Below are 86,846 nucleotides of genomic sequence, written 5' to 3'. Positions count from 1 at the left end.
CCGTGCCCGGCTTCCAGAACGGTCAGAACCCCCTCCAACAACACAGTTGCTACAAGGACGTACTTGCGGCGTGTCCCACACCGGTACGCGTGCAAGCGCCCGCCGCAGACCGAAGCTTCTACGGAGCACCAGCAGATCTCATGCGCAGGGTTGATCAGCAGTGTGCGGAGTCGGTCGGCGGCGCGGCGCCGCACCCGGTGTCGGGACACGCCGTGAATCCATCCGTGGAGGCTCGGTGGCGGCATCCATGCCGCCACACGGTCCCGCCACCGGACGCGGCACCACGCTCCCAATATGGCTAGTGCTGATCGGCAAGCAATGCCTTCAAGCACACATGCAGACGCCCGCCGCAGACCGAAGCATTCGCATAAAAACCGCAGGCCTCGTGTGGTTTTACTCCTGCCGACCGGGATCCACCGAGATCAATCGGGTGACATCCAGCAACGCCGCCGGCAGGTGCATGCCGCCCGGTGCGACCAGATAGCGCGGGCGCCAGGTTGGGGCGAACTTCGATTTGAAGCGACGCAAGCCGCTGAAGCCATAGAAGCGCTCGCCGTGACGCGCGACTAGGCTGGCGAAGCGATTCCAGCGGCCTGCCAGGCGATGCTCGGCCAGGCCCGACAGCGGCGCCATGCCCAACGAGAAGCGCGTATAGCCGTTGGCTTGCCCCCACAGGAACAGCTCGATGAACAGGAAATCCATCGTGCCCTTGGGTGCCTGTGCGCTGTGCCGCATCAGGTCCACCGACAGCTCGCCGCCAGCCGGCGCCTGCCACACATTGGCGAAGGCCACAATCTGGCCTTCCGCCTCGGCCACCGCCACCGGGAAGCGGCGCAGATAGTCCGTATCGAAGCTGCCCAGCGAAAACCCTTTTTCTTCGCCGGATTTTTCTTCCAGCCATTGCTCGGACACTTCGGCCAGACGCGGCAATACCGCATCCACCTGCTCGGGCTGCAGCATGCGGAAGGTCAGGCCGCCGCGCTTGCCGCGGTTCCAGGCCTGGCGCAGATCGGCGCGGTCGCGGCCTTCCAGGGTGAAGCCTTCCAGCGGCACGATCGCCTCTTCGCCCAGCTTGACCAGGGTCAGGCCCATGTCCAGATAGGTCTGCCAGTATTTTTCGCCGACCTGGTAGAACACCGGGCGCAGGCCCATATGGTCGGCCTCTTCGCGGAAGCGCCAGATCAGTGCGCGCGCGACCTCGGGCGGGCCGACCGGGTCGCCCATCGAGATCAGCGAGCCGCCATAACGCTGCATCATCACAAACCCACGTCCCTGCTCATCGAGCAGGAAGGCCTTGTCGCCGGTCAAGGCCAGGCAGGCCTGGGTGTCGGTACTGGTGGCCAGGGTCGGCGCCAGCGTCTGCAGGGTCTGCGCATCGGCGGCCGGCATCGGGCGGCGGCCGCCACGCAGCAGGCGCGCCATGCCGAACACGATCACGCCCACGCACAGGATCAACGCCGCGCGCAGCGCACGCGGCGCGTTGGCCGAGGTGGCAAACTGCCACCACAGGTCGTTGCTGTATTCGACGTGGCTGTAGACGAAGAAGAGCAGCCAGAACGTGGCCACCAGCACCAGGCCGAGGTTGCTCAGCCAGCGCCACGACCAGGCTTCGTCCAGCAGCGCGCCCTGGCGGTAGAACTCGCGGCGTGCCGCCCATAGCGCCAGCGCGGCCAGCGCCGCCGACAACGACACCGAGATATGGCTGCCGCGCAACAGCGACAGCGGCGGCAGCAGGATGCACACGCCCAGCGCCAGCACCCAGGCCGCATGGCTGCGGCGTTGCAGGCCCTGGCCGATCAGCAGCAGCACCATGCCGCCCAGGCTGACTAGCAGATGCGAGGTTTCGATCAGCGGCAGCGGCGCCACTTCCTGACGTGCGCGCGGCGTGGGCAAGGTGCCGTCGATGACCAGCGCCGCGCCCACCGCAAACACCGCCAACGCCAGGATCTGCGGCAACCAGGGGCGCAAGGCCTTCCACACCGTGCGTGCGGTGCTGGCGCTGGCGCGCACCGGTGCGCCCAGGCCGGAGGCCGCCGCCATCGCCACCGAGATCAGCAGCGGCACGATGTAGTAGGTGACCCGGTAGGCCAGCGCGGCGGCCAGTACCGCAGCCGGGGTGACATGCGGCAGCAGCTTGAGCAGGCTCCACTCGAACACGCCCAGCCCGGCCGGCACGGTGGATATCAGCCCGGTGACCACCGCCACCAGCCAGATCCCGATGAAACCGAAGTAGCCGGTGCCCGGATCCGGCGGCAGCAGCACGTAGAACGCGGCAGCCGCCAGGCCCAGCTCGACCACGCTCAGCGCGGTGACGCCCAGCACCGTGGTGCGGTCGGGCAGCCAGAAGCGATGACTGCGAATCCCGAATTCGCGGCCCTGTTTGCCGACCAGCATCAGCATTGCAACGTAGCCGACCAGCAAGGCGATACCGGCGATGCGGATGCCTTCTGCGGTGATCGGCAGTGCACGCGCAGCCGCTTCCGGTTCCAGCATCAGCGCCAGGCCAAGCAACACCCAGGCGCCGAAGACGAAGCCCAGCGTGCTCATCAGCACCACCTGGCCGATCTCGGCCAGGGTCAGCCCGACGCTGCCATAGCCGCGCAGGCGGACCGCGCCGCCGGTGAGTGCGGCAAAGCCCAGCGTCTGCCCCACCGCATGCGCCATGAAGGCGGTGATGCCCACGCGCGCCGGGTGCAGCCGCTTGCCGGTGCGCTTGAGCCCGACCCAGTCGAAACCCACCAGACAGGCGTAGCTGCTCAAGCCCAGCACCAAGGTGAGCGCGATCTGGCCGGCACCCAAGGCACGGAAGGCCTGGCGGATCTGCCGATAGCCATGGTCGGTGAATTGCCCCGACAGCGCGTGCAGCGCCATCGCCAGGATCGCCAGGCTGATGATCACCGGCAACGCGCGGCGCCACCCGCTGGCCGGCGCTTGGGAAGACACGGAGGTATCCGTCATGAGGGGAACGGGATCTGCTGAAAGGGAAGAAGGGCACATGCACGGTATGTGCCGCGCGGGCGGTGGGTCTGCATGGGCCGGTTGGTGTCAAGGTACATGCAGGGGGATCGCGTGGATGCCGAATGAGGTGAACGCAGGGTTCGGTCGCGCCGACAGGTGTCGGCTCAGGACGGCCGGGCGCATCATAGGGCATCGCCGCGCCCACGTGCCGCAGGAGACCGACATGGACACGATGACCGTTGCAACACAGACAGGCTATTGATGAACGATCGACACCACAGTGAAACCGCGATGCCGCCCGGGCAATCGTGCCCGCCACGCTGGGCCGGGCAGGCCGGCGCAGTCGCCGCCTGCACGGGCATTGCCTTCATCGGCTTGATTCTGCTGCTGCAATGGCTGCGCGGCGATCTGGACTGGATCGACGCACAGCTGAGCGCGTATCTGCACGGTGCCTACGGCCTGCTGTTGCGCACGGCCTATTGCGTGTTGGCTGCCGCGATGGCGTGGATGGCGCTGGGCCTGCATGCGGCACTCGCACCGCCCGCGCGCAGCCGCACGGTGGTGGGGCTGTTCTGGGCGGCGGCGGTGGGCTTGAGCATGGTCTCGATCGGCGATAGCTGGATGCCGGAGCTGGCGCCTGACGCAGCCATGCTGGTGCATCTGCTATCGGCCGATATGACGTTTCTGTGCGTGATCGCGGCGGTGTTGCTGCAATCCTGGTATTTCCGCCGCGATTGCGTGTGGCGAGGCCACTTCGCCATCGCGTTCGGCCTGGACCTGAGCGCATTTGCGGTGTTGCTGTTCCACGTCACGGTCACCAGCGCGCCGCTGGGCATCAGCCAGAAGAGCGCCATCGTGTTGATCGTGGCCTGGGTGGTGCGGGTGGGGGCGTGGCTGGCGCAGCACGTGCGCGCCGGGGCTGCACGTTTGCCGCATTCGCGGGACAATGCCCGGGTCAATCAACCGTAGGAAGTCTGAAATGGTGCAGCGATTCGATGCGGGTCCGCGGATGTCGGAAATGACCGTCCATGGCGGGGTGTGCTACCTGGCCGGCCAGATTGCCGAAGACACCAGCGAAGACATCACCGGGCAAACCCGCCAGGTGCTGGGCGAAATCGACAAGCTGCTCGCGCAGGCGGCCAGCGACAAGACCAAGATCCTGCGCGCGGAGATCTTCCTGGCCGACATCGCCGATTTCGACGGCATGAACAAGGCCTGGGACGAATGGGTGCCGCACGGCTTCACCCCCGCGCGCGCCACGGTCGAAGCCAAACTGGCGCGCCCGGAATGGAAGGTGGAAATCGTGGTCACCGCTGCGGCGAGCTGATCGCAGGGCGGCGCGCCGATCGCGGGGCGATCGCGCGCGCCGATCGCGTGTCATCTGCGCGTATGCGCTTCGGCATGCATCGCAGCGTTGTCAGCAGACAGTGGCGAAAAACGGATCGCACGTTGGCTTGGCAAGAGTGCCAACGCGTTTGTCGACACGCCTGCATCAGTGGAACGCCGACATGTTGCGCTCCACGCATGCGGTTCGCATCGTCGTTTCGACGCGCGCGCCGCGATCAGCGTTTGACGAAGCGATAGTGCGCCACGCCCCATTCGCGGCCCTGGTCGTAACCGAACAGCTCGGCGCAGGCCAGCCAGAACATCCGCCAGCGCTGCCACCAGCGCTGCGCATCCTCGCCGTAGGTCTGCTTCAGCAGCGGCATGATCTGCGCGCGGTGGCGGTCCTGGTTTTCCAGCCAGGCATTGGCGGTTTTTTCGTAATGCGCGCCCGACAGCACCCAGCGCTGTTCGATCACCACGTCCTGCTGGAAATGCAGCAAGGTATCGGCCGCCGGCATCAGCCCGCCGGTGAAGAAATGCCGTCCCATCCAGTTGTCTTCGCCGGCCACTTCGAACGGGTAAGCCAGGTCGCGGTGACAGAAGATATGCACGAACAGTTTGCCGCCCGGCGCCAACCAGCTGCCGACGCGCGCCAGCAGCTCGCGGTAATTGCGCATGTGCTCGAACATCTCCACCGACACCACGCGGTCGAAGTTGCCCGGCGGCAGCGCCAGCGCGTTGACGTCGGCGGTGATGACCTGCACGTTGCTCAAGCCACGCACGCGGCACTGCTCCAGGATATGCGCGCGCTGCGGCCGCGAGTTGGACACCGCAGTGATGGTGGCACCGGGATAGCGCTCGGCCATCCACAAGGTCAGCGAGCCCCAACCGCAGCCCAGCTCCAGGATGCGTTGGCCATCGGCCAGTTCGGCGCGCTCACCGTAAAGCGCCAGCATGCGTTCTTCGGCCGCATCCAGATCCGGCGTGGTGGCGTCCCAGTAGCAGCTGCTGTACTTGAGCCGGCGGCCCAGGCACAGGGTGAAGAACTGTGGCGGCAATTCGTAGTGCTGGCGATTGGCGGCATCGGTTTCGATCGCGATCGCGCTGGCACGCAGGCTGTCGATGAAGGCGCGTTGGCGTTCGCCGCTGGCATCGGCACCGCCGGTGCGCTCATCGCGCAGGCGCTGCGCGCACAGCCGGCGGATGCCGTAACGCAATGCGGCGTCGGGGAGCACGCCGGATTCGGCCATCCGGGTCGCAAAGGATTCTTCGGGCAGCGAGGAGGGCGGAACGGTAACAGTGGACATACGACTCTCCAGGCGACTCAGGACGAAGGGGGAAGCGGAAAAAACGCGCTGGTGCTGCGTTGGTATTGCGCATAGTCCTCACCACGCGAGCGCAGCGCCTGCTGCTCGGTGTAGGGAATGCCGGTGAAGCGATACAGAAACACGAACATCACCACCGGCCCCAGTGCAGCCAGGGCAAGCGGCCACGGCCCGGCACCGACGGCCAGCGTCAGGTAAGCGAACCAGTGCACGAACTCGAAGAAGTAATTGGGATGGCGCGAATACCGCCACAAGCCGCTGCGGCAGGTGACGCCGCGATTGGCCGGGTTGGCCTTGTGCGCAGACAGTTGCCGGTCGGCCAGGGCTTCGCCACCGACCGCAATCAACCACACCGCAATCGCCAACGTGCTCCACACGCTCCAGGCCGGATTCGGGTTGCTGGCAGCGGCCAGAAACGGCACACAAAACAGCACCACGACCACCGCCTGCGCCAGGAAGAAGCCCAGGAATTTGCGTTGGTCGCCGTTCCAGTGCTCGCGCAAGGCGCGATAACGGCCATCTTCGTGCGGGTCGCCGAATACACGCACGCCCAGATGCAATGCCAGGCGCGCGCCCCAGACACCGCCAAGCACGCCGACCAGCACGCGCGGCAGCAGCGCGCCATCGGACATCCACGCGCAATACGGCGCAGCGATGGCCAGGCAGGCGGCCCACAGCACATCGACCGGGCCGGCATTGCCGCTGCGGCGTTGCCACAGCCAGCCGACCACCATCACCACGCTCGCAAACACGCCCACATGCAGCAGCGGCCAGGCATTCATTGCAGTTCTCCCCTCAGGTGTTCAGGCGATGGTCGCGCCAGTCGGCGTGCATACAGCGACAACAGACCGCAGGCCAGGCCCCAGCCGATACCGACCACGATTACCGCATGCAGCTGTGGCGGCTGGAATTCCACCGCCTGCCAGCCGCGTTGCGCCAACCAGTACGAAAACGGCCCGAAGATCGCGCCCAGCAGCACCGCCAGCCATGGCCGCTGCATCACCGATGCCAGCGAATGGTTGAGCGTGAGCGCAAAGCCCAGCCACAATGCCAGGATCCAGGCCGGCGCCAGCAACGTGCCTGGCCACGGTGCGGCGTAACGCACCCAGCCGCCCGCCGCCAGCGTGGTGTCCAGCAGCAAGCCCAGCGACAGCGCGGCGACCAGCAGCTGCGGATCGCCCGGCGCCCGCCGCGACGGCCACAGCTGATACAGCGCAAACAGTGCCAGCACCAGCAGGGTTGGCCAGATGCGCGCCTGCGCGGCCGCGCTGACGGCTACCAGCCACAGCACCTGCAGGCCCAGATAGTTGCCGAGCTGCTTCATGCGTCAACGGGAAGGCCGGGCACGAACTGCGGCGGGCGTGCGACCGGCTTGCTCAGCCAGAGATGCACATCGCCGATCGAGCGCTCCAGAAAGCCGGCTTCGCAATAGGCCAGGTAAAACTCCCACATGCGGATGAAGCGCTCGTCGTAGCCGAGTGCACGCACCTGCGGCAGCTGCGCCATGAAGCGCTGCCGCCAGGCGCGCAGCGTCAACGCATAGCTCGGCCCGATGTCTTCCAGGTTGAACAGGCGCAGGTCGCTGGCGCGTGCGATTGCGCCGGTCATCGCCGCCACCGAGGGAATGAAGCTACCGGGAAAGATATGCCGCTTGATGAAGTCCACCGAGCGCAAGGCCTGCGCATAGCGATGGTCTTCGATGGTGATGGCCTGGATCAGCGCCTCGCCATCGTCGGCCAGCAGGCTGCCGACCTTGGCGAAATAGGTGTCCAGATACTGATGGCCGATGGCCTCGATCATCTCGATCGACACCACCCGATCATAGCGGCCGTCCAGATCGCGATAGTCGCGCAACAATACGGTGACCCGGTCGCTCAGGCCGGCCGCGGCGATGCGCTGGGTGGCCAGTTCGAACTGCTCGCGCGAGATGGTTGTGGTGGTGACGCGGCAGCCATGCGCGCGCGCGGCGTGCAGCGCGAAGCCGCCCCAGCCGGTGCCGATTTCCACCACATGGTGTTGCGGGCCGAGCCGCAGCTTCTGGCAGATGCGCTCGAGCTTGCGCGTGGCTGCGCGCTCCAGTGCGGCCTCGCCCTGGGCTTCTTCGCCCTCGACGAAGATCGCCGAGGAATACATCAGGTTCTCGTCGAGAAACAGGCGGAACAACGGGTTGCCCAGATCGTAGTGCGCGGCGATGTTGCGCCGGCTGCCGCTGCGGGTATTGCGCGCGAACGCATGCAGGCTGCGCATCGCCCAGCCGCCCAGGCGCGCGGTGCCGGTCTCCATCGCATCCAGGCGGTCGCGATTGCGCAGCAGCAGGCGCATCAACGCGACCAGATCGTCGCATTGCCATTGCCCGTCCATGTACGACTCGCCGGCACCGACGCTGCCGTTGAGCGCGGCCTGGCGATAGAACCCGGGGTCGATGACACGCAACTGCACCTGCAGCGCATCGGCGCCACTGGCGTTGCCGAGGGTGGTGACGCCATCGGCTTCGTGCAACTGCAATTGTCCATCGCGCAGCTCGCCGAGCGTGGCCAGCAGGCGCTTGCGCAACAGGCGGTCCGTCCAGGAAGCCGCGCGCGGCGCAGCGGTGTCGGGCAGGGACGTGGCGTTCATCGGGGTTCTCGCACAGGCGGATGAGGGTGATCGTGGACCGGGTTGCCGCGCAGCCACAGGCGCAGGGCCTGCCAGTGGATGGCCAGCACCACCTGCACGGTCATCAACGGATAGGCCAGCAGCGTGCGCGCCAGGGTGCGCGCGTTGAGCGGCTGGCGCTGCAGGACCAGGGTGGCATCGAAGCGGCGGGCACCGTGGCCGCTGCCTGCGCCATCAGCATCAGGGCTGCCGTCCGGCGTGTCGTCGCAGAGCGCATCCAATACGTCCATATGCACGCGCAACTGCGCATCGGGCACGCTGAAACGCCAGTCGTACTGGTGCTGCATGCCCATGAAGGGCGAGACGTGGAAGCGCTTGTCGAAGCGCCAGGCATGCACCCGGCGATGCGTGCGCGCCTGCGCGACCGGCAGCACGTAGGTGTGGCGCTGCTGCCACGGCGTATTGGTGATTTCCGCCACGATCCAGCGCAGGCCACCGTGGCGATCGAAGCAGTAGTAGAAGCTGACCGGATTGAACACATGGCCGAAGTAGCGCAGATGCGTGAGTAGGCGGATCGCGCCATCGGGGCGCTCGCCGGTGTGGGCCTGCACGCAATCGCGCACGGCCTGGTCCAGCGGAACGTCCGGGTCGCCGAGATAATCGCTGCGCCGGAACTGCGCCAGATTGGCGCGCCCCACCGACCATAGCCAACGCCGCGCAAACACCACATCGAGCTCGGACAGATCCAGATACATCAGGAACAGCCGGTAGCGAAACGCCAGCGGTCTGGGCGCAAACCGACGGTGCCGCACCCACCCGGTGTAGATCGCGCTGCGCACCGCGCCCGTCACGCTGCCGGCACCGCTGTCCTCGCCCGGAGGCAGCGGTACCGCATCGGGGCTGGCTTCGCGCAGCAGCTGCATCACCAGTCCGCTCCCAGGCCGTGGGCCACATCCACGCCGCTGCGCAGGCCGTCTTCATGGAAGCCGAAGCCCCATGCCGCGCCGGCAAACCAGGTGTGCTGCACGCCCTGGATCTCGGCCTTGCGCGTCTGCGCGGCCAGGGCGGCCGCGTTCTGCACCGGGTGGCGGTAGCGCATGCGTCGCAGCACCTTGTCCGGGGCGATGTCGTGGTCGCGATTGAGGCTGACGATGAACGGCTGCGGCGCATCGATCGACTGCAGGGCGTTCATCCAGTAGCTCACCGTGCACGGCGCCTGCGGGTCGGCCGGCACATGCGCGTTCCACGCAGCCCAGGCGCGGCGATCGCGCGGCAGCACGCTGGCGTCGGTGTGCAGGACGGTGTCGTTGTCCTGATAGGTGATGCCGCCCAGGATCTGCCGCTCGGCCGCTGTGGCGTCGCTGAGCAAGGCCAGCGCATCGTCGGCATGGCAGGCCAGCACCACGTTGTCGAAGTGTTCCTCGCCACACGGGGAGCTGAGCACCACGCCGTTGGGCGCGCGCCGGATCGCATGCACCGGCGTGGACAGGCGCTCGAGCACCTGCCAGCGCCGACGCAGCGCACGCACGTAGCTGTTGGAGCCGCCGCGCACCACCTGCCACTGCGGACGCCCGCTGAGTTGCAGCATGTGGTGATTGGCCATGAAGCCGATCAGCTGGCCCATCGGGAAGTCGAGGATGCGTTGCGAGGGCGATGACCATAACGCCGAGGCCATCGGCACCAGATGCTGGTCGCGAAACGCGGCCGAATACCCATGCCGTTGCAGATACGCGCCCAGCGTGCTGAAGCGCTCCTCGCTGTGCAACACCGCCGGCGCCTGTCGATAGAAGCGACGCAGGTCGGCCAGCATGCCCCAGAAGCGGGGGCTGAGCAGGTTACTGCGCTGGCAGAACAGCCCGCCCAGGCTGCCGGCGTTGTATTCGAGCCCGCTGCGCGCATCGTGCACCGAGAAGCTCATCGTGGTCGGCTGCGCGGCCACGTCCAGCTCGGCGAACATGCGCGTGAGCAGCGGATAGTGCTGCGGGTTGAAGACGATGAAACCGCTGTCCACCGCATAGCGCTGGCCGTCCAGCTGGATGTCGTGCGTATGCGTATGCCCGCCCAGATAATCGGCGGCCTCGAACAGGGTGACCTCGTAGCGGCGCGACAACAGCCACGCTGCGCCCAGGCCGGCGATCCCGCTGCCGACCACGGCAATCCTGCCCTCGCTCATCGGCTCACCCGCTCGGCGCGTTGCGTGAGCGATTTCGGCATCGGCTTGAGGTCCCAGACCAGGCCCACCCAGGACATCGCGGTGAGCCCGTACCAGGTGACGTCGTACTCCCACCAACGCAGGCCCTGGCGTGCGGAGCCGGGAAAGAAGTGGTGATTGTTGTGCCAGCCTTCGCCGAAGGTGAGCAGCGCCAGCAGCCAGTTGTTGCGGCTGTCGTCGCGGGTCTCGAAGCGTCGGCTGCCGAAGCGGTGCGCCAGCGAATTGATGGTGAAGGTGGCATGGAACAAGGCCACGGTGGAGATCACAAAGCCCCATACCAGCAGCTGCGCGCCGTTGGTCTTCAACGCGGGCGCGGCAACCGCCAGCCAGTCGCCGAGCAGGTACAGCCCCGTTGCCAGCAGCACCGGCATCACGATGTCGAAGCGGTCCAGAAAGCGCAGCTCGGCAAAGCGACGCAGGTCCGGGATGACCGCCCAGTCGGTGCGGAAGTTGCGCGGGGTCAGGAACCAGCCGGTATGGCTCCACCAGAAGCCGTGCTGCGCCGGCGAATGCGGATCGCGGCCGGTGTCGGTGTGGCGGTGATGGTTGCGATGATGCGCGGCCCACCACAGCGGCCCGCGTTGCACGCAGGTGGCGCCGATGGCAGCGAACAGGAACTGCAGCACGCGCGAGGTCTTGAACGCGCGGTGCGAGAAATAGCGGTGATAGAACCCGGTCAGCGCGAACATGCGCAGCGCGTACAAGGCCACCGCCATGCCGACCGCGAACCAGGACGCACCGACCCACAGGACCGCCAGGCAAGCCAGGTGCAGCGCGATGAAGGGTAGGGCACGCAGCCAGTCGATACGGTCTGCGCGTGCTTCGTCCAGCGGCTCGTCGGTTTGCGAATCCACCCAACGACGCAGGCTGCCAATGCGCGCTGCGACCCCGCCACGCCGGCGGGTGTCGGCAGGCTGCGGCGGTGCGGCATGTGGGTCAAAGCCAGTACTCGGCACGCGTGGTTCTCCGTGTGTAGTCGTGACCCTTTACGGACGCTGCCGGCAAACAGATGCACCAGCCTGTTTGATCGTCGCATGGGTGCGCGCGCTTGGCGTGCCGGTGCGAACGAATCGCGCAATTGCGCACACATTGAAGCGCGCCAGCCAGGGTTGACGCGGATGAGGCTGTTGCGCGAACGCCGCCGCCTGCGATGTGATCGCAGGCGGCGTCAGGCGTGCCGGATCAGGGCGCCATTGCCAGTGTGCTGATGCCGCCCTTGGCCACTACGGTACCGGTGGCAACACCGCCCGGTGCGCCGCCCGGCGGCTCCAGCGTGACTGCCAGGATGGCTTCGTTGCTGAGCATGGGCATCAGCTGATCGGGAATCTGCGCACGGCGTGCGCGCTGGTCGTCGAAGGTGCCCATCGAATGCGCCTTGCCATCCGGCGTGATCAGCCACAGCTCGGGTACCTTGTCGGCGGTGGCGGTGCGATCCAGCGGCGTCACCGTGATGGTGTGCTTGTCGGCATCCATCAACGCGACATAGCCGGGGCGGCCGTCTTCGGTGGCCAGCGTGGAGGTCATCGCAATACCGGTCGTTGGCGCAGTGGTGGTCGCCGGTGGCGTGACCGGTGTCTGTACCACCGGGCCGGTGCCCTGCGGCGGCTGCACCGGTGCCGGTGGCGTGCGCAGGTTCAACAACGCCAGCACGCACACGGCCGCGGTGGCCAGGCCGCCTGCGCTTGCCCAACGCCAGAACCGCACGCTGTTCCATACCGCTGCCTTGGGTGCGCTTGCCGGCGGCGCTGCCGACGACGCGGCGGTCACTGCGTGCAACGGCGTATCGAAGCCCAGCGTCTGGCGGATGCGTGCCCAGACCTGGCCGGGCGGCGTCACTGCGGCGATCTCGTCCAGCAACGGCGCCAGATGCTCCTGCCACTGCGTCACCGCCTGGGCAAACTGGCCGTCGGTGGCGACGCGTTGTTCGGCAGCCAGGCGCTGGTCGGCGCTCAACAGGCCCAGCACGTATTCGCCGGCAAGCACGTCGCGCGGCGGTTCCTGGTCGATGGGAAAGGGCGTGCTCATCGTTCCAGACATGCCTTGAGTTTGGCCAGGCCGCGGCGGATCCAGCTCTTGACCGTGCCGATCGGGGTGTCGGTGCGCGCGGCGAGTTCTTCGTAGGTGATACCGTCGAAGAACGCGGTGCGGATCAACTCGCTGCGCGGCGGTTCAAGCTCTGCCAGGCAGTGGTCGATGCGTCGGCGCGTGCTGGCGCGCTCGGTGCGCTCCAGCGGCGAGGCGTCGCCGGCGCGCAATTCGCCGGCATCGTCCAGCGCCACGTTGCGGCGTTGCGGGGCATTGGCGCGCAGATGGTCGATGGCCTTGTTGCGCGCGATCATCGCCAACCAGGTGAGCCCCCGTGCACGAGCGGGATCGAACTGCCCGGCCTTGTGCCAGATCAGCGTGAAGACGTCCTGCAGCACCTCTTCGGCTTCGGCACGTTGCGGGATCATGCGCAGGCACACCCCGAACAGTTTCGGCGAGGTCTGCCGGTACAGCGCTTCGAAGGCATGCCGGTCGCCGCCCGCGGTTGCGGTCAGCAGTCGTCCGGTTTCATCGTCGTCGTGGCCAGGGATGGCACTCATGCGGTCGGGCGTTTTTTGAGGTGGGGGCGATGCTACCGGACTGGGGGGACGCTGTCCTTCACTTACGCTGCTGAAACCACAGCACGACGGCAGCGAGCAGCAACAGGATCTCGACGCCTGCCAATGCCACCGTGGGTGCGGAGACCGGCCACAGGCGCGCCAGGGAGACGCTGCGGAACAGCACGATCGGCACGTAGAACGCGAGTGCGACCAGCAGGCCGGTGCGCGCTTGATCGATCCACGCGAAGTAGCCGAACAGGAACGCCATGCCCAGCTGCAGGCCGCCATAGATGACCAGATATTCCGATTGCCCGGCCGGCGACAACTGGGTGTAGCCCACGGCATTGGCGGTCTTGGCCGGCGAGAGCGTGCACCAGATTGCCAGGACGACGTAGAGCACTGCGTTGATCCAGAGGTAGGCCTTGGCCATGGCGATGGTCCTGTATGGGGAAGGGGTGACCGGGCCGTTGTACGCAACCGCGCGTGGTCGAACGTGAAGATGGCAGGTGTCTGGTTCACGGGGCGCTGCAGCTCTTGGCCAGCGGCTGCTCGCGTGCCTGACGCAGCTCATCGGCGCCGACGGCACGCGCAGCGGTGTCCGGAAAAACGATGCGTACGTGTGGATAGCGGCCACGCGCGTCGCGCAGGTTGCCCACGCCGCGGAATTGCAGCAGACGTTTGTCGGCGATTGCATAACGCACTTCGAGCGAGGGCACTGCCGCGCCGTACCAGGCATCCAGGCTCAGGCGAAACCGGCGCTGGCCGCCGGTATCGTCGATGCGCTCGACACGGAACGCCAGCTGGCGTTGCAGGCTTGGCAGCACGAAGTCCACGCGTTGCGGCGCGCTGGCGAGCGCGTCCCAGTTGTTGCGCAGGTAGGCATCGAAGCCGGCATCGATCACGCGCGGGCCGTCGTCGGCCGGCAGTGGCGTGCGCTGCTCGGCCTTGCCGGGTTCCTGCTGGAACATCTCGCGCACACCGTTGCGTTGACGCACGCCCTGGCGATAGCCGTCGCGCCCATCGATCAGGCTGAAGTCGGGCGAGCTGCCGCCACCATCGACCTGCTTGCGCGCAAACGGGCGCCCGTCCGGGCAGCGATACAGCACGACGCGTCCGCCATCGTCGAGCAGCCAGTGCGACTCGCGATAGCGCAGCGCGCCGCTGTCGCCATCGAAGGCATCGCCATCCACACGGGTGACCGCCGCCGCACTCAGCGGCAAGCCGCCCAGCACCAGCAGCAACAAGGGCGAGATCGGCCGGCACACGGTGGCGAGCGCGGCAAGGGCAGCGGCGAGTGGGCGCATCGGCGGATTCCTCGATAGGAGTGCCTATCAATACGAGCGCATCCGCAGCGCGGATGCGCCGGACGCGTCAGGACGTTCCTGACGGGATGTCGTGATTGGAGGCCAGCGCCGCTGGTTCGTGGGAGCCGGGCGCTGCCGAGGCTCAGAACGCGGGTGCGTGCAAGGGGGCGCCGATGCCGCACTGGCTGCGAGCGGGCAGTCAGTGCGAGGGCGCAGCCGGGTGCGGAAGCCCAGGCGTGTACACAAGATGTGCCGGCTCAGGGTGCCGGCCGCAAGCACGCAAGCGCCGTGAGAGCACGCTTGGCGTGCAGATATCGTGGTGCATATGGCACTGCCGATTCCGGGCGTAGCGCGCCTGGCACTTGCGCCATCGTCCGGCCAGCCGTCTAGCCGCTCGTGTGCAGCGCGATGCAGTCCACCGGGCAGGCCGGCAGGCACAGCTCGCAGCCGGTGCACAGCGCGGCGATCACCGTATGCATGTGCTTGGCGCCGCCGACGATGGCGTCCACCGGGCAGGCCTGGATGCACTTGGTGCAGCCGATGCAGTCGGCCTCCACGATCCAGGCCACCTCCGGCGGCGTGTGGGTGCCACGGCTGCGATCGTATGGGCGTGCAGGACGCTGCAGCACGTGCGCCAACGCGCGTGCTCCGGCGTCGCCACCGGGCGGGCAATGATCGACGTCGGCCTGGCCGTTCGCCATCGCTTGTGCATACGGGCGACAGCCGTCATAACCGCACTGGCCGCACTGGGTCTGCGGCAGCAGGCGGTCGAGGCGTTCGACCAGATCGAGCGATGCGGCGGGCGTTGCGGTAGGCATGTCAGTGCAGCAGGTTGCCGCGATACCAGCGCTGCTGCGCCAGCGCCAGCATCGGCTTGTCTTCGCGGCTGTCGCCGTAGGCATGGACGCACGCGTACTGCGACAGGTCGTAGCGCAGGCGGATCTGCGCGGCCTTGCGCGGGCCGCAATCGCCGTCCGCATAGCGCCCGCTCAGCACGCCGGCGTGGTGTTCCAGCTTGTTGCAGATCAACGACAGGTCATGCTGCGCGCACCACGGCTGCAGGTACAGGTCCAGCGAGGCCGACACCAGCACCACTTCATGCCCCTGCGCCTGGTGCCAGTCGATGCGCTGCATCATCTCGGCGCGCAGCACACCCGGCAATCCCGTGCGCGCGAAATCGGCGCCGTGCGCGGCCACCTCGTCCAGCAAGCGATCACTGAACACGATGCGGGTGACCCGCGCGCGCAGCGCCGCAGCCGACACCATGCCCAACCGATACCCCAGCACCCACGGGCCGACCTGCCACTTCGCCGCCGCCAGCTGCGCAGGCGTGGCCACCTTGCGCAGAAAACGCGCATAGCTATCGCAGGTGGTGATGGTGTGGTCGAAGTCGAACAGGGCCAGGTGCATGAGGGGCGGGGATTGGGAAGTCGAGATTGGGGATTGGTTAAAGGCGCGGTGTCTGCTTTTCCTTCTCCCCGGGAGAAGGTGCCCCGCAGGGGCGGATCAGGGACGGGCCAGGCACTAATGTTAGGTCTCCCTCGACAATCAGCTCTGGCTTCTACGAATCCCCAATCCCGATTCCCCAATCCCGCTTCACCGCACCGGCATCCCCGGCTGCGCACCACCATCGGCGTCCAGCAGCGCCAGCGCGCCGCCGTCGAAGCCGGCCGACAGGATCATGCCTTCGCTGATGCCGAAGCGCATCTTGCGCGGGGCCAGGTTGGCGATGAACACCACGCTGCGGCCGACCAGCGTTTCCGGTTCGCCATAGCTGGCGCGGATGCCCGAGAAGATCTGGCGTTTGCCCAGCTCGCCGGCATCCAGTTCGAAGCGCAGCAGCTTGTCCGAGCCTTCCACGAATTCGCACACCAGCACCTTGCCGATGCGCAGGTCGAGCTTGGCGAAATCGTCGATGCCGATGAGGCTGGAAGTGGCGATTGGGGATTGGGGATTGGCAACGGCCGCCGGCGTTGTCTCGGCCTTGGACGGGGCGGGCTTGGCGGTAGTGACAGCGGGTGCCGCAGGTGCGGCCATGGTGTCTTTTGAAGCGTCGGTCATGGCGTCGATCAGTTTGGGGTCGATACGGGTGAACAGGGCGGTGTAGGGCTGGATCACGTGCGCGGTCAGCGGGCGGGTGACGTCGTCCCAGCTGGTCATCGGTGCCGACAGGAAGGCTTCGGCCTCGGCACAGGTGCGCGGCAGGATCGGCTTGAGCGCGGCGACCAGGATCCGGAACAGGTTCAGGCCCTGCGTGCACACCGATTGCAGCTGCGCATCGGCACCGTCCTGCTTGGCGATCACCCATGGCTTGGTGTCGTCGATGTACTTGTTGGCCTCGTCGGCCAGCGCCATGGTCTGGCGGATCGCGCTGGCCGCATCGTTGCGCTCATAGGCCTCGCGGATCGGCGCCAGTGCGGCGACGAAGCGGTCGTACTGCGCCGGGTCGGGCAGGGCGTCGGCCAGCTTGCCGTCGAAGCGCTTGCCGATGAAGCCGGCGCAGCGGCTGGCCAGGTTGACGAACTTGCCGACCAGATCCGCATTCACCCGCGCGATGAAATCGCCCAGGTTCAGGTCCAGATCGTCCACGCCGCCGGAGGACTTGGCCGCGAAGTAGTAGCGCAGTGCCTCCGGTTCCAGGCCCACATCCAGGAAGGTACGCGCCATCACGAAGGTGCCGCGCGACTTGGACATCTTGGCGCCGCCCACGGTGAGATAGCCGTTGACGTGCAGCCGGGTCGGCGCGCGATGGCCGGTGCCGTGCAGTACCGCCGGCCAGAACAGGCCGTGGAAATTGACGATGTCCTTGCCGATGAAGTGATGCAGCTCGGTCTGCGTGCCAGCGACCAGATGCGCTTGGAAATCCTCGCCCATCTGCGCGCACAGCGTCTTGAAGCTGCACAGGTAGCCGATCGGCGCGTCCAGCCACACATAGAAATACTTGCCCGGCTGGCCGGGAATCTGGAAGCCGAAATACGGCGCATCGCGCGAGATGTCCCAGGCGCGCAGGCCGCCTTCGGTGTCCAGCCATTCCTTGAGCTTGGCCTTGACCCCGGGCAGCGCAACATCGCCGGCCAGCCACTCACGCAAAAAGCCATCGAAATGGCCCACTTCGAAGAAGAAATGCTCCGAATCGCGCAGCTCCGGGGTGGCGCCGGAGATCACCGACCTGGGCTCCTTCAGCTCGGTCGGCGCGTAGGTGGCGCCACAGACCTCGCAGTTGTCGCCGTATTGATCGGCGCTGCCGCAGTTGGGGCAGATGCCCTTGATGTAGCGATCCGGCAGGAACATGCCCTTGGCCGGGTCGTAGAACTGCGCCACCGAGCGACGGCTGATGTGACCGGCGGCCTCCAGCGTGGTGTAGAAGGCCTCGGTGAGCGCGCGATTGACCGGCGAATTGGTCGAATCGTAATGATCGAAGGTCACCCCGAACGCGGCAAAGTCGCGCTCATGGCTGGCCTGGATGCTGGCGATGAAGGCCTCCGGGGTGACCCCGGCCTTTTCGGCGGCGAGCATGATCGGCGTGCCATGGGTGTCGTCGGCGCAGACGAACCAGGTCTTGTCGCCGCGCAGGCGGCGCGCGCGCACCCAGATGTCGGCCTGGATGTAGCCGACCAGATGGCCAAGATGCAGCGGCCCGTTGGCGTAGGGCAGGGCGGTGGTGACGAGTGCGGTGCGGGTCATGGCAGGCGTAATGCGGGGGACAGCCGATTATCGCATTAGTCGGGAATGGGGGCGGGAATCGGGAATCGGGAATCGGGCAAAGCAGGGCTAGGCGACAGTGTTGTTGAGGCGCGCAGGGATTTGGCTGGCCATGCAGCGCTATGGATCGACGATGGTCGCCTGCCAGGGCTCGCTGCACAGCTACGCGCAGATGGACACGCACAAAAAAGGCGCCCTCGCGGGCGCCTGCTGCTACGATTCCCCACTCCCGATTCCCGATTTACTCGCGAATCCAGGTCTGGGTACGGCCCAGCGCTTCGATGCCGACGTAGCCGCGCATCTGCAGCTTCTTGCCGCCGTCGGTCAGGGTGACCTTGGCCTTGTAGGTCTTGCCCTTGGCCGGGTCGAGCACCGAGCCGCCGCTCCACACCGCGGTGCCGTCGGGCTTGAGGCCCCACAGGATGGTCATTCCTTTGATCGGCTTGCCCTTGAGCGCGCCATCGCATTTGTCGCAGGTCGGGTTGGGCCCATGGTTGGACTGCAGGATGTCGACCACCTTGCCGCTCAGCGTGCCGTTGCCGAGCTGTTCGATCTGCACCACCGACTTGGGCTTGCCGGTCTCGTCGTCGATGGTCTTCCAGCGGCCCACCGGCGAATCGGCGGCCTGGGCCAGCAGCGAGGCGGCGGCCAGCGGCAGTGCCAGCATCAGGGTCTTGAAGGTCTTGCGCATGTGTCCCCTCCCAGGGATTGCTATGGCCGCCGTCGACGGCCTGACCGGAATGTATACCGTGGAGTATGGTGGCGGAAAGGCGCGCTGCGGAATGCGTTCATTCGGCTACTGCAGCGTCACCTGCTTGCGGTTGTCCGCCGGCACGCGGTCGATCAGCTTGTTGTCCGGATCGAAGCCGGCCTCGATCGGCAGGCGGTCGACGGTCATGGTGAAACTGGGTGCGGCGCTGGTGACGTGCTGCCGTTGCAAGGCCAGCACCGGCGCCTGCGCGTCCTTGCCGGCCGGAGCGCCATAGATCGCCACCTCGATCCAGTCGTCCAGCGGCACCGCATGCTCCTTGCCCTTGCCGTCGGCCTGCAATTTGGCCGCCTGCGTTTGCACGGTCACCTCGAAGCGGCCATCGGAGCGCTTGCGTGCCTGCGCGCTGACCACGCGGTTGTCGTAGAAGGTGATCTTCTCGAACAGGTCGGTGATCAGTCCTTGCTGGTCCGGGCGTGCCTCGGCCCGAATGGTCTGCAGCAACTCGGCCGAGGTGGTGTAGGGCGGCTGCTGGAATGCCTTGGCCGCCAAAAAGCGCTGCAATGCGCGATTGAGCGCCTGCTCGCCGAGCTCCTCGCGCAGCCGGTAGAACGCCAGCGAGCCCTTGCGGTAGTGGATGTATTGCTGATCCTCCACCCGATACAGCGGCAACTCCTCGATGGTTTCGCCACCACGCCCTTCCAGATAGCGATCCAGTTCGTAGCGGAGGAAACGGCGCATGTGCGCACGCCCGTACTCGCGCTCCATCACCATTAACGCCGAATACTGCGCCAGCGATTCGGACAGCATCGTGGCGCCCTGCACATTCGCACCGATCACCTGATGCGCCCACCATTGGTGTGCGACTTCATGCGCGGTGACATAGAACACGTAGTCGATGTCGTTCCTGTCGCGCAGGTCGGCGATGAAGCCGATCGACTCGGAGTAGGGGATGGTATTGGCGAATGACTGCGCAAACCGCGCGTAGCCGGGGAATTCGATGATGCGCACCTGATGGTGCTGATACGGGCTGAAGTTGGCTTCGTAATAGGCGAGCGATTTCTGCACGCTTTCGATCATGCGTTGCACGTTGTACGGATGCTTGGGGTCGTAATAGACCTCGATCGGGATGTTCTTGTAATGCGCCTTGCGCACCTGCCAGCGTGCCGACAGGTAGGCGTAGAAGTTGAGCATGGGGCGGTCCATCACGTAGCGGAAGCAGCGCCTGCCATCGCGTTGGAATTGCTGTTGCAGATAGCCCGGTGCCAAGGCGATCTGATCCGGCGCGGTGCAGACGGTGCTGGCAAAACTGAGCCAGTCGGCATCGTTGCTGACGTAGGTGTTGGCGCGCGCGGCCTGGTCTTCGAGCTTGGCCATGCGCGTGGGTTCGCCCAGGCCGCGCTTGCGGCGGTCGTTGCGGTCGGTGATCTCGGTCTGCGTGTTGTAGCCGAACCAGGGCAGCAGGGTGTTATTGAAGAAGCTGCCATTGGCGACCAGTTCGGTTTGCGCCTGCTCGGCGGTGAGGCCATGCGGATGCTGGTCCACGCGGAAACGGAATACGCGCTCTTCGCCGGGTTGCAGCGGCCGCTGTAGTCGATAGATGCGGTAGCCGGCCGGCACGTCGTGCAGGGTCAGCGTCTGCCCGCCCAGATCCACCTTTACCAGGCTGCGGTCCCCTGTGCGGCCCTGCATGCCGATATGCACCTCGCTGATCGGCGTGGGGTGGGTGTTGCGCACCGTCCAGGTGGCATCGATGACGACCGACTGGGTGCCCGGATGCAGGTCGACATGGTTGTCGACGGCGATGATGCGCGGCTGCGGCAGATCCTTGTATTTGCGGTAATCGCGCTCGTAGCGCGCCTGCAGGTCCAGCCGTTGTTCCGGCGACAGGAAGCTGTTGTAGACGTTGGTGCTCCAGTACACCCAGCCGCCGACCGCCGCGAAGCCGAGCAGGCTGACTGCCAGGGCCGCGCCGGTCGGGCTGCGCAGGCGCTGCAACGCCAGCCGCATACGTTGGCGCACACCGTGGCCCACGCCACGCGGCCAGAACGCCGAAGACAGCAACAGCAGGGCCAGCAGGAACAGGCCCCAATAGCCCTGGAACCACAACTGGCCGGGCAGGAAGTGGCCGTAGCCGTTCATGTCCGAATACGGCGCATTGGGCCAGCCGCCGAAGGTGTAGAGGTTCTGGGTGTAGTCGAGCATCGACAGCGCCGATTGCCCGATCAGCACCAGCATCAGCAGCGCATAGCCGACGAACTTGTTGTTGCTCAATACCTGCAGCGCCAGCGCCATGCCGCCCATCAACACGTACAGGACCGAGCCAAGCGCCAGCGTCTTGAGATACAGCAGCGGCTCGATGCTGGTATAGCCGCGGCCAAGCTGCAACGCGATCGAGGTCAACGCACCGGCGAGCTGGAAGCTGGCGATCACTGCCAACAAGGCCACAAACTTGCCCAGCAGCGGCACCCAATCCGGGACCGGCATCGCGTCGGTGATGCCGTCGATGCGGTTGCTGCGCTCCTTCCACACCAGTTCGCCGGCGTAAAACAGCACCACGATGATCAGCAGGAAGCTGTAGCTGTTCTGCAGCGCTTCCAGCATCAACGAGGTCACCGGCAGCACGGCGGTGCCGTAATTACGCGCGTTGAACAAGGCGGTCGGGATGAAGTTGGCCAGGCCCAGCATCAGCAGCACCACGAACGGCGCACTGCGCAGCACGCCCAGCGTGTCGAAGCGGATCTGGCGCAGCAGTTGCCGCCATGCGGTGGCCGCGCCGAAGCTGGGCGTGACCGTCAGGCGTGTCGTGGTGACGCGCGTGCTGGCGGGACGTGCATCAGCAGCCGCAACCGAAGCCACGCCACGGCGTCGCCGCGTGCCGCTGCGCTCGGTGCGGAACAGCGCAAAGGTGGCGGCAAACAACACACCGCTCATGCTCAGCCACACCGCGCGATTGGCGAGCAGGTAGCCGGTCAGCGGCGGCAGCTGGTGATTGCGCTGCTCTACCGACCAATACCGCAATGTCTGCGACAGGGCGCGGATGCCGAGCGGGTCGGACAGCGTGGCGATCCACACGTTGTCCAGATCGGCCATCAGCGCGCGGCTCACGCCATACAGCACGAAGAACACGATCACGCCGATATAGACCCACAGGATGCTGCGCGTGGTCACCGCCAGCACCGACAGCAGCGCGGTGGTGAACAGCAGGTTGGGCAGCACCAGCACCAACAGCGACCACAGATAGGGCACCACGGCGACCGGCCCGAGCCGGGCCTGATCGATCCAGGGCATGAACTGGGCGGCGAACATGCCCAGCGCGATCACCACATACATCAGCATGCCGGCGATCAGCGCCGCGCCGATGCGGCCGAGCAGATAGTCGCGCCGCCGTACCGGGGTGGAAAACACCAGCTCGGCAGTGCCCAGGTCGAAGTCGCGCAGCAAGGCATTGCTGACGAACAGGGTTGTCACCAGCAGGCCGAGCAGGCTGAAAAGCCCCAGCAGGGTCGCGATCACCGTAGGCGCATTGCGCAGCACGTTGCCGATGCCACCGCCGATCTGCACCGCATCGCTGGACAGCGCGGCAAACGCAAGCAGCGCATACAACGCAGCCAGCAACCACAGGAAGGGCGAGCGCAGTTGTTCGCGCAGCTCGAAGCGCAGGAACGCCAGCATCATCGCAGCGCTCCGTCAGGCGGCCAGCGCTTGCTTGCGCAGGCGCTGGAAATAGACGTCCTCCAGATCGGGAGCGACCTGTTCGAAACCCGGCTCCGGGCAATCGGTACTGAACACGTGGATCACCGGGTGGCCGGCAATCAGGCGTGTGGACAGCACGGTGAAGCGTGCCTCGTAATCGGGCAATGCCTGCTTGCTGACCTGTTTGCGCCAGACCTGCTGTTGCAGCATGTCGATCGCATCGGCGGGCCGCCCGGTCAGCAGCACCTGGCCCTTGTTCATGATGGCCATCGTCGGGCACAGGTCGGTGACATCTTCGACGATGTGGGTGGACAGGATCACCACGACGTTTTCGCCGATTTCGGCCAGCAGATTGAGAAAGCGATTGCGCTCTTCCGGATCCAGCCCGGCGGTGGGCTCGTCGACGATGACCAGCTGCGGATTGCCCAGCAGCGCCTGCGCGATGCCGAAGCGCTGGCGCATGCCGCCGGAATAGGTACCGAGCTTGCGCTTGCGCGCATCCCACAGATTGACCTGCTGCAACAGCCGCTCGACCACCTCCTTGCGTTGGCTGCGATCGGTGAGCCCCTTGAGCACGGCGAAGTGATCGAGCATGTCCAGCGCGCTGACCTTCGGGTACACACCGAAATCCTGTGGCAGATAGCCCAGCCGGCACCGCAACGCATCCTTGTCGGTGAGCACGTCGATGCTGCTGCCGTCGGCGCCGGTCAGGCTGACGCTGCCCGAATCGGGCTCCTGCAGCGTGGCCAGCGTGCGCATCAGCGACGACTTGCCGGCGCCGTTTGGCCCCAGCAGTCCGAACATGCCGCGAGGGATGTCGAGCGTGACGCCTTGCAGCGCATGTACGCCATTGGCGTAGGTCTTGGACAGTGCACGGATCTGCAGCATGGACGGTTCCTGTGTCCCGGGATTAATGGATCTTCACGACGTTGCCGCATCGCCGCATCCACCGAAAGTCACGGCGACGATCAGCCATGCCCCTACGACGAGCCCCGGTGGCAGATGTGACCAACCCTGCCAGGTCTGTAGTGCTCAACCGACCTCGTACAGCTCCAGCGGCAAGTCATCCGGGTCGGCGAAGAAGGTGAAGCGGCGGCCGGTGTACTCGTCGATGCGGATGTCCTCGGTGGCCACGCCGTGCACAGCAAGATGCGCCACGGCCGCGTCCAGATCCTCGACGCGGAAAGCGAGATGGCGCAGGCCGCGTGCTTCCGGGCGGCTGGGGCGCAGCGGTGCGTCGGGAAACGAAAACAGCTCGATCTGGCCGCCATCCGGCAGTGCCAGGTCCAGCTTCCAGGAGTCGCGCGCCTGCCGGTAATGCTCATCGAGCAGCCGCAGGCCCAGGACGTCGCAGTAGAACCGTTTGGAGACCGCGTAGTCGCCGGCAATGATCGCCACGTGGTGGATGCCGGAAAGCATCATGCGGCGCCTCGCACGCATTGCGGACACTGGCGCTGCCCCGAGGCCAGCACGAATGCACGATGCGCGGCGACAGCGACCAGGGCTGCGAGACGTGCCGGCACCCGGGCGGCACTGCGCTGCGTCTGCGCCGCCGTGCGTGTGTGCAGAAGGTATGGCATGGCAACAGTCCGGATGAGCAGTCACGAGGATACGCCCGCGCCCGGAGCGTGTCGTGCAGGCCGGGCCGAGCGCGAAGCGTACGTGGGCCGATCGCGGCACGACGTGCCGCAGGGCAGCCTGCGTTATCTGGCTGCACGTCACGCCTGGCCATCGCATGGCTGTGCTCGCCTGGCTGCGCGTGGCAGGATGCGCTGCCACCGATCAGACACGCCTATGCCCGAGTCGTCGTCCACCGCCGCACCGCAATTTCAGCGCAGCATGCAGGTGCGCCATCTGGTGATGTTGTCGCTGGGCGGGGTCATCGGCACCGGGTTGTTCTTCAATACCGGCTACATCATCGCCAGCACCGGCGCGCTCGGTACGGTGATCGCGTATCTGATCGGCGCGCTGGTGGTGTACCTGGTGATGCAGTGCCTGGGCGAGCTGGCGGTGGCGATGCCGCAGACCGGCGCCTTTCATGTGTATGCCGCGCGTTATCTCGGCCCGGCCACCGGGTACGTGGTGGCGTGGCTGTACTGGCTGACCTGGACGGTGGCGTTGGGCTCGAGCCTGACCGCGGCAGCGTTCTGCATGCAGTACTGGTTCCCGCACACGCCTGCATGGCCGTGGTGTCTGTTGTTCTGCGCGCTGATCTTCGCCCTGAACACGGTGTCGGCGCGCTGGTTTGCCGAAGGCGAATTCTGGTTCTCACTGATCAAGGTGATCACGATTGTGCTGTTCATCGTGCTCGGTGGCGCGGCGGTGATCGGCGTGCTGCCGTTGGCCGATGGGTCGCCGGCGCCGGGATTGCGCCACCTGCGCGCCGACGGCTGGTTTGCACAAGGCACGCTGCCGATCCTGATGACGATGGTGGCGGTGAACTTCGCCTTTTCCGGCACCGAGTTGATCGGCGTGGCCGCGGGCGAAACCGCGCAGCCGGCGCGCGCGATTCCGCTGGCGATCCGCACCACGCTGGTACGGCTGGTGGTGCTGTTCGTCGGCACCGTGCTGGTGCTTGCCGCGTTGCTGCCGGCCGAGCAGGCGGCAGTGGACACCAGCCCGTTCGTGCGCGCGTTCGAGCTTTTGGGCATCCCGTATGCGGCCGACATCTTGAATGCGGTGATCCTCACCGCGATCCTGTCGGCGGCCAATTCCGGCCTGTATGCGGCCGCGCGCATGCTGTGGTCGCTGGCCAACGAGGGCACGCTGCCGGCGCGGCTGGCACGCCTGACAAGACGCGGCATTCCCCTGCCGGCCTTGCTGTTGAGCATGTTGGGCGGCCTGTTGGCGCTGCTCACCGGCGTCTACGCGGCTGATACCGTGTTCGTGGCGATTTCGGCGGTGTCCGGTTTTGCGGTGGTGGTGGTGTGGCTGAGTATCTGCGCCTCGCACTACGTCTTTCGACGCCAGTTGCTGCGCGACGGCATCGCGCCGGAGAGCCTGGCCTACCGCGCGCCGTGGTATCCGTGGACGCCGCTGCTGGGCTTCGCGCTTTGTCTGCTGGCCTGCATCGGCCTGGCATTCGATCCGCAGCAGCGCATTGCGCTGTGGTGCGGCATCCCGTTTGTGGCGCTGTGCTATGGCGCCCATGCACTCACCAAATGGCTTGCGAGCAGGAGGCAACCCGCATGACGATTCTTCCGCGCCAGCCGCGCGCCGGTGCGCCTTTCAGCCAGGCGCTGCAGCATGACGGTTACGTGCTGCTCGATGGCGCGCTCGCCACCGAACTGGAACAACGCGGCTGCGATCTCAACGATGCGCTGTGGTCGGCGCGCGTGCTGATGGAGCAGCCGGAGCTGATTTATCAGGTACATCGCGACTATTTTGCTGCCGGCGCGCAGTGCGCCATCACCGCCAGCTACCAGGCCACGCCGTTGGGCTTTGCCGCGCGCGGGCTGGATCTGGCGCAGTCGCAGGCGCTGATCGCGCGCAGCGTGGCCTTGGCTGCACAGGCGCGCGCCGATCATCTGCAGGCGCAACTGCAGGACGCGCCGTTATGGGTGGCCGGGTCGGTCGGGCCATATGGCGCGTACCTGGCCGATGGCTCGGAATACCGCGGCGACTACGCGCTGCCGCTGGCGCAACTGATGGACTTCCATCGCCCGCGCATCGCCGCGTTGGCCGAGGCGGGGGTGGATGTGCTGGCTTGCGAGACGCTGCCGTCGGCCAACGAGATCGTCGCGCTGCGCCTGCTGCTGGAGGAGTTCCCGCAGCTGCATGCGTGGTTCTCGTTCACCCTGCGCGATGCGGCACATTTGAGCGATGGCACCGCGCTGGCGCAGGTGGTGCCCGCCCTGGATGCCTGCGCGCAGGTGATCGCGCTGGGCATCAACTGCATTGCGCTGGAACAGGTGACCGCCGCGTTGCAGACGCTGTCCGCGCTGACGGCGCTGCCGCTGGTGGTGTATCCCAATTCCGGCGAGCACTACGATGCCGGCGCAAAACAGTGGCACGCCGGCAGCGCGAGCGCATGCACCCTGTTCGATCAGCACGCGCAGTGGCTGGCGGCCGGCGCGCGGCTGATCGGCGGTTGCTGCCGCACCACGCCGCGCGATATCGCCGCACTGGCGCGTGCGCGCGTGGCGGGCTGAGCTGGCTCAGCCCTTCTGCGTGGCGATCCAGCGTTGGATCTTCTCCTGCAGGATATCCAGCGGCACCGAACCGTCCTTGAGCACCTCGGTGTGGAAGGCGCGCACATCGAAGCGCGGGCCCAGTTCGCGTTGCGCCTGCTCGCGCAACTGCGCGATCTTCATCTCGCCGACCTTGTAGGACAGCGCCTGGCCGGGGATGGCCATGTAGCGGTCCACCTCAGCCTCGGCATCGGTCCGGGTCATGGCCGAGTTGTTGAGCATGTAGTCGATCGCCTGCGTGCGGGTCCAGCCCTTGCTGTGCAGGCCGGTGTCGGTGACCAGGCGAATCGAGCGCCACAACGCGTTCTGCAGATAGCCGTAGTAATTGTACGGGTCCTGATACAGGCCCAGTTCGCGCCCCAGCGATTCGGCGTACAGCCCCCAGCCCTCGATATACGCGGTCTCGCCACCCAGGCGGCGGAACTTGGGCAGGTCGGTCAGCTGCTGCTGCAGCCCGAGCTGGAAGTGGTGGCCGGGGATGGCCTCGTGCAGATACAGGCTTTCGGTCTCCCAGGTCCTGCGCGCGTCCAGGTCGGAGGTGTTGACGTAGAACACCCCCGGCGTGCTGCCGTCGCCGCTGGGGCGCATGTACGAGCCGCTGGCGGCCGACTGCGCACGCTGCGGTTCCACCACGCGCACTTCCAGCGCCGGCATGCCCTGGGTATTGAACAGGCGCGGCACCGCCGCTTGCACGCGTCCCTGCAGGCCACGGTAATAGCCCAGCAATTCGGTTTCGCTGCGGAACGCGAAGCGCTTGTCGGTCTGCATGAACTTGTAGAACTTGGGCAGGTTGCCGCGGAACCTGACCTGCTTGGCCAGCGCGGCGATCTCGCCCTGCAGCCGCGCGACCTCGTCCAGCCCGACCTGGTGGATCTGCTCCGGAGTCAGGTCGGAGGTGGTGCTCTGGCGCACGTCGTAGGCGTACCAGGCCGCGCCATTGGGCAGCGCGGTCAGGCCGTCGGTGTCACGGCAGGCGGGCAGGTACTCGGTGGCGATGAAGCCGCGCAGCGCCCGGTACGCCGGCATGATCCGCACTTCGATCAGGCGCTTGTATTCGGCGGTGATGCGCTGCTTGTCGGCCTCGGGCATGTCTGCCGGCAGGTTGCGCACCGGGCCCCAGAACAGGCTGTCTTCGGCATTGCGCGCGATGATTGCGTCCAGCTGCGGCAGCACCTTCTGCATCAGCACCTTCGGCTGCACCACGCCGGCCTGCATGCCGGCGCGCATGTTGGTGATCGCCTGGTCGAACAGGTCCGGGATGCCGACGGCGCGCCGCGACCAGTTGTCGTAGTCCTTGACCGTCTTGAACGGCTGCGCGCCGGTGCCCGAGCCCAGCACCACCGCGATGCTGGCGATGTTGTAGAACTGGTTGATCGGCAGCATCCAGCTGGGGAACTGCTCGGCCGCCAGTGCGCTACGCGCATCGCGCACGAAGATCTGGTAGCTCAGCAGGTCCTGTCCGCTCAGGCCGTCCGGCCCCAGCGCCTCGGCCTTGCCCAGCCACAGCACGGTGAAGTCGTGCGATTGCTGCCGGAACGCTGGCGACAGGAAATTGGGCAGCTGGTCGTTGTAGCGGGTCTCGCCCTGGAAGGTGGCCTGCAGCGGGTTGAGCTTGAGCGAGGCATCCCAGTACTGGTCGTAGAGCAGGTTGAGTTGCTGCGCCTTGGTCAGCACCACCGGTGCGGCCACTGCACGCGGCCTGGGCTTGGCGGCTTTGCCACCCTTGGCGGCCTTGGTGGTTCTGGCGGCCGGCTTGGTGGCCTTCTTGCCTTTGCTCGCCTTCGCGCGCGTTTGCGTGGTCTGTGCCTTGCCGGTCTTCTTCTTGGCCGCATCGGCGGGCGCTGCCACTGAGAGGCTCAGCACGGCGGCCAGGGCCAGGGACAGCAGGCGGGAAAAGCTGAGGGGCATTACCGGCTCCGGGAACAAGCGAGCGGGGAGCTTGCCCGATCCGCACCGTTCCGGCCACCCATCCGGCGCACGGGGCGCGCCTGGAATTCATGAAGCACACTACGCACGCCTGCAGCACGCAGGCATGTTGCAGTGCGATAGGCTTGCGCACATGCCAAGTGATGAATCGACATGCGGGACGCAGGTGCCCGTGCAGGGTGGGCAGGGCTTCTGGCGCGATCCGGCGTTGCCCTTCGTCGAACTGCGCCAGGTGATCAACAGCCGCAGCCTGTGTTATGCCGCGCATACACACGAGCAATGGTCGGTGGGCGCGGTCGACCGCGGGCTTGCGCGTTATCGCAATGGACGCATGAGGGCGCAGGTGGGCGCGCGGTCGCTGACCCTGATCAACCCGGGCGATGTGCATGCCTGCAATCCGGATCAGCAGCAGGACTGGTCGTTCCGCATGCTGTATCTGGACGTGGCGTGGCTGCGCGAACAGCAACGCGCACTCGGCCTGGCCGCCAACGCGGATGTGCACATGCTGGCAGCACCGCTGTGCCAGACCCCGGCAGCCTATGCCGCCTTCGAGCGCATGCATGCCGTGTTGATCGATGGCAATGCCGATGCGCTTGCACGCGAGAGCGCGTTGATCGCCTTCGTGGCGCGGCTGCATCTGCATGTGGAGCCGATGCATCGTGCGCTTGCGGTTGATACCGGGCCAATGCGACAGGTGGCCGAGTATCTGCAGACCCATCATGCGCGTGCGGTATCGCTGCGCGAGCTGTGCACGCTGGCCGGGATGCCCGCGCCGCGGCTGATTCGCGGTTTTCGTCAGGCCCACGGGATGACCCCGCATGCGTACCTGCTGGACTGCCGTTTCCAGCGTGCACGTGAGGCCTTGCGGCGCGGTGGCGGCATTGCCGAGGTCGCCTATGCGCATGGCTACGCCGACCAGGCGCACCTGCAGCGCAGCTTCAAACGCGCCTGGGCGGTGACACCAGGGCGTTATCGCGATGCCGTGCCCCATTCCATCATCAGATAGACCGCGCTCAGCACAAGCAGCGCGGCCAACACCCGGTTCAAGCGCCGTAGCTGTTTAGGCACCTGCACATGCCGCCGCAGCGCTGCGCCGGCCAGCAACCAGCACGCCAGCGAGGGATAGCAGACCAGCGCATACAACGCCGCAAAACCCGCCAGTTGCGTGGTGCCTGCCGTCGCATACAGGGCAACGCCGGAGGTCGCAGCCAACCAGGCCTTGGGGTTGAGCCATTGCATCGCCGCACCGGTCCAGAACGAGGCAGCCGGGCGCGCCCCGTCGGTGTGGATGACGCCATCGTCGCGCAGCAGGCGCCAGGCCATGTAGAGCAGGAACCCCACCCCGGCCAGATGCAAGGCACGGCCGAGCAGCGGCCAGCGCAGCAACACCTGCTGCAGTCCCAGGCCCACCAACAGCAGCAGCGCGACGAAGCCGACGGTGGCGCCGATCACGTGGCCATGCCCGGCACGCGCGCCGGCACTGGCGCCGGTGCTCAGCGCGACCAGGTTGACCGGCCCGGGCGAAATCGAGCACACCAGCGCAAAGCTGGCCATTGCGACAAGATGGTCCATGGCGCGGAATCCGTAGCGGGGCGCACCAGCATGGCTGGCGACCGCAGCCGCGGATTGAACAAAATTTCGATGGGCGGCCGCTGCGGCCTTCGCATGATCGGCAAGCGCAGCGAACGGGCGGCAGGCGGGCTGCGCGCAAGACCAAGGGGCCGGTTCGATGCCGCCGCCCCGGGCGCCGGTCGTTGCCCTGCAGCGATGCGGCCGGCAGGCTTCCGCGTTGTCAGCCGGAGGCGGCTTCTTCGCGCAGCTGCTCGGCGCGCTCGGCGCCCAGGTATGCGCCGATCGCACGGCGCGCCAGATACAGCAGCGGGATCAATGCAATCGCAAAGCCCATCTTGTAGACGTAGTTGAGCGTGCTCACCGCCAGGAACTGGTCGATGGACCAGTGCTGCGGTCCGAGCACGAAGGCGATGTAGATCACCACGAAGCTATCCACCAGTTGCGACACTGCCGTGGAGCCGGTGGCACGCAGCCACACGTGCTTTTCGCCGGTGGCGCGGCGGATGCGATGGAACACCGACACGTCGATCAACTGGCCGAACAGGAACGCCACCAGCGAGCCGCCGATCGTCCATAGGCCCTGGCCGAACACCGCTGCAAAGGCCGCCTGGTAGTCGGGCACGCCCTGGCCCTGCGCCGCAGTGACCCACCAGGCTGCCGGCGCCAATGCGATCGCCGCAAACGCGAACACGAAGCCGTAGCCGATCAGCACCACCGCCACCCACGAGATGAAACGCACCCCGCGGCTGCCGAAGAACTCGTTGATGGTGTCGGTCATGATGAACACCACCGGCCACAACAAGGTGCCGGCGGTGAAGCTGAGCGAGCCGGTCTGGCCGAACAGGTTCCAGTTCAACGGTGCGATGCCGAGCGTGTCTTCCAGCGCGAAGATCTTGACGCCGATGAACTCGGCCAATGCCGCGTTGACGCAGAAGAACGCGGCCAGCGCAATGAACAGGCGGACCGCACGATCGTCGAGGATACGCGGCTGTGTCATGGCTTCAGCGATCCGCCGTGCGAGTGAAGGGAACCGAGTCGGGCGCCACTGCGCCGCCGGAGATGATGAAACTCATGGCCTGATCCACGCTCCAGTCGGTGGGCGTGAGCAGCTCCACCGGCACGATCTCCAGATAGCCGGAGGTCGGGTTGGGCGTGGTCGGCACATACACCGCGGCCAGCTCGCGGCCGGTGCCCTGTTCCTTGATCACCCGCGTCACCAGGCCGACCGACTTCATGTCCCGGTGCGGGAAGTCGATCAGCACCACGCGCTGGGTGCTGCCGGGCTGGGTCTGCAGGATGTCGAGCAGTTTGCGCGCGCTGTCGTACACCACGCTGGCCAGCGGGATGCGTCGCATGATCGCCTCGAACCAGCGCAGCAGGCGCTGGCCGATCACGCGCCGGCTCAGGATGCCGACGAACAGGATCACGCCCACGGTGGCGACCAGCGCGATGGTGTTCTGCACCCACAGCGCCTTGATCCAGCCCAGATAATCGGGGAACGAGGCAGCGATGCGTTCGGACAACGGCACCACCCATGGGCTGCTGATGCCTGACAACAGCGAGAACACGAACTTCACCACCACCCAGGTCAACCAGACCGGCAGCAGAGTGAGCAAACCGGTCAGAAAGACGCGTTGCAGGGAAGGGCGGGGATGCGGAGTGGGGGATTCGGACATGCATGCATTGTAGGCATTCGGCCGCGCCCGGTGCAGGCGCATGGCGCGCTCTGTTCGCCGGGGAGACGGCAAGTGCGCATCGGCGCCATGTAACTCGCGGGTCTGCTCAGGCCGCTCTAAGATGACGCAGCTCATCCACGGACGGTTGCCGCCGCATGCTCGCCAAATTCCTCAAGTCGGCCCTGCTTGGCCTATGCATCCTGATCGTCGTGCTGGTGGCGCTGTATGCCATCTCCGCGCGCTGGCCAATCCCCGACGCGCAGCGCCAGGCCTTGGCACAGATCGATCAGCCACCGGCCGCAGCGCCGGCAGGCTCGAATTTATTTGCGGCACTCTGGTTGCTGCCGTATGCCGTGCCGGCTACCGAACAGGAAGGAGTGCTGGCGCGCGATCTGCAGCGGTTTGCGCACGCCAGGATTGCGGCCGGTTTCGTCAGCGACGCAGCGCGCTATCCGCGCACGCCGCCGTGGCCGGCCGCCGCAACGCCCAAGTGCAACTGGTCCACCCCGGACTGCCTGGACAAGGTGCGCGCCCAGCCACAAGCCTATGCCGATGCGCTGATGTCACAGGCACCGCTGCTGCAGCGCGCCGCCACCCTGTCATCGCATGCTTCCTACCGCAATCTGTTTCCGGCCCGTGCCGACACACCGCTGCCCGAGTTGCAGGCGCTGAGGTTGCCGATGACCCGGCACGCGCTGGACTTCGTCCAGGGTCGCCAGCAGGCGGCGCTGTCCGGCGTGTGTGCGGATGCGCAGGTGGCACGCGTGTTGCTGCGCAGTAACGACACGCTGATGGCGACGATGATCGGCGCAGCCATGTTGCGCGGTAACGCCGAGCTGTTCACCGGCATGCTGAGCGAGCTGCCGTCCACCCAGCCGTTACCTGCGCATTGCCAAGCGGCATTTGCGCCGTTGACGATGGATGAGACCAGCCTGTGTGGGGGGCTACGCGGCGAAGCACGCCTGGTCAGCGCCAATTACCGCGCAGTCGTTGGAGCCGACGACGAGCAGCAGCGCTGGTACGACAGGTTGGCAGCACCGCTGCTGGATGTCGAACGAACCCGTGCACTGACCGCGCCTTACTACACCTGGGCCTGCCATGTCGACGTTCGTACGCAGCTGGAACAGGACCGCAAGGTGCCGACCAGTGCCGTACCTGCCGCGCCAACAGTAACTTTCGCCTGTGTCGCCAATGCAATCGGCTGCGTGTTCGCCGATGTGGAGCACATGGATAGCGTGCAGTATCAATGGCAACTGCAGGATCTGGCCGCGACAACGCGACTGACCTCGGCAGTGCTGTGGCTACGTGCGCATCCCGCCGAGCAACAGACGCTGGTGCAGCGCCTGGATCACCTGCCCGCCACGCTGATCCGACCGGGACGCGACATCACCGCGGGCAAGGATGGAAAGACGCTGCAACTGCCGCGTTACGCACGTGGCGATCATGCCAACCTGCAGATGCCATTGGCGGCAAGCAAGCTGGCGCAGACAGCAGCGACGCAAGGCACGCCGTGACGCTTGCAACTGCAGAAGCGGACAACAGCGCAGGCAAGCACGTGTCGACGATCCCATAACGAAAAACGCCGCCCGGGAACCGATCCCGGACGGCGTTGTCAGTCACCGTCTCAGCGTGACGTCACCGGCTTAGAAGCGGAAGTTCAACCAGCCCATCACGAAGGTCGAATCGCCGTAACCGGCTTTCTCGAGCGCAGGCCCCGCCATCAGGTGTTCGGCGCGGAAGGTCACCGACCAGTTCGGGTCGATGTTCCAGGTGGCGTTGATGCGCGGCATGGTGCCGATGCGGCGCTCGCCGGTGCTCTGCGTGCGGGCGTAGGCGCGTGCCTGGTTGTTGTAGATCGCATCGCTGGTGGTCTGTCGCCACAGGGTTTCCCATTCCAGGTTCACGGTGATCTTGGAGGTGGGGGAGAAGGTGAACGTGGGCGCGGCAGTGACCAGGTTGACCGGGCCGAAGAACGTCGCCCAGCTGAAGTAGATCGTATTGCCGTACAGGAAGTTGTTGTTGCGCAGCGTGCCGGTGCCGGAGGTGCCACCGCCACCGGAAGCGATTTCGCTATGGAAGCCCAGGCGCGGTTTCCAGCCCGATTCGCTAAGCGACCAGGCATTGGAGGTGCTGGCCATGTAGGCACGCAGGTCGCGCCCGCCGAAGCTGCCGCGCTGCACGGTCACGAACGAGTCGGTGCGCAGCTTGCCCACATTGCCCCACAGGCGCAGGCCGTAATAGTTGCGGTTTTCTTCGGCGGTCTGCCGGCCCCAGACCTGATTGTCGTTGCGGAACTGGTAGAAGAACGGCTCCAGGTACATCGGCTTGGCGGTCGGCATGCGATAGCCGCCGACCACGCCGCGGAAATGCCGCGAGCGGTCGATGCGATCGTCGCCCAGGCCTTCGGTGCCATCCAGGTTGAAGTTGAAATCGAACAGGTCCACACGGGTCTTTTCGCCGATCGCCCAGGCGCGCACACCGTTGAAGGTCACGAAGATATCGGTGTTGTCGCGCAATGCCATCAGCGTGGTGGGGCCATCGACAAACACCTGGCGGCCCACGCGCAGGCCGAGGTCGGCATCGTTGACGCGTCCTTTCACATCGAAGAACACCTGCTGCAGGATCGCGTTGTTTTCCTGCGTACCGGTCTTGGCACCCTCGTTGCGTCCATCCAGGCTGCCGTGCGCCAGTTCCGTATACAGACGGAAGTGCTCGCCGACATGAAGGTCGGCGCCGAAGAACGCGCGCAACAGATACTGCTGCTGCGAGTGGCTGCCGGGAATCAGACCGGGATTGGTGATGGTGTTGCTGCGCACGCGCAGCTCGTTGCTGAGCGAGACATATACATCGCCCGACTCATTGAACGGAATGTACTTGAGCGGATCGAACGGGCTCTTGCGCTTGGAAGGATCCTTCAGATACGACCAGTCCTCGGCCCAACGCACCTGCCACATGTTGCCGCCCTGCTTGGCTCCCCAGCCCTGCGCTTCGAGCGGATACCCCTTGGCTGTCACGGGCGCCGCAGGAGCGGCAGGCGCTGCCTTCGCCGGTTCCGGCTGGGTCTGCTCGGCATTGACCGGCGCGGTCTGCGCCTGCGCAAACCCCAGTGCCGGCAGTGACAACCCGATCGCCAAGCACAGGCGCCGGGTGGCGCCAAAGGAAGTTTCAGCCATGGCCGGCTGTGCCAAGCGTGCTAGTCGCATCGTGTCGCCCTATCGAAAAAGTGAGTCGTCTGAGCGAGTGGTATCGGCCCAGTGGGCAATGACTGTAGTGGAGCGCTGCCGCAAAGGGAGTAACCCAATGGTTCTAAGCACATGAGCGCTTTGATGAAGCCGGGAATGGGGAATCGGGAGTAGGGAATCGGTAGAGCACGCTTCATCGGCGGTGCATGACTTCCTCAGGAATAGGCGTTCGATACGCAAGCAATGGAGCGATCGCAGAACACATAAGCGTTGGGACGATCGAGGACTGCTTCTCCGATTCCCAACTCTCGATTCCCGATTCCCATGACTACCGGCACATTCACTATACCCAACTTCGCAATAGCATTGCCTTCGACCTAGCGGAGATGGCCGATGAGCGAACCCGATGCCTACCTGCGGAAATTCCAGAAGGAGCTGAGTGCCGGCACGGTGTCGCTGGCCCTGCTGGCAGTGCTGGCGCAGGCCGAGGAGCCGCTGTACGGCTATCTGATCGCCAAGCGGCTGGAGCGGCTGGACGGCGTGCTGAGCGGCAAGCAGAGCGCGCTGTATCCGGTGCTGCGCAATCTGGAAGGTGCAGGGCTGCTGCACAGCCATGTCGAGCCGTCCGCGTCCGGTCCGCCGCGGCGCTATTACCGCATTACCCAAACCGGGCGTGATTGCCTGCGCGACTGGACCGCCGCCTGGCGCGCCACCCGCGATTCCGTTGACTCAGTGCTGGAGGGGACTCACTCATGACGACCATTGCGCAGGCACGTCCGTTGCCGACCACCATTCCCGATTACCTGGCGCAATTGCGCCAGGCCCTGGCCGGCGCGGACCCGGCGATGATCCAGGATGCGCTTTACGACGCCGAGGAATATCTGCGCGCCGAACTGGCCGAACACGCCGGCAAGAGCGAAGCGGAGGTGATCGCCGGCGTGGCAGGCAGCTACGGCGCGCCGGATGAAGTGGCCGAGATCTATCGCGAAACCGAAGTGACGGTGACACGTGCACTGCGCCCGCCGCTACCGCCCAAACGCAGTTCGTGGTTCGGCAGGTTCTTCAGCGTGGCTGCCGATCCGCGCACCTACGGCGCGCTGTTCTACATGCTGTTGTCGCTGGTCACCGGTGTGTTCTATTTCACCTGGGTGATCACTGGTGCGAGCCTGTCGGCCGGGCAGGACACGCCGCAAGTACGTCCCTGTAGGCTCTGGCGCGGCATCCATGCCGCTCAAGGTCCCGCGACAGTGGGCGGGCAAGGACCCGTCGGGATGGTCGGTGCGTAAAGTTTAAGAGCAGTGCGTAAGGCGCATTGTTCGATAGGGATGCGCCGGGTCAAGGTCCGAGGTACGTCGCGCGACCACCGACCAACTCTCTGGTGCGGTGTCCTTGCCGCTTGCGGGACCGTGTGGCGGCATGGATGCCGCCACCGAGCCTCCACGGACGGATGCACGGCGTGTCCCGCGAGCGGCCAGGGCGCCGCGCGCTCGGCCAAGTAGTGCCCCGTCTTGGCTTGAACCAACAATCTGCCCATAAAAAACGCCCCTTGATCTCTTTCGATCAAGGGGCGTTTTTTCAGCCGATCAGGCGCGCTTGCCGCGCTTGCGGATCGGGGTGACGGTGGCCGGATCGCGGCTGCCCACCGGGTCGGCATCGTAGCGAGCGATGAATTCGCGCACCTGCGGGTACACCACTTCGCGCCAGCGACGGCCGCTGAAGATGCCGTAATGACCGGCACCTTCCACCACCAGATGACGGCGATGCGCCGCATCGATCCCGGTGCACAGATCGTGCACCGCTTCGGTCTGGCCGAGGCCGGCGATATCGTCCAGTTCGCCTTCGATGCTGAGCAGTGCGGTGTTGCGGATCGCCGAGGGCTTGACCAGCTGGCCATCCACTTTCCACTTGCCCTGCGGCAGCAGGAAGTCCTGGAACACCACGCGAATGGTGTCCAGGTAATACTCGGCCGGCATGTCGAGCACGGCGTTGTATTCGTCGTAGAACTGCCGATGCGCCTGCGCGTCCTGCAGGTCGCCCTTGACCAGGTCGGTGTAGAAATCCCAGTGCGACATCACGTGCCGATTGGGGTTCATCGACAGGAAACCGGCATGCTGCAGGAAGCCCGGATACACCTGCCGGCCATGGCCCGGATACGGGAACGGCACGGTATGGATCAGGTTGTTCTGGAACCACTCGATGCCGTTCTCGGTAGCCAGGTTGTTGACCTGGGTCGGGCTGCGGCGCGCATCGATCGGCCCGCCCATCATCACCAGCGAGCGCGGCGTGGGCTCATCGTTGGTGGCCATCAATGACACCGCCGCAAGCACCGGCACGGTGGGCTGGCACACGCTCACCACATGCAGGCGCTCGGCGCCGATGTGACGGATGAACTCCTGGATGTAGCTGATGTAATCCTCGAGCCGGAAAGCACCGGCTTCCAGCGGCACCATGCGCGCGTCCACCCAGTCGGTCACGTAGACCTTGTGGTTGCGCAGCAGCGTGCGCACGGTGTCGCGCAGCAGGGTGGCGTGGTGGCCGGACAACGGCGCCACCACCAGCACGGCTGGCTGCTGCTTCATCGTGCCGATCAGCTCGACATGGTCGCTGAAACGTTTGAAGCGCAGCAGACGGCAGAACGGCTTGCTCAGCACCTCGCGTTCGATGATCGGCAGCGAGTGGCCGTCGACCTCGACATCGTCGAGCGCCCAGGCCGGCTTTTCGTATTCCTTGCCCAGGCGATGGAACAGCTCGTTGCTGGCCGCCATGCGTTCGGCGCCCGGGAGCGAGGCCCACAGACTGTCGGGGTCGGAAAACATCTTGGCGTTCGCCTGGGCCTGGTGCACCCAAGGCGCTAGCAGATTGCGGGTCAGCTCGTGCAGTTGATAAAGCATTCCACCCATCCGTGCGGCTCTTTGCTGCCGCGCAGCATACCCCCTTTGGCGCATTTGCACCTTAATGGGGCTGCGGACGGTAGAGGCTGTCATACAACCTATGGCGGGCGCTAGCGGTTTGATTTGCCGCGATTTGCGTTGCCGCGATTGGTGATTTTTTTCGGACGACTGGGGCAACCGAAAGCCAGTGTTCGTCTCAGAAACATACGGCTAATGAACGAGCCCTCTTTCCTGCAGGGAAGGGATGAGTGAGGTACGGAGCGAAGCTCCAGTGCACTCAACCGCCACTGGTACTCAACCAGCATCAGGCTTCGCACATACCCTCATCCGCCCCTGCGGGGCACCTTCTCCCGGCGGGAGAAGGGAATAAAGCCCCTCTCCTGCGGGAGAGGGGTTGGGGTGAGGGTGCGTGGCGAAGCCACGCGCCATGCGTGCCTCAACCAGCCAACGTCCTGCTCAGCCGCGCTCCAGCGCAGACGCGTCATCGGCCAACTGCGGCGACAACCAGCAGTGCGAGCCGAGTGCAGCAAACCCCACGCCGGCGAAGCGGCGCCGATACCAACGCGCCGGCCGCGCCTGAAAGCCCTCGTGGTCGCCCTCGAAGGCGTCTTCTTCGGCAAACGCCTCCAGAAACGCCACGCCCGCGCACATCTCGGCCAGCCCCGGCAGCCCCTGGTTGAACTCGCGCGTGGGCACGTAATGCAGCACGTCCGAGCAGATCAGCAGATCCACCGGCGCGCAGGGGCGCAACCAGGCGAAATCGCCGAAGCGGGCAGGGTGGATCTGCCGGCTGCGTCCGTAACGCTGCACTGCATAGGCGCTGCTGTCGAAACCCAGGTAGCTCAGCTTGGGGCGTAGCGCCAACAATGGCGCGCGCCAGGCTGCTTCGCCGCAACCGATATCCAGCACGCTGCGGATCGGGCGCTCCAGATAGTACTCGGCCTGACTCACCGCCAGTGCGACCTTGCGTCGCAGGCGCGCTGGGTCGGCCAGCCCGGCATCCCGGTACCAGCGGCGGAAATAGTGGGCGTCGTACTGCTTGTCGTCGGGTTCGGACATGGACGTCAGGTGCTTTCGCGTCAGCGGATAGGTGAAAATGCGGGCCATCCTACGCCAGCCAGCGAAGCCAGCACATGACCCTGTACCTGTGGATCAAGACCTTCCATCTGTTGTTCGTCACTGCATGGATGGCGGCGGTGTTCTACCTGCCACGCATCCTGGTCAATATCGCCGAAGCCGGTGCCGAGCCTGCGGTGCGTACGCGCCTGGTGCTGATGGGGCGCCGTCTCTACAAATTCGGCCACAGCATGCTGGGGCTGGCGCTGCTGCTGGGCGCGGTGCTGTGGCAGGGCTATCGGGTGATTCCGGATTTCCCGACGATGGTGGCCGGTGGCTGGCTGCACGCAAAACTGTTTGCGGTGGCCTTGATCCTGGCGCATTACATCGTGGCCGGGCGCTGGTTGAAGGGCGTGGATCAGGGCCGCAGCGTGCCCAGCGGTCGCGCGCTGCGGCTGTTCAATGAAGTGCCGGTGGTGTTGCTCGTCGCGGTGATCTGGCTGGTGCTGGCCAAGCCGTTCTGAGCGCAGTTGAAGAACAGGCAGCGCGTGCGCCTGTCTGAAGGCCATGGATGGCTGTCGATGCGCAGCCGACGATGGGTGATTCGACCCATGCGGGTTTAGGCGCATGCGGGTTCAGAGGCGACGCCGCGCGCCGACGGCGGCATCACCTGGGCGAATCCACGCCGGGTCCAGCACAGTGGCCGACACGCATGTGCGACAAACGCGGGATCCGGGGATGTCTGCAGCCATGGTCGCGGGCTGGCGTTGTGCTCTGAGCAATCTGCGTCCAGGCTTGCCACAGCTGGTCGGCCGCTGCCGGTGGCGATCACGCGTCGATGCCGAGCTCGCTCAATCCCTTGCGTGCCATCTCGATCCAGGCACGCTGTTCGCGCTGGTAATGCCTGGGCGAGGCGGCTGCATGGCGCAGCACCTGCTCGAAGATGGCCTTGGCGTCCTGCGGGCGCGCGGCGCGCAACAACAGCTGCGCATAACGCACGCGTGCTTCCTCGCCCGGATAGCCTTGCGCAAGTGTTTCGTACTCGTGCAGCGCTTCGTCGATGCTGCCGCTGTCTTCGACTGCGCGCGCATACAGCAGGTGCCCGTCATGCGAGCGGAAGTTTGGATTGGCTGCGATCAACGCGTCCAGGGTCTTGCGTGTGTCTGCGGCCTGGCCCAAGCCATACTGGGCCTTGGCCAGGCCCAGCATCAGGTCCGGATCGTCCCGGTAGATGCCACGCAGCGCACCTTGATACAGCTCGGCCGCACGCGCGTAGTCGCCCTGTTCCAGCAGCGTCTGCGCGAGCCTGCGTCGATTTTCGGGAGTGTCGGCCACATCCAGCTGGCGTGAGGCGTCGCGCTGTTCGCGCTGCGGATCGATGCGCTGGCGCACCTTGCGCAGTCCACGGCGCGCCGTGGGGTCGTTGCGCAGGTCGGGGATCACCGCCACGCACACGTAGATCAACACCGCCAGCAACGAAAACGCCAGCAGGATGATGATCCAGTACAGCGGGCGTCCGCTGCGCACCACGTGCACGCAGCAGGCGGCCTGCAACACCAGCGACAGCAGAAGCAGCGGGCTCATATCCGAACAGGTCCTTCCATGGTGGCCAATCGTCTTGCTGGCTGGCGATGGTGCACGCAGCACCATCGCCTCGGCACACCGCCGATCAGTTGCCTTCGTAGGCGCCGTAGCTGCGCAGGCGCTCGTAACGACGCTGCAGCAGGCCTTCGACCGGCAGCTTTTCCAGCGCTTCCAGCTCATTGAGCAACACGGCCTTGAGGCGCTTGCCCATCTGTTCGGGATTGCGATGCGCGCCGCCGGTGGGTTCGCGGATCACCTTGTCGACCAGGCCCAGGCCCTTCAGGCGCTTGGCGGTCAGGCCGAGCTGCTCAGCGGCGTCCTTGGCCTTGGCCGCGTCCTTCCACAGGATCGAGGCGCAGCCTTCGGGCGAGATCACCGAATAGGTGCCGTATTCCAGCATCAAGGTGCGGTCGCCCACGCCGATCGCCAACGCGCCGCCAGAGCCGCCTTCGCCGATCACGGTGCAGATCACCGGCACTTTCAGCTCGGCCATCTCCAGCAGGTTGCGGGCGATCGCTTCGGACTGGCCGCGTTCCTCGGCGCCGATACCGGGGTAGGCGCCCGGGGTGTCGATGAAGGTCAGCAGCGGCAGGCGGAAACGCTCGGCCAGCTTCATCAGCCGCAGCGCCTTGCGGTAGCCCTCCGGACGCGGCATGCCGAAATTGCGGGCGACCTTGCTCTTGGTGTCGCGGCCCTTCTGGTGACCGATGATCACCACCGCGCGGCCATCAATGCGGCCCAGGCCACCGACAATCGCCTTGTCGTCGGCATAGGCGCGGTCGCCGGCCAGTTCCTGGAATTCGTCGCAGATGGTGTTGATGTAGTCCAGCGTGTACGGGCGCTGCGGGTGGCGCGCCAGCTGCGAAACCTGCCAGGCCGACAGGTCGCGGAAGATCTGTGCGGTACGCACGCGCAGCTTGTCGCGCAGCGCACGTACCTCGGTGTCCACGTTGACTGCAGGGCCGGTGCTGGCCTTGCGCAGTTCCTGGATCTTGGCTTCCAGATCGGCGATGGGTTGCTCGAAGTCGAGGTAGTTAGGATTCATGCAGTGGTGTCGTCAACGTAAGGCGGGGAGTGTAGCTGAAGCGGTGCCGTCGGCCCGTACGGAGCCGTTCGGTGGCATGGCCGGGATTGGGCATTCGGGATTCGGGATTCGCAAGAGCACTATCGCGGCTTCGACGTGGCAGTAGACCGCCGTTGCGAATCCCCAATCCCGAATGCCCAATCCCGGCCCCCTCACGCCCACGGAGGGCTGTACTTGATCTTCAGGGTCCGCACCGCGGGGTCGGCGCGCAGGCTGTCCATCAGCTGCTGGTCGATCCGCACCGAGTGGCTGCCGTTGAGGTCGAGCATGCCGGCCACGCCGCCGGTCGGGGCGCGCAGCAGCAGGTCCAGGCGCAGAGGGGTCTTGCCGGGGCGGTGCTTGGCCAGCAGCGCGTCGATGCGCTTCCAGGCTTGTTTCTCGCGCAGGTCCAGGCGCAGCGACAGGCGTTGCGCATGGTCGGCGCAGATCTGCTCGTAGTCCCAGCATTGGCGGATGCGCAGGCTGTAGCCGCCGTTGAATTCGTCCTCGCGCAGGCCGCCCTTGACGATCAGGATGCGGTCGCGGGTGAGCAGATGCCCGAACTCGGCCATCGCATCGGAGAACGCGCTGCATTCGACCCGGCCGCGGCCGTCTTCGAGCTGCACGAACACCTGGCTGTCGCCCTTGCGCCGCACGCCGATCACCTGGCCGGCCAGGATCGCGCTGACTTCCGGGCGCCAGGCGCGTTTTTCGCCATCGCCACCACCGCCGCCGCGTTGTTGCGAGGCGAGGATCTTTTCCAGCGAACCCAGGTCGCAGCCGACCAGCTCGCGCACTTCGTCGCGGTGCGGGTCGAACGGGTGACCGCTGAGATAGAAGCCCAGCGTTTCGCGCTCGCCGGTGAGCAACTGGCCCAGCGGCCATTCCTTGCTTTCCGGCAGGTCCAGGCGCAACGCCGGCGCGCTCGGGTCCGGCCCGCCGAACAACGAGTTCTGGCCCGAGGCGCGCTCGCGCGCCAGCTGCTCGGTGGCCTTGACCACTTCCGGCAGCTGCAGCATCAGCGAGGCGCGGTTCTTGCCCAGCCCGTCCATGGCGCCGGCGTTGATCATCGCTTCCAGCGTGCGCCGGTTGAGCTTGGCGGTGCCCACGCGCGTGCAGAAATCCAGCAGCGTGGTGTAGGGGCCGCCGCGCTGGCGTTCTTCGACGATCGCCTCGCAGGCGCCCTGGCCGACGCCCTTGATCGCGCCCAGGCCGTACTGAATCGTGTCCGGGCTGGCGGCGGCGAACATGTAGGCCGACTCGTTGACGCGCGGCGGCTTGACGGTCAGGCCGAGATTGCGCACCTCATCGAGAAAGCCGACCACCTTGTCGGTGTTGTCCATGTCCGAGGACAGCGTCGCGGCCATGAATTCGGCCGGGTAATGCCGTTTCAGCCACGCGGTCTGGTAGCTGACCAGCGCGTAGGCGGCGGCGTGCGACTTGTTGAAGCCGTAGCCGGCGAACTTCTCCATCAGGTCGAAGATTTCGTCGGCCTTGGCCGCGCCCACCCCGCCTTTGGCCGCGCCCTCGCGGAAGATCTCGCGGTGCTTGGCCATTTCGGCCGGCACCTTCTTGCCCATCGCACGGCGCAGCAGGTCGGCGCCGCCCAGCGAATAATCGCCGACGATCTGCGCCATCTGCATCACCTGCTCCTGGTACACCATGATGCCGTAGGTGTCCTTGAGGATGGCTTCGGTGCGCGGATCCGGGTAGATGATCTCCTGCTGGCCGTGCTTACGCGCGTTGAAGTCCGGGATCAGGTCCATCGGGCCGGGGCGGTACAGCGATACCAGCGCGATCAGGTCTTCGAAACGGTCCGGGCGCGCGTCCTTGAGCAGGCGGCGCATGCCCGAGGATTCGAACTGGAACACCGCGCCGGTATTGCCCGAGGCGAACACGCCCTTGTAGGTGGGCACGTCGTCGAGCGGAATGGTGGTGATGTCGATCGGGTCGATGCCGGCGCGCGCGTGGCGCACGTTGATCGCCTTGACCGCCCAGTCGATGATGGTCAGCGTGCGCAGGCCGAGGAAGTCGAACTTCACCAGCCCGACCGCTTCGACGTCGTCCTTGTCGAACTGGGTGACCGGATTCTTGCCGCGCCCGTCCTCGTCGTGTTCGGCGAACAGCGGGCAGAATTCGGACAGCGGCTCGGGCGCGATCACCACGCCACCGGCGTGCTTGCCGGCGTTGCGGGTGAGGTCCTCGAGCTGGCGGGCCAGATCCATCAGGTCGCGCACGTCGTCCTCGACCTGGTAGCGCTGGATCAGGTCCGGCGAGGCCATCTCCGAGTCCTTGCCTTCGCCCATCGCATCCTTGAGCGTGATGCCCAGGATGTTGGGGATCAGCTTGGCCACGCTGTCGACCAGGCCGTAGCTGAAGCCGAGCACGCGCCCGGCGTCGCGCACCACCGCCTTGGCCGCCATGGTGCCGTAGGTGATGATCTGGCTGACCCGTTCGCGCCCGTACTTGCGCGCCACGTAGTCGATCACCTCGTCGCGGCGGTCCATGCAGAAGTCGATGTCGAAGTCGGGCATCGACACGCGCTCGGGGTTGAGGAAGCGCTCGAACAGCAGGTTGTACGGCAGCGGATCCAGATCGGTGATCTGCAGTGCCCACGCCACCAGCGAGCCCGCACCGGAACCGCGCCCCGGGCCGATCGGAATGCCCTGGTTCTTGCCCCACTGGATGAAGTCGGCCACGATCAGGAAGTAGCCGGGGAAGCCCATCTTGATGATGGTGTCCAGCTCGAATTCCAGCCGGTCGACATAGTCCTGACGGGTCTTGCCGGGCGCGATCGGGCTCTTTTCCAGGCGTGCGGCCAGACCGTCGCGCGACTGGCTGCGGATCCAGCTGTCCAGGGTCTCGTCTTCGGGTACCGGATAGGCGGGCAGGAAGTAGGTGCCCAGGCGCATCTCGATATTGCAGCGCTGCGCCAGCGCCAGCGTGTTGTCGATCGCATCGGGCACGTCGGCGAACAGCGCGGCCATTTCGTCGCCGGACTTCAGGTACTGCTGGTCGCTGTACTCGCGCGGGCGTTTGGGGTCATCGAGCACGCGGCCCGACGAAATGCACACCCGCGCCTCGTGCGCATTGAAGTCGCTGGCGTACAGGAAGCGCACATCGTTGCTGGCCACCACCGGCAGGCCGCGCACACCGGCCGCATGCAGCGCGAACTGGTTGAAACGTTCTTCGCCCTGGCGCCCGGTGCGGGTCAGTTCCAGATGCAGGCCGTCGCCGAACACGCGCTGCCAGTCGGCCAGTTGCTGCTCGGCCAGGTCGGCGCGGCCTTCGCCGAACAGGCGCCCGGCCAGGCTGTCGCGCCCGGCCAGGGCGAACAGGTTGGCGTGGCCGCTCTGCAGCCACTCCGGGTGGATCGCCACGCCGCCCTCGGGGCGGTGGCCTTCCATCCAGGCGCGGGTCAGCAGCCGCGACAGGCTCAGGTAGCCTTCGCGGTCGCGGCACAGCAGGGTCATGCGCCAGGGCGTCATGTCCGGGGTGGCGATCATCACGTCGGCGCCGGCGATCGGCTTGATGCCCACGCCTTCTGCGGCCTTGTAGAACTTGACCAGCGCGAACAGGTTGTTGAGGTCGGTGACCGCCAGCGCGGGCATGTCGAGTTCGACCGCGCGGCCCAGCAGGTTGGCCTGCTTGGCCTTTTTCGGGTCAGCCTGATCCGGTTTCTCGGGCACACGGATGGTGGAATCCGCCAGCGAGAACTCGGTGTGGACGTGCAGATGGACGAAGCGGGAAGTGGACATGCGAGACCGGAATAATGCGTGGTCAGGGTAGCGAGCGTGGTCGGGTCGGACAAGGCTTGACAGCACCGGCGCGGCGCCGCGGCCAGCTGCCGCGGGGGCTGGGCGGTGTGGCCGATTCAGGATGTGGCTAGCTGGATGCAGCGCAGCGGTGGCGATTGCGCGGATCGGGGGAGCGTGCGGGGCCGCGCGTTCGGGACGCGACGCTCCAAGCCATGGCCGCAGCGGCGGCATGCGCGCCAGGCGATGGGAGAACGCCATTACCGTTCCAGGTTCACCTGGAGGGCGGTCGGTCAGTCGGCCAGCAGCAGCTCATCGGCCGGGTCCGCGCAGGGCTCGTCCCACGGCGACTGCGCCGCCTCGATTCCCAACGCACGCCGCACCGGGGCGAAGCTGCGACGGTGCTGCGGGCACGGCCCATGGCTGCGCAGCGCGGCCAGGTGCACCGGCGTGGCGTAGCCCTTGTGCTGGTCGAAGCGGTATTCGGGGTGTTGCGCGTGCAGCTCGTGCATCAGGCGGTCGCGGGTGACCTTGGCCACGATCGAGGCGGCCATGATGGCGCGATCGAGCGCATCGCCGCCGATCAAGGCCTCGGCCGGGCAGGGCAGGCCCTTGGGCACCCGGTTGCCGTCGATGCGCGCAAACCCGGCCACATGCGCCACGCCCTCCACCGCACGCCGCATGCCGAGCATGGTCGCCTGGTAGATATTGATGCGGTCGATCTCTTCGCTGTCGATCAGCACCACCGACCACGCCAGCGCCCGCTCGACGATGCGCGCATACAACTGCTCGCGCCGCTGCGCGCTCAGCTGCTTGGAATCGTCCAGCCCGTTGATGCGCGGCTTGCTCGGGTCGAACACCACCGCCGCCACCGCCACCGGCCCGGCGAGCGGGCCGCGCCCGGCTTCGTCGACACCGGCAATCAGACGCCGGGATTCGGCATTGGGGATTTGGGATTGGCCGAACAAGTGCGACTGGCGCGCCTGGGCTTGAGCGCCCGCAGCGATGATCTTCACGCTTTTGCTCCTGCCGAATCCCCAATCCCGAATCCCGAATCCCGGCCCTCCAGCAGCCCAGCCACCGCATCGGCCGCGCGTGCCGATGCGTCGCGGCGAAGTTCGGCGTGCAGGGCGAGATAGCGTGGTTGCAGGGCGGCGACCTTTTCCGGGTGCTTGAACCAGTCCAGCAGGGCCACGCACAGGCGCTCCGGGGTGCAGTCGTCCTGCATCAGCTCCGGGGCGAGGTCGTCGTTGGCCAGGATGTTGGGCAGCGCGTAGCGGTTGACCTTGAGCAGGCCCAGCGTTCTGACGATGCGGTAGGTCAGTGGGGCGACCTTGTAGCCGACCACCATCGGACGCTTGACCAGCATCGCCTCCAGCGTGGCGGTGCCCGACGCCAGCAGCACCACGTCGGCGGCCAGCATCGCGGTGCGCGCCTGGCCATCGAGCAGGTGCGAACGCAGCACCGGCAGCGACGAGCGCGACAACTGCTCGGCCAGCAGCTGCTTGCAGCCGGGGTTGGCAGCGGGAACCAGCACATGCAGGTTGGGCAGGTGCTCGGACACCAGCCAGGCGGCCTGGAAGAAGGTATCGCCGAGCTTGCTGATTTCGCCATGCCGGCTGCCGGGCAACACCGCCAGTACGGTGCTGGACGCGGACAGACCCAGCCTGGCGCGCGCGGCGGCGCGATCGGCCTGGTAGGCGATGTCGTCGGCCATCGGGTGGCCGACAAAGCGCGCATCGATGCCGTGCCTGGCGTAGATCGGCGGCTCCATCGGAAACAGGCACAGCACCAGGTCGGCGCTGGCACCGATCTTTTCCGCACGCTTCTCGCGCCAGGCCCAGACCGAGGGGCTGACGTAATGCACGGTGCGCACACCGCGCTGCTTGAGCCAGCGCTCGACCGACAGATTGAAATCGGGTGCATCGATGCCGATGAACACGTCCGGTTTCCATGCCAGCACACGCTCACGAAACGCGCGGCGCAGCTTCAACAGCCGCGGCAGATGCTGCAGCACTTCGGTCAGCCCCATCACCGCCAGTTCGCTGGCATCGAACCAGGTCTGGCAGCCCGCCCCGCGCATCGCATCGCCGCCGATGCCGACGAATTCGGCAGCCGGATAGCGGCGACGCAGCTGTTCGATCAGGCCCGCACCCAGGATGTCGCCGGAGGCTTCGCCGGCGATCAGCGCGATGCGTGGAGAGCGGAGATTGGGGATTGGGGATTGGGGATTGGCCAGCGCGTCGTGCACGACTTCGCCCGGTGTGGTGTGGACGCTTTGCATCCCCAATCCCGAATCCCGAATCCCGGCCTTCATCGCAACAACGGCCTTTCCGCCGCCTCGATGAACTCGAGCAGCCCGCGCACGTCTTCGCTGCTCTTGGCCTGTTCGGCCAGCTGCAGCTTGGCCTCGGCCAGCGGCAGCCCGGCGACGTACAGCGTGCGGTAGGCGCGCTTGATCGCGGTGATGCGCTCGGCATCGAAGCCGCGACGCTTGAGCCCTTCGCTGTTGATGCCGCGCGGGCGGCCCAGCGATTCGCTGCCGACCATGGTGAACGGCGGCACGTCGCCGTTGGTCAGCGCGCCCATGCCCAGGAAGGCGTGCGCGCCGATCCGGCAGAACTGATGCGCGCCGGCAAAGCCGCTGATGATCACGTAGTCGCCCACGGTCACATGGCCTGCCAGCGTGGTGTTGTTGGAGAACACGCAGTGGTTGCCGACATGGCAGTCGTGCGCCACATGGGTGTAGGCCAGCATCCAGTTGTCGTCGCCGACCACGGTGATGCCGCCACCGCCGCCGGTGCCGCGATTGATGGTGACGAATTCGCGGATCACGTTGCCGTCGCCGATCACCAGTTCGGTGCGCTCGCCGGCGTACTTCTTGTCCTGCGGTTCGCCACCGATCGCGGCGTGGCCGATGAAGCGGTTGTTGCGACCGATCCGGGTCGGGCCGTGGATCGAGCAATGCGGCCCCACCTCGGTACCCGCATCGATCTGCACATCGGCGCCGATCAACGAGAACGCGCCCACGCGCACATCGCTGGCCAGTTGCGCCGCCGGATCGATGACGGCGGTGGGATGAATCAAGGGTGCTTGATCACGCATCGTGTCTCACCTCCAAAAACGGGTTATTCCTTGGCGCCGGCGCACATGACTTCGGCACTGGCCACGACTTCGCCGTTGACCTTGGCCTCGCCGTAATAGCATCCCATGTTGCGGATCAGGCGCTTCATCTGCACTTCCAGCATCAGCACGTCGCCCGGCACCACCTGCTTGTTGAAGCGGGCATTGTCGACCTTGACCATGTAGAACAGCTTGGACAGCGCGTCGCGTCCCAGCCCGAGCTGGGTCATCACGCCACCGGCCTGCGCCAGTGCCTCGATGATCAGCACGCCGGGCATCACCGGGCGGCTGGGGAAATGGCCCTGAAAAAATGGCTCGTTGATGCTGACGTTCTTCTGCCCGACGATGCGCTTGGCATCCAGGTCGAGCTCGATGACCCTGTCGATCAGCAGGAACGGATAGCGGTGCGGGATCAGCGTCTGGATCTGGTTGACGTCGATCGGCAGCTCGTAAGTGGGGTGACTCATTCTTTCTCCTTGCCCACAGCCAGGATGCGCCTTGCCAGCACATCGAGTTGTTTGAAGCGCGCGGCATTCTTGCGCCACGTGCGATTGTCGGTGAGAGGGGTGCCGGACGAATACTCGCCCGGCGCATGGATGGAATTGCGCACCACCGACTTGCCGGTGATCACGACCTTGTCGCAGATCTCCAGATGCCCGACCACGCCGACATGCCCGCCGAGCAGGCAGTAACGGCCGATCTTGGCGCTGCCGGCGATTCCGGTACAGCCGGCGATGGCGCTATGTGCGCCGATGTGGCAGTTGTGCGCAATCTGCACCAGGTTATCCACGCGCACGTCTTCTTCCAGCACGGTGTCTTCTAGTGCGCCGCGGTCGATGCAGGTGTTGGCGCCAATCTCGCAATCGTCGCCGATCACCACACCGCCCAGCTGCGGCACCTTTATCCAGTGGCCGGCATCCATCGCCAGGCCGAAGCCGTCGGCGCCGATCACCGCACCGGGATGGATGCGCACGCGCTTGCCCAGGCGCACCCGGGTGACCAGGGTGACGCGGGCGAGCAGCTCGCTGCCGTCATCGACCACGCAGTCCTCGCCGATGATGCTGCCGGTGCCGATCACGCAGCCATCGCCCACGCGGCTGCGCGCCCCGATGCTGACGAACGGGCCGACGTGTGCGCTCGGCGCGACCTGTGCGCTGGGATCGATCACCGCAGAAGGGTGAATGCCCGGCTCGCGCACCGGCGCCACATCGAACAAGGCGGCGATCTTGGCGAAGGCGGTGTAGGGATCCTTGGCGACCAGCGCGGTGCCGCGTGCGTCCTGCGCATCGTCGGCGCGCAGGACCACCACGGCCGCCTGGGTCTGGCCCAGCTGCGGCCGATAGCGCGGATTGGATAGAAAGCTCAGTTGCCCCGCGCCGGCATGCGCCAGGGTGGCGACGCCACTGACTTCGGTGGAGCCATCACCGACGACGGTCAGACCAAATTGTTCGGCAATCGCACTGGCGGTCAAGCGCATCAGGGTGAACCTCTTGTAAATATGGGAGAGCCGCTTTAACGGGGAAAAAACACCATTAAACAGTTCCCAACAAAGCCTGCGTATCTAGGGTCCTGTCGCAATCAGCGACGAATCCAGGAGCAAGCATATGAAAACCGTTCTTTCCATCCTTGGTGGTCTGGTCATGATGGGCGCGGTCGCAACTGCATCGGCCCAATCCTTCGATGTCGATCAGGGCAGGGCAACCGGTGAGCAGCAGCTGCAGTGTCTCAGCCTGCCGGCGGGCGAAATCGCCAGCTGCCTGTCCAACACCGTCTCCACATGGTTCGACAGCTGGTTCTGAGCGGCCGACATCCAACCGGTGATACACGGGCGGCCCGCTTGCGCGGGCCGCCTTTTTTGTTGCCGTTCGCTGTTAGAACTGGCCGCCGAAGGTGAACTGCAGACGTTCGATCTCGTCGTTGTCTTCCTTCTTCAGCGGGAACGCGTAGCTGATCGAGATGGGGCCGACCGGTGCGCGCCACAACAGCGCCACGCCGGTGGATGCGCGCAGCTCATTGGCCTTGAAGTTGTCCACGCCGTCGTAGACGTTACCGAAGTCGAAGAACGCCGACACGCGTGCCGACGGGCTGTCAAACAGCTTCGGGAAGTACATTTCCACCGAACCGACGGTCTTGAACGAGCCACCCAGCGGCTGGCCGCGCGTGTAGTTGAAGGTGCTTTCCGAACGCGGACCCAGCGTGTTGTCTTCGAAGCCGCGCACCGAGTTGGTACCGCCGGCGTAGAAGTTCTCGTAGAAAGGCAGCCCGGTCGCAGTGACAGTACGGATCAGGTTGCTGCCGTTGCAGCCTTGCTCTGTGTAGGTGGGGCTGTTGTTATTGTTGGTGACTACGCCGCATATGTCGCGGCGGCTGTCATTGCCATAGCTGTCGCCGTAACCCAGCTCGAAGCGGGTGTTCAACACGATCGCCGGGATGATCGGCCAGTAGTTGGAGATCTGGTAGTTGAACTTGTAGTACTCAACCGTGGAGCCGGGCAGGGTGGTCTCCAGGCCGACGCGCTGGTACATGCCACGGGTGGGCATGAAGAAGTCGTTGCGGGTATCGCGTGCCCAGCCCAGCTCTGTGCGCCAGGCATGGAAGGTGCTAGTACCGATTGCATCGATGTAATTGATGATCGCCTGCGGGGTCTGGCCCTGGAACGTATTGATCTGATTGCTGTCGATGCCGACCATCGCCGAGACGGTATCGTTCTCGGTGATCGGCACGCCGAACACCACTTGCGCCGAACCATTCTTGCTGTTGTACTGGGCGGTGTTGAAGTCCGAGTAGTCCAGCGAGCGCCAGGACAGGTTGTAGCCCAGCGACACGCCGTCGTCGGTAAAGAACGGGTTGGTGTAGGAAAACGCGTAGCGCTGCTGGTAGCTGCTGCGCGAGGCTTCCACCGCCACCCGGTTACCGCCACCCAGGAAGTTGTTCTGCGACAACTGCACCGAGGTGGTCACACCGAAGCTCTGCGAGTAGCCCAGGCCGAACACGAAGCTGCCGGAGGTGGTCTCCTTGACGTTGTAGACCACGTCGACCTGGTCGTTGCTGCCCGGCACGGCCGGCGTTTCCACATCCACGCTCTCGAAGTAGCCCAGGCGCTGCAGGCGGATCTTGGAACGGTCGATCGCCGCCTGCGAATACCAGGTGTTTTCGAACTGGCGCATCTCGCGGCGCAGGACTTCGTCCGAGGTGCGGCTGTTGCCCTTGTACAGGATGCGGCGCACGGTCACGCGCGGGCCCGGCACCACCTGCAGGTTCACCGCGACAGTGCGGTCCTCGCGGTTCGGGGTCGGGATCGGGTTGACCTTGGCGAAGGCGTAACCGACGTTGCTCAAGGTATTGGTGATCGCATCGGAGGTGTACTCCAGCAACGCACGCGAGAAGATGTCGCCGGCCTTGGGGATGACCAGGCGCTCGATGTCGGCCTGCGGCAGCACGGTGTCGCCGGTGACCTTGATCTCGGAAATCTTGTACTGCTCGCCCTCGGTGACGCCGGCGCTGACGAACATGTCGCGCTTGTCCGGGCTGATCGACACCTGGGTGGAATCGATGCTGAAGTCCACGTAGCCGCGGTCCAGGTACCAGGAGTTGAGTTTCTCCAGGTCGCCGGACATCTTTTCCTTGGAGTATTGATCGTCGCGGCGATACCACGAGGCCCAGTTGTGCTCCTTGGATTCCCAGTTCTCCAGGATGTCCTCGTTGGCGAACTTCTCGGTGCCGATCAGGTTGACGTGGCGGATCTTGGCCGCCTTGCCTTCCTTGATCGCAATCGCCACGTCCACGCGGTTACGGTCCAGCGGGCTGACCGTCGGGGTGATCTCGACGTTGTACTTGCCGCGGTTGTTGTACTGGCGGGTCAGTTCCTGGGTCACGCGGTCCAGGCTCAGGCGGTCGAAGGTGCCGCCTTCGGTCAGGCCGATATCGCCCAGGCCCTTGAGCAGTTCCTCGGACTTGATGTCCTTGTTGCCGGTCACGGTGAGCTTGTTGATCGCCGGGCGCTCCTTGACCGTGATCACCAGGATGTTGCCCTGGCGATCCAGCTGCACGTCCTCGAAGAAGCCGGTGCGGTACAGCGCACGGATCGAGTCGGCGACCTTGCCATCGTCCACGGTGTCGCCGCGGTTCACCGGCAGATAGGTGAACACGGTGCCGGAGGCGATGCGCTGCAGGCCGTCGACGCGGATGTCGCTGGCAACGAACGGCTCTGCGGCCAGGGCAACGACTGGCAGGCTGAGGCCGGCGGCAAGAGCGAGGGCAAGCAGGCGGCGAGTGGGAAGACGCGTCATGTCACATCCGGTTGGAGTCGATTTCGGGTGTTGCTGGATGCCGACGTATGACGACGACAACAGGCGGAAAGAGTGGGGCAGCTTCATCGTGGAACCAGGCCGAGGATGTCGTTATAGAACGCCAGTCCCATCAACCCGGCCAGGACCGCCAGGCCGACATATTGCCCGGCAATCATGGCCCGTTCGCTGATCGGGCTGCCCTTGATCAACTCGATAAGGTAATACAGCAGGTGCCCACCGTCCAAGATCGGGATCGGCATCAGGTTGATGATCGCCAGGCTGAGCGACAGCAACCCCAGGAAATACAGGAACCAGTCGAGCCCGCGTTCGGCAGACGCATTGGCGGCGCGCGCAATGGTGACAGGGCCGGAGATGTTCTTGACCGAGGCCTGGCCGGTCAGCATGCGCTTCATCATGCCCAGCGAATCGGCGGTCATTTTGCCGGTCTCACGGATCGCGGCCGGCACCGCGGCGAATATGCCGTACTGCTGGCGGCTGTCGTAGGCCGGCGCCTGCACCGCCGCAAACCCCACGCCCAGCAGCCACTGCCCCTGCGGCGATCGGCGCGGGGCGATTTCCAGCGCCAGCCGGTCGTCGCCGCGCGCGACCTCGATCATGCCGGTACCGCCCTGCGCGCCCAGCGCCTGCAGCTGGGGGGGGATCTCGTCGGCCGACCGGATCGGCTGGCCGTCGATGGCCACGATGCGGTCGCCCGGCTGCAGCAGCCCCTGCGCCGCGGAGCCGGCGACCACCTGGCCCACCACCGGCGGCTGCAGCATGAATTGCCAGCCGATGCCGGCCAGCGAGGCCACGCGGCGCTCGTCAAAGCCGGCCGGCAGCTGTGACAGGCGCAAGGTGTGCTCGCGGTTGCCGGCGCCCTCGGCGGCGGTCAGCACGCGGATATCGCGCTTGTCCATCGCCGCGGTGGTGAGCTGCATGCTGGCATCGCTCCAGCTGCTGACATCGCGCCCATTGATGCGCACGAGGCGCTCGCCCGGGCTCAGGCTGGCTTCGGCAGCCAGGCCATCGGCGCGGCCGACGGTGGCCGAGTAATCCTGTTTGCCCACCACGAACATCGCCCACAGCATCGCCATGCACAGCAGCAGGTTGGCGATCGGGCCGGCGGCCACGATGGCAATGCGCTGCCACACCGTCTTGCGGTTGAAGGCCTGGTCCTGCTCGGCCGGATGCACGTCGCCTTCGCGCTCGTCGAGCATCCTGACGTAGCCGCCCAGCGGAATGGCCGCCACCACGAACTCGGTGCCGTGACGGTCGCGACGCATCCACAACGGTTTGCCGAAGCCCACCGAAAAGCGCAGCACCTTGACGCCGCAGCGGCGCGCGACCCAGAAGTGGCCGAATTCGTGGAAGGTCACCAACACGCCCAGGCTGACGATCATCCACCAGACTGAACCGATGAAATCACCCATGGATGCAACTCGGTTGCGTAAATCGATCAGGCATGAAGGCGGTGATGGGCGAGGGCGCGTTCGGTGATCTGCCGCGCTTGCGCATCGGCAGAAAGCAGGATGTCGAGGGAGTCGGCATTGTGCCGTGGGAGCGTTGTCAGTGTGTGTTCGATCAACGCGGGAATCGCTAGGAAACCCACCTGGCCCTGAAGAAACGCTGAAACAGCCACTTCATTGGCCGCGTTCAGGATCGCAGGCGCAGTGCCGCCGGCCTCCAGCGCCTCCCAAGCCAGGCGCAGGCACGGAAATGCGGCCGTGTCCGGCGCCTCGAAATCCAGCCGTCCCTGGGTCAGCAGGTCCAGCCCGCCAACGCCGGACTCGACCCGCTCCGGCCACGCCAGGCCGACCGCCAGCGTGGTGCGCATGTCGGGCAGGCCGAGCTGGGCCAGGGTGGAGCCATCGACGAATTCCACCAGCGAGTGCACCAGGCTCTGCGGATGCACCAGCACATCGATCTGCGCGCCGGGCAGGCCGAACAGGTGATGCGCTTCGATCACTTCCAGGCCCTTGTTCATCAGCGTCGCCGAATCCACCGAAATCTTCGGCCCCATCGACCACTTGGGATGGGCGACCGCCTGCGCGGGCGTGACTGCGCCGAGCGCGGCGCGGTCCCAGCCGCGGAACGGCCCGCCGGACGCGGTCAGGATCACCCGGCGCACGCCGCGGCTGGCGTCGCAGGAGCGCAGGCATTGAAAGATGGCGCTGTGCTCGCTGTCGATCGGGATGATCTCGGCGCCGGCCGCTGTCGCGGTGCGGGTCAGCAGTTCGCCGGCCAGCACCAGCGATTCCTTGTTGGCCAGCAACAGGCGCTTGCCGGCGCCGGCCGCGGCCAGCGTGGACGGCAGGCCGGCTGCTCCCACGATCGCCGCGACCAGGGTGTCGCAGGCATCGCTGGCCGCCAGCGCGTCCAGGGCCTCGCTGCCGGCATGCGCTTGGGTGGCCAGTCCGGCCGCACGCAAACCGTCGCGCAGCGCCGGGTACAGGGATGGGTCGGCGATCACTGCATGCGCAGGGCGATGCGTGGCGCACAGCGCCAACAGGTCGTCGACCTTGCTGCCGGCCGACAGCACACTGGCGCGCAGCCGCTGCGGATGACGGGTGATCACATCCAGTGCCGATGCACCGATCGAGCCGGTGGCGCCGAACACGGCGACCTGACGGAGAGGGGAGCCAGCCATGTCTAGAATCCGAGAATTTCCTTGCCGAGTGCGAACACCGGCAGGGCGGCGAGCACGCCGTCGATACGATCCAGCACGCCACCGTGGCCCGGAATCACCGCGCCCGAGTCCTTGGCGCCGGCATGGCGCTTGAGCAGGCTCTCGAACAGATCGCCCAGCACCGAGGCCAGCACCGCCACTGCCGCCACCAGGACCAGCTGCGGCACATGCGCCAGGGTCAGCCCGGCCAGCCAGCCGAATGCGCACGCGACCACGATGCCGGCGACCATGCCGCCGAGCAGGCCTTCGATGGTCTTGTTGGGGCTGACCCGCGGCGCCAGCTTGTGCTTGCCGAACGCGCGGCCGGCGAAATAGGCGCCCGAATCGGCCGCCCACACCATGGTCAGCGCGGTCAGCAGCCACAGGTTGCCCTTGTCCGGGTTGGCATGCAGCAGCACCAGCGCGGCCCAGGCCGGCAGCACCGCCAGCGTGCCGGCGGCGAGCTTGAGCGCGCGCGCCTGGCCATTGCCGTGATCGGCACCGAAGGTGAAAAAGCGCAGCCACAGCAGCGCCAGCAGCCACCAGACCACCCCCACCAGGGCGGCGATCTGGAACAGCACCATGGAGCCGGCCGAGGCCCACACCATCAGCACCATCAGCAGCAGATTGAGCATCAGCAGCACGGTGCGCGGCAGGCTGTCGTCGATGCCGGAGAGCTTGAGCCACTCCCACAGACCGGTCAGGAACAGGATCGCCGCCAGCGCCGCCAGCCATTGCGTGGGCAGCAGCACGATCGCGCAGATGGCGAGCGGCGCCATGATCAGCGCGGCAATCACACGGGTCTTGGTCATGCGGAGGAGCTCTCCGTCGCCTTGTCGGCGATCTGGGCACTGGTCAGGCCGAAGCGGCGTTCGCGCCCGGCATAGTCATCCAGTGCCTGCTGCAGCACGCCGGCATCGAACTCCGGCCACAGGGTTTCGGTGAACCACAGTTCGGTATAGGCCAGCTGCCACAGCAGGAAATTGCTAATGCGGGTGTCGCCACCGGTGCGGATGAACAGATCCGGCGCCGGCAGGTCGGCCAATGCAACACGGCTGGCCAGCAGCGCTTCGTCGATCTGCTGCGGTTGCAGGCGACCGGCCGCCACTTCTTCGGCCAGGGCCCGCGCGGCCAGCGCAATGTCCTGGCGGCCGCCATAGCTGGCGGCGATGCTCAGCACCAGGCGCGAATTGGCGGCGGTGATGCGTTCGGCAGCGGCCATGCGCTCGCGCAGCGGCGCGGCAAAGCGACCGCGATCGCCGATGAAGCGCACTTGCACGCCACGTCGCTGCAGCTCGTCGACCTCGCGATCGAGCGCATGCAGGAACAATTTCATCAGCGCATCGACTTCCTCCTGCGGGCGCCCCCAGTTTTCACTGGAGAACGCGAACAGGGTGAGTGCCGAGACGCCTTTTTCCAGGCAGAAATCGATAGTGCGATTGACCGCACGCGCACCGGCGCGATGACCGATCATGCGCGGACGGCGCCGACGCTGCGCCCAACGCCCGTTGCCATCCATGATGATGGCAATGTGGCGCGGCACGGCGGCAGCGGAAGGTGCTGGATGCATGGCAGGCGATGCCACGATCAGACCGTCATCAGTTCCTGTTCCTTGGCCTTGACGACCTCATCCACATCCTTGATGGCCTTGTCGGTCAGCTTCTGGATGTCGTCTTCGGCGCTGCGCGCCTCGTCTTCGGTGACCGCCTTGTCCTTGAGCAGATCCTTGACCTGCTGATTGGCATCGCGACGGATGTTGCGGATGGCCACTTTGCTGTCTTCGCCCTCGCCATGCACGGCCTTGCTGAGCTCCTTGCGGCGCTCCTCGGTCAGCGGCGGCAGGTTCAGACGGATCACGGTGCCGACCACGGTCGGGGTCAGGCCCAGATCAGAGGCGTAGATCGCCTTTTCCACGTCCTTGATCATGCCCTTGTCGAACAGGCTGATGACCAGCGAGCGGCCTTCGGAGACGCTGATGCTGGCGACCTGGTTCAGGGGGGTGTCGGTGCCGTAGGCCTTGACCTTGATGTTGTCCAGCAGCGCCGGAGAGGCGCGGCCGGTGCGCACCGTGGTCAGGGAATGGCGCAGAGCATCGATGCTCTTGGTCATGCGCGTGAGCGCGTCTTGTTTGATCTGGTTGAGCATCGCCGGAATCCGTGTGGAGCTGAATCCGGGGATTATAGCCGGGACTGGGGTTTCACGACTCGCGGGTCGTCAGGACCCGCGCAGCCGGTTCACTTGATGGCGCCGCTTCCCACTGCGGGCGCTCGACGGACAGGCATCGACGCAGGCGCCAGCTCCGCGCCTTTGCGATTCCCCAATCCCGATTCCCGATTCTCCAGCCTCAGCTGCGGCCCTGCACCAGCGTACCGATCTGCTCGCCATGCAGGATGCGCAGCAGCACGCCGGGCTCGCTCATGCCGAAGATGCGCAGCGGCAGGTCGCTGTCGCGCGCCAGGGCGAAGGCGGCGGTGTCCATCACTTCCAGGCCCTGCAGGATGACCTGGTCGTAGGTCAGGCTGTCGTAACGCACCGCATCGGGGTGCTTCTTCGGGTCCTTGTCGTACACGCCGTCGACCTTGGTTGCCTTGAGCAGCAGGTCGGCACCGATTTCGATCGCGCGCAGCGCCGCGCCCGAGTCGGTGGTGAAGAACGGATTGCCGGTGCCGGCGGCAAAGATCGCGATGCGGCCCTTTTCCAGATGGCGGATCGCGCGACGGCGGATGAAGTCCTCGCAGACATCGTTGATCTTGATTGCGCTCATCACGCGCACCTTGGCGCCGAGCTTCTCCAGCGCGTCCTGCATCGCCAGCGCGTTGATCACGGTGGCCAGCATGCCCATGTGATCACCGGTGACGCGGTCCATGCCGCTGGCGGCCAGGCCGGCACCGCGGAAGATGTTGCCGCCGCCGATCACCAGCGCGACCTGAGCGCCGGCCTGCTGGGCTTCGATCACTTCATGGGCGAGGCGATTGATGACCTTGGGATCGATGCCGTAATCCCCGTCTCCCATCAGCGCCTCCCCGGAAAGTTTGAGAAGAATGCGGCGATAGGGAAGTTCGGACATGGGGGAAACCTCGGTGTGGGGGATCGGCAAACGCCGGCAAGTCTAGCGGAAGCCTGTCACCGGGCGTGGTAAAAATTCGGTAGTTGGCGATGACGTGACGCGTTGCTCAGTGCGCGCGCGGAGGCTGCGGTGTCGGCACGTCGGTGGCATCGTAGGCGGTGACGCGGTTGCGGCCGCGATGTTTGGAGCGATACAGCGTGCTGTCGGCGGCCTGCAGCAGATGCTCGATGCTCTCGAACTGCCGGTCGCCGCCGCCGTGTGTGGCCAGTCCGGCCGAGAAGGTGATGTGCAACGGGCCGCCCTGCAGTTGCGCCATCGGCGTGCGTGCGGTTTCGGCCAGGATGCGCTCGATCACCATCAAGGCCGCGTCGGCCACGGTATTGGGCAGGATCACCAGGAATTCCTCGCCGCCATAGCGGGCGACCAGGTCGCTGGTGCGCACCATGCGCTGCAGCGTCTGCGCGAAGTTGCGCAGCACCTCGTCGCCGACCAGATGGCCATGCGCATCGTTGACGCGCTTGAAGTCGTCCAGGTCGATGAAGGCGATCGACAGCGGCCAGTTCTGACGCTATGCCAGCTCGAACTCATGCGCGAGCGCGGTGCCGAGCTGATGGCGATTGAACACGCCGGTCAACGCATCGCGGCTGGCCTGTTCGGCCAGATGGCGCATGCGGTTTTCCGATTCGTCGGCGTGCCGGCGCGCTTCGGCCACATCCTGCAATTCGCGCAGGCTGCGCAGCATCGCCAGTTCGCGCGCCTGCTCGAAGATCATCTGGATGTGCTCGGGTTGCGGCACGCGGATGTCGAACAGGGCTTCCAGTTCGGGCAGCGATTCGGCGATGCGTTCGATCACCTTTTCGAAGCGTTCGGCATCCAGGTCCAGCACGTCCTGTGCCTGTTGCTGCGCGTGTTCGGTGGCCGCCACGGCACTGGCCGACAGCCAGATGTCTGCCAGGCGTCCGGACAGCGCGACACAGGCCATGAACGGCTCCAGGCTGGCGGGCTCTTGCTCGCTTTGCGCGATGGCATTCTGCAGGTATGGCGGCAACTGCCATTGATGCGCGAGCCATGCGCCGACCTCGGCATGGGTGGCGCCCAACTGCTCACGTTCGGCATCGAGCAGCGCGGCGTTGTCGGGCGCCTGCTCCAGCAGCGGCGCATACAGCTCGGGCGCGCCCTGCAGCAGGGCCAGCTTGCCGATGTCCTGCAACAGGCCGGCCAGCATCAGTTCTTCGGGTTTGCGGATGCCGTAGGCCTGCCCGAGGATGCGACTGGCCAGCGCGCACAGACCGGCACGGCGCCAGATGCGCTCATGCAGCGGATGCGCGGTGAAGGTGCTGCGCACGCCGTGCACCATCGAAAACCCCAGCGCCAGGCTCAGGGTCGCGTTGAGGCCGAGCATGGTCAGTGCCTGGCCGAGGTTGTCGATGCGGCGGCGGCTGGCGTACAGCGGCGAATTGGCAACCCGCAGCATGCGCGCGCTCAATGCCATGTCCATGCCGATGACGTTGGCCGTGGTGGTCATGTCCACGTCGGGGTCCTGCGCCAGCTCGATGACGCGCAGCGCGACACCCGGCGGCGAGGGCAGGTTGCGGCAGTAGTGCAGGGCGGCCTGTAGATATGGTTGCATGGGTCATCGCCGACGGTGGGCGCAAGCATACCGCTGCGCTCGTTAATGGGGCACGCCATGCTCCGCCATCGCCGCGCTGCAGCGCGTGCGTGATGGGCGCGGAAAGCCTGGTCGGCATCCAGATGTAGCGGCAACCGCAACGACATCTGTAGAGTTGCGGCCGCTTGCCCGCCTTGCGGATGCGTTCGCTTCAGTTTCGCGCGTCGATATGGTCGCGCGCCAGTTGCGGGCCAAAAAAAAGCCGCGGCAGGCCGCGGCTTTCTTTACGCAGTGATGAGGATCAGGCCAGACCGGCCTGCTTTATCACTTCGGCGGCGTAGTCTTCCACCACCTTCTCGATGCCCTCGCCAACGGCCAGGCGCTGGAAGCCGACCACGTCGGCACCGGCAGCCTTGACCGCCTGCTCGACGGTCTGATCGGTGTTCAGCACGTACGGCTGGCCGTACAGCGTCACTTCGTTGACGATCTTGCTGATCTTGCCGCTGATGATCTTTTCCAGGATCTCGGCCGGCTTGGCCTTGTCCTTTTCGGACATCTTGGCCAGTTCGATTTCCTTTTCCTTGGCGACGAACTCGGCCGGGACGTCGGAGGCCTTGACGTGCGGCGGGTTCATCGCGGCGATGTGCATGGCGATGCCGCGTGCCAGCTCGATGTCGCCACCCTTCAGCTCGACCAGCACGCCGATGCGGCCGCCGTGCACATAGGCTGCGACATTGTTGGCACTGTCGATACGGACCAGGCGACGCACCTGCAGGTTCTCGCCGACCTTGGCGATGACGGCGGCGCGACGCTCTTCGATGGTCTCGCCGCTGTCGAGCTTGACGCTCTTGAGCGCTTCGGCATCGGCTGCATCCGAGTTCAGCGCGGCGGTGGCCACGGTCTCGGTGAAGGCCAGGAAGTTCTCGTCCTTGGCGACGAAGTCGGTCTCGGAGTTGACTTCGACCAGCACGGCCTTGCCGCCGGCCTGTGCGGTGGCGATGCGGCCTTCGGCGGCAACGCGGTCAGCCTTCTTGTCGGCCTTGGCCAGGCCGGACTTGCGCAGCCATTCGGCAGCGGCGTCGATGTCGCCTGCGTTTTCGACGAGTGCCTTCTTGCACTCCATCATGCCGGCGCCGGTGCGCTCGCGCAGTTCCTTGACCAGGGAAGCAGTGATTTCCATGGAATTACCTCATATGGACGAATGCGTGCGGCGGAGTGTTCCGCCAGTAGGAGACGGCGCAGCCATGCCGGCCGCCCCCGTAGAAATGTTCAGTGGCCTCGGCGACGGGCCGCGGTGGACCCGTCGGGGGCTGCGGCCGCACAGCATGGTGCGGCCGCATTGCAGGCCGATTACTCGGCAGCCGGAGCGGCGGCGTCGGCCGGCACGTCAGCCTTCTTGTCGCCCTTCTTGGCCGGCGCGCGACGGCCCTTGCCTTCGTCGGCGGATTCGGCCGAGAACTCTTCCTCGCGCACCGAAGCAGAGTTCGGCGCAGCGGCCTTGCCTTCCAGCACGGCGTCGGCGGCGGCACGTGCATACAGCTGCACGGCACGGATGGCGTCGTCGTTACCCGGGATGGCGTAGTCGACCAGGGCCGGATCGTAGTTGGTGTCGACCACCGCGATCACCGGAATGCCGAGCTTCTTGGCTTCCTTGATGGCGATGTCTTCATGGCCGATGTCGATCACGAAGATCGCGTCGGGCAGACGGTTCATTTCCTTGATGCCGCCCAGCGAGGCGTCCAGCTTCTCGCGCTCGCGACGCAGGCCCAGCACTTCGTGCTTGACCAGCTTCTCGAAGGTGCCGTCGGTCTCGGCCGACTCCAGTTCCTTCAGGCGGGCAACCGACTGCTTGACGGTACGGAAGTTGGTCAACGTGCCGCCCAGCCAGCGCTGGGTCATGAACGGCATGCCGCAACGCTCGGCTTCTTCCTTGATGGACTCGCGCGCGCTGCGCTTGGTGCCCAGAAACAACACGGTGCCGCGCTTCTGCGCGATCGAGGAGAGGAAGTTCATCGCGTCATTGAAGAGCGGAACGGTCTTCTCGAGGTTGATGATGTGGATCTTGCCGCGCGCGCCGAAGATGTACGGCGCCATCTTGGGGTTCCAGTAGCGGGTCTGGTGACCGAAATGGACGCCGGCTTCCAGCATCTGACGCATGGTGACTTGGGGCATTGAAGTAACTCCTGATAGCGGAATCACCGTGCGCGGACTGGACTTTGAAGAGTCCGCACATGGATGTGCGGGCTGTTGCGAGGGGCTCGCATCAAAACGCACAAACGATTCCGGGGTTGGGCTTCCCTGTCGCCTCCGTGACGAACCCCTTGTGGGGGCACCCCGGCACGGATGGCGGCGGCAGGTGTGAATTCGTCGATGACGTCCGACGTGAACGACGCAATGCGTAAAAACGCAGAACAGCCGACGGAGTATAGCCGGAGGCGAGGGGCGGTGCAATTGGGGGGAATCGGGAATCGGGAATCGGGAATCGGGAATCGGGAATCGGGAGAGCCTAGTTCCTTGAATCGCAAGCGACCAAACGACCGCTACCGCGATGCGCCGTACCAATTCCCCATTCCCGATTCCCCATTCACGGCTCCAGCGTCAGCGTAGTCTCGATATCGCTGTTGATGCGCGCCACGAAGCGGCCATTGCCGGCGGGCAGGTTGGCGGGCAGCAGCCATTGGCGGGTCTGGCCGGGCAGCACGTAACCGGCGAGATCGTCGCGGATGCTGCGGCGGGTGCCGCCGGCATCGATGTAGGCCAGGTCGGCCAGCCTGGCATGGCTTGGCCCGGCGTTGTGGACCTGCAGTGCGCGGCCGCTACCGTGGCCGGACACGCTGGCCTGCAGCACCGGGTGTTGTTCGCCGGGCTGGCTGGGCAGGGCGAAGACCGGCGTGGAATACCGCAGCAGTTCGGTGTCACTGCCGATGACATGCTGGGTGACCACCAACCGGTAGCTGTCTTCGGTCTGTGCCGGGCTGGGGCCCAGGCGGATCACCCGCAGCAGCTGCCGGCCTTGCGACGGGATTTCGAAATGCGCCGGGCTGACGGTGGCGGCGGTGGCCGGTTCCAGCAGCTCGCGATCGCCGTCCTGGCGCCAGCGGTAGAGTTTGGCTTCGGCGCGCCATGGCAGCGCCGCCTGGTTGTAGAGCCAGACGGCCGCCTGGTCGCTGTCGGCGGGAATGCGTGCGGTTGTCGGTGCGATGGCGATCTCGGCGCCAACGGCGCTGCCGGCGATGGCCAGGCCGGTTAGCGCCAGCGCGAGCAGGCAACGGCAGGAGCGAGGCGCGGTCATGGTCAGAACGCGATCGTGGTGATGCGCGCGCTGCCGGCAGGCGCAGGCCCGGCCAGTGCGCTGGCATCCTGCCCGGTGCTGGTGACGGCGGGGGCGTCGGCGGTGCTGGCTGGCGGGGCGATCGCCATCGGCGTGCCTTTGGAACAGCTGGCGCGCGGCGGCGCAGTGCGGAGCTCGCAGCCGCTGAGCAGGCGCAATCCGATGTGCAGGGTGAAGTTTTCCGGGCCGCGCGTGGTGGCCGCGCTAGCCGCGGTCGAGGTCGCGGTGCAGACGAGGGCGACCAGCATCAGGCGCTTGAGGAAGGTGACCAGCGTCATGAAGGCAATCGTTTGCATTGGAGACGTAACAGATAGCGACGCTCCCGATACGAACTTTATTAACTGTCAGTAAGTGATGGAGACGGTCACCGTGTCGTTGTAGGCGCCCGCAATGGGCTGCTGCGGAGCCGGTGCGCGGCCATAGACGGTCACCGTCTGCGCGACGCCGTTGCCGGTGCCGCTGAGCGTATCGACGCCGATGCTGGTGCCCCAGCGGTTGCCGCGGCCGGCATCCCGATACAGCTCATAGGCGATGTAGTTGGCACTGCTGGCATGGCGCATGCGCCGGGTGCTGCCGGTGGCATTGATGCCGTCGCCCAGCCCGATATTCCAGGCTGTGCGGTAGGTGCACGACAGGCTGATGGTGGAGGTGCGGTCGATGGCGGTATCGATGGTGCCGGCGATGCTGCCGAAATCCAGGTCAGTGGTGACGTAGGTATTGCAGCGTGCCGGCACGTTGGCCGAGGCAGTGAACGGGAAGGCGTTGCTGGCGGTCTTGGCACCGCTGCCGCCGGCCGTGCAACTGCTCGGCGCCGGCGGGACACCGATGATGCTCTCGTTGTAGGAGTAGCGCAGCACGGTGTCGGCGCCGCCGAAACTGCTGGTGTGGTTGCCGACCGACAGGATCTGGTTGGCCGGAATCCGCCCGTACACGGTGATGGTGGTCGTCTGCGAGCCGCCGGTGATCACCGGAACGCCGTAGGACAGCGTCAGCAGGCGCGGCGAAGGCGTCGTCGATCCGGTGGCGCCCCAGACCTGGGTGCGCGTGGCCTCGCTGTAGATCTGGAAGTCCAGGCTGTCGCTGGTGGGGTTGAGCATGCGGCGCGGTGCATACAGCCCGTTGCTGGCGCTGCCCGGGCCAAGGTCCAGGCAAAGACTCACCTGGGCATAGCCCAGTACGCTGAGCGCGGCGGTTGCGCAGGAAACGTTGAGCGTTGCCACCGCATCGGTGGTGCCGTTGGCCGCCACATTGCCGAATGCCAACGGGGTGCCGAGCGTGACGCTGCAGGTGGTGTCCGCGCGCGCATCCTGGCTGGGCGCCAGCCACAACGTGGCGATCGCCAGCGCAAGCAACAGGCGCCAGAGTGCGAGCGGGCTCATGGGGTCTTTTGCTCGAGAACGCAGGGCAACGGGCCCACCCGAGGAATGCCGCTGGGGTTGGCCGGGTAGGTGAATCGTGCGCTGCAACGGCCAGCGGGCAGCTCGACCAGGATGCGGTTGTCGATCTGCAGATTGTCCAGATAGGTCTCGCCGTCGTAGCCGACCACCACGCGTTCGGCATCGCCTTCGCGCTGCACCACGCTGCCGACCGGCAACGGCGCGCCCTGGGCGTCGTGCAGCACGATCATGGCCGCGCGTACCCGGGTGATGCCGAAGCGCACCGCCACCCCCGACTGCTGGCGCGGTGTCACTGCGGTATCGACGCGGTCTACGCGCAGGTCCGCCGGCAGGTTCAGGGTGTCGATGGACAGCTGGTTGCGCTGCCACGACTGCAGCGGGGTGACCAGCAGCATCCCGCGCGCGTCGGTGACGCCGATCAGGCGATTCTCCAGCCGCACCGGAATGCCGGGCTGGCCGTCGGTGGACACCACCGCGAAGGCATCCTGGATGTCGCGCGCGGCAAAGCCGCTGCCATTCATCCACACCAGGCTGCCGCTGGCGCTGGCATAGCCGAAGTTGTCGCCATCCTGGTTGGCGACACCGAGGTTGTAACGGCCGATGCGGTTCAACCACCCCAGTTCGGCCAGGCCGCCGTTGGCATCGTCGCCGGCACGCCCCTGCAGCCGCCAACCGATCCCGCCCAGATCGCCGTCGCCGGGCAGCGGCTGGCTGAGGTCGGCCACAAACCCGGTGCGGTTGCCGTTGCGCTGCATCGATGCGCTGGCCTGGCGCAACTCGCCGAACGTGGTCGACAGCGACAGGTACAGGCTGCGGTCGCTGCGCACATCCAGATTCTGGTTGCCGGACAGGTTGGCCGCCCAGTTGCGCCCGAAATTGCGCGACCAGAACAGGCTCGCGTAACGCGAGGTGTCGCCTTGCGGGTAGCTCAGCCGCACATAGCTGGTGCCGAGCGAGCCGATCGGATTGACGTTGATGCCGAACGCCACGCGGTCGCTGATGCGCGCCGGCAACGCGCCCTGCAGCGCGCCCAGGTCGCGATAGTCGCCATGGGTGCGCTGGGTGCCGGCGGTTAGGTTGAAGCGACGGTTGTTCCAGGCATAGCCCAGCACGTACTGGCCACCGCGCAGCGCATCCATCCGGCTATGCGCGTAGGCGACGTTGGCCACGCCGCCCACGCCGAGCAGCCACACACCGCCGGCACCGGCATTGATCACGCCGCCGCCGGCCTCGGCATGCGCTTCGATGGTGACGTCCTCGCGCAGGCCTTTGCGCAGCGTGGCGCTGGCGACCGTGCGTGAGGCGTAGGAAAACGAGCGCACGCCGTAGTCCTGGCGCAGATGGCCGATGCCGGCCGACCACTCGGAAATGCCGCGTGCCAATAGTTGCGGCGTGCCATAGAACGCGAAGTCCAGCCGACGCACCTGGCCGAACGCATCGGTCACCACGATCTGCGCCTGTCCGGTGCCGCTGATGCCGGGTTGCGCGGCCAGCTGGAACGGGCCGGCCGGCACCTGGCCGCTGTACTGGCGCAGGCCATCGACGTAGAGCTCCACGGTCGAGGGCACCACCGCCTCGCCCAGGAAGCTTGGCGTGGGGGTGAGCACGCGATACGGCTGCAAGGCGTAATTGCGCCCGATCTGCACCCCGCCCAGGCGGATCGAGCGGCTCCAGTCGACAAAGCCGCTGTAGAAATCGCCGACCGTCAGGCTGGTGGCGCTGTCGGGGAAGTCCATTTGCCAGGCGCTGTCCAGGCGCACTGCTTCGCTGCGCCAGCGCTGGTCCTGCGGGCGGTCGTAGGCCAGGAACACGGCGGTGGTGTCGACCATGCCGCGGCCGATGCCGAAACCGCGCAACTCGGTTGCCAGCGACACGCTGCTGGTACCGGCATTGCGCGTGGCATAGAAGTCGTAATTGAGCAGCAGGCCCGGTGAGGCGGTGGCACTGGGCGGTGCGACCTGTTCGGCCTTCAGCACCGTGGTGGAGAGCGACAGCTGCGCCAACGGTACCTGCAGCGCCAGCCGCTGCAGCGCGGCGTCGTAGCGCACTTCCACGTCGGGCAGGCGATCCAGGTCGACCAGCTCGCTGGTGGCGCGGTCGGCCAGGATGAAACCCAGCTTGCGCAGCGTGTCGACCGAGCCGCGCAGGTGGCCGTCCACCAGTTCAAACGGTGCCAGACCGCGGTCGGCCTGATTGAGGGTGACATCCAGGTACAGCGTCTGCGGCAGGGCCGCCACGCTCTGTGGCGCCTGATCGGGCAGTGGCGCCATGTCGGCCAGATCGCCGGAGGCGGCATGCGCAAGGCAGGTGGCCGTCGCAAGCAGCGTCATCGCCAGCCGGCCCGCATCACGGCGCTGCTGGCGCAGCCAACAAGGTGCGTTCGTCCGCCTCACCATTGATCCTTGCGATGATGGTGCCACGGCCGAACTGGGCCAGCGGTGCGCCCAGCGACCAGCGCATGGTCTGGCCGGGCAGGACATAGCCCACCAGCCCGTTCAATGTGGTCTTGGTCGCGACATCGACCCGATGCTGCAGGTCGGCGACCTGGGCGTGCCCATTGCCGGTGTTGCTGATCTGGATCTGTGCATTGCCATCGCTGCCGGCAACCACCTGCGTGTTCAGGGTCGGCGTGGATTCGGTCTTGCCTGGCGGCAGCAGGAAGATCGGCACCGAGTAGCGCAGCACGAACTGCATGCCCTTGCGATCGGCATCGGCGTTGGGCAATTCATCGACGATGATGCGGTAGCAGACTTCCTCGCCGGTGGGCGGGGGGCCGGCGCGAATCACCCGAATCAGCTGGCGCTCGCCGGCGGCCAGCGTGCGCATCGGTGGACTGATCAGCAGTTCCTGGGTCGGGTCCAGCTGATCCTTGCCGTCACGCTGGGTCCAACGATAGGCGCGGGTCTGCACCTGGACCGGCGCGCTGCCGCTGTTGCTCAGCCACAGCCCGTCGGCGGACTGCTGTGCGCTCAGCGTCAGTGAGGTCGGCGCCAGCTGCAGGCTGGCCGCATGGGCCGGCTGCAGCGGCACGCCGCTGCCAAGCGCCAGCGTCAGGCTCAATCCGGCCGTGACCAGCCAGGCCGGCATCCGGTACGACAGGCGGTGGTGCAAGGGCATGCGCGCGCTCAGTAGACGATCGTGGCGGTGATGGTGTCCTGGTACGCACCGGTCGCGGGATTGTTGGCGGACGGGTTGGTCACGCGGCCGTAGACCGGATAGACCTGGTTGATGCCGGTGGCGGTGCGGCTCAGCGTATTGGTGCCGGTGGTGCTGCCCCACACCGTGCTGCGGCCCAGATCCTGGTACAGCTGATAGGCGATGAAGTTGTTGGTGGTGACCAGTGCATCGGTGTTCTTCATGCGGCGGGTGGTGACGTCGTTGGCGGTGCCGGCATTGCTGCCCGCGCTCAACGCGATGTTGTACGGGGTCAGCGCGGTGCACTGCGCGGTCACGCTGCCGTTGGCGTCGGCATTGGCGGTCGAGGTGGACAACACCGAGCCAAAGTCGACGTCCGTCGCGGATGCCGCGGTGATGGTGCAGGCCTTGGTGACGGCGATCTTGACATTGAATGTGGTGGTATCTGCTGCAGTAGCAACGCCAATGGTCGAGAGCAGGCCGAGGGACAGCAGGACAGGGCGGACAATACGCATGGACATTTCCTTGACCGGTCTGGTCATTGGTGACGCGACGACTCGTCGCCCTTCCTCCAATGCATCAGCTGTGCCAAAGATTACCCTGAATGATTTGGCTATCTCACTGTTTAAACTCAGAGTTTTTCCTGAAAGTGCGATGTCTTTCGCATGACTCCGTTTGCGGGCTTTTTGACGCGCACGGACTTGCGTCACACATGAATGCGCGATGACGCCAGTTTTCTGCTGCCCCGTCCGTTTCAGTGGTTCATCGTCCGCAGTGCAAAAAAACGCGCGCACAGGCCGTTCAGATTCAGCCCGAATCGGCGATAATCGTGGCCATGAGCGTCAATCTGAAAACCAAAGAAGAAATCGAACTGATGCGCGTCGCCGGCCGTCTGGCCGCCGAGGTGCTCGATGTCGTGGCGCCGCATGTGCAGGCGGGCGTGACCACGGCCGAGCTGGACCGCATCTGCCATGACCACATCGTCAACGTGCAGGGCACCATTCCCGCCAACGTCGGCTATCGCGGCTTTCCCAAGAGCGTGTGCACCTCGGTCAACAACGTGATCTGTCACGGTATCCCGAGCGCGGCCAAGGTCCTGAAGGACGGCGACATCGTCAATATCGATGTCACCGTCATCAAGGATGGCTGGCATGGCGACACCAGCCGCATGTATTACGTCGGCACGCCGTCGGTGATGGCCAAGCGGCTGGTGGAAACCACTTACGAAGCGATGTGGCGCGGTATCCGCGCGGTCAAGCCGGGCGCCACGCTGGGCGATGTGGGCCACGCGATCCAGAAGTTCGCCGAAGCCGAGCGTTTCAGCGTGGTGCGCGACTACTGCGGCCATGGCATCGGCAAGGTCTATCACGACGAGCCGCAGGTGATGCATTACGGCCGTCCCGGCGAAGGGCTGGTGCTCAAGCCCGGCATGACCTTCACCATCGAACCGATGATCAACGAAGGCACCTATCACCATAAGACCCTGCCGGACGGCTGGACCGTGGTGACCAAGGACCGCAAGTTGTCCGCCCAGTGGGAACACATGGTCGCGGTGACCGAAGACGGCGTGGATGTGCTGACGCTGTCGCCGAACGCTCCCGCTCCGGTATGACGGCCACGCCGGCGGACCGACCCGACCCGGGTGTCGCCGGCGATGCCGAGTGGGCCGCGCAGGCGCGCCCGCTGCTGGTGCATGCCGACATGCGGCTGTGCAAGCGCTTTGACCAGGGCGAGCCGATCGAGCGCCTGGTGGCCTTGCGCGCGCGCGCGGTCGATCAATTGATGCGCAATGCGTGGACGCGCTGCATCCCGGCCGATGCCGAGCTGTCGTTGCATGCCGTCGGCGGTTATGGACGTGGCGAACTGTTCCCGCGTTCGGATGTGGATGTGCTGGTGCTGGGCGAGACCGGCGTGCAGCAACAGCACGAACAGGCCCTGGCGCGGCTGTTCGCCTTGCTGTGGGATGTGGGACTGCCGATCAGCCACGCGGTGCGCTCGCCGGCGCAGTGCACCGTCGCGGCCGCCGACCAGACGGTGCTGACCGCCTTGATCGAGTCGCGCCCGCTGGTGGCCGGCAGCCAGGCGCGTGCCGCGCTGGCTGCAGCGATTTCGCCGCAACAGGTGTGGCCGGCGCGCGAGTTCTTCCAGGCCAAGCGCGAAGAGCTGCTGGCGCGGCACCAGCGCTTTGGCGATACCGCCGACAACCTGGAGCCGGACATCAAGGACGGCCCTGGTGGTCTGCGCGATCTGCAGACGCTTGGCTGGATGGCGCTGCGCGCATTCGGGGTCAAGGATCTGGAGGCGCTGGTCGGGCTCGGCCATGTCGGATTCGACGAGGCCGCAGCGCTGCGGCGCGAACGCGAGGAACTGGCGCGCTTGCGCTTCGGCCTGCATCTGGTCGCCAAACGGCCGGAAGAGCGGCTGGGGTTCGATTACCAGAAGACGCTTGCCGAGCGGCTGGGCTTTGCCGACGACCCGGAAAGCCTGGGCGTGGAAAAGATGATGCAGCGCTTCTACCGCAGCGCTGCGTTGATCCGCCGCATCAGCGACCGCTTGCTGCAGCGCTTCGAAGAGCAATTCGATGGCGAAGCGGTGCCGGAGTCGCTCGGCGGGGGCTTCAGCCTGCGCCGCGGCTATCTGGCCGCAGATGCAGAGGACTGGCCGGCCGGCGATGTGCTGCAGGTCTTTGCGCTGTTCGCGCAGTGGGCGGCACACCGTGAGGTACGCGGGCTGCATTCGCTGACCGCGCGCGCGCTGGCCGAGGTGCTGCGCGCGTTGCCGGCCTACAACGTCGCCGATGCGACCGCGCGCGACCGCTTCATGGCGCTGTTGCGCGGCCCGCGGGCGGTGGAGTCGCTCAACCGCATGGCGCGCCTGGGTGTGCTCGGTCAGTGGATTCCGGCATTCGCCAGCGTGTCCGGTCGCATGCAGTTCGACCTGTTCCATGTCTACACGGTGGACCAGCACACCTTGATGGTGCTGCGGAACATCTCGCTGTTTGCCGCCGGTCGCGCCGACGAGCGCTTTTCGATCACCCACGAAGTCTGGCCGCGCCTGCGCAAGCCGGAACTGCTGCTGCTGGCCGGCCTGTTTCACGACATCGCCAAGGGCCGCGGCGGCGATCATTCCGAGCTGGGCGCGGTAGATGCACGCGCGTTCTGCCAGGCGCATCGGCTCAGCGAAGGCGATACCGCGTTGGTGGCCTGGCTGGTCGAACAGCATCTGCGCATGTCGGTGACCGCGCAGAAGCAGGACATCTCCGACCCGGAGGTGATCCATCGTTTCGCCACCCTGGTCGGCACGCGCGAGCGCCTGGACTATCTGTATCTGCTGACCTGCGCCGATATCGCCGGCACCAGTCCCAAGTTGTGGAACGCGTGGAAGGACCGGCTGCTGGCCGACCTGTACTTCGCCGCGCGTCGCGCGCTGCGCGAGGGCCTGGAACATCCGCCGCCGCGCGAAGAGCGCCTGCGCGAAGCGCGCGAGTCCGCCCGCGCGCTGATGCAGGCGCAAGGCCACGACGACGCCACCATCGACCGTCAGTTTGCGGGGATGCCCGATGAAAACTTCCTGCGCTTCCGTCCCGAGCAACTGGCCTGGCAGGCGGTGTCGCTGATCGAAGTGCAGATCGGCCAGACCACGGTCAGGGCGCGCCGCGCAGTGCCGGACAACGACGCACTGGAAGTGTTCGTGTATTCGCGCGACCGCGATGGTCTGTTCTCGGCGATCGTCTCAACGCTGGATCGCAAGGGCTACGGCATTCACCGCGCACGCGTGCTGGATGCACCCAACGATGCCATCTTCGACGTGTTCGAAGTGCTGCCGCAGGACAGCTCCGCCGATGGCGACCCGCAGCGCCTGGCCGCGGCGTTGCGGCAGGTGCTGGCCGGCGATCTGCAGAAAGTGCGGCCCTCGCGGCGTGCGGTGCCGCGCCAGCTGCGACATTTCCGCTTCGCGCCACGGGTGGAATTCAGCGAAAGCGCCGGTGGCCGCCGCACCCGTATCAGTTTGGTGGCACCCGACCGCCCCGGCTTGCTGGCCGATGTGGCCAACGTACTGCGCCTGCAACACCTGCGCGTGCACGATGCGCGCATCGCCACCTTCGGCGAGCGTGCCGAAGACCAGTTCCAGATCACCGACGAGCACGACCGCCCGTTGTCCGAATCCGCCCGGCAGGCGCTGCGCGATGCGCTGTGCGCCTGCCTCGATCCCACCTAGTAGTCCGTTCGGAGACCCCCCCATGGCCACCAGCAAGAAGACCGCGCGCAAGCAGGGCGCGACCCCCATCGGCGCAGCGCCCAAGCGCGCGCCAAGCAAGAGCGGCAAGGTGCCTCAGGCACCGGCCTTCGACAAGCGCAAGGCCACCGCGGCGGTTGCTAAGCCTGTGGCCGCCAGCAAAAGCGTTACCAAGCAGGTGACCAAGAAAAGCGCGACCAAGTCGGCGACCAGTGCGGCCCCGCGCGTGGCCAAGCAGCCGACCAGCGTGGTATCCGCACCGGCCGCCAAGAAGGCTGCAGCCGCGAAGAAACTGCCGCTCGCCGAAAAGGCCGTAGGCGGCGCTGCAACGCCGGTGGGTACTGAAGAACTCAAGTTCGGCATCGAAAGCGCATTCGAGCGCCGCGCCAGCCTGACCGTCGACGAGATCGACGGCTCCACCCGCGCCATCGTCACCCGCGTCATCGACGGCCTGGAGACTGGTGAGTTCCGCGTCGCCGAGCCGGACGGGCAGGGCGGCTGGACCGTCAACGAGTGGTTGAAGAAGGCAGTACTGCTGTATTTCCGCGTCAACGAGATGGCCGTGATCGACGCGCAGCCGGCACCGTTCTGGGACAAGGTGGAGTCGCGTTTTGCCGGCTTCGGCGAGGCCGAGTTCCGCAAGGCCGGCGTGCGTGTGGTGCCGGGCGCGGTGGCGCGGCGCGGCAGCTACTTCGGCAAGGACGTGGTGCTGATGCCGAGCTTCACCAATATCGGCGCGTATGTGGGCGAAGGCACCATGGTCGATACCTGGGCCACGGTGGGGTCGTGTGCGCAGATCGGCGCGCATTGCCATCTGTCCGGCGGCGCCGGCATCGGCGGCGTGCTCGAACCGCTGCAGGCCAGCCCCACCATCATTGAGGATCATTGCTTCATCGGTGCGCGTTCGGAAGTGGTCGAAGGCGTGGTCATCGGGCACCACAGCGTGATCGGCATGGGCGTGTTCATCAGCCAGAGCACGCGCATCTACAACCGCGCCACCGGCGAGATTTCCTACGGTTACGTGCCGCCTTACAGCGTGGTGGTGTCCGGCCAGCTGCCGTCGAAAGATGGATCGCACTCGCTGTATTGCGCGGTGATCGTCAAGCAGGTGGATGCCAAGACGCGCAGCAAGACCAGCGTCAACGAATTGCTGCGCGGCCTGGCCGATTGAGTACCGCGCAGCCTGCGCGCGGCACCATGCTGTCGCGGCCGCTCAGTGGCTGGGTCCGTTGGGGCATCCCGGCCATGTGGTTGGGATGGGTGGCGCTCTACGTGGCCGGCTCGCTGCTGCGCGATGGTGTGCCGCAGCAGCTGGACGTCCTGCGTTGGCTGGCGCCTGCACTGGTGGTGCTGATGACCCTGCGTCTGGCATGGGCATCCACCCGCTGGGCGCAGGTCCGCGATGCGGGCGATGCGCTGGAGATCGTGCAGCAAGGACGGTCGCAGCGCGTGGACCTGGCCGAGTTGCGCTCGGTCGATGCTGCATGGCTGATTCCGCCGCGGCGGATGGCGCTGAAATTCCACGGCACACGCGCCGATGTGGTGTTCCTGCCCGCCCATGGGCAGGAACACGATCAACTGGTAACTACCCTGTTGGCGCGTGCAAGCGCGCGCCGCGGAGTCGAAAAGGCGACGACATGACCACGCTCTATGGATTGAAGAATTGCGACACCTGCAAGAAGGCGACCAAGTGGCTGGACCGCTTCGGCGTGGCCTACAGCTTCGTCGATTACCGCGAGCACACGCCCGCGCCGGAGACGTTGGTGGATTGGGCCGGCAAGGCCGGCGGATTCGAGGCCTTGATCAACAAGTCCTCGACCACCTGGCGCCAGCTGCCCGACAACAAAAAGACGCCCGGTTCGGACGCGGAATGGAAGCTGCTGCTGCGCGAATACCCGCAATTGATCCGCCGCCCGGTGGTGGTGAGCGACGATGGTGCGTTCAGTCAGGGCTTCTCCGACAACGGCTTCAAGGCCAGGTTCAACATCGCCTGATGGCGCCATCGCGTCATCGGTTCGCGCATCTGTGCGCGTGGCGGGCGCGTGGAAGGCCGGCTGCCTGCCGATGCCGGCGGCCCAGGTGCATCTTTTATCGGAAGGACGAGCATGACCAGCGACGTACTGCAACTGACCTGCGAGCTGATCGCACGCGCTTCGGTGACACCGGACGATGCCGGCTGCCAGGCGCTGCTTGCGCAGCGCCTGGAGGCTGCCGGATTCGCTTGCGAGCACCTGCGCCTGGGCCAGGTCGACAATCTGTGGGCCACGCATGGTAGCGGTGCGCCGGTGCTGGTGCTGCTCGGCCACACCGATGTGGTGCCGCCGGGCCCACGCGAGGCCTGGACCAACGATCCGTTCGATCCGCAGATCCGCGATGGTGTGCTGTACGGGCGCGGCACGGCCGACATGAAGGGCAGCGTGGCCGCCTTCGCGGTCGCTGCCGAACAGTTCGTCGCTGCCCATCCGCAGCACGCCGGCACGCTGGCGGTGTTGCTGACCTCCGATGAGGAGGGTGATGCCATTGATGGCGTGCGGCGCGTGGCCGAGCTGTTCCGCGCGCGCGGGCAGGCGATCGACTGGTGCATCACCGGCGAGCCCTCGTCCACCGAGCGGCTGGGCGACCTGCTGCGGGTGGGCCGTCGCGGCAGTCTGTCCGGCACGCTGATCGTCAAGGGCGTGCAGGGGCATGTGGCGTATCCGCACAAGGCGCGCAACCCGATCCATCTGGCCGCGCCGGCATTGGCCGAGCTGGTGGCGCGGCAATGGGACGAGGGCTTCGAGAGTTTCCCGCCGACCAGCCTACAGGTGTCCAATATCCATGCCGGCACCGGTGCCAATAATGTGATCCCGGGCGAGCTGCAGGTGGCCTTCAATCTGCGCTACACCCCGATGTGGGATGCGCCACGGCTGGAAGCGGAGATCACCGCATTGCTGGATCGCCACGGGCTGGACTATGCGTTGCGCTGGCATCGCAGCGGCGAGCCGTTCTATACCCCGGAAGGGCGCTTGCGCAGCGTCGCACGTGAGGTGCTGGGCCAGTTTGCCGGCGCGCCGCCGGAAGAAAGCACCGGCGGCGGTACTTCGGATGCGCGCTTCATCGCGCCGCTAGGTGCGCAATGCATCGAGGTCGGCCCGGTCAACGCCAGCATCCATCAGGTCGACGAGCATGTGCGCGTGGCCGATCTGGAAGCGCTGCCGGCGTTGTACCGCACGCTGATCGAACGCCTGCTGGTCTGAGTTGCCAGGACATGCCCAATGCCACGCGCTGGTTTGCACACTACGCAGCCAGCGCACGGCATGCGTTCACCTGCGGCATGCCGATGCTGCTGCGCGACGCGGGCATCGCCAAGCTGCACTAAGACCTTTTGGATTGCAGCAGCATCTCGCTTGCATTGCATTGCATTGCATTGCATTGCATTGCATTGCATTGCATTGCATTGCATTGCATTGCGCTGCCAGGTGGCATGGACGCACAAGGCTCGGGGGGCTAGTCGAACGTCCAGAACGGCGGTTTGATTGCCTCGCGCCAATGCGATTCGTCCGCGATATAGAACGTCTGTGCGGACGCCTTGGCAAACCAGGTTGCCGCCGTCTCCACGTCGCGCGTCACGCCGCTGCTGCCGCGTCCGAGCAGCAGACCGGAGAAATACTGACCATACACATTGCCCTGGTCCGCCGCGCGCCGGTACCAGCGCAGCGCCTCCGTACCGTCTCTGTCCACGCCACCCATTCCTTTTTCATGGAGCGCGCCAAGATCGACCTGCGCCTCGGCATCGCCGTTACGGGCGCGGCGCTGGATGTCGCGTACCAGCGGGTGCAATGCACCTCCGCTTGGCGCGATGGCGGCGGGAAGCCCCGACGATCCTGATGCGGAGCGCTCATAGATCGTCGCGCGCAGATCCCAGCGCAACGCCGCAGCCGCCTCCCCACGGTCGCGGTGAAACTTGGCGAGCTCGGCGATGGCATACGGGTTTCCATGCATGGCCGCTGCCAGGTACCAGTGCTCGCCCTTGCGCGGCGACGCACGTAATGCGACGCGCTGGTCGATGTACGGGCTGTCGGGATGGAAGAGCGTCCCGCTTGCCCAGATCCTTCCCAGCGCCAGTTCGGCGCGGGTGTTGCGGAACGTCCACGGGGCGATCGCAGCGGCACGTTCGTACCAGTGGATGGCGCGCGGGTCGTTGCGTGCCTCGAGGCGTTCGGCCGCATTCCACGCGCTGTCGAAACTGCCATCGGCCGCGTGTTGTTCCAGCTGTTGCAGATAGACTGGATCGGTGCGCGGAGGGGCGCTGCTGCAGGCCTGCAGCAACACCGCAAGCAACAGGGCCAGGGGCGGCATGCGTCCGATGCGTGGGGTCATTCCATTACTGCCGATTGTTGGGGCGGTCATTATCCTCGCAATACGCCGGTGCGACCGCGGCGTGGTCTGCGATGCCGGGCTTGGTTGCCATCGCAACAGTTGCGCCGCCGGCGAAAGCGGGATACGGTCGAGTCATGTCATCGCTCCTGCGCAACCTCGTCAATAACGCCAACCGCAACAATCTGCGCGCGAACAATCGTGCGCGGCCGATGCGGGTCTGCGACTAGGCGAAGTAAAACCAAACGCCCAGGAATCAGAGAACCCGCATCGGCCGATGCGGGTTTTTTTATGGGTGTCATTTCCCTGCAGCACGCTTTCCACCGGCCGCCAACCCCCGCAGTTTCATCCAGGAGTGTTTCCATGTGTTCCATCTTCGGTATTTTCGGCCTGCAACCCGGTGACGATCTGCAGGCATTGCGCCGGCAGGCACTGGAATGTTCGCAGCGGCAGCGCCATCGCGGGCCCGACTGGAGCGGTGTGTATGTCGACACCGGTGCGATCCTGGTGCACGAGCGCCTGGCCATCGTCGACCCGGCCGGCGGCTCGCAGCCCTTGTTGTCAGAAGATGGCGCGCTTGCGCTCGCGGTGAATGGCGAGATCTACAACCATCGCGAGCTCAAGCAGGAACTGGTGCAGCCATACGCCTTCCAGACCGGCTCCGATTGCGAGGTGATCAACGCGCTGTACCGCGAGGATGCGCCGGCCTCCTACCTCAACCGCCTCAACGGCATCTTTGCGTTCGCGCTATGGGACAAGGCGGCCGGGCGGGTGATCATCGCGCGCGATCCGATCGGCGTGGTGCCGCTGTACTGGGGCCACGATCGCGAAGGTCGGCTGCGGGTGGCCTCGGAGCTGAAGTCGCTGGTGGACGATTGCGCCGATGCGGCGCAGTTCCCGCCGGGTCATTGGTACGACAGCGCAACCGGTGCACTGAGTCGCTATTACGAGCGCTCCTGGCGCGAATACGCCGAAGTGGAAGGCGTGCAGGTGCAGTTGCAGGAATTGCGCGAGGCCTTCGAGCGCGCGGTGCATCGTCAGTTGATGACCGACGTGCCCTACGGCGTGTTGCTGTCCGGCGGGCTGGATTCGTCGCTGGTCGCTGCGGTGGCCGCACGCTATGCACGCCATCGCATCGAAGAAAACGACACTACCGAAGCCTGGTGGCCGCGCCTGCATTCGTTCGCGATCGGCTTGAAAGGCTCGCCGGACCTGGCCGCGGCCGAAGTCGCCGCCGCCGCGCTGGGCACCGTGCATCACGGCTTCGAGTACAGCTTCGAGGAGGGCCTGGATGCGCTGCCCGAGGTCATCCGCCATATCGAGACCTACGACGTCACCACCATTCGCGCGTCCACGCCGATGTTCCTGCTGGCGCGACGCATCAAGGCGATGGGCGTGAAGATGGTGCTGTCGGGCGAAGGCAGCGACGAGATCTTCGGTGGCTATCTGTATTTCCACAAGGCACCCAACGCACGCGAATTCCACGAGGAACTGGTACGCAAACTGGATGCGCTCAACAACTACGATTGCCTGCGCGCCAACAAGTCGATGATGGCCTGGGGCGTGGAGCCGCGCGTGCCGTTCCTGGATCGCGAATTCCTGGACGTGGCCATGCGCATGGACGCCAGCTTCAAGATGATCGACAAGACCAGCAGCGGCGCCACGCGGATGGAAAAAGGTGTGTTGCGCGAAGCATTTGCCGGGTATCTGCCCGAATCGATCCTGTGGCGGCAGAAAGAGCAGTTCAGCGATGGCGTGGGCTATGGCTGGATCGATGGACTCAAGGCGCATGCCGCCGCGCATGTGAGCGACCGCGAGCTGGCTGCCGCCTCCAGGCGTTTTCCGGTCAATCCGCCGCAGACCAAGGAAGCGTATTTCTATCGCACGCTGTTCGAGCAGTTCTTCCCCAGCCAGGCGGCCGCGGAGACGGTGCCGGGTGGCAAGTCGATCGCGTGTTCGTCACCGACCGCGATCGCCTGGGATGCCAGTTTCGCCGCGATGGCCGACCCGTCCGGCCGTGCGATTGCCGGCGTGCACGAACAGGCGTTGGCGTCGTGACGCTGCTGCATGCGGAGTTGAAACTACAGCGGCCGGCATACGCTCACGCGCTGCCGGCCGCTGCTGCGATCACTCGTGACGCACGCAGTAACCGTAGCGTTGCGGTTCGATATCCACGCCGGCCACATCGGCCTGGTTGTTGCGCCACAGGTTAGGCTTGAAGTCGGCCGCAGTGCAGTTGGCGGCACGGTCCACACCGATGGTGTAGGTAAACGGCGTATTGGAGAAACGGTTGTTCTCGAAGACGTTGTCCTGGCTCATGCTGTTGTCCCAGCAGAGGATTTCCGGCGTTCGATAACGAATGGCGCAGGCCAGGAAGACGCCGGCGACCTTGTTGCCGTCGAACTGATTGTTGCTGAAGCGATTGCGGCGCGCGTCGGACAGGTAGATGCCCTGGCTGCCATTGCGCTCGAAGCGGTTGTTGCGGATCTCGCTGTCTTCCAGATGTTCGGTGGTCAGGCCTGCGGCCACGTTGTCGTGGATGTAGTTGTTGACCATGGTGACCTTGGCGGTGCGGTTGAACGACACCCCGTCCCAGATCGCGCCGGAGACATCATTGTTTTCGATGCTGATCTCGCGCGTGTCGTACTCGCTCAGCAGACAGGCACTGCGGCACTTGTTGACCTGCAGGCCGGCCAGGCGAATTCCCTGGCCGGAACGCACGACCACCGCGCTATTGCTCAGGTACGGACGCTCTGGCATGAATTCCTTGTCGCCGGTGCTGGCGACGATCTGCATGTCTTCGATGCTGACATTGCGGATCACGCCGGTCGGCTGCTGGTTTTCGTAGTCGCCGACCACCAGCGCCGGTTGCTGCACGCCATCGGCCATGCGCAGCACGGTGGTCGGGCCCGTGCCACGCAGGGTGAGATTGCCGCGGTGGATCGAAACCAGGCCATTGAGCGGAAATTCGCCCTTTTCCAGGCACAACACCGCACGCGTATCGCTTTGCGGGAGCTTGTCGATGGCTTTCTGCAGATCCTGCCCGGGGCGCAGCTTGGCGGTGCAGGCCGCGACGGGCGCGTCCGGTGGGCCGGACTTGGCGGGCGGCGCTGCCGAGCAGGCAGTGGCAACGAGCAGGGGCAACAGGGCGGAAACGGAGCGGGCAAGCTGAGGCATGCGGATTCCGGTCAGTGGGGGGAAGAGGGCGATCGTGTGGAAACACTTCCAGATCGCGACGGCCTCTAGTGTGTCCCACCGGACGTTAAAGTCTGGCTGATTCTGACCTGCCTGATTCGGCGCAGGTTCATTGCACTGCCGTGGTCGAGGCCGCAATCGTGTATGCGGTGGCCGACGAACGTCACACTTGGGCAACGTTCGAGACCTGCACAGGCGCGCGTTCGCCCATGCTCAGAAATCGTAAGCCAGTTGCGCGTAGATACGGCGTGGTTCGCCAGGAAAGTGGCCGGTGCGCTCAGTGAACCCGCTGACGGCGTAGACCTTGTCGAACAGGTTCTTGACGTTGACCTGCAGCTTCCAGGCATCCCACTGCGTCTGCCAGCTGATGTCGAAGATGGCGTACGGCTTGACGCGCTGACCTTCCAGGCTGACCCGCTCGCCCACGTAGTCGGCACCGAAGGCAATCGCCGAGTGCCAGGCCGGCAGGTCGTAACGCGTCCACAGACCGAAGGTGTTGCGCGGTGCATTGGCGAAGCGGTCGCCGGACGCATTGGTGATGCCGTTGGTGCCTGCATCGAGCACGCGTGCATCGTTGTAGGCGTAGGTCAGGTTGAGCACCCAGCGCTCGGTGAGGTCGGCCAGCAGATCCACTTCCAGGCCTTCGCTGCGTACCAGACCGAGCGCGGCGAGTTGATTGACCCCAGCGACGATACTGCCGTTGGCCTGCACGATGTTGCTGCGTTCGATGCGGTACAGCGCGGTGTTGAGTGTCAGCCCGCCATCGTTGAGCGCGGTCTTCAGCCCCACTTCCCATTGCGTGCTGCGTTCGGGATCGAACGGCCCGCCGACGCTGCTATCCTGATTGGCCGCATCCTGCGGCAGGAAGCCGCTGGCATAACTGGCGTACGCGTTGACGCCATCGCGCAGCACGAAGGTGCTGCCCACACGCCAGCTGAGATCGTTGCCGGTGACGCGCGAGCCGTCCAGCAAGTTGTCATCCTTGAAGCCGTCCCAACGCAGTCCGGCCATTGCAAACCAGCGCGGCGTCAGCGTGAGTTCGTCCTGCAGATATGCACCGTAGCGCTGGCTGCGTGTGCTGGTGGCGCGCCAGGGCAGGCTGTCCAGACCGTAGTCGTAAAAGCCGCTGCGCCCGTACACCGGATTGAACAGATCGATGCCCGGCACCGGCCCGCGCACGCGGCCGGTGTCGGCGGTGTTGGCGGTCTGCGCGCGGAAATCCGCATCCAGCCGATAGTAGTCCGCACCCATCAGCAGCTTGTGCTCGATCGCGCCGATGCGGGTGCGGAAAACGGCGTTGACGTTGCTGGAGATCGCATCGTTGTCGCGGAACTGATTGCGCAACTGTCGCGTCATCCATTCGGCGGTGCCGTCGCCATCGCGGTCGATCAAGCCCATCGGCTCGTGATAGATCTGATGCTCGTCGTTCTTGAACCAGCGCAGCGCCATGTCCACGTCCCACGCATCGGACGGCGCGAAACGATACTGCGCGAACGCCACCTTGGCGCGCATGTCGAGGAAGTCGGTGGGCTCGTTGTGGTTCCAGCGACGGTCGGTGAGGAAGTTGCCGTCGTCATCCACCGGCACGCCACGCAGGCGATTGCCGCCCAGGTTCTGGGTGATGTCGGTGTACTGCAGCGTGAGCTCGCCGGTCTGGCCGATGTCGAACGCCACCGACGCATCGCCGATCTGGCTCTGGCTATCGGTGTTGCGGCGAAAGCCATCCTCGCCATCGGCATAGGCACCGACGCGGTAGCGAATACGCCCGTCTTCGCGTGCCGGGCCGGTCGCTTCGAACGAGGCCGCCCCGAAGGATTGATTGCCCACCTGCAGTTCCACCCGACGCGCGGCCTGATGGCCGGGTTTGCGGGTGACGTAATTGATGACGCCACCAGGTTCGCCGCCGCCGTACAATGCACCGGCCGGGCCCTTGAGCACTTCCACGCGTTCGATATTGAACAACTGCGGCACCGAGAAGCCGGCATACGGATCGCCGCGCAATCCGTCGTACAGCACGTTTTCCTGGCGGAATCCGCGCAGGGTGACGCCGGCATAGCTGAAGAAGCTGATGCCGCTGATGCTGCGATACAGGTCGGTGATCTGGCGTGCGGCCTGGTCGTCGATCAGTTCGCGCGGCAGTACCTGCACCGACTGCGGCACCAGCGCCAACGGCGTGTCGGTGCGTGTGGCCACTGCGGCGTCGTCGGATTTGTACAGTGTCTGCGCACGGCCGACGACCTCGACGCCATCCAGGTCGGTGACGGTTGCCGAGGTGCTGCCGTGTTGTTGAGCGAAGGCGCGGGGCGAAGGCAGAGCGAAGGCGGCGGCGAGCGCGGTGACAAGGAGCGTGGGGCGCATTGGTCACTAATGGGAATGGTTATCAAATGCATCTTAGCATGTTGTGCTCGCTTGATTGGGCAGATCGGTGGGTGGGCGTGGTTGCGGACACTTGGGTATCCAGATGTGCGAGGTGTGGGGTGCGATCTGCAGAACGCAGACACAGATAACGAGAAGACTCAGAAGTGCAGAAGTGCAGAAGTGCTGAAGCGCGGAAGTGCGGAGCATCCCTTCTCCCACCGGGAGAAGGTGCCCGCAGGGCGGATGAGGGTACGAGCGAAGCCTGGTGCCGTCTGTCATGCAGGAAGCCATTCTGCGATGCAGGAAATCGCTTGAAGCCAGCGCAGGCTGGACCACATCGCATGTCATCGGTCGCATGGCAGGCGCCCGTACCCTCACCCCAACCCCTCTCCCGGCGGGAGAGGGGCTTGCTGAGGCACGCTGTCCTTCTCCCACCGGGAGGCTGCTCTTCTCCCACCGGGAGAAGGTGCACGAAGGGCGGATGAGGGTACGAGCGAAGCTTGTGCTGGCTGTCATGCAGGACGCCGACTGTGGAAACCCATGCCGACAGACAAGACAGCACGACCGCGCTTACTTCGGCTGCAATTGCAGCGTATAGCGGGTAGCGGTCGGCAGGAATGGGGTCGGCCGGCCGTGCACCCAATCGTCGTGCCCAGCGCCCCAGAACGGCGACAACGGATGTCCGCTCTGGCCGCCCGGCATGTGCACGATGCCGTCCTGTTCGTGGCCGGGCGACACCACCATGCGTTCGGAGGCGCCGAAGGCCGGGCCTTGCACGCGCGGCATGTCGCGGTCGCCTGGCAGTTGGTCGGGCGGCATACACAGCCAGCGCCTGGCGAGCGCTGGCAATGCCCGCGCGATCGGGTGACAGATGGCAGCAGTATTGCGTTCGCCCCAGCTGCGTTCACTCAAGGGCCTATCCGGCGAGGCGCCATCCTGCGCAGCGAGCTCCGCCTGCGCGTTGCGTGCCGCTTCCGCAAGCAACTGGTCCCAGTTCGCATAGGCCGGCGGCAGCAGATGGGCCGGGCGTTGCTGCAGCAACGGCCAGACGATGCCTTCCAGTTGCGCGCGACGCGGCGGCAGGAAGTCCTTGCCAAGCGCGGCTTTTGCCGGCGCCAGCAGGCCGGCTTCCACTGCATCGATGGTCATGCCGCGAAAGCCGCGCACGATGCGGTAGCTGGCCGAGCGGGTGGAGGCATGCCCGTCCCACTGCCGTGTGGCGGCTTCGATCTGCTGCAAGGCCGGGTCCTGGCTGTGTTCGGCCACGCCGCGCAACAACTGCCACCAGCGCGTGAGCAGCACGGCGCGATCGTCGAGCTGGATGGCGAGCAGATCCAGTTCGTTGAAACGCTGCCTGGCGAACAAGTCGTCGCGGATCTGCTGCGCACGCGCGCCCAGGTCGTAGCCGGCATTGCCGAGCGTGGCCAATTGCTGCGCATCGACGACGCGGCTGTTGGCGGTCCAGAGCCGGTGCGAGGGGGGATCGATCAGCGCAGGGGCGTCGTCGCTGCGCACCGGCCAGGGCAGGCAGCCGGTCGGCGCGGGTGCCGAGGCTGTGGTGGCCGCAGCCGAACGCAATGCCGCGTCCGCGCCCTGCGCCGAGCTGGCCAGTTCGGCGATACCGCTCGGGCCACACCCGGCATTGCGCAGCGGGCGCGCACCGATCAACCGCCAGGCGATGCGCCCGCTGCGATCGGCCAGCAACAGATTCTGTGCCGGAATGCCCGAGCGATCCGCCACGGCAAAGGCGGCCTGCAGATCGGCCGCCGTGCTCATCTGCGCAAAGTCCAGGCGGATCGCGCCGGGCAGCTGCGCGGCCCAGCGCAGTGCCAGCAGGCTGCCATCGGCGTTGTCATGCAGGATCGGTCCCCACGTGCTCTCGCGGACCGCAAAACGCACCGGCGCGGCACCGGCCACGCGAATCGTTTCGACATGGGTGGTAAGCGCTTGCGGATGGCCCGGCATGGCCGGCGGGATCCGTGCAAAGTCGGCGGTGTCGATATAGCTGTTGGTAAAGGCCCAGGCCACATGCCCATTGCTGCCGACCACCACCGCCGGCAAGCCGGGCAGGGTGAAGCCGGTAACATCCACCTTGCCGTCGGGCGCGCCGGTGTCCGGGTAACGCAGACGTGCGCGGAACCAGATGTTGGGCGCGCGCAGGCCCAGGTGCATGTCGTCGGCGACGATGGCGCGGCCGTCGCTGGTGAGGCTGCCGTCCACGGCGAAGTTATTGCTGCCCGGCGTCGGTGGTTCGGCGCCCGCCGTGGCGGCTGGATGCGGCAGGCGGCGCAGGTCCAGTGCGGCGGCGTCGGGCAGCACGGCGTCGCCTTGCGCGGCGCCGAGCAGCGGTGCATCCCAGCTGGAGCCCTGATGGTCGAGCAAGGCCGCCAGCGCCGCTGGCACCACTGCGCGGATGCGTGCGGCTGCCAATTCGGTCTGGTTGTCGTTGTCCTGCAGGTCGGCGTACATCGCCATGCCGGTAAGGATGGAGTCGTCCAGCGTCCACGGCCGCGGCGTCTGCTGCAGCAACAGGTACGGCCACGGGTGCACGCGCAGGGCGGCCAGCCCGGCATTGACGCCCTCGGTATAGGCCTGCAGCGCCGCGCGTTGGCTACCGGCGGCGACATCCAGGCTGGCATGCACGCGGGCGCGCAACCGGTGCACGCGATTGCGCTTGTCCAGGTCCAGCGCCGCGGCGCCGAAGAGCTCGGACAACTCGCCGGCCGGTGCGCGGCGCATCAGGTCCATCTCGAAGTAGCGCTCCTGCGCATGCACATAGCCGAGTGCGCGCATGGCATCGACCTGGCTGGCCGCATCGATGGTGACCACGCCGCGCTGGTCGCGTTGCACGCTGACTGGTGCCGCCAGGCCAGTCAATGCGCTGTAGCCGTCCAGCTGCGGCAGGCTGCCACGCATCAGCAGATACACGGCCAACACCGCCGCCACGATCAACACCACGATTGCCAGCAGCAGCCGGCCCAGCCATTTGCGCATTGTTGTCGAGTCCTTGAGTTCGGTCACAGTGTGGCGGCCGGTCATGACCGTGGCGGGTCTGGCCGCAAGCGCAACTGAAAGTGATTCCGATTAGATCATTGCCCGGCGGGTTAGGGCACCATGCGCGCATTGCGTCGCTGGAGCACATCATGAAAGGCCATCCCGAAGTCGTCGAATACCTCAAACAGCTGCTGCGCGGCGAACTGGCGGCACGCGACCAGTATTTCCTGCACTCGCGCCGTTACGAGGACCAGGGCCTGATGGCGCTGTACGAGCGCATCAACCACGAAATGGAAGAGGAGACCGAGCACGCCGACGCGTTGCTGCGGCGCATCCTGTTCCTGGAAGGCGACCCGGACATGCGGCCGGCCGAGTTTGCGCCCGGCAAGACCGTGGTGGAAATGCTCGAGCGCGATCTGGTTGTGGAATACGAAGTACGCGCCAATCTCGCCGCCGGCATGAAGCTGTGCGAAGAGCACGGCGATTACGTCAGCCGCGACATCCTGCTCAAGCAGCTGCAGGACACCGAGGAAGACCACGCCTGGTGGCTGGAGCAGCAGCTCGGCTTGATCAAGCGGATCGGCCTGGAGCTGTATCAGACCTCGAAGATCGACAAGGGGCATGTCGCCGGCTGAGCCCGGTGACTGGGCGCTGCGCAGCCGCTGAGCTGGCGCAGCGCAGGTTTGCAATCGGCAGATGCCGTGCCGTGCATCGCCATTGCTGCGTAGACTGCGTCAGCTGCTGGCGGTTTGCAGCGATGTTGCTCGGCGCATTTCGCTGTTGTGCGAACCATCATTGCGTGGCGCAACGCCGCGCGCTGCGTTGCTTGCGCAACGCCTGCGTCGCCCGACTGAGGCGTCGGCAGCGATCGCCGATGACAAAGTTCGCCCGCGACAGTCAGTTGTGTCGCAGGCGATAGACACCGGTCGACAGGGCAGTGACGCCATCGGCACGGAAGCGCGGCTCCTGATCGAGGATGTCGCGGCGTTCCAGTTGCTGCACCTGCCATTGCGTGTCGAACAGTGCGTGCACCGCGTCAGCGTCCACCGAAAACGGTGGCCCGGCCTTTTCGGCCTGCGGGTATTCCAGGGTGATCAACAATCCGCGGCATCCGGCAGGCAGCCGCGCGTAAAGGCTGTGCAGATAGCGTTGGCGCAAGCCGGCAGGCAGGGCGATCAATGCGGCGCGGTCGTAGACGGCGTTGCAATCGGCCAGCACGCCTGGGTCCAGTGCAAACGCGTCGCCGCAGATGATTTCGATCGGGCCGGCGATGAAGTGCTCGCCCGCGCGGCTGGTGTGTCGCTGCGGTTGCAGGCCGGCTTCATCGAAGAAGTGCGTCACCGCCAGCGGCGACAGCTCCACGCCGAGCACGCGATGACCTTGTGCGGCCAACCAGTGCAGGTCCAGCGTCTTGCCGCACAACGGCACCAGCACGCGGGCAGCCGTCGGCAATTGCAAGGCCGGCCAATGTTTTTGCAGCAGCGGCATCACCTCGTCCTGATGGAAGCCGGTCTGACCGTTCTGCCAACGCTGCAGCCAGAAATCTGTGTCCATGATGTTGTCTTGTTGGTTTGCGTTGACGAGTGACGTGATGCAGCCAATGGTACTCACACTGCAGATCGAAAGGCACCGCTCAGACCACACCGCACCGCCACTCGACATGCATTGCGCACAACCACGCACGCCGACCATCTCGACCGGTCCTTGCCCGCTCACCGTCGCGGGACCTTACGCGGCATGGATGCCGCGTAAGAGCCTTATCTGTTCGGATTCTGGCAGTTTGG

Annotated in this window: 72 protein-coding genes and 2 pseudogenes; 19 read left to right on the top strand and 55 right to left on the bottom strand. The window is 66.0% G+C overall.

Annotated features, from left to right (window positions below; genetic code table 11):
- Positions 1-393: 393 nt before the first annotated feature.
- Positions 394-2,958 carry a bifunctional lysylphosphatidylglycerol flippase/synthetase MprF gene (mprF, locus tag LL972_RS09870; RefSeq protein WP_228327442.1) on the bottom strand — a complete coding sequence of 855 codons (2,565 nt, stop codon included), beginning with the start codon at positions 2,956-2,958 and terminating at the stop codon, positions 394-396.
- A gap of 261 nt (positions 2,959-3,219) precedes the next feature.
- On the opposite strand from mprF, the gene LL972_RS09865 reads away from it, so the two are divergent.
- Positions 3,220-3,927: a DUF998 domain-containing protein gene (locus tag LL972_RS09865; RefSeq protein WP_228327441.1), complete on the top strand. Its 708-nt coding sequence runs from the start codon at positions 3,220-3,222 to the stop codon at positions 3,925-3,927.
- Positions 3,928-3,937: 10 nt separating this feature from the next.
- Positions 3,938-4,285: a RidA family protein gene (locus tag LL972_RS09860; RefSeq protein WP_228327440.1), complete on the top strand. Its 348-nt coding sequence runs from the start codon at positions 3,938-3,940 to the stop codon at positions 4,283-4,285.
- Between the two features lie 235 nt (positions 4,286-4,520).
- On the opposite strand, the gene LL972_RS09855 is transcribed toward LL972_RS09860, so the two are convergent.
- The 18 genes from LL972_RS09855 to gloA2 form a co-directional block, all read right to left on the bottom strand.
- A complete protein-coding gene (locus tag LL972_RS09855) occupies positions 4,521-5,591 on the bottom strand; it encodes an SAM-dependent methyltransferase (RefSeq protein WP_228327439.1) in 1,071 nt (356 codons plus the stop codon).
- A 17-nt stretch (positions 5,592-5,608) separates the two neighbouring features.
- A complete protein-coding gene (locus tag LL972_RS09850; RefSeq protein WP_228327438.1) occupies positions 5,609-6,391 on the bottom strand; it encodes a DUF1295 domain-containing protein in 783 nt (260 codons plus the stop codon).
- On the bottom strand, positions 6,388-6,933 hold the full coding sequence (locus LL972_RS09845) for a DUF2878 domain-containing protein (RefSeq protein ID WP_228327437.1): 546 nt from the start codon (positions 6,931-6,933) through the stop codon (positions 6,388-6,390). Before LL972_RS09845 ends, LL972_RS09850 begins: the two co-directional genes overlap by 4 nt.
- Positions 6,930-8,225 (bottom strand): SAM-dependent methyltransferase, encoded by a 1,296-nt coding sequence (locus LL972_RS09840; protein ID WP_228327436.1) that lies wholly within the window; start codon positions 8,223-8,225, stop codon positions 6,930-6,932. Before LL972_RS09840 ends, LL972_RS09845 begins: the two co-directional genes overlap by 4 nt.
- Positions 8,222-9,127 carry a DUF1365 domain-containing protein gene (locus LL972_RS09835; RefSeq protein ID WP_228327443.1) on the bottom strand — a complete coding sequence of 302 codons (906 nt, stop codon included), beginning with the start codon at positions 9,125-9,127 and terminating at the stop codon, positions 8,222-8,224. The genes LL972_RS09840 and LL972_RS09835 overlap by 4 nt, the downstream gene beginning before the upstream one ends.
- Positions 9,127-10,377 carry an NAD(P)/FAD-dependent oxidoreductase gene (locus LL972_RS09830; protein ID WP_228327435.1) on the bottom strand — a complete coding sequence of 417 codons (1,251 nt, stop codon included), beginning with the start codon at positions 10,375-10,377 and terminating at the stop codon, positions 9,127-9,129. Before LL972_RS09830 ends, LL972_RS09835 begins: the two co-directional genes overlap by 1 nt.
- Positions 10,374-11,372, bottom strand: coding sequence for an acyl-CoA desaturase (locus LL972_RS09825; RefSeq protein ID WP_228327434.1), 999 nt, complete (start codon positions 11,370-11,372; stop codon positions 10,374-10,376). The genes LL972_RS09830 and LL972_RS09825 overlap by 4 nt, the downstream gene beginning before the upstream one ends.
- A 226-nt stretch (positions 11,373-11,598) precedes the next feature.
- On the bottom strand, positions 11,599-12,441 hold the full coding sequence (locus LL972_RS09820) for an anti-sigma factor (protein WP_228327433.1): 843 nt from the start codon (positions 12,439-12,441) through the stop codon (positions 11,599-11,601).
- A complete protein-coding gene (locus tag LL972_RS09815) occupies positions 12,438-13,001 on the bottom strand; it encodes a sigma-70 family RNA polymerase sigma factor (protein WP_024940529.1) in 564 nt (187 codons plus the stop codon). Before LL972_RS09815 ends, LL972_RS09820 begins: the two co-directional genes overlap by 4 nt.
- Before the next feature lie 58 nt (positions 13,002-13,059).
- The gene (locus LL972_RS09810; protein ID WP_228327432.1) at positions 13,060-13,431 is read right to left on the bottom strand and encodes a DUF4345 domain-containing protein; all 372 of its coding nucleotides are present in this window, start codon (positions 13,429-13,431) and stop codon (positions 13,060-13,062) included.
- Between the two features lie 85 nt (positions 13,432-13,516).
- Complete coding sequence (locus LL972_RS09805) at positions 13,517-14,305, bottom strand: hypothetical protein (protein WP_228327431.1); 789 nt, start codon at positions 14,303-14,305, stop codon at positions 13,517-13,519.
- A 386-nt stretch (positions 14,306-14,691) separates the two neighbouring features.
- Positions 14,692-15,123: an Rnf electron transport complex subunit RnfB gene (gene rnfB / locus LL972_RS09800; protein WP_228327430.1), complete on the bottom strand. Its 432-nt coding sequence runs from the start codon at positions 15,121-15,123 to the stop codon at positions 14,692-14,694.
- 1 nt (position 15,124) lies between these two features.
- Positions 15,125-15,715, bottom strand: coding sequence for an HAD family hydrolase (locus tag LL972_RS09795; RefSeq protein ID WP_228327429.1), 591 nt, complete (start codon positions 15,713-15,715; stop codon positions 15,125-15,127).
- A gap of 186 nt (positions 15,716-15,901) precedes the next feature.
- On the bottom strand, positions 15,902-17,989 hold the full coding sequence (metG, locus tag LL972_RS09790) for a methionine--tRNA ligase (RefSeq protein ID WP_228327428.1): 2,088 nt from the start codon (positions 17,987-17,989) through the stop codon (positions 15,902-15,904).
- 259 nt (positions 17,990-18,248) lie between these two features.
- Positions 18,249-18,698, bottom strand: a complete 450-nt coding sequence (locus LL972_RS09785; RefSeq protein ID WP_016904108.1) for a DUF2147 domain-containing protein — start codon at positions 18,696-18,698, stop codon at positions 18,249-18,251.
- Between the two features lie 105 nt (positions 18,699-18,803).
- Entirely contained in the window at positions 18,804-22,394 is a 3,591-nt protein-coding gene (locus LL972_RS09780; protein WP_228327427.1) for an ABC transporter permease/M1 family aminopeptidase, read from the bottom strand.
- Positions 22,395-22,406: 12 nt separating this feature from the next.
- Entirely contained in the window at positions 22,407-23,300 is an 894-nt protein-coding gene (locus LL972_RS09775; protein ID WP_228327426.1) for an ABC transporter ATP-binding protein, read from the bottom strand.
- A gap of 144 nt (positions 23,301-23,444) precedes the next feature.
- Positions 23,445-23,834, bottom strand: a complete 390-nt coding sequence (gene gloA2, locus LL972_RS09770; protein ID WP_228327425.1) for an SMU1112c/YaeR family gloxylase I-like metalloprotein — start codon at positions 23,832-23,834, stop codon at positions 23,445-23,447.
- A 372-nt stretch (positions 23,835-24,206) separates the two neighbouring features.
- Between gloA2 and mmuP the strand changes: the two genes are divergently transcribed.
- Both mmuP and mmuM read left to right on the top strand, forming a co-directional pair.
- A complete protein-coding gene (gene mmuP, locus LL972_RS09765; RefSeq protein ID WP_228327424.1) occupies positions 24,207-25,604 on the top strand; it encodes an S-methylmethionine permease in 1,398 nt (465 codons plus the stop codon).
- Positions 25,601-26,563: a homocysteine S-methyltransferase gene (gene mmuM / locus LL972_RS09760; RefSeq protein ID WP_228327423.1), complete on the top strand. Its 963-nt coding sequence runs from the start codon at positions 25,601-25,603 to the stop codon at positions 26,561-26,563. The genes mmuP and mmuM overlap by 4 nt, the downstream gene beginning before the upstream one ends.
- Positions 26,564-26,569: 6 nt before the next feature.
- Here the strand turns inward: mmuM and LL972_RS09755 are convergent, their stop codons facing one another.
- Complete coding sequence (locus LL972_RS09755; RefSeq protein ID WP_228327422.1) at positions 26,570-28,510, bottom strand: DUF885 domain-containing protein; 1,941 nt, start codon at positions 28,508-28,510, stop codon at positions 26,570-26,572.
- Positions 28,511-28,694: 184 nt separating this feature from the next.
- On the opposite strand from LL972_RS09755, the gene LL972_RS09750 reads away from it, so the two are divergent.
- On the top strand, positions 28,695-29,534 hold the full coding sequence (locus tag LL972_RS09750) for an AraC family transcriptional regulator (protein WP_228327421.1): 840 nt from the start codon (positions 28,695-28,697) through the stop codon (positions 29,532-29,534).
- On the opposite strand, the gene LL972_RS09745 is transcribed toward LL972_RS09750, so the two are convergent.
- From LL972_RS09745 to LL972_RS09735, 3 genes are all read right to left on the bottom strand, one after another.
- Complete coding sequence (locus LL972_RS09745; RefSeq protein ID WP_228327420.1) at positions 29,498-30,100, bottom strand: LysE family translocator; 603 nt, start codon at positions 30,098-30,100, stop codon at positions 29,498-29,500. The genes LL972_RS09750 and LL972_RS09745 overlap by 37 nt on opposite strands.
- 220 nt (positions 30,101-30,320) lie before the next feature.
- The gene (locus LL972_RS09740) at positions 30,321-31,097 is read right to left on the bottom strand and encodes a queuosine precursor transporter (protein ID WP_228327419.1); all 777 of its coding nucleotides are present in this window, start codon (positions 31,095-31,097) and stop codon (positions 30,321-30,323) included.
- A gap of 4 nt (positions 31,098-31,101) precedes the next feature.
- On the bottom strand, positions 31,102-31,776 hold the full coding sequence (locus LL972_RS09735) for a DUF502 domain-containing protein (RefSeq protein ID WP_228327418.1): 675 nt from the start codon (positions 31,774-31,776) through the stop codon (positions 31,102-31,104).
- A gap of 155 nt (positions 31,777-31,931) precedes the next feature.
- Between LL972_RS09735 and LL972_RS09730 the strand changes: the two genes are divergently transcribed.
- Positions 31,932-33,290, top strand: a complete 1,359-nt coding sequence (locus LL972_RS09730; RefSeq protein ID WP_228327417.1) for a hypothetical protein — start codon at positions 31,932-31,934, stop codon at positions 33,288-33,290.
- 129 nt (positions 33,291-33,419) lie between these two features.
- Here the strand turns inward: LL972_RS09730 and LL972_RS09725 are convergent, their stop codons facing one another.
- Entirely contained in the window at positions 33,420-34,979 is a 1,560-nt protein-coding gene (locus tag LL972_RS09725; protein ID WP_228327416.1) for an alginate export family protein, read from the bottom strand.
- 372 nt (positions 34,980-35,351) lie between these two features.
- On the opposite strand from LL972_RS09725, the gene LL972_RS09720 reads away from it, so the two are divergent.
- Together LL972_RS09720 and LL972_RS09715 are read left to right on the top strand one after the other, a co-directional pair.
- The gene (locus tag LL972_RS09720) at positions 35,352-35,714 is read left to right on the top strand and encodes a PadR family transcriptional regulator (protein ID WP_228327415.1); all 363 of its coding nucleotides are present in this window, start codon (positions 35,352-35,354) and stop codon (positions 35,712-35,714) included.
- Positions 35,711-36,136 (top strand): annotated as a pseudogene (locus LL972_RS09715) (DUF1700 domain-containing protein); the annotation flags it as partial. The gene LL972_RS09720 and the pseudogene LL972_RS09715, both read left to right, overlap by 4 nt.
- A 405-nt stretch (positions 36,137-36,541) precedes the next feature.
- Here the strand turns inward: LL972_RS09715 and LL972_RS09710 are convergent.
- Positions 36,542-37,849, bottom strand: a complete 1,308-nt coding sequence (locus LL972_RS09710) for a polyhydroxyalkanoate depolymerase (RefSeq protein WP_039520278.1) — start codon at positions 37,847-37,849, stop codon at positions 36,542-36,544.
- A 456-nt stretch (positions 37,850-38,305) separates the two neighbouring features.
- Positions 38,306-38,908 (bottom strand): class I SAM-dependent methyltransferase, encoded by a 603-nt coding sequence (locus LL972_RS09705; RefSeq protein WP_228327414.1) that lies wholly within the window; start codon positions 38,906-38,908, stop codon positions 38,306-38,308.
- 74 nt (positions 38,909-38,982) lie between these two features.
- Here LL972_RS09705 and LL972_RS09700 point away from each other — a divergent pair, with 74 nt between their 5' ends.
- Positions 38,983-39,429 (top strand): CopD family protein, encoded by a 447-nt coding sequence (locus LL972_RS09700; RefSeq protein WP_228327413.1) that lies wholly within the window; start codon positions 38,983-38,985, stop codon positions 39,427-39,429.
- A gap of 304 nt (positions 39,430-39,733) precedes the next feature.
- On the opposite strand, the gene LL972_RS09695 is transcribed toward LL972_RS09700, so the two are convergent.
- The 8 genes from LL972_RS09695 to lpxD form a co-directional block, all read right to left on the bottom strand.
- Entirely contained in the window at positions 39,734-40,489 is a 756-nt protein-coding gene (locus LL972_RS09695) for a tetratricopeptide repeat protein (RefSeq protein ID WP_228327412.1), read from the bottom strand.
- Positions 40,490-40,574: 85 nt separating this feature from the next.
- Entirely contained in the window at positions 40,575-41,534 is a 960-nt protein-coding gene (locus tag LL972_RS09690) for an acetyl-CoA carboxylase carboxyltransferase subunit alpha (protein ID WP_053045248.1), read from the bottom strand.
- A gap of 191 nt (positions 41,535-41,725) precedes the next feature.
- Positions 41,726-45,310 (bottom strand): DNA polymerase III subunit alpha, encoded by a 3,585-nt coding sequence (gene dnaE, locus LL972_RS09685; protein WP_228327411.1) that lies wholly within the window; start codon positions 45,308-45,310, stop codon positions 41,726-41,728.
- A gap of 290 nt (positions 45,311-45,600) precedes the next feature.
- Positions 45,601-46,323 carry a ribonuclease HII gene (locus LL972_RS09680; protein WP_228327410.1) on the bottom strand — a complete coding sequence of 241 codons (723 nt, stop codon included), beginning with the start codon at positions 46,321-46,323 and terminating at the stop codon, positions 45,601-45,603.
- Positions 46,320-47,591 carry a lipid-A-disaccharide synthase gene (lpxB, locus tag LL972_RS09675; RefSeq protein WP_228327409.1) on the bottom strand — a complete coding sequence of 424 codons (1,272 nt, stop codon included), beginning with the start codon at positions 47,589-47,591 and terminating at the stop codon, positions 46,320-46,322. The genes LL972_RS09680 and lpxB overlap by 4 nt, the downstream gene beginning before the upstream one ends.
- Before the next feature lie 29 nt (positions 47,592-47,620).
- Positions 47,621-48,412, bottom strand: a complete 792-nt coding sequence (gene lpxA, locus LL972_RS09670) for an acyl-ACP--UDP-N-acetylglucosamine O-acyltransferase (RefSeq protein ID WP_228327408.1) — start codon at positions 48,410-48,412, stop codon at positions 47,621-47,623.
- Between the two features lie 23 nt (positions 48,413-48,435).
- On the bottom strand, positions 48,436-48,897 hold the full coding sequence (gene fabZ / locus LL972_RS09665) for a 3-hydroxyacyl-ACP dehydratase FabZ (RefSeq protein WP_228327407.1): 462 nt from the start codon (positions 48,895-48,897) through the stop codon (positions 48,436-48,438).
- Positions 48,894-49,907, bottom strand: a complete 1,014-nt coding sequence (gene lpxD, locus LL972_RS09660; RefSeq protein WP_228327406.1) for a UDP-3-O-(3-hydroxymyristoyl)glucosamine N-acyltransferase — start codon at positions 49,905-49,907, stop codon at positions 48,894-48,896. Before lpxD ends, fabZ begins: the two co-directional genes overlap by 4 nt.
- 127 nt (positions 49,908-50,034) lie before the next feature.
- Here lpxD and LL972_RS09655 point away from each other — a divergent pair, with 127 nt between their 5' ends.
- Entirely contained in the window at positions 50,035-50,229 is a 195-nt protein-coding gene (locus LL972_RS09655) for a hypothetical protein (protein ID WP_228327405.1), read from the top strand.
- A gap of 72 nt (positions 50,230-50,301) precedes the next feature.
- Here LL972_RS09655 and bamA read toward each other — a convergent pair whose 3' ends face one another.
- The 16 genes and pseudogenes from bamA to LL972_RS09575 form a co-directional block, all read right to left on the bottom strand.
- The gene (gene bamA / locus LL972_RS09650; protein WP_228327404.1) at positions 50,302-52,719 is read right to left on the bottom strand and encodes an outer membrane protein assembly factor BamA; all 2,418 of its coding nucleotides are present in this window, start codon (positions 52,717-52,719) and stop codon (positions 50,302-50,304) included.
- Positions 52,720-52,802: 83 nt separating this feature from the next.
- Entirely contained in the window at positions 52,803-54,149 is a 1,347-nt protein-coding gene (rseP, locus tag LL972_RS09645; RefSeq protein ID WP_228327403.1) for an RIP metalloprotease RseP, read from the bottom strand.
- Between the two features lie 26 nt (positions 54,150-54,175).
- Positions 54,176-55,366 carry a 1-deoxy-D-xylulose-5-phosphate reductoisomerase gene (gene dxr / locus LL972_RS09640; protein ID WP_228327402.1) on the bottom strand — a complete coding sequence of 397 codons (1,191 nt, stop codon included), beginning with the start codon at positions 55,364-55,366 and terminating at the stop codon, positions 54,176-54,178.
- Between the two features lie 2 nt (positions 55,367-55,368).
- Positions 55,369-56,196 (bottom strand): phosphatidate cytidylyltransferase, encoded by an 828-nt coding sequence (locus LL972_RS09635; RefSeq protein ID WP_228327401.1) that lies wholly within the window; start codon positions 56,194-56,196, stop codon positions 55,369-55,371.
- Positions 56,193-56,954, bottom strand: coding sequence for a polyprenyl diphosphate synthase (gene uppS, locus LL972_RS09630; RefSeq protein ID WP_228327400.1), 762 nt, complete (start codon positions 56,952-56,954; stop codon positions 56,193-56,195). The genes LL972_RS09635 and uppS overlap by 4 nt, the downstream gene beginning before the upstream one ends.
- Before the next feature lie 17 nt (positions 56,955-56,971).
- Positions 56,972-57,529: a ribosome recycling factor gene (gene frr / locus LL972_RS09625; RefSeq protein ID WP_228327399.1), complete on the bottom strand. Its 558-nt coding sequence runs from the start codon at positions 57,527-57,529 to the stop codon at positions 56,972-56,974.
- Positions 57,530-57,728: 199 nt separating this feature from the next.
- Complete coding sequence (pyrH, locus tag LL972_RS09620; RefSeq protein ID WP_039520304.1) at positions 57,729-58,451, bottom strand: UMP kinase; 723 nt, start codon at positions 58,449-58,451, stop codon at positions 57,729-57,731.
- A 106-nt stretch (positions 58,452-58,557) separates the two neighbouring features.
- Positions 58,558-60,081 (bottom strand): annotated as a pseudogene (locus tag LL972_RS09615) (sensor domain-containing diguanylate cyclase).
- Between the two features lie 280 nt (positions 60,082-60,361).
- Positions 60,362-61,240 carry a translation elongation factor Ts gene (gene tsf / locus LL972_RS09610; protein ID WP_228327398.1) on the bottom strand — a complete coding sequence of 293 codons (879 nt, stop codon included), beginning with the start codon at positions 61,238-61,240 and terminating at the stop codon, positions 60,362-60,364.
- Between the two features lie 170 nt (positions 61,241-61,410).
- On the bottom strand, positions 61,411-62,232 hold the full coding sequence (gene rpsB / locus LL972_RS09605) for a 30S ribosomal protein S2 (RefSeq protein WP_228327397.1): 822 nt from the start codon (positions 62,230-62,232) through the stop codon (positions 61,411-61,413).
- Between the two features lie 412 nt (positions 62,233-62,644).
- A complete protein-coding gene (locus LL972_RS09600; protein ID WP_228327396.1) occupies positions 62,645-63,352 on the bottom strand; it encodes a fimbrial biogenesis chaperone in 708 nt (235 codons plus the stop codon).
- A gap of 2 nt (positions 63,353-63,354) precedes the next feature.
- Entirely contained in the window at positions 63,355-63,687 is a 333-nt protein-coding gene (locus LL972_RS09595; protein WP_228327395.1) for a hypothetical protein, read from the bottom strand.
- A gap of 48 nt (positions 63,688-63,735) precedes the next feature.
- Positions 63,736-64,770, bottom strand: coding sequence for a Csu type fimbrial protein (locus tag LL972_RS09590; protein WP_228327394.1), 1,035 nt, complete (start codon positions 64,768-64,770; stop codon positions 63,736-63,738).
- The gene (locus LL972_RS09585) at positions 64,767-67,118 is read right to left on the bottom strand and encodes a fimbria/pilus outer membrane usher protein (RefSeq protein WP_228327393.1); all 2,352 of its coding nucleotides are present in this window, start codon (positions 67,116-67,118) and stop codon (positions 64,767-64,769) included. The genes LL972_RS09590 and LL972_RS09585 overlap by 4 nt, the downstream gene beginning before the upstream one ends.
- Before the next feature lie 16 nt (positions 67,119-67,134).
- On the bottom strand, positions 67,135-67,905 hold the full coding sequence (locus tag LL972_RS09580) for a fimbrial biogenesis chaperone (protein WP_228327392.1): 771 nt from the start codon (positions 67,903-67,905) through the stop codon (positions 67,135-67,137).
- Between the two features lie 8 nt (positions 67,906-67,913).
- Entirely contained in the window at positions 67,914-68,438 is a 525-nt protein-coding gene (locus tag LL972_RS09575; protein ID WP_429002137.1) for a Csu type fimbrial protein, read from the bottom strand.
- Between LL972_RS09575 and LL972_RS09570 the strand changes: the two genes are divergently transcribed.
- From LL972_RS09570 to dapE, 7 genes are all read left to right on the top strand, one after another.
- The gene (locus LL972_RS09570) at positions 68,437-68,592 is read left to right on the top strand and encodes a hypothetical protein (protein ID WP_228327444.1); all 156 of its coding nucleotides are present in this window, start codon (positions 68,437-68,439) and stop codon (positions 68,590-68,592) included. The genes LL972_RS09575 and LL972_RS09570 overlap by 2 nt on opposite strands.
- A gap of 166 nt (positions 68,593-68,758) precedes the next feature.
- A complete protein-coding gene (map, locus tag LL972_RS09565; RefSeq protein WP_104588990.1) occupies positions 68,759-69,535 on the top strand; it encodes a type I methionyl aminopeptidase in 777 nt (258 codons plus the stop codon).
- Complete coding sequence (locus LL972_RS09560) at positions 69,532-72,141, top strand: [protein-PII] uridylyltransferase (protein WP_228327390.1); 2,610 nt, start codon at positions 69,532-69,534, stop codon at positions 72,139-72,141. The genes map and LL972_RS09560 overlap by 4 nt, the downstream gene beginning before the upstream one ends.
- Positions 72,142-72,163: 22 nt before the next feature.
- Positions 72,164-73,330: a 2,3,4,5-tetrahydropyridine-2,6-dicarboxylate N-succinyltransferase gene (gene dapD / locus LL972_RS09555; protein WP_228327389.1), complete on the top strand. Its 1,167-nt coding sequence runs from the start codon at positions 72,164-72,166 to the stop codon at positions 73,328-73,330.
- The gene (locus tag LL972_RS09550; RefSeq protein ID WP_228327388.1) at positions 73,327-73,800 is read left to right on the top strand and encodes a hypothetical protein; all 474 of its coding nucleotides are present in this window, start codon (positions 73,327-73,329) and stop codon (positions 73,798-73,800) included. Before dapD ends, LL972_RS09550 begins: the two co-directional genes overlap by 4 nt.
- Complete coding sequence (locus LL972_RS09545) at positions 73,797-74,153, top strand: arsenate reductase (RefSeq protein WP_228327387.1); 357 nt, start codon at positions 73,797-73,799, stop codon at positions 74,151-74,153. Before LL972_RS09550 ends, LL972_RS09545 begins: the two co-directional genes overlap by 4 nt.
- Positions 74,154-74,264: 111 nt before the next feature.
- Complete coding sequence (gene dapE, locus LL972_RS09540; RefSeq protein WP_228327386.1) at positions 74,265-75,395, top strand: succinyl-diaminopimelate desuccinylase; 1,131 nt, start codon at positions 74,265-74,267, stop codon at positions 75,393-75,395.
- Positions 75,396-75,645: 250 nt separating this feature from the next.
- On the opposite strand, the gene LL972_RS09535 is transcribed toward dapE, so the two are convergent.
- Entirely contained in the window at positions 75,646-76,518 is an 873-nt protein-coding gene (locus LL972_RS09535) for a tetratricopeptide repeat protein (RefSeq protein WP_104588994.1), read from the bottom strand.
- 360 nt (positions 76,519-76,878) lie between these two features.
- Between LL972_RS09535 and asnB the strand changes: the two genes are divergently transcribed.
- Positions 76,879-78,573: an asparagine synthase B gene (asnB, locus tag LL972_RS09530; protein WP_104626351.1), complete on the top strand. Its 1,695-nt coding sequence runs from the start codon at positions 76,879-76,881 to the stop codon at positions 78,571-78,573.
- A 69-nt stretch (positions 78,574-78,642) separates the two neighbouring features.
- On the opposite strand, the gene hpaM is transcribed toward asnB, so the two are convergent.
- From hpaM to LL972_RS09515, 3 genes are all read right to left on the bottom strand, one after another.
- Positions 78,643-79,692 (bottom strand): type III secretion-associated outer membrane-bound protein HpaM, encoded by a 1,050-nt coding sequence (hpaM, locus tag LL972_RS09525; RefSeq protein WP_228327385.1) that lies wholly within the window; start codon positions 79,690-79,692, stop codon positions 78,643-78,645.
- A 231-nt stretch (positions 79,693-79,923) separates the two neighbouring features.
- Positions 79,924-82,068, bottom strand: a complete 2,145-nt coding sequence (locus tag LL972_RS09520) for a TonB-dependent siderophore receptor (RefSeq protein WP_228327384.1) — start codon at positions 82,066-82,068, stop codon at positions 79,924-79,926.
- Positions 82,069-82,638: 570 nt separating this feature from the next.
- Positions 82,639-85,062, bottom strand: a complete 2,424-nt coding sequence (locus LL972_RS09515; protein WP_228327383.1) for a penicillin acylase family protein — start codon at positions 85,060-85,062, stop codon at positions 82,639-82,641.
- 149 nt (positions 85,063-85,211) lie between these two features.
- Here LL972_RS09515 and bfr point away from each other — a divergent pair, with 149 nt between their 5' ends.
- A complete protein-coding gene (gene bfr / locus LL972_RS09510) occupies positions 85,212-85,697 on the top strand; it encodes a bacterioferritin (protein WP_024938901.1) in 486 nt (161 codons plus the stop codon).
- Between the two features lie 262 nt (positions 85,698-85,959).
- Here bfr and LL972_RS09505 read toward each other — a convergent pair whose 3' ends face one another.
- Positions 85,960-86,616, bottom strand: a complete 657-nt coding sequence (locus LL972_RS09505; RefSeq protein WP_228327382.1) for a thiopurine S-methyltransferase — start codon at positions 86,614-86,616, stop codon at positions 85,960-85,962.
- Positions 86,617-86,846: the final 230 nt, after the last annotated feature.

Origin of the sequence: Xanthomonas campestris pv. asclepiadis (assembly GCF_020784175.1) — a bacterium.
Lineage (GTDB): Bacteria > Pseudomonadota > Gammaproteobacteria > Xanthomonadales > Xanthomonadaceae > Xanthomonas > Xanthomonas campestris_D.
Note: the sequence above shows the minus strand (reverse complement) of the source record. Positions and strands in the feature narration are given on the sequence as shown.

Excerpts from the sequence above, each read along its gene's own strand:
- LL972_RS09580 (WP_228327392.1), bottom strand. The coding sequence starts at position 67,905 with ATGCCCTTGCACCACCGCCTGTCGTACCGGATGCCGGCCTGGCTGGTC.
- LL972_RS09655 (WP_228327405.1), top strand. The coding sequence starts at position 50,035 with ATGAAAACCGTTCTTTCCATCCTTGGTGGTCTGGTCATGATGGGCGCG.
- uppS (WP_228327400.1), bottom strand. The coding sequence starts at position 56,954 with ATGCATCCAGCACCTTCCGCTGCCGCCGTGCCGCGCCACATTGCCATC.
- mmuM (WP_228327423.1), top strand. The coding sequence starts at position 25,601 with ATGACGATTCTTCCGCGCCAGCCGCGCGCCGGTGCGCCTTTCAGCCAG.
- dxr (WP_228327402.1), bottom strand. The coding sequence starts at position 55,366 with ATGGCTGGCTCCCCTCTCCGTCAGGTCGCCGTGTTCGGCGCCACCGGC.
- LL972_RS09855 (WP_228327439.1), bottom strand. The coding sequence starts at position 5,591 with ATGTCCACTGTTACCGTTCCGCCCTCCTCGCTGCCCGAAGAATCCTTT.
- LL972_RS09505 (WP_228327382.1), bottom strand. The coding sequence starts at position 86,616 with ATGGACACAGATTTCTGGCTGCAGCGTTGGCAGAACGGTCAGACCGGC.
- LL972_RS09830 (WP_228327435.1), bottom strand. The coding sequence starts at position 10,377 with ATGAGCGAGGGCAGGATTGCCGTGGTCGGCAGCGGGATCGCCGGCCTG.
- LL972_RS09865 (WP_228327441.1), top strand. The coding sequence starts at position 3,220 with ATGAACGATCGACACCACAGTGAAACCGCGATGCCGCCCGGGCAATCG.
- rnfB (WP_228327430.1), bottom strand. The coding sequence starts at position 15,123 with ATGCCTACCGCAACGCCCGCCGCATCGCTCGATCTGGTCGAACGCCTC.
- LL972_RS09845 (WP_228327437.1), bottom strand. The coding sequence starts at position 6,933 with ATGAAGCAGCTCGGCAACTATCTGGGCCTGCAGGTGCTGTGGCTGGTA.
- pyrH (WP_039520304.1), bottom strand. The coding sequence starts at position 58,451 with ATGTCCGAACTTCCCTATCGCCGCATTCTTCTCAAACTTTCCGGGGAG.
- LL972_RS09575 (WP_429002137.1), bottom strand. The coding sequence starts at position 68,438 with ATGCGTATTGTCCGCCCTGTCCTGCTGTCCCTCGGCCTGCTCTCGACC.
- rseP (WP_228327403.1), bottom strand. The coding sequence starts at position 54,149 with ATGGGTGATTTCATCGGTTCAGTCTGGTGGATGATCGTCAGCCTGGGC.
- rpsB (WP_228327397.1), bottom strand. The coding sequence starts at position 62,232 with ATGCCCCAAGTCACCATGCGTCAGATGCTGGAAGCCGGCGTCCATTTC.
- tsf (WP_228327398.1), bottom strand. The coding sequence starts at position 61,240 with ATGGAAATCACTGCTTCCCTGGTCAAGGAACTGCGCGAGCGCACCGGC.
- LL972_RS09745 (WP_228327420.1), bottom strand. The coding sequence starts at position 30,100 with ATGGACCATCTTGTCGCAATGGCCAGCTTTGCGCTGGTGTGCTCGATT.
- map (WP_104588990.1), top strand. The coding sequence starts at position 68,759 with ATGAGCGTCAATCTGAAAACCAAAGAAGAAATCGAACTGATGCGCGTC.
- LL972_RS09725 (WP_228327416.1), bottom strand. The coding sequence starts at position 34,979 with ATGCGACTAGCACGCTTGGCACAGCCGGCCATGGCTGAAACTTCCTTT.
- LL972_RS09695 (WP_228327412.1), bottom strand. The coding sequence starts at position 40,489 with ATGAGCCCGCTGCTTCTGCTGTCGCTGGTGTTGCAGGCCGCCTGCTGC.
- LL972_RS09690 (WP_053045248.1), bottom strand. The coding sequence starts at position 41,534 with ATGAATCCTAACTACCTCGACTTCGAGCAACCCATCGCCGATCTGGAA.
- LL972_RS09520 (WP_228327384.1), bottom strand. The coding sequence starts at position 82,068 with ATGCGCCCCACGCTCCTTGTCACCGCGCTCGCCGCCGCCTTCGCTCTG.
- asnB (WP_104626351.1), top strand. The coding sequence starts at position 76,879 with ATGTGTTCCATCTTCGGTATTTTCGGCCTGCAACCCGGTGACGATCTG.
- LL972_RS09775 (WP_228327426.1), bottom strand. The coding sequence starts at position 23,300 with ATGCTGCAGATCCGTGCACTGTCCAAGACCTACGCCAATGGCGTACAT.
- LL972_RS09560 (WP_228327390.1), top strand. The coding sequence starts at position 69,532 with ATGACGGCCACGCCGGCGGACCGACCCGACCCGGGTGTCGCCGGCGAT.
- LL972_RS09570 (WP_228327444.1), top strand. The coding sequence starts at position 68,437 with ATGGACATTTCCTTGACCGGTCTGGTCATTGGTGACGCGACGACTCGT.
- dapD (WP_228327389.1), top strand. The coding sequence starts at position 72,164 with ATGGCCACCAGCAAGAAGACCGCGCGCAAGCAGGGCGCGACCCCCATC.
- LL972_RS09590 (WP_228327394.1), bottom strand. The coding sequence starts at position 64,770 with ATGAGCCCGCTCGCACTCTGGCGCCTGTTGCTTGCGCTGGCGATCGCC.
- frr (WP_228327399.1), bottom strand. The coding sequence starts at position 57,529 with ATGCTCAACCAGATCAAACAAGACGCGCTCACGCGCATGACCAAGAGC.
- LL972_RS09730 (WP_228327417.1), top strand. The coding sequence starts at position 31,932 with ATGCTCGCCAAATTCCTCAAGTCGGCCCTGCTTGGCCTATGCATCCTG.
- LL972_RS09545 (WP_228327387.1), top strand. The coding sequence starts at position 73,797 with ATGACCACGCTCTATGGATTGAAGAATTGCGACACCTGCAAGAAGGCG.
- LL972_RS09755 (WP_228327422.1), bottom strand. The coding sequence starts at position 28,510 with ATGCCCCTCAGCTTTTCCCGCCTGCTGTCCCTGGCCCTGGCCGCCGTG.
- mmuP (WP_228327424.1), top strand. The coding sequence starts at position 24,207 with ATGCCCGAGTCGTCGTCCACCGCCGCACCGCAATTTCAGCGCAGCATG.
- LL972_RS09600 (WP_228327396.1), bottom strand. The coding sequence starts at position 63,352 with ATGACCGCGCCTCGCTCCTGCCGTTGCCTGCTCGCGCTGGCGCTAACC.
- lpxD (WP_228327406.1), bottom strand. The coding sequence starts at position 49,907 with ATGCGCTTGACCGCCAGTGCGATTGCCGAACAATTTGGTCTGACCGTC.
- bamA (WP_228327404.1), bottom strand. The coding sequence starts at position 52,719 with ATGACGCGTCTTCCCACTCGCCGCCTGCTTGCCCTCGCTCTTGCCGCC.
- dapE (WP_228327386.1), top strand. The coding sequence starts at position 74,265 with ATGACCAGCGACGTACTGCAACTGACCTGCGAGCTGATCGCACGCGCT.
- bfr (WP_024938901.1), top strand. The coding sequence starts at position 85,212 with ATGAAAGGCCATCCCGAAGTCGTCGAATACCTCAAACAGCTGCTGCGC.
- metG (WP_228327428.1), bottom strand. The coding sequence starts at position 17,989 with ATGACCCGCACCGCACTCGTCACCACCGCCCTGCCCTACGCCAACGGG.
- gloA2 (WP_228327425.1), bottom strand. The coding sequence starts at position 23,834 with ATGATGCTTTCCGGCATCCACCACGTGGCGATCATTGCCGGCGACTAC.
- LL972_RS09820 (WP_228327433.1), bottom strand. The coding sequence starts at position 12,441 with ATGAGCACGCCCTTTCCCATCGACCAGGAACCGCCGCGCGACGTGCTT.
- LL972_RS09700 (WP_228327413.1), top strand. The coding sequence starts at position 38,983 with ATGACCCTGTACCTGTGGATCAAGACCTTCCATCTGTTGTTCGTCACT.
- LL972_RS09705 (WP_228327414.1), bottom strand. The coding sequence starts at position 38,908 with ATGTCCGAACCCGACGACAAGCAGTACGACGCCCACTATTTCCGCCGC.
- LL972_RS09710 (WP_039520278.1), bottom strand. The coding sequence starts at position 37,849 with ATGCTTTATCAACTGCACGAGCTGACCCGCAATCTGCTAGCGCCTTGG.
- LL972_RS09860 (WP_228327440.1), top strand. The coding sequence starts at position 3,938 with ATGGTGCAGCGATTCGATGCGGGTCCGCGGATGTCGGAAATGACCGTC.
- LL972_RS09515 (WP_228327383.1), bottom strand. The coding sequence starts at position 85,062 with ATGCGCAAATGGCTGGGCCGGCTGCTGCTGGCAATCGTGGTGTTGATC.
- LL972_RS09595 (WP_228327395.1), bottom strand. The coding sequence starts at position 63,687 with ATGCAAACGATTGCCTTCATGACGCTGGTCACCTTCCTCAAGCGCCTG.
- LL972_RS09720 (WP_228327415.1), top strand. The coding sequence starts at position 35,352 with ATGAGCGAACCCGATGCCTACCTGCGGAAATTCCAGAAGGAGCTGAGT.
- LL972_RS09835 (WP_228327443.1), bottom strand. The coding sequence starts at position 9,127 with ATGCAGCTGCTGCGCGAAGCCAGCCCCGATGCGGTACCGCTGCCTCCG.
- LL972_RS09735 (WP_228327418.1), bottom strand. The coding sequence starts at position 31,776 with ATGTCCGAATCCCCCACTCCGCATCCCCGCCCTTCCCTGCAACGCGTC.
- LL972_RS09805 (WP_228327431.1), bottom strand. The coding sequence starts at position 14,305 with ATGCGCCCACTCGCCGCTGCCCTTGCCGCGCTCGCCACCGTGTGCCGG.
- LL972_RS09780 (WP_228327427.1), bottom strand. The coding sequence starts at position 22,394 with ATGATGCTGGCGTTCCTGCGCTTCGAGCTGCGCGAACAACTGCGCTCG.
- LL972_RS09840 (WP_228327436.1), bottom strand. The coding sequence starts at position 8,225 with ATGAACGCCACGTCCCTGCCCGACACCGCTGCGCCGCGCGCGGCTTCC.
- LL972_RS09785 (WP_016904108.1), bottom strand. The coding sequence starts at position 18,698 with ATGCGCAAGACCTTCAAGACCCTGATGCTGGCACTGCCGCTGGCCGCC.
- LL972_RS09535 (WP_104588994.1), bottom strand. The coding sequence starts at position 76,518 with ATGACCCCACGCATCGGACGCATGCCGCCCCTGGCCCTGTTGCTTGCG.
- LL972_RS09850 (WP_228327438.1), bottom strand. The coding sequence starts at position 6,391 with ATGAATGCCTGGCCGCTGCTGCATGTGGGCGTGTTTGCGAGCGTGGTG.
- LL972_RS09815 (WP_024940529.1), bottom strand. The coding sequence starts at position 13,001 with ATGAGTGCCATCCCTGGCCACGACGACGATGAAACCGGACGACTGCTG.
- fabZ (WP_228327407.1), bottom strand. The coding sequence starts at position 48,897 with ATGAGTCACCCCACTTACGAGCTGCCGATCGACGTCAACCAGATCCAG.
- lpxB (WP_228327409.1), bottom strand. The coding sequence starts at position 47,591 with ATGCAAAGCGTCCACACCACACCGGGCGAAGTCGTGCACGACGCGCTG.
- LL972_RS09635 (WP_228327401.1), bottom strand. The coding sequence starts at position 56,196 with ATGACCAAGACCCGTGTGATTGCCGCGCTGATCATGGCGCCGCTCGCC.
- hpaM (WP_228327385.1), bottom strand. The coding sequence starts at position 79,692 with ATGCCTCAGCTTGCCCGCTCCGTTTCCGCCCTGTTGCCCCTGCTCGTT.
- lpxA (WP_228327408.1), bottom strand. The coding sequence starts at position 48,412 with ATGCGTGATCAAGCACCCTTGATTCATCCCACCGCCGTCATCGATCCG.
- LL972_RS09795 (WP_228327429.1), bottom strand. The coding sequence starts at position 15,715 with ATGCACCTGGCCCTGTTCGACTTCGACCACACCATCACCACCTGCGAT.
- LL972_RS09585 (WP_228327393.1), bottom strand. The coding sequence starts at position 67,118 with ATGACGCTGCTTGCGACGGCCACCTGCCTTGCGCATGCCGCCTCCGGC.
- mprF (WP_228327442.1), bottom strand. The coding sequence starts at position 2,958 with ATGACGGATACCTCCGTGTCTTCCCAAGCGCCGGCCAGCGGGTGGCGC.
- LL972_RS09740 (WP_228327419.1), bottom strand. The coding sequence starts at position 31,097 with ATGACACAGCCGCGTATCCTCGACGATCGTGCGGTCCGCCTGTTCATT.
- LL972_RS09810 (WP_228327432.1), bottom strand. The coding sequence starts at position 13,431 with ATGGCCAAGGCCTACCTCTGGATCAACGCAGTGCTCTACGTCGTCCTG.
- dnaE (WP_228327411.1), bottom strand. The coding sequence starts at position 45,310 with ATGTCCACTTCCCGCTTCGTCCATCTGCACGTCCACACCGAGTTCTCG.